The 115,343-nt window shown below is 63.5% G+C and carries 93 protein-coding genes, 2 tRNA genes and 7 pseudogenes (2 of these 102 cut by a window edge); 58 read left to right on the top strand and 44 right to left on the bottom strand.

What is annotated here, in order from left to right; all coding sequences use genetic code 11:
• From odhB to sucD, 4 genes are all read left to right on the top strand, one after another.
• Nucleotides 1–1,100 carry the 3' portion of a 2-oxoglutarate dehydrogenase complex dihydrolipoyllysine-residue succinyltransferase gene (odhB, locus tag ABKF58_RS00810; protein WP_008953135.1) on the top strand. It extends 154 nt beyond the left edge of the window, so the window shows 1,100 of its 1,254 coding nt (coding positions 155–1,254); its start codon lies off the left edge, out of view; its stop codon occupies nt 1,098–1,100.
• Nucleotides 1,101–1,230: 130 nt separating this feature from the next.
• Nucleotides 1,231–2,664, top strand: coding sequence for a dihydrolipoyl dehydrogenase (lpdA, locus tag ABKF58_RS00805; protein ID WP_482583053.1), 1,434 nt, complete (start codon nt 1,231–1,233; stop codon nt 2,662–2,664).
• A gap of 280 nt (nt 2,665–2,944) precedes the next feature.
• Nucleotides 2,945–4,114, top strand: a complete 1,170-nt coding sequence (sucC, locus tag ABKF58_RS00800; protein WP_482583052.1) for an ADP-forming succinate--CoA ligase subunit beta — start codon at nt 2,945–2,947, stop codon at nt 4,112–4,114.
• Nucleotides 4,115–4,141: 27 nt separating this feature from the next.
• The gene (gene sucD / locus ABKF58_RS00795) at nt 4,142–5,026 is read left to right on the top strand and encodes a succinate--CoA ligase subunit alpha (protein WP_008953132.1); all 885 of its coding nucleotides are present in this window, start codon (nt 4,142–4,144) and stop codon (nt 5,024–5,026) included.
• 212 nt (nt 5,027–5,238) lie between these two features.
• Here the strand turns inward: sucD and ABKF58_RS00790 are convergent, their stop codons facing one another.
• Nucleotides 5,239–6,000 carry a sulfite exporter TauE/SafE family protein gene (locus ABKF58_RS00790; RefSeq protein ID WP_482583051.1) on the bottom strand — a complete coding sequence of 254 codons (762 nt, stop codon included), beginning with the start codon at nt 5,998–6,000 and terminating at the stop codon, nt 5,239–5,241.
• A 145-nt stretch (nt 6,001–6,145) separates the two neighbouring features.
• Between ABKF58_RS00790 and ABKF58_RS00785 the strand changes: the two genes are divergently transcribed.
• Nucleotides 6,146–7,051: a LysR family transcriptional regulator gene (locus ABKF58_RS00785; RefSeq protein WP_482583050.1), complete on the top strand. Its 906-nt coding sequence runs from the start codon at nt 6,146–6,148 to the stop codon at nt 7,049–7,051.
• Between the two features lie 99 nt (nt 7,052–7,150).
• On the opposite strand, the gene ABKF58_RS00780 is transcribed toward ABKF58_RS00785, so the two are convergent.
• The 4 genes from ABKF58_RS00780 to ABKF58_RS00765 form a co-directional block, all read right to left on the bottom strand.
• A complete protein-coding gene (locus ABKF58_RS00780; protein WP_482583049.1) occupies nt 7,151–7,594 on the bottom strand; it encodes an LEA/WHy family protein in 444 nt (147 codons plus the stop codon).
• 13 nt (nt 7,595–7,607) lie between these two features.
• On the bottom strand, nt 7,608–8,498 hold the full coding sequence (locus ABKF58_RS00775; RefSeq protein WP_482583048.1) for a LysR substrate-binding domain-containing protein: 891 nt from the start codon (nt 8,496–8,498) through the stop codon (nt 7,608–7,610).
• 493 nt (nt 8,499–8,991) lie between these two features.
• Nucleotides 8,992–9,648, bottom strand: coding sequence for a YiaD family glycine zipper/OmpA-like lipoprotein (locus ABKF58_RS00770; RefSeq protein WP_482583047.1), 657 nt, complete (start codon nt 9,646–9,648; stop codon nt 8,992–8,994).
• A gap of 246 nt (nt 9,649–9,894) precedes the next feature.
• On the bottom strand, nt 9,895–11,679 hold the full coding sequence (locus ABKF58_RS00765) for an ABC transporter ATP-binding protein (protein ID WP_482583046.1): 1,785 nt from the start codon (nt 11,677–11,679) through the stop codon (nt 9,895–9,897).
• 78 nt (nt 11,680–11,757) lie between these two features.
• Between ABKF58_RS00765 and ABKF58_RS00760 the strand changes: the two genes are divergently transcribed.
• Both ABKF58_RS00760 and ABKF58_RS00755 read left to right on the top strand, forming a co-directional pair.
• Nucleotides 11,758–12,246, top strand: coding sequence for an acyl-CoA thioesterase (locus tag ABKF58_RS00760; protein ID WP_008953125.1), 489 nt, complete (start codon nt 11,758–11,760; stop codon nt 12,244–12,246).
• 65 nt (nt 12,247–12,311) lie between these two features.
• Nucleotides 12,312–13,001: a TIGR01621 family pseudouridine synthase gene (locus ABKF58_RS00755; RefSeq protein WP_482583045.1), complete on the top strand. Its 690-nt coding sequence runs from the start codon at nt 12,312–12,314 to the stop codon at nt 12,999–13,001.
• Here the strand turns inward: ABKF58_RS00755 and ABKF58_RS00750 are convergent.
• The 4 genes from ABKF58_RS00750 to ABKF58_RS00735 are packed head-to-tail and all read right to left on the bottom strand — an operon-like array spanning nt 12,985 to nt 16,688.
• Complete coding sequence (locus tag ABKF58_RS00750; protein ID WP_482583044.1) at nt 12,985–13,797, bottom strand: ChbG/HpnK family deacetylase; 813 nt, start codon at nt 13,795–13,797, stop codon at nt 12,985–12,987. The genes ABKF58_RS00755 and ABKF58_RS00750 overlap by 17 nt on opposite strands.
• Nucleotides 13,794–14,180, bottom strand: a complete 387-nt coding sequence (locus ABKF58_RS00745; RefSeq protein ID WP_008953122.1) for a GtrA family protein — start codon at nt 14,178–14,180, stop codon at nt 13,794–13,796. Before ABKF58_RS00745 ends, ABKF58_RS00750 begins: the two co-directional genes overlap by 4 nt.
• Nucleotides 14,170–15,186, bottom strand: a complete 1,017-nt coding sequence (locus ABKF58_RS00740; protein WP_008953121.1) for a glycosyltransferase family 2 protein — start codon at nt 15,184–15,186, stop codon at nt 14,170–14,172. The genes ABKF58_RS00745 and ABKF58_RS00740 overlap by 11 nt, the downstream gene beginning before the upstream one ends.
• Complete coding sequence (locus ABKF58_RS00735) at nt 15,183–16,688, bottom strand: ArnT family glycosyltransferase (protein ID WP_482583043.1); 1,506 nt, start codon at nt 16,686–16,688, stop codon at nt 15,183–15,185. The genes ABKF58_RS00740 and ABKF58_RS00735 overlap by 4 nt, the downstream gene beginning before the upstream one ends.
• A gap of 482 nt (nt 16,689–17,170) precedes the next feature.
• Here ABKF58_RS00735 and ABKF58_RS00730 point away from each other — a divergent pair, with 482 nt between their 5' ends.
• Nucleotides 17,171–18,559 (top strand): tryptophanase, encoded by a 1,389-nt coding sequence (locus ABKF58_RS00730; RefSeq protein WP_482583042.1) that lies wholly within the window; start codon nt 17,171–17,173, stop codon nt 18,557–18,559.
• A 55-nt stretch (nt 18,560–18,614) separates the two neighbouring features.
• Here the strand turns inward: ABKF58_RS00730 and ABKF58_RS00725 are convergent, their stop codons facing one another.
• From ABKF58_RS00725 to ccoN, 7 genes are all read right to left on the bottom strand, one after another.
• On the bottom strand, nt 18,615–19,016 hold the full coding sequence (locus tag ABKF58_RS00725; RefSeq protein ID WP_008953117.1) for a YbaY family lipoprotein: 402 nt from the start codon (nt 19,014–19,016) through the stop codon (nt 18,615–18,617).
• Nucleotide 19,017: 1 nt separating this feature from the next.
• Nucleotides 19,018–19,542, bottom strand: a complete 525-nt coding sequence (locus ABKF58_RS00720) for a FixH family protein (RefSeq protein ID WP_482583041.1) — start codon at nt 19,540–19,542, stop codon at nt 19,018–19,020.
• 3 nt (nt 19,543–19,545) lie between these two features.
• The gene (gene ccoG, locus ABKF58_RS00715; RefSeq protein ID WP_482583040.1) at nt 19,546–20,997 is read right to left on the bottom strand and encodes a cytochrome c oxidase accessory protein CcoG; all 1,452 of its coding nucleotides are present in this window, start codon (nt 20,995–20,997) and stop codon (nt 19,546–19,548) included.
• A 148-nt stretch (nt 20,998–21,145) separates the two neighbouring features.
• Nucleotides 21,146–22,060: a cytochrome-c oxidase, cbb3-type subunit III gene (gene ccoP, locus ABKF58_RS00710; protein WP_008953114.1), complete on the bottom strand. Its 915-nt coding sequence runs from the start codon at nt 22,058–22,060 to the stop codon at nt 21,146–21,148.
• Complete coding sequence (locus tag ABKF58_RS00705) at nt 22,057–22,251, bottom strand: cbb3-type cytochrome oxidase subunit 3 (protein WP_008953113.1); 195 nt, start codon at nt 22,249–22,251, stop codon at nt 22,057–22,059. The genes ccoP and ABKF58_RS00705 overlap by 4 nt, the downstream gene beginning before the upstream one ends.
• 3 nt (nt 22,252–22,254) lie before the next feature.
• Nucleotides 22,255–22,869, bottom strand: a complete 615-nt coding sequence (ccoO, locus tag ABKF58_RS00700) for a cytochrome-c oxidase, cbb3-type subunit II (RefSeq protein WP_008953112.1) — start codon at nt 22,867–22,869, stop codon at nt 22,255–22,257.
• Between the two features lie 21 nt (nt 22,870–22,890).
• The gene (gene ccoN, locus ABKF58_RS00695; RefSeq protein WP_014086303.1) at nt 22,891–24,318 is read right to left on the bottom strand and encodes a cytochrome-c oxidase, cbb3-type subunit I; all 1,428 of its coding nucleotides are present in this window, start codon (nt 24,316–24,318) and stop codon (nt 22,891–22,893) included.
• Nucleotides 24,319–24,450: 132 nt separating this feature from the next.
• On the opposite strand from ccoN, the gene ABKF58_RS00690 reads away from it, so the two are divergent.
• From ABKF58_RS00690 to ABKF58_RS00655, 8 genes and pseudogenes are all read left to right on the top strand, one after another.
• Nucleotides 24,451–24,768, top strand: coding sequence for a hypothetical protein (locus tag ABKF58_RS00690; RefSeq protein ID WP_148282942.1), 318 nt, complete (start codon nt 24,451–24,453; stop codon nt 24,766–24,768).
• A gap of 61 nt (nt 24,769–24,829) precedes the next feature.
• A pseudogene (locus ABKF58_RS00685) lies at nt 24,830–25,872 on the top strand (M61 family metallopeptidase); the annotation flags it as partial.
• Nucleotides 25,873–25,998: 126 nt separating this feature from the next.
• Complete coding sequence (locus tag ABKF58_RS00680; RefSeq protein WP_482584414.1) at nt 25,999–26,547, top strand: PDZ domain-containing protein; 549 nt, start codon at nt 25,999–26,001, stop codon at nt 26,545–26,547.
• 149 nt (nt 26,548–26,696) lie between these two features.
• Nucleotides 26,697–29,319, top strand: a pseudogene (pepN, locus tag ABKF58_RS00675) (aminopeptidase N).
• Nucleotides 29,320–29,496: 177 nt separating this feature from the next.
• Nucleotides 29,497–30,453 (top strand): 23S rRNA (adenine(1618)-N(6))-methyltransferase RlmF, encoded by a 957-nt coding sequence (rlmF, locus tag ABKF58_RS00670; RefSeq protein WP_482583039.1) that lies wholly within the window; start codon nt 29,497–29,499, stop codon nt 30,451–30,453.
• A gap of 248 nt (nt 30,454–30,701) precedes the next feature.
• Nucleotides 30,702–31,331: a 2OG-Fe(II) oxygenase gene (locus ABKF58_RS00665; RefSeq protein ID WP_482583038.1), complete on the top strand. Its 630-nt coding sequence runs from the start codon at nt 30,702–30,704 to the stop codon at nt 31,329–31,331.
• A 103-nt stretch (nt 31,332–31,434) separates the two neighbouring features.
• Nucleotides 31,435–32,535, top strand: coding sequence for a chorismate synthase (gene aroC / locus ABKF58_RS00660; protein WP_482583037.1), 1,101 nt, complete (start codon nt 31,435–31,437; stop codon nt 32,533–32,535).
• Between the two features lie 58 nt (nt 32,536–32,593).
• Nucleotides 32,594–34,009 (top strand): EAL and HDOD domain-containing protein, encoded by a 1,416-nt coding sequence (locus tag ABKF58_RS00655; RefSeq protein WP_482583036.1) that lies wholly within the window; start codon nt 32,594–32,596, stop codon nt 34,007–34,009.
• Nucleotides 34,010–34,085: 76 nt separating this feature from the next.
• Here ABKF58_RS00655 and galE read toward each other — a convergent pair whose 3' ends face one another.
• The 3 genes from galE to ABKF58_RS00640 all read right to left on the bottom strand — a co-directional run bounded on the left by galE (nt 34,086) and on the right by ABKF58_RS00640 (nt 36,854).
• Nucleotides 34,086–35,108 (bottom strand): UDP-glucose 4-epimerase GalE, encoded by a 1,023-nt coding sequence (galE, locus tag ABKF58_RS00650; RefSeq protein WP_482583035.1) that lies wholly within the window; start codon nt 35,106–35,108, stop codon nt 34,086–34,088.
• Nucleotides 35,109–35,515: 407 nt separating this feature from the next.
• Nucleotides 35,516–36,430 (bottom strand): LysR family transcriptional regulator, encoded by a 915-nt coding sequence (locus ABKF58_RS00645; RefSeq protein WP_482583034.1) that lies wholly within the window; start codon nt 36,428–36,430, stop codon nt 35,516–35,518.
• Between the two features lie 334 nt (nt 36,431–36,764).
• Nucleotides 36,765–36,854, bottom strand: a tRNA-Ser gene (locus ABKF58_RS00640).
• Nucleotides 36,855–37,029: 175 nt separating this feature from the next.
• Here ABKF58_RS00640 and ABKF58_RS00635 point away from each other — a divergent pair.
• Nucleotides 37,030–38,181 carry a pyridoxal phosphate-dependent aminotransferase gene (locus ABKF58_RS00635; protein WP_482583033.1) on the top strand — a complete coding sequence of 384 codons (1,152 nt, stop codon included), beginning with the start codon at nt 37,030–37,032 and terminating at the stop codon, nt 38,179–38,181.
• Between the two features lie 270 nt (nt 38,182–38,451).
• Nucleotides 38,452–40,191 (top strand): cation:proton antiporter, encoded by a 1,740-nt coding sequence (locus ABKF58_RS00630; protein ID WP_482583032.1) that lies wholly within the window; start codon nt 38,452–38,454, stop codon nt 40,189–40,191.
• Nucleotides 40,192–40,285: 94 nt separating this feature from the next.
• On the opposite strand, the gene apbC is transcribed toward ABKF58_RS00630, so the two are convergent.
• Nucleotides 40,286–41,374: an iron-sulfur cluster carrier protein ApbC gene (apbC, locus tag ABKF58_RS00625; RefSeq protein ID WP_482584412.1), complete on the bottom strand. Its 1,089-nt coding sequence runs from the start codon at nt 41,372–41,374 to the stop codon at nt 40,286–40,288.
• Nucleotides 41,375–41,797: 423 nt separating this feature from the next.
• Here apbC and metG point away from each other — a divergent pair, with 423 nt between their 5' ends.
• From metG to ABKF58_RS00605, 4 genes are all read left to right on the top strand, one after another.
• Nucleotides 41,798–43,906, top strand: coding sequence for a methionine--tRNA ligase (metG, locus tag ABKF58_RS00620; RefSeq protein ID WP_482583031.1), 2,109 nt, complete (start codon nt 41,798–41,800; stop codon nt 43,904–43,906).
• 248 nt (nt 43,907–44,154) lie between these two features.
• On the top strand, nt 44,155–44,340 hold the full coding sequence (locus ABKF58_RS00615; protein ID WP_008953094.1) for a hypothetical protein: 186 nt from the start codon (nt 44,155–44,157) through the stop codon (nt 44,338–44,340).
• 148 nt (nt 44,341–44,488) lie between these two features.
• Nucleotides 44,489–44,773, top strand: a complete 285-nt coding sequence (locus ABKF58_RS00610; RefSeq protein ID WP_041702840.1) for an acylphosphatase — start codon at nt 44,489–44,491, stop codon at nt 44,771–44,773.
• 157 nt (nt 44,774–44,930) lie between these two features.
• Nucleotides 44,931–45,007: transfer RNA gene (locus ABKF58_RS00605), tRNA-Met, on the top strand.
• 247 nt (nt 45,008–45,254) lie between these two features.
• On the opposite strand, the gene ABKF58_RS00600 is transcribed toward ABKF58_RS00605, so the two are convergent.
• Together ABKF58_RS00600 and yaaA are read right to left on the bottom strand one after the other, a co-directional pair.
• Complete coding sequence (locus ABKF58_RS00600) at nt 45,255–46,829, bottom strand: methyl-accepting chemotaxis protein (RefSeq protein ID WP_482583030.1); 1,575 nt, start codon at nt 46,827–46,829, stop codon at nt 45,255–45,257.
• A gap of 222 nt (nt 46,830–47,051) precedes the next feature.
• Complete coding sequence (gene yaaA, locus ABKF58_RS00595; protein ID WP_482583029.1) at nt 47,052–47,831, bottom strand: peroxide stress protein YaaA; 780 nt, start codon at nt 47,829–47,831, stop codon at nt 47,052–47,054.
• A gap of 129 nt (nt 47,832–47,960) precedes the next feature.
• Between yaaA and dtd the strand changes: the two genes are divergently transcribed.
• A complete protein-coding gene (gene dtd, locus ABKF58_RS00590) occupies nt 47,961–48,413 on the top strand; it encodes a D-aminoacyl-tRNA deacylase (RefSeq protein WP_482583028.1) in 453 nt (150 codons plus the stop codon).
• Between the two features lie 178 nt (nt 48,414–48,591).
• Here the strand turns inward: dtd and ABKF58_RS00585 are convergent, their stop codons facing one another.
• The gene (locus tag ABKF58_RS00585) at nt 48,592–50,535 is read right to left on the bottom strand and encodes a lytic transglycosylase (protein WP_482583027.1); all 1,944 of its coding nucleotides are present in this window, start codon (nt 50,533–50,535) and stop codon (nt 48,592–48,594) included.
• A 194-nt stretch (nt 50,536–50,729) separates the two neighbouring features.
• Nucleotides 50,730–51,488 carry a hydroxyacylglutathione hydrolase gene (gene gloB, locus ABKF58_RS00580; RefSeq protein WP_014086341.1) on the bottom strand — a complete coding sequence of 253 codons (759 nt, stop codon included), beginning with the start codon at nt 51,486–51,488 and terminating at the stop codon, nt 50,730–50,732.
• A 19-nt stretch (nt 51,489–51,507) separates the two neighbouring features.
• On the opposite strand from gloB, the gene ABKF58_RS00575 reads away from it, so the two are divergent.
• The 12 genes and pseudogenes from ABKF58_RS00575 (at nt 51,508) to ABKF58_RS00520 (ending at nt 61,914) form a co-directional block, all read left to right on the top strand.
• Nucleotides 51,508–52,248 carry a class I SAM-dependent methyltransferase gene (locus ABKF58_RS00575; protein WP_482583026.1) on the top strand — a complete coding sequence of 247 codons (741 nt, stop codon included), beginning with the start codon at nt 51,508–51,510 and terminating at the stop codon, nt 52,246–52,248.
• A complete protein-coding gene (gene rnhA, locus ABKF58_RS00570; RefSeq protein WP_014086343.1) occupies nt 52,245–52,688 on the top strand; it encodes a ribonuclease HI in 444 nt (147 codons plus the stop codon). The genes ABKF58_RS00575 and rnhA overlap by 4 nt, the downstream gene beginning before the upstream one ends.
• Nucleotides 52,689–52,942: 254 nt before the next feature.
• The gene (gene dnaQ / locus ABKF58_RS00565; protein WP_294864170.1) at nt 52,943–53,671 is read left to right on the top strand and encodes a DNA polymerase III subunit epsilon; all 729 of its coding nucleotides are present in this window, start codon (nt 52,943–52,945) and stop codon (nt 53,669–53,671) included.
• Nucleotides 53,668–54,354 (top strand): 2-C-methyl-D-erythritol 4-phosphate cytidylyltransferase, encoded by a 687-nt coding sequence (gene ispD / locus ABKF58_RS00560; RefSeq protein WP_014086345.1) that lies wholly within the window; start codon nt 53,668–53,670, stop codon nt 54,352–54,354. Before dnaQ ends, ispD begins: the two co-directional genes overlap by 4 nt.
• 202 nt (nt 54,355–54,556) lie before the next feature.
• The gene (gene ispF / locus ABKF58_RS00555) at nt 54,557–55,033 is read left to right on the top strand and encodes a 2-C-methyl-D-erythritol 2,4-cyclodiphosphate synthase (RefSeq protein ID WP_008953083.1); all 477 of its coding nucleotides are present in this window, start codon (nt 54,557–54,559) and stop codon (nt 55,031–55,033) included.
• Between the two features lie 86 nt (nt 55,034–55,119).
• Entirely contained in the window at nt 55,120–55,779 is a 660-nt protein-coding gene (rpiA, locus tag ABKF58_RS00550; RefSeq protein ID WP_008953082.1) for a ribose-5-phosphate isomerase RpiA, read from the top strand.
• Nucleotides 55,780–55,844: 65 nt separating this feature from the next.
• Nucleotides 55,845–56,549: a phosphate signaling complex protein PhoU gene (phoU, locus tag ABKF58_RS00545; protein ID WP_008953081.1), complete on the top strand. Its 705-nt coding sequence runs from the start codon at nt 55,845–55,847 to the stop codon at nt 56,547–56,549.
• A gap of 111 nt (nt 56,550–56,660) precedes the next feature.
• Nucleotides 56,661–58,127, top strand: coding sequence for an exopolyphosphatase (ppx, locus tag ABKF58_RS00540; RefSeq protein WP_482583025.1), 1,467 nt, complete (start codon nt 56,661–56,663; stop codon nt 58,125–58,127).
• Nucleotides 58,124–59,197, top strand: a complete 1,074-nt coding sequence (gene corA, locus ABKF58_RS00535) for a magnesium/cobalt transporter CorA (RefSeq protein ID WP_482583024.1) — start codon at nt 58,124–58,126, stop codon at nt 59,195–59,197. Before ppx ends, corA begins: the two co-directional genes overlap by 4 nt.
• A gap of 118 nt (nt 59,198–59,315) precedes the next feature.
• Nucleotides 59,316–59,672: pseudogene (locus ABKF58_RS00530) on the top strand (copper ion binding protein); the annotation flags it as partial.
• Between the two features lie 166 nt (nt 59,673–59,838).
• The gene (locus ABKF58_RS00525; protein ID WP_482583023.1) at nt 59,839–61,683 is read left to right on the top strand and encodes a heavy metal translocating P-type ATPase; all 1,845 of its coding nucleotides are present in this window, start codon (nt 59,839–59,841) and stop codon (nt 61,681–61,683) included.
• 21 nt (nt 61,684–61,704) lie between these two features.
• On the top strand, nt 61,705–61,914 hold the full coding sequence (locus ABKF58_RS00520) for a heavy-metal-associated domain-containing protein (protein WP_014086352.1): 210 nt from the start codon (nt 61,705–61,707) through the stop codon (nt 61,912–61,914).
• Nucleotides 61,915–61,920: 6 nt separating this feature from the next.
• Here ABKF58_RS00520 and ABKF58_RS00515 read toward each other — a convergent pair whose 3' ends face one another.
• The 5 genes and pseudogenes from ABKF58_RS00515 to lgt all read right to left on the bottom strand — a co-directional run bounded on the left by ABKF58_RS00515 (nt 61,921) and on the right by lgt (nt 66,981).
• On the bottom strand, nt 61,921–62,688 hold the full coding sequence (locus tag ABKF58_RS00515) for a 3',5'-cyclic-nucleotide phosphodiesterase (protein ID WP_482583022.1): 768 nt from the start codon (nt 62,686–62,688) through the stop codon (nt 61,921–61,923).
• Between the two features lie 79 nt (nt 62,689–62,767).
• Nucleotides 62,768–64,357: a PhnE/PtxC family ABC transporter permease gene (locus tag ABKF58_RS00510; protein WP_482583021.1), complete on the bottom strand. Its 1,590-nt coding sequence runs from the start codon at nt 64,355–64,357 to the stop codon at nt 62,768–62,770.
• Nucleotides 64,351–65,154, bottom strand: a complete 804-nt coding sequence (locus ABKF58_RS00505) for a phosphonate ABC transporter ATP-binding protein (protein WP_482583020.1) — start codon at nt 65,152–65,154, stop codon at nt 64,351–64,353. Before ABKF58_RS00505 ends, ABKF58_RS00510 begins: the two co-directional genes overlap by 7 nt.
• Nucleotides 65,151–65,999, bottom strand: coding sequence for a putative selenate ABC transporter substrate-binding protein (locus tag ABKF58_RS00500; protein WP_482583019.1), 849 nt, complete (start codon nt 65,997–65,999; stop codon nt 65,151–65,153). The genes ABKF58_RS00505 and ABKF58_RS00500 overlap by 4 nt, the downstream gene beginning before the upstream one ends.
• Nucleotides 66,000–66,130: 131 nt before the next feature.
• Nucleotides 66,131–66,981: pseudogene (lgt, locus tag ABKF58_RS00495) on the bottom strand (prolipoprotein diacylglyceryl transferase).
• Between the two features lie 202 nt (nt 66,982–67,183).
• On the opposite strand from lgt, the gene ilvD reads away from it, so the two are divergent.
• From ilvD to ABKF58_RS00450, 9 genes are all read left to right on the top strand, one after another.
• On the top strand, nt 67,184–69,040 hold the full coding sequence (gene ilvD / locus ABKF58_RS00490) for a dihydroxy-acid dehydratase (RefSeq protein WP_008953071.1): 1,857 nt from the start codon (nt 67,184–67,186) through the stop codon (nt 69,038–69,040).
• Nucleotides 69,041–69,419: 379 nt separating this feature from the next.
• The gene (locus ABKF58_RS00485) at nt 69,420–69,680 is read left to right on the top strand and encodes a DUF3175 domain-containing protein (protein WP_482583018.1); all 261 of its coding nucleotides are present in this window, start codon (nt 69,420–69,422) and stop codon (nt 69,678–69,680) included.
• A gap of 1,012 nt (nt 69,681–70,692) precedes the next feature.
• The gene (locus ABKF58_RS00480) at nt 70,693–71,799 is read left to right on the top strand and encodes a hypothetical protein (RefSeq protein WP_482583017.1); all 1,107 of its coding nucleotides are present in this window, start codon (nt 70,693–70,695) and stop codon (nt 71,797–71,799) included.
• A gap of 119 nt (nt 71,800–71,918) precedes the next feature.
• The gene (glyA, locus tag ABKF58_RS00475) at nt 71,919–73,169 is read left to right on the top strand and encodes a serine hydroxymethyltransferase (protein WP_014086361.1); all 1,251 of its coding nucleotides are present in this window, start codon (nt 71,919–71,921) and stop codon (nt 73,167–73,169) included.
• A gap of 257 nt (nt 73,170–73,426) precedes the next feature.
• Nucleotides 73,427–73,882: a transcriptional regulator NrdR gene (gene nrdR, locus ABKF58_RS00470; RefSeq protein WP_008953066.1), complete on the top strand. Its 456-nt coding sequence runs from the start codon at nt 73,427–73,429 to the stop codon at nt 73,880–73,882.
• 8 nt (nt 73,883–73,890) lie between these two features.
• A complete protein-coding gene (gene ribD / locus ABKF58_RS00465) occupies nt 73,891–74,985 on the top strand; it encodes a bifunctional diaminohydroxyphosphoribosylaminopyrimidine deaminase/5-amino-6-(5-phosphoribosylamino)uracil reductase RibD (RefSeq protein ID WP_482583016.1) in 1,095 nt (364 codons plus the stop codon).
• Between the two features lie 72 nt (nt 74,986–75,057).
• Nucleotides 75,058–76,134, top strand: a complete 1,077-nt coding sequence (locus tag ABKF58_RS00460; RefSeq protein WP_014086363.1) for a malate/lactate/ureidoglycolate dehydrogenase — start codon at nt 75,058–75,060, stop codon at nt 76,132–76,134.
• Nucleotides 76,131–76,784, top strand: a complete 654-nt coding sequence (locus ABKF58_RS00455; protein WP_482583015.1) for a hypothetical protein — start codon at nt 76,131–76,133, stop codon at nt 76,782–76,784. The genes ABKF58_RS00460 and ABKF58_RS00455 overlap by 4 nt, the downstream gene beginning before the upstream one ends.
• A gap of 163 nt (nt 76,785–76,947) precedes the next feature.
• Nucleotides 76,948–78,438: a carboxypeptidase M32 gene (locus ABKF58_RS00450; protein WP_482583014.1), complete on the top strand. Its 1,491-nt coding sequence runs from the start codon at nt 76,948–76,950 to the stop codon at nt 78,436–78,438.
• Nucleotides 78,439–78,712: 274 nt separating this feature from the next.
• Here ABKF58_RS00450 and ABKF58_RS00445 read toward each other — a convergent pair whose 3' ends face one another.
• The 4 genes from ABKF58_RS00445 to ABKF58_RS00430 form a co-directional block, all read right to left on the bottom strand.
• Nucleotides 78,713–79,189, bottom strand: a complete 477-nt coding sequence (locus ABKF58_RS00445; RefSeq protein ID WP_482583013.1) for a YbaK/EbsC family protein — start codon at nt 79,187–79,189, stop codon at nt 78,713–78,715.
• 106 nt (nt 79,190–79,295) lie between these two features.
• A complete protein-coding gene (locus ABKF58_RS00440; RefSeq protein WP_482583012.1) occupies nt 79,296–81,182 on the bottom strand; it encodes an alanine racemase in 1,887 nt (628 codons plus the stop codon).
• Nucleotides 81,183–81,235: 53 nt separating this feature from the next.
• Nucleotides 81,236–82,003 (bottom strand): ABC transporter substrate-binding protein, encoded by a 768-nt coding sequence (locus ABKF58_RS00435; protein WP_482583011.1) that lies wholly within the window; start codon nt 82,001–82,003, stop codon nt 81,236–81,238.
• 522 nt (nt 82,004–82,525) lie between these two features.
• On the bottom strand, nt 82,526–83,407 hold the full coding sequence (locus ABKF58_RS00430; protein ID WP_482583010.1) for a hypothetical protein: 882 nt from the start codon (nt 83,405–83,407) through the stop codon (nt 82,526–82,528).
• Between the two features lie 88 nt (nt 83,408–83,495).
• On the opposite strand from ABKF58_RS00430, the gene ABKF58_RS00425 reads away from it, so the two are divergent.
• Nucleotides 83,496–84,536 (top strand): IS110 family RNA-guided transposase, encoded by a 1,041-nt coding sequence (locus tag ABKF58_RS00425; protein ID WP_482581311.1) that lies wholly within the window; start codon nt 83,496–83,498, stop codon nt 84,534–84,536.
• A gap of 620 nt (nt 84,537–85,156) precedes the next feature.
• On the opposite strand, the gene ABKF58_RS00420 is transcribed toward ABKF58_RS00425, so the two are convergent.
• The 11 genes and pseudogenes from ABKF58_RS00420 to ABKF58_RS00370 all read right to left on the bottom strand — a co-directional run bounded on the left by ABKF58_RS00420 (nt 85,157) and on the right by ABKF58_RS00370 (nt 99,739).
• Nucleotides 85,157–85,858: a hypothetical protein gene (locus tag ABKF58_RS00420; protein WP_482583009.1), complete on the bottom strand. Its 702-nt coding sequence runs from the start codon at nt 85,856–85,858 to the stop codon at nt 85,157–85,159.
• Between the two features lie 241 nt (nt 85,859–86,099).
• The gene (locus ABKF58_RS00415; protein WP_482583008.1) at nt 86,100–87,602 is read right to left on the bottom strand and encodes a hypothetical protein; all 1,503 of its coding nucleotides are present in this window, start codon (nt 87,600–87,602) and stop codon (nt 86,100–86,102) included.
• Nucleotides 87,602–90,565, bottom strand: a complete 2,964-nt coding sequence (locus tag ABKF58_RS00410) for a type VI secretion system Vgr family protein (protein ID WP_482583007.1) — start codon at nt 90,563–90,565, stop codon at nt 87,602–87,604. Before ABKF58_RS00410 ends, ABKF58_RS00415 begins: the two co-directional genes overlap by 1 nt.
• A gap of 6 nt (nt 90,566–90,571) precedes the next feature.
• Nucleotides 90,572–91,060, bottom strand: coding sequence for an OmpA family protein (locus ABKF58_RS00405; protein ID WP_008955331.1), 489 nt, complete (start codon nt 91,058–91,060; stop codon nt 90,572–90,574).
• Nucleotides 91,061–91,127: 67 nt separating this feature from the next.
• Nucleotides 91,128–91,625: an Hcp family type VI secretion system effector gene (locus ABKF58_RS00400; protein ID WP_008955330.1), complete on the bottom strand. Its 498-nt coding sequence runs from the start codon at nt 91,623–91,625 to the stop codon at nt 91,128–91,130.
• A gap of 103 nt (nt 91,626–91,728) precedes the next feature.
• Nucleotides 91,729–93,213 (bottom strand): type VI secretion system contractile sheath large subunit, encoded by a 1,485-nt coding sequence (gene tssC, locus ABKF58_RS00395; protein WP_482583006.1) that lies wholly within the window; start codon nt 93,211–93,213, stop codon nt 91,729–91,731.
• Nucleotides 93,214–93,216: 3 nt separating this feature from the next.
• Complete coding sequence (locus ABKF58_RS00390) at nt 93,217–93,441, bottom strand: type VI secretion system contractile sheath small subunit (protein ID WP_482583005.1); 225 nt, start codon at nt 93,439–93,441, stop codon at nt 93,217–93,219.
• A gap of 100 nt (nt 93,442–93,541) precedes the next feature.
• A pseudogene (locus ABKF58_RS00385) lies at nt 93,542–93,730 on the bottom strand (type VI secretion system contractile sheath small subunit); the annotation flags it as partial.
• Nucleotides 93,731–93,771: 41 nt separating this feature from the next.
• Nucleotides 93,772–94,791 carry a type VI secretion system-associated protein TagF gene (gene tagF, locus ABKF58_RS00380; protein WP_482583004.1) on the bottom strand — a complete coding sequence of 340 codons (1,020 nt, stop codon included), beginning with the start codon at nt 94,789–94,791 and terminating at the stop codon, nt 93,772–93,774.
• 14 nt (nt 94,792–94,805) lie between these two features.
• On the bottom strand, nt 94,806–98,765 hold the full coding sequence (gene tssM, locus ABKF58_RS00375) for a type VI secretion system membrane subunit TssM (RefSeq protein WP_482583003.1): 3,960 nt from the start codon (nt 98,763–98,765) through the stop codon (nt 94,806–94,808).
• A gap of 20 nt (nt 98,766–98,785) precedes the next feature.
• The gene (locus tag ABKF58_RS00370; protein ID WP_482583002.1) at nt 98,786–99,739 is read right to left on the bottom strand and encodes a M15 family metallopeptidase; all 954 of its coding nucleotides are present in this window, start codon (nt 99,737–99,739) and stop codon (nt 98,786–98,788) included.
• A 175-nt stretch (nt 99,740–99,914) separates the two neighbouring features.
• Here ABKF58_RS00370 and tssJ point away from each other — a divergent pair, with 175 nt between their 5' ends.
• The 13 genes and pseudogenes from tssJ to tssH form a co-directional block, all read left to right on the top strand.
• Entirely contained in the window at nt 99,915–100,343 is a 429-nt protein-coding gene (gene tssJ, locus ABKF58_RS00365) for a type VI secretion system lipoprotein TssJ (RefSeq protein WP_232503531.1), read from the top strand.
• A gap of 77 nt (nt 100,344–100,420) precedes the next feature.
• Nucleotides 100,421–101,767 (top strand): type VI secretion system baseplate subunit TssK, encoded by a 1,347-nt coding sequence (gene tssK, locus ABKF58_RS00360; protein ID WP_482583001.1) that lies wholly within the window; start codon nt 100,421–100,423, stop codon nt 101,765–101,767.
• Nucleotides 101,768–101,774: 7 nt separating this feature from the next.
• Complete coding sequence (icmH, locus tag ABKF58_RS00355; protein WP_014086380.1) at nt 101,775–102,479, top strand: type IVB secretion system protein IcmH/DotU; 705 nt, start codon at nt 101,775–101,777, stop codon at nt 102,477–102,479.
• Nucleotides 102,480–102,482: 3 nt separating this feature from the next.
• Nucleotides 102,483–102,968, top strand: a complete 486-nt coding sequence (gene tssE / locus ABKF58_RS00350) for a type VI secretion system baseplate subunit TssE (RefSeq protein WP_482583000.1) — start codon at nt 102,483–102,485, stop codon at nt 102,966–102,968.
• 17 nt (nt 102,969–102,985) lie between these two features.
• Complete coding sequence (locus tag ABKF58_RS00345) at nt 102,986–106,036, top strand: type VI secretion system Vgr family protein (RefSeq protein ID WP_482582999.1); 3,051 nt, start codon at nt 102,986–102,988, stop codon at nt 106,034–106,036.
• 2 nt (nt 106,037–106,038) lie between these two features.
• The gene (locus tag ABKF58_RS00340; RefSeq protein ID WP_482582998.1) at nt 106,039–106,452 is read left to right on the top strand and encodes a phospholipase D-like domain-containing protein; all 414 of its coding nucleotides are present in this window, start codon (nt 106,039–106,041) and stop codon (nt 106,450–106,452) included.
• Between the two features lie 152 nt (nt 106,453–106,604).
• The gene (locus ABKF58_RS00335; protein WP_482582997.1) at nt 106,605–108,167 is read left to right on the top strand and encodes a phospholipase D-like domain-containing protein; all 1,563 of its coding nucleotides are present in this window, start codon (nt 106,605–106,607) and stop codon (nt 108,165–108,167) included.
• Nucleotides 108,168–108,242: 75 nt separating this feature from the next.
• Complete coding sequence (locus tag ABKF58_RS00330; RefSeq protein ID WP_482582996.1) at nt 108,243–109,232, top strand: SEL1-like repeat protein; 990 nt, start codon at nt 108,243–108,245, stop codon at nt 109,230–109,232.
• 13 nt (nt 109,233–109,245) lie between these two features.
• On the top strand, nt 109,246–109,509 hold the full coding sequence (locus ABKF58_RS00325) for a type VI secretion system baseplate subunit TssF (protein WP_482582995.1): 264 nt from the start codon (nt 109,246–109,248) through the stop codon (nt 109,507–109,509).
• Nucleotides 109,510–109,531: 22 nt separating this feature from the next.
• Nucleotides 109,532–110,872 carry a hypothetical protein gene (locus tag ABKF58_RS00320; RefSeq protein ID WP_482582994.1) on the top strand — a complete coding sequence of 447 codons (1,341 nt, stop codon included), beginning with the start codon at nt 109,532–109,534 and terminating at the stop codon, nt 110,870–110,872.
• 95 nt (nt 110,873–110,967) lie between these two features.
• On the top strand, nt 110,968–112,824 hold the full coding sequence (gene tssF / locus ABKF58_RS00315; protein ID WP_482582993.1) for a type VI secretion system baseplate subunit TssF: 1,857 nt from the start codon (nt 110,968–110,970) through the stop codon (nt 112,822–112,824).
• Nucleotides 112,788–113,803, top strand: a pseudogene (gene tssG / locus ABKF58_RS00310) (type VI secretion system baseplate subunit TssG). The gene tssF and the pseudogene tssG overlap by 37 nt, the downstream one beginning before the upstream one ends.
• Nucleotides 113,804–113,865: 62 nt before the next feature.
• Nucleotides 113,866–115,343: pseudogene (tssH, locus tag ABKF58_RS00305) on the top strand (type VI secretion system ATPase TssH); its annotated part runs 783 nt beyond the window's last position; the annotation flags it as partial.

Genomic DNA, 115,343 nt, shown 5'->3' with positions numbered 1-115,343 from the left:
AAGCCGGCGTCATCGTGAAACTGATCGAGCAAGACGGCGCCACGGTGACCTCGGGCCAACTGATTGCCCAGATCGACACCGAAGCCAAGGCGGGTGAGGCTGCTCCGGCTGCCGCTGCTGCGGCCCCTGCGGCTGCAGCTCCGACCGCTGCTGCCGCGGCACCGGGTGGCGCGGCCATGCCGTCCGCCGCCAAGCTGGCCGCCGAAGCCGGCGTGAACCTGGCCGACGTGAGCGGCTCCGGCCGTGACGGCCGTATCCTGAAGGAAGATGTGGCTGCCGCTGCTGCCAAGCCGGCTGCCGCTCCGGCCCAGTCCGGCCCGGTAGTGGCTCCGACCGCTCCGGCTGCCGGTGTCGCTCTGGCCTCCACCCCGGCCGTGAACGTGGCCAGCCTGACCTCCGGTCGTCCGGAACAGCGCGTGCCGATGTCGCGTCTGCGCCAGCGTGTGGCTGAGCGCCTGGTGCTCTCCCAGCAGACCAACGCCATCCTGACCACGTTCAACGAAGTGAACATGAAGCCGGTGATGGACTTGCGCAACAAGTACAAGGACCGCTTCGAGAAGGAACACGGCATCAAACTGGGCTTCATGGGCTTCTTCGTGAAGGCTGCCGTGGCCGCGTTGAAGAAATACCCGATCGTGAATGCCTCGGTCGACGGCAACGACATCATCTATCACGGTTACTTCGACATCGGCGTGGCCGTGGGCAGCCCGCGCGGCTTGGTGGTGCCGGTGATCCGTAACGCTGACCAACTCTCCCTGGCCGAGATCGAGAAGCAGATCGCCGACTTCGGCAAGCGTGCCCAGGAAGGCAAGCTGACCGTGGAAGAGCTGACCGGCGGTACCTTCACCATCTCCAACGGCGGTACCTTCGGTTCGATGATGTCGACCCCGATCATCAACCCGCCGCAGTCCGCGATCCTCGGCATGCACGCTACCAAGGAGCGTGCTGTGGTCGAGAACGGCCAGGTGGTGGTGCGCCCGATGATGTACCTGGCGCAGTCCTACGACCACCGCATCATCGACGGCCGCGAAGCCGTGCTGAGCCTGGTGGCGATCAAGGACGCGATCGAAGATCCGGCCCGCCTGATCCTCGACCTGTAAGGTCTTGCCTGCCCGGGATCGAGCGTTCCCGGGCATTACGAATGTGCGTCGCCGTTTCTTGCAGAGACGGCGACACGGAGCCGGCCCTGGCAGTCTGTTTGGACCGGCCTCCGCGAAACAGGGGAATTCAATGAGTCAGCAGTTTGACGTCGTCGTCATCGGCGGCGGCCCCGGCGGCTACGTGGCCGCCATTCGCGCAGCGCAGTTGGGCTTCAACACCGCTTGCGTCGACGCCTACAAGAATCCGGAAGGCAAGCCTTCCCTCGGTGGTACCTGCCTGAACGTAGGCTGCATCCCGTCCAAGGCCCTGCTGCAGTCGTCGGAAAACTTCCACGCCGTGCAGCACGACTTTGCCAAGCACGGCATCACGGTGGACGGCGCCAAGATGGACGTCGCCGAGATGCTCAAGCGCAAGGACGGCATCATCACCAAGAACGCCGGCGGTATCGCTTTCCTGTTCAAGAAGAACAAGGTTGCGAACATCCACGGCCTGGCCAGCCTGAAAGGCCGCCAGGGCGAGCGCTGGGTGATCGAGGTCAGCGACAGCGGTGCCGTGGTGGATACCCTGGAAGCCACCCACGTCATCATCGCCACCGGTTCCAACCCGCGTCAGCTGCCGGGCCTGCCGGTCGACAACCAGCTGGTGCTGGACAACGCCGGTGCCCTGGCGCTGAGCGCCACGCCGAAGCGCCTGGGTGTGATCGGCGCCGGCGTGATCGGCCTGGAAATGGGCTCGGTATGGAAGCGTCTGGGCGCCGAGGTGACCATCCTCGAAGCGATGCCGACCTTCCTCGCCGCCGCCGACCAGCAGATCGCCAAGGAAGCCTTCAAGACGCTGACCAAGGACACCGGTCTCGACATCAAGCTGGGCGTGAAGATCGGCGAGATCAAGACCGCGGCCGACAGCGTCACCGTCAACTACGAGCTGAACGGTGAAGCCTTCAGCGCCGAATTCGACAAGCTGATCGTGTCGATCGGCCGCGTGCCGAACACCGCCGGTCTGGGCGGCGAGAGCGTCGGTCTGCAGATGGACGAGCGTGGCTTCGTGGTGGTGGATGACCACTGCCATACCAACCTGCCGAACATCTGGGCCATCGGCGACGTGGTGCGCGGCCCGATGCTGGCGCACAAGGCGTCGGAAGAGGGTGTGGCCGTGGCCGAGCGCATCGCCGGCCAGAAGCCGCACGTCGACTTCGGCGTGATTCCGTGGGTGATCTACACCTCGCCGGAAATCGCCTGGGTCGGCAAGACCGAAGAGCAGCTCAAGGCCGAAGGCATCGAGTACAAGAAAGGCACGTCCGGCTTCGCGGCCAACGGCCGCGCGCTCGGCCTCGGCCAGGCGCAAGGTACCGTCAAGATCCTGGCTTGCGCCAAGACCGACCGCATCCTCGGCCTGCACATGATCGGCCCGATGGTGTCCGAGCTGGTCACCGAAGGCGTGGTGTCGATGGAGTTCAAGGCGGCCAGCGAAGACCTGGCACGCATCGTCCACGCCCATCCGTCGCTGTCCGAAGTGGTACATGAGGCGGCGCTGGCGGCAGACAAGCGCGCGCTGCACGGCTAAAACGGCTTTCAGCCGGCGACGGTGTCAAGACGCTGTTGCGCGCACGGCGGGCGGATTTTATATTCGCTCAGCGCTTCGGAACCCTTATGTACTTGATGTACATTCCGGTTGCTGCGCTCCGAGCGCCTCGTCTTGTCTCTGCTCGCCGAGTCTGAACTCTCGTCTTGCGCTGGATTGATTGACCCATCCGCCCGTGATGCGGGCGGTAAATTTGCAGAATCCCAGGCATAGCAAGGTTGGCCGAAAGGCCTGCCGACTATCCACCGAAAGGAAACCATAGATGAACCTGCACGAATACCAAGCGAAAGAGCTGCTGGCCAAGTACGGCCTGCCGGTGCAACAAGGCATTCTGGCTCACACGCCGGAAGAAGCCGCCGCTGCTTACGACAAGCTGGGTGGCAAGTTTGCCGTTGTGAAGGCCCAGGTCCACGCCGGTGGCCGTGGCAAGGCCGGTGGCGTGAAAGTGGTGAAGAGCCGCGAAGAAGCCGCCGAAGTCGCCAAAACCCTGATCGGCACCAATCTGGTGACCTATCAGACCGACGCGGCCGGTCAGCCGGTCAACAGCGTGCTGGTGTGCGAAGACATGTACCCGGTACAGCGCGAACTGTACCTGGGCGCCGTGGTTGACCGCGGTTCCCAGCGCGTGGTGTTCATGGTTTCCACCGAAGGCGGCGTGGAAATCGAGAAGGTCGCCGAAGAAACCCCGGAAAAGATCATCAAGGTCGAAGTGAACCCGCTGGTCGGCATGCAGCCGTTCCAGGCGCGCGATTGCGCGTTTGCCCTGGGCCTCTCCGGCAAGCAGGTTGGCGAATTCACCAAGCTGATGCTGGGCGCCTACGAAGCCTTCGTGGCCAACGATTTCGCGCTGTTCGAAGTGAACCCGCTGGCGCTGCGTGAAAACGGCGAACTGGCTTGCGTCGACGGCAAGATCAACCTCGACTCCAACGCCCTGTACCGTCACCCGGAACTGCTGGCCCAGCGCGACAAGTCGCAGGAAAACGAACGCGAAGTGAAGGCTTCCGAGTTCGACCTGAACTACGTAGCCCTGGAAGGCAACATCGGCTGCATGGTGAACGGTGCAGGTCTGGCGATGGCCACCATGGACATCATCAAGCTGAAGGGCGGCCAGCCGGCCAACTTCCTGGACGTGGGCGGTGGCGCCACCAAGGAGCGCGTGATCGAGGCGTTCAAGCTGATCCTGGCCGATACCTCGGTGAAGGGCGTGCTGATCAACATCTTCGGCGGTATCGTGCGTTGCGACATGATTGCCGAGGCGATCATTGCTGCCGTGAAGGAAGTGAATGTGACAGTGCCGGTTGTTGTGCGCCTGGAAGGCAACAACGCCGAGCTGGGCGCCAAGATCCTGGACGAATCCGGTCTGAAGCTGACCTCCGCCCAGGGCCTGAACGACGCAGCCGAGAAGATCGTTGCTGCCGTCGCTGCCCTCTAATCACCTGCACCGCATAAGGATTTCAAAATGAGCGTATTGGTCAACAAAGATACGAAAGTGCTGGTGCAAGGTTTCACCGGCAAGAACGGGACTTTCCACGCAGAACAAGCGCTGAAGGTCGGCACCAAGGTCGTTGGTGGCGTGACCCCGGGTAAGGGCGGTTCCGAGCACCTGGGCCTGCCGGTGTTCAACACCATGAAGGATGCCGTACGCCAGACCCAGGCTGACGCCTCGGTGATCTACGTACCGGCAGCATTTGCCAAGGACTCCATCCTGGAAGCCGTGGACGCCGGCGTGAAGCTGATCGTCTGCATCACCGAAGGCGTGCCGACCCTCGACATGCTGTACGTGAAGAAAGCCGTCGACGAAGCCGGCATCCGCCTGATCGGCCCGAACTGCCCCGGCATCATCACCCCGGGCGAGTGCAAGATCGGCATCATGCCGTGGCACATCCACAACCCGGGCCGTATCGGCATCGTGTCTCGCTCCGGCACCCTGACCTACGAAGCCGTGGCGCAGACCACCGCCCTGGGCCTGGGTCAGTCCACGTGTATCGGTATCGGCGGCGACCCGATCCCGGGCACCAGCCACATCGACGCGCTGAAGCTGTTCCAGGACGATCCGGACACCGACGCCATCGTGATGATCGGTGAAATCGGCGGTTCCGCCGAAGAGGAAGCGGCCGAGTTCGCCAAGGCCTACGTGACCAAGCCGGTTGTGGGTTACATCGCCGGCGTTACCGCGCCGAAGGGCAAGCGCATGGGCCATGCCGGTGCCATCATCTCCGGCGGCAAGGGTACCGCCGAAGAGAAGTTCAAGGCTTTTGAGCAAGCTGGCATCGCCTACACCCGCAGCCCGGCCGAAATCGGCAAGACCATGTTCGAACTGCTGAAAAGCAAGGGCATGATCTAAGTCGTCACGACTGCCAGATCCAAGCAAAACGCCACCGGAGACGGTGGCGTTTTTTTATGGAAAAACGAAACCGGCGGGCTGGCCGCCGGCTCTTCTTTTCTAGATGGATTTTCCGGCCCTGCCGTGTCTGCCGCCGCAGGATGTCTATCCGCTTGCCAGGGGCTGCGTGGCCGGGAGCCGGCGAGGTCATGGCAAGGGCCGGAAGACGGGGGTCAAGTCTTGATCATGTCGTAGCCGAGCTTGACGATCAGGATGGCTAGCAGGCACAGGAACAGCGTGCGGATGAACGCGGTGCCGCGTTTCATGGCGATGCGGGTTCCGACCCAAGCCCCCACCATGTTGCTCAGTGCCATCGGAGCGGCGACGCCATACAGCACCTTGCCGGTGGGGACAAAAAAACACAGTGCGGCAATGTTGGTGGCCAGGTTCACCAGTTTGGCGGAGGCGGAAGCCTGCAGGAAGTCGAAGGCAAAGCAGCGGATGAACAGAAAGATCAGGAAGCTGCCGGTGCCAGGGCCGAATAGTCCGTCATAAAAGCCGATCGCCCCGCCGACCAGCAGCGACAGCAGACGCTCGCGCCAGCCTACCGAGAGCGGGCGCCGCACCGCGCCGAAGTCCTTCTTGAAAAAGGTATAGAGCGCCATGGCGACGATGAGCACCAGTACCAGCGGGCGCAGCACCGCCGTCGGTACCGCCGATACGGCGGCGGCGCCCAGGAACGCCATGGCAAAGGCGCTGAAGGCGGCTGGCAGCACCAGGCTCCAGGGAATCGCTACTCTGCCGATGAAGGAGCGGGCCGCGAGCGAGGTGCCGCAGGCCGACGCCAGCTTGTTGGTACCGAGCAGTGTGGCGGACGGCACGGCAGGCAGGATGTTGAACAACGCCGGAATCTGGATCAGGCCGCCACCACCGACGGCGGCATCGATCAGTCCGGCACAGAAGGCAAAACCGCATAGCAAGGTCAAGGTCAGCATGGTATCGCTCTGAACGAGGTGATGGCATGGCCCTGGCGGCAAGATGCCAGCAACCGATTGGCGGCGAGTATAGAAGAGCAGCCCGGATTATGTTGCAATATCGTGTTGCGTTAATTGCAATGAGAGAGGGCCGATGCAGCTACCCTTGCTGTGGGAAATCAGTGTGTTCTGTACCGTGGCTGAAAAGCGCAGCTTTGTCGCCGCCGCCCGGCTGCTGGGGCGCTCTCCCAGCGCCGTGACGCGGGCGATTCAGGCCTTGGAATACGAGGTCGGCAGTACTCTGCTGCAGCGCTCGCAGAAATTGGTAAGCCTGACCGCGGCGGGGGAGAGTTATTACACCTACGCCAGGCAGATGCTGGATTTGCAGGTGGAAGCTCAGGAGGAACTGGCCGGCCTCGGCGCGGCGGCGCAGGGCTGGATACGGTGTGCCGCACCGGAAAACCTCGCCATCGGCGTGTTGCCGGGGGTGATCGCCGAGTTCGCCACCCAGCACCCCGATGTGCGCATCGATGTGCGTTTCAGTGACGAACTGCTGGACCCGATCCGGGAAAAGCTGGATTTTGCGATACGCGGGGCATTTCCCCAAGACAGCGAACTGATCGGTTTCCCCTTGTGGGATTACCGCCGTCATCTGTTCGCCAGCCCGGACTACATTCGCCGGCGTGGGCTACCGGTATTGCCCGACGAACTGGTGGAGCATGAGCTTATCGTGCACACGGCGCCTCGCATCCTCAAGGACTGGTATTTCGTCTCGGAGGGGAGGCAGTTCCGCAGCAAGGTAGAGCCCCGCTACCGTTTCAATTCGGGCGTCGCGGTGCATCAGGCGGCGCGGCATGGCGTGGGGATTGCCCGATTGGCCAGCTGGCTGGCGGCGCCGGCGGTCAAGGAGGGGACTCTCGTCAAAGTCTGCCCGGATTATCGGGTGACCTCTTCCCGTGGCCAGGATCCGCAAATGCATGCTGTCTATGCGACCAGCGGGCAGCCCAGGCGGGTTCGGCTGTTTCTGGAGTCGCTGCGCGCCTGGGCGAGCAAGGCGGACTCTCTCTTGTAAAGCCTGGCTCGCCCGTCTTTCACGGGAAGGCGCCGCGCTGGAGGGCGGGAGCGCTGCTGCCAGGAGGGGCAAGCCCCGGTCTCCTGGCGCCAGCCTTGTTCAATGCGGGCGGCTCCATTCGCCCTTGCTGCTGAACGGCAGCGTGCCCAGGCCGTTTATATCTTGCAGCTGGCCGTTGATTTCATAGTCGAGCGTGCTGTCCGGGTGTTCAAGCAGGCGACCGACCTGTTTCAGCCAGTGGCGGGTGCTGGTGTGCAACTCGACCTTGACCAGGCTTTCGCTCAGCGCCGCGACCTGGATCGCCTGGGGGCTGACCCCGCGTGCCAGTTTCTCGCCGCCGACGGCGACGTCGAATACCAGCCCTTTCGCCGAGAGGGCGTAGTTGTTCGGGTTCTGCAGCCGCAGGGTAAGGGTGAAGGTCTGCTCGAACAGCGTGCTCTTGCCGGGCTCGATGTCGGCGATCGACACCTGCGGCTTTTGCCAGGAGAGAGTCGAACAGGCAGCCAGCAGCAGGCTGAGCAGCAGCAGTTTCAGGGTTTTCATCGTGCTTCCTCGTCTATTCCAGGCTACCCAGCATGTCGCGCGACATCTGGATCCAGGCACGCGCGGCGTGTGAGAGATAGACATCCTTTTGCCAGATCAGTGCCAGGTGCCAGATGATCTCCTTCTCGTCGAGCGGGATGACGTCGAAGGGACGCCCGTACAACCGGGCCGCCACGCTTTCCGGCAGCAGCGCGATGCCGAGGCGGGCTTCCACCATGGCGGCGATGAAGTCCCAGTGGGCACTGCGTCCGGCGATATGGATGGTTTTGCCCAGGCGACGAAAGCCTTGGCTGACCAGGGTGGAGAGCGAGAAGTCTTCGGGGTAGAACACGATCGGCTCGTCGGCGATGTCGGCGAGCTTGATGTTGCGTTGGCTGTGCCAGCGCGACTGGTCCGGGGCCACCAGGCACAGGCGGTCACGCACGAAGCTGAAGGTATTGAACACCTGGCGATCGACCGGCAGCACCGCTACGCCGATTTCCAGCTGGCCGGAACGGATGTTGCTCTCGATCGAGCGCGCACCGTATTCGACCATCTTCAGTTCGACGTTGGGGTAGTGAGCGCGGAACGAGCTGACCACCGGCGCGAAGAAGGCGCCGCCGACCATCGGTGGCAGGCCGACGATGAGCTCGCCGCGGGTCAGCGCCGAGAGGTCCGACAGCTCGGTTTTCAGGCGGCTCATGGCGGCCAGCACATCTTGTCCGCGCTCGTAGGCGACCTTGCCGGCGTCGCTCAGCTGGAAGCTGCGTCCCTCGCGGATGATCAGCGGCACGCCGAGTTCTTCTTCCAGGTGCTTGACCATCTTGCTGATGGTCGGCTGGGTCACGAACAGGGCATCGGCGGCGCGGGTAAAACTTTGACGGCGCACTACTTCAATGAAATAACGCAGCGCTTTGATGTCCATGTTGGTGCATTCCGTTAGTGAATGGTAACGATAATTTTAATTCATTTCTAGAATGGATTACGGCTCACTATACTACGAGCTCTCCCTGTGTGTTGTGTGTGTTGTGCAGCAGGAGGGTGTGTGGGGTCGGCGCGGAAGACTGTCGCTGATCTTCCTCCTTGCTGTGAGTCGATACCTGCCAGCGCTGTTGCCCTTCTGGGGCATGCTTCAGCCGGGCACAGCCTGGCAAGGTTAGACTTGAACGAATATTGTTCTGGCCCCATGTTTGGGGACAGGACGGGTGGCATAGCCACCCTGGATCTGTGCATTGCCGCCTTGCGGTAGTGTGGTCAGGTTCCGCAGGGCGCTGCTTTGCGGGCGTTTTATTGTAGTTCCTCCATTACTGAGCGTTTTTAAGGCCGACTATTCGTCGGCCTTTTTTTTGCCCGCCGCTGGCGAAAACAAAAAACCGGAGGACACGCCTCCGGTTGGATTGTCATGCCGGGTGCGGCGATCAGCTGGCTTTTGGGTTGATCAGGATTTCCACACGGCGGTTCTTGGCGCGGCCTTCGGCCGTGGCGTTGCTGGCGATCGGCTGGTTCTGGCCGTAGCCGACAGGGTTGATACGGCTGCCGGCGACGCCACGCGATTGCAGGAAGCCCGCGACGGACTGGGCACGGCGCTGCGACAGCGTCTGGTTGTAGGCCGCGTTGCCGGTGTTGTCGGTGTGCCCGGCGACGGTGATGGTGGTATCCGGGTACTGGGTCAGCACGTTGGAGACATCGGTCAGCGCCGTGCGTACGGAAGGCTGCAGCTCGGCGCTGTTGACGGCAAAGGTGATGTTGTCCGGCATGGTCAGCTTGATCTGGTCGCCGACGCGGTCGACGCCGACCTGGGTGTTGGCCAGCTTGTCGCGCAGCTGTTTTTCCTGGTAGTCCATGTAGGCGCCCACGCCGGCGCCGACGATGCCGCAGCCCAGCGCCGCGTTGCGTGCGCCCTTGCTGCCGTGGGTGGCGGCACCGGCAATGCCACAGGCGGCGGCGGCGCCGAGGCCGTACATGGCGGTCTTGCTCATCTGGCTTTGGCCGGTCTGCGGGTTGGTGGTGCAGGCGGCGAGGCCGACGCTCAGGGCGACGGCGGCGGTGAGCAGGGTTTTCGAGTGTTTGAACATGAGTGCCTCCACGGAGTAACAGTCGGGAATCGGGACAGGCGTGCGCGTGGCGTGACCTGGGGGTGATGGCAGGGTGGGTGCAGCCGCTAGCACGGGACGACCGGCTTGCCGCGGCGCTGCCTGGGGCCAACTTGGGCGGGATTATAGACGCAGGGTTGCCGTGAATCCCGGCGTCTTAACAATTGTTAAACAATCACTTGATTAGCGTAACCCGGGCGCGAGCCGCGCCTGGGCCCTGGCCCGGACTCAGACCAGGCTCGGCGGACTGTCGAGAACGGAGCGCTCGCCGGTCTGCAGCCGCCACAGCGCAGCGTAGCTGCCGTTTTGCGCCAGCAGACTGTCGTGGGTGCCGGACTCGACGATGGTGCCGTGCTCCATGACGTGGATGCAGTGGGCGTGGCGTACGGTGGACAGGCGGTGGGCGATCACCAGGGTGGTGCGGGTACGCGAGATGACGTCGAGTGAGCGCTGGATGGCGGCCTCGGTTTCGTTGTCCACCGCGCTGGTGGCCTCGTCCAGCACCAGTACTGGCGGATTCTTCAGGATGGCGCGCGCCAAGGCCAGGCGCTGGCGCTGGCCGCCCGACAGTTTCTGGCCGCGCTCGCCGATCTGGGTGTCGTAGCCCTGCGGCAGGCGTTCGATGTAATCGTGTGCTTCCGCCGCCTTGGCGGCGGCCACGATCGCCTCGCGGCTGACCTGGCCCAGGCCGTAGCCGATGTTGTCGGCCACGCTGCCGTCGGTCAGGAACACGTCCTGGCTGACGTAGCCGATGGCGCGGCGCAGGTCGGTCAGGTCGAGCTGCTGGATGTCGTGACCGTCGAGGCGGATCTGTCCGGCCTGGGGCTGGTAGAAGCGCAGCAGCAGTTTCACCAGCGTGCTCTTACCGGAGCCAGTGGCGCCGACGAAGGCGACGGTCTGGCCGGGCTCGATGGTGAGCGTGACGTCCTGCAGCGTGGGGGCGTCGGCGTAGGCGAAGGATAGTGCGTCGAATTCCAGCCGTCCGGCGACGTGTTCCGCTGCGAGATGACGGCCCTCGTAGGGGATGGTCTGGGGCGTGGCCAGCACCCCCAGCACGCGCTCGATCGAGGCCATCGAGCGCTGGTATAGGTCGGCGATGTCGGCAAGCCCGGTAAGCGGCCACAGCAGGCGCTGGGTCAGGTAGACCAGCACCGAGTAGCTGCCGACACCGATTTCGCCGTGGGTCGCCATCCAGCCGCCGTAGACCAGGGTGGCGACGAAGCCCGCCAGGATGGCCATGCGGATCACCGGGGTGATGGCGGCCGAGAGCTGGATGGCGCGCGCGTTGGTGCGGCGGTAATGCTCGCTGGCGTCGTGAATGTGGGCGGCTTCGAACTCTTCGGCGGTGAAGGCCTTGATGGTGGCGATGCCGAGCAGGTTGTTGTTGAGGCGGCCGTTGATGACGCCGGCGGCCTCGCGCACCTCGGCGTAGCGCGGCGCGAGGCGGCGCTGGAACCAGAAGGTGCCGTACAGGATCAGCGGCACCGGCAGGAGCGAGATCAGCGCCAGTTTGGGTGCCAGCAGGAAGAATACCGCGCCGACCATCAGCGAGGAGCAGAACACCTGGATGATGCTGTTGGCGCCGCCGTTGAGAAAGCGCTCCATCTGGTTGATGTCGTCGTTGAGGATGGCCATCAGCTTGCCGGTGCTCTTGTTCTCGAAGTAGGCGAGTGGCAGCTTCTGTACATGGCGGTAGGCCTCCAGCCGTAGTGCGTGCTGCAGGCTTTGTGCCAGGTTGCGCCACTTGACCTCGTACAGGAACTGGAACAACGATTCGCCGCCCCAGATCAGCACCGTCAGCAAGCCCAGCAGCAGCAACTGCTGCATGGTGTCGGTGATGCCGAAGCGTGCCAGGAACGAAGCTTGCTTGTTGACCACCACGTCGACGGCGACGCCGATCAGCACCTCGGGCAGGATGTCGAAGAACTTGTTGAGCACCGAGTACAGTGCGGCGAGGCGGGCATCCCGCCGGTACTGGCGCGCGTAGTCGAACAGTCGCGAAAGGGCGTTCATGGTATCGTCCGGGGAGCGGTAGACAGCGATTCTACTGCAGTACATAACAGATAGATAATGACCCAGGGAACACAGAAAATGACTGAAACGAGCAATCATCCGACGCAGCGCGAGCTGGTGATGTCGGTACTGATGATGCCCGATATGGCGAACTTCTCCGGCAATGTGCACGGCGGCGTGCTGCTGAAGCTGCTGGACCAGGTGGCCTACGCCTGTGCCAGCCGCTACGCCGGCTGCTACGTGGTGACGCTGTCGGTGGACCAGGTATTGTTCAAGCAGCCGATCCACGTCGGCGAGCTGGTGACGTTCTACGCCAGCGTCAACCACGTCGGCCGTACCTCGATGGAAGTCGGCATCAAGGTGGTGGCCGAAGACATCCAGCAGCGTACGGTGCGTCACACCAACAGTTGTTACTTCACCATGGTGGCGATGGAGCAGGGCAAGCCGGCGGCGGTGCCGGCGCTGTCGCTCGATACCGAGACCCATCGCAAGCGCTTCCGCGACGCGGAGATCCGCAAGCGCATGCGCATGGAGGCCGAGGCGCGCATGAACGAAGCGTTGTCCTGAGCAAGACTGAAAACCAGAGGCCGCTTCGCTGTTAGAATCGGCCTCTTTTTCATGGTGAGTGCGCCGTGTTCGACCTGATTGCCACCGATCCCCGTTTCTACGTCATCGCCAAGCATCCCGGCGTGAGTTTTCATCGTCAGGGCGACGAGGCCGGGCTGATGGAGGCACTGCGCGCGCAATTGGCCGATGACGCCTTGTGGCCGGTGCATCGTCTTGACCGGCTCACCTCGGGGCTGTTGCTGGTGGCGCGCTCGGCCGAGGTGGCGTCAAGGTTGGCCGAAGCCTTCGCCGCACGCGAGATCGAGAAATATTACCTGGCGCTGTCGGACCGCAAGCCGCAGAAGAAGCAGGGACTGGTGCGGGGGGACATGGTCAAGGGGCGCGGCGGTGCCTGGCGTCTGCTGCCGTCTTCGGCCAACCCCGCCATCACCCAGTTCTTCAGCTTTTCGCTGGCGCCGGGGCTGCGGCTGTTCATCCTGCGTCCGCACAGCGGCAAGACGCACCAGCTGCGCGTGGCGCTGAAAAGTCTGTCAGCTTCGATCCTGGGGGACGAACTGTACGGCGGCACGCCGTCCGACCGGGGCTATCTGCACGCCTACTCGCTGGCGTTCCACCTGGATGGCGCACGCTTCCACTTCGTCTGTCCGCCCCGGCACGGTGCGCAGTTCCTCTCCGAGGCGTTGCAGGCCGCTCTGCAAAAACCGGAGTGGCAATCCGAGGCGCTGCCCTGGCCGGTTCTCAACTCCCCAGCCTGAGCGGTTGGGCGAAGCGTTCCAGAACGATGTCGTTGCGTTGGCAGTCTTCCTCGAAGGCCGCGCTGGCCAGATAGCGGTATTCCTGCTGTCGTGCCGCACCGATCGGGTCGCTGCAGTCCTCGGCCGGCAGCCCCGGGTGGCACATGATCAGGCCGCCGTCTTGGCAGCGCTGCAGCCAGCGCCGCATCAGACCGGGAAAATCCGCCTCCGCCGTCAAGGAGTACAGCCCGCCGAACCAGCCTGGCGTGCTCAGGCCGCGATGCCGGGCCATGCCGGTGAAGCCGACGCACAGCGCCTTGAGCACCATCCCCTTGCCCGGGCTGTCGCCGCTGTCACCGAGCCGGTCCGGTGCCCGCAGATAGGGTCGAGCCCGGCCGTTCCAGCGCAGCGCCACGGCCTCGAGCAGCGCGTCGCGTACCACCGGCAGGGCATGAACGTGCTGGTGGCCGTCGAGGTAGTCCGGGAGCCGGCCAAAATGCTCGGCGAAGGCGTCGATCTGGCGCAGCAGTGTAGCGCGCAAGGCCGGGCGCGACAGCAGACGGAGCTGGCTGTAGAGCAGCCAGTGGCCGAGCGGCCGCGCGCTGTCGTCGAACGGGTGGGTCAGGTTGCAGTGCAGGCCGATGTCGGCATCGGGGGCTCGTTGCGCCAGCTCACCGGCCAGCGCCGGCCACAGCGGCGACAGGCTGAACACGCTGGTGGCGCTCAGGCGGCGGCGTTCCAGGAGCTCGAGAATCCCTGCGCTGATGGCGGGCGACTGCGCGAAATCGTCGGCGCACAGGGTCAGGCGGCGGCTCATGCCGGATGCTTCCCGGCAAAGGCCCACAGCTTGCTCAGCGCGAAGGTGAACACGGCCACCAGCACCAGCACCAGCAGCAGGGCGCTGCGGTAATCCAGCGCGGTGAAGCGCAACAGCACGAAGTACAGGGCCTCATTCAATCCGAAACTCAGGCTGGCCACGCCGAAAAAACGCGGCAGCGACTGGCGGTGTGGGACATGGTGGGCCTGGAAAGTCAGCCGGCGGTGTCCCCAGTAGCTGATCTGGAATGCCAGCAGAAAGGCGGCGACATTGGCCGCCAGCGGCGGCAGGCCCAGCGGCACCAGCCACAGGCTGACGATGACGAAGTGCGCCAGCATGGCGCTGACGCCGACGCAGCCGAATACCAGCAGTTCACGTTTCATGGTGCGGGGCGTGTTCCTTGTCGGCCGGGGAGACGATACGGCTGATCAGGTAATTCGGACGCTGCTTCACTTCGTCGAAAATCCGTCCGACGTATTCGCCGAGGATGCCTATCGAGAGCAACTGGATGCCGCCGAGGAAGGTCACCGCGACCGCCAGCGTCGGCCAGCCGTGCAGCGGGTTGCCGTAGACCAGGGTGCGGAACACCTCGTAGAAGGCGTAGCCGATCGCCACCAGCGAAATGGCGCTGCCGACCAGGGTCCAGATGCGCAGCGGCATGGTGGAGAACGAGGTCAGTCCGGTCAGCCCGAGATCGAGCAGGCGCTTGAAGTTGAAACTGCTCTGGCCTGAACGGCGGGCGTTGGTATGGGTCTCCAGCCCGAGCCGGGTGAAGCCGACCCAGTTGTACAGCCCTTTCATGAAGCGGTCGCGCTCCGGCATGGCGCGCAGGGCGTCGAGGATGTTGCGGTCGAGCACGCGGAAGTCCTGCGTGTTTTCCGGAATCTTCAGCCGAGCCCCGGTATTCAGCAGGGTGTAGAACACGCGGGTGAAGCAGCGCTTCGCCAGGCTCTCGCCTTCGCGGCTGGAGCGTACGCTGTACACCATGTCGTAGCCGCGGCGCCAGTGCGCCAGGAATTCCGGCACCAACTCGGGCGGATGCTGGAAGTCGCCGTCGATCAGCACCGCCACATCCCCCCCGGCCTGGTTGACCCCGGCGGTCAGCGCGATCTCCTTGCCGAAGTTGCGCGACAGCTGTACCAGGGTCACCGGCAGAGGGGCCGTTTCGCTCAGTACTTTTTCCACCGTGGCATCGCGGCTGCCGTCGTCGACCACGATCAGCTCATGGCGATAGCCATGCTCCTTTAGCAGTCCGTGCAGCGTCTGCAACAGCGGCACGATGTTCTCGGCCTCGTTGTAGGCCGGGATGATGCAGCTTACCAATGGATCAGCGGGGCGCTCGGCCGCGTGCAGGCCAAGCAGGTAGGGAGGAACGATCTCTTCCTTCATGTCGGGCTCCGGAGAGGCTCAGTGGCTGGCGCAGCGAGGCGTGGCGGCTGGTGTTCGCGCAGCAGCAGGATAACGTCTTTCAGGTTGCGGAAGCGGCCGATTTCTTCGAAGCCGGCCCGTACTGCCGGCGGCAGCTCCGCGACTTCCTTGGCGTCGACGGCGATGTAGTCGCGCGTCGTATTGTGCAGCAGCGCCTCGAAACGTGCCGAATCGGTACTGCTGCGGGCGCGGCCGGCGGAATAAAACTCCGCCGAAAACTCGCGTCGGCGGTCCCAGTACAGCAACTGGCTGTCCGGGCTCGGCTGTTCGTGCTGCCAGGCTTCGATCAACCGTTTCTGGCTGCGTCCGACCGCCTCGGGCCGCAGTACGAAGGCGGCGGTGGCTGCCAGCGCGATCACGGCGCTGACCAGACCCAGAGCCGGTAGCCAGCGGCCGCGCTGTGGCAGGTCCGCACGTTGCCACAACTCGGCAAACAGCAAGGCAAAGCCCGGCAGCATCGGCATCGAATAGGGCCAGATGATGTTGCCGGAGAGGCTGAAGAACAGCAGCGTCATCACGGTCCACAGGGCGGTGTACAGCAGCCAGCCGTCCTGGTCGCGACACAGGGCCGGCAGGCGGCGGCGCTGGCGTGCCAGCCAGGGCAGCATCGCCAGCGACCACGGCAGCAGGGCAGCCACGGTATAGGGCCAGATCATGCCGTGCGGGGTGGCGTGGGCGAAGCCGTAGCGGTCGCCTTTCCAGCCCGGATCGAGGAAGCGGGAGACGTGCTCGCCCATGATGAAGTAATTGAGGAAGCCCGGGGTGCGGTGTTCCGCCAGCAGGTACCAAGGGGCGGCGATCAGCAGCGTGAGCACGAGACCGCCGAACCAGGGCAGATGCTGCCACAAGGGTTTCCATTGCTTGCGGACGATCACCCACAGCCCGATCGGCATCGCCGCCAGTACGATGGCGACCGGCCCCTTGGCCAAGAGTCCGACCCCCATGCCGACGAAGAACAGATAGCCCCAGCGCCGGCTATGCTGGGCCAGCGCATGCCAGAAGGCGGTCTGGATCAGGGTGACGGAGAACATCAGCGCCGGGTCGGTCATCACCGTGCCGGCCGCGAGGAAGAACAGCAGGCCGCTGGCGAGTACCAGCACGCAGGCCAGAGCGGCATCGCGACCGCTGCGTGCGGCGGCCAGCGAGGCGGTCAGCGCCACGGTCCCGATGGAGAGCAGCAGGGCGGGCAGGCGTGCCGCCAGCTCGTTCACCCCGAACACTCCCATGAACGCGGCAGACAACCAGGTGGAGAGCGGCGGCTTGGCCCAGAACGGGATTTGGTAATCGTGCCACAGCGTCACCCAGTTGCCTGTTTCCAGCATCTTGCGGGCAATCTCGGCGTAACGGGCTTCGGTGGTGTCATTGAGCGGAATCAGGGCCATGGCCGACAGGCGCACCACGATCAGCGCCAGCAGCACATAGAAGGCTTGGCGCTGCCAGCCGGGTCGAGAAGTGGGTTTCATCCTGTATTTCTGGTGTCGTCCGGGTACTGCCTGGGCAGGTCGGCCCGGCAGGATTTGTGTGTTTTGAGAAAGCGCAATTCTACCCGATGTTGGCGTCATTCCCTTAAGGAATCCTGACGATGATACAACGGCCCTGGGGGCCGATAGCGATCTGCGCGGCCGTTTTCCTGCAGCGCTTGCCGGAGCAGATGGAGTGGAGTAGTCTCGCCTGGCCATCCGGCAATGCTTTTCAAGGTGCTACTTCCATGAACACGTTGGCTTGCTTGACCCGGGCAGGGGCCAACCGCAATAGCCTGCCCATGAACTGGTACACCCTCGACGTCGTCCTCGCCGACGACTTCCCCCGCGCCTGAGTTTCTCCGCCGCCGCTCGGTGGCATCCGTCTTTTCCCCGTATACCGTTTAAACTGAAGACAGAGGCTGTCGCTCTCGTCGCGCCTGGCGTTGTTGCGCCCGCGGCCGGCCGACAGCCGGGAGACTCTCATGGCACGTCGCATTCCCGAACCGTTCCGCATCAAGATGGTGGAACCGATCAAACAAACCACCCCCGAACAACGCCATCAAGCACTCGTGCAGGCCGGCTGGAATCCCTTCTTGCTGCGCGCCGAAGACGTCTATATTGACCTCCTGACCGACAGCGGCACCGGTGCGATGAGCGACCGGCAATGGGCCGGGCTGATGATGGGCGACGAAGCCTATGCCGGCAGCCGCAATTTTTACCACTTGGCCGATACGGTCAGGGAGGTGTTCGGCTACGCGCATACCATTCCGACGCACCAGGGGCGAGGGGCCGAGCAGATTTTGTTCCCGGAACTGGTCAAGCGCGTCAAGGGTACGGCGCCGGTGTTCCTGTCCAACTACCACTTCGACACCACCAAGGCGCACGTCGAGATCGCCGGTGCCCGCGCCATCAATGTGCTGACGCCGCAGGCCTTCGATACCGAGACCGCTTACAACTGGAAGGGCGATTTTGACCTGCCAAGGTTGGCCGAAACGATCGCCGAGGTCGGTGCCGACAACGTGGCCGGACTGATCGTCACCATCACCTGCAACAGCGCCGGCGGCCAGCCGATGTCGATGCACAGCATCCGCGAAGCCAGCAAACTGGCGCGTGCCCACGGCATCCCGGTTATCATCGACGCGGCGCGCTTCGCCGAGAACGCCTGGTTCATCCAGCAGCGCGACCCGGATTACGCCGGGCATGCCATCGCCGACATCGTGCGTGAGATGTTCAGCCATGGCGACATGTTCACCATGTCGTCGAAGAAGGACGCACTGGTCAATATCGGCGGCCTGTGCTGCTTCAAGGACGATATCGAGCTGTTCCACGCGGTGCAGGTGCGCTGTGTGCCCATGGAAGGTTTCGTCACCTACGGTGGCCTGGCCGGTCGTGACATGGAGGCCATGGCGCTGGGGCTGAAGGAGGGCATGGACCAGGACTACCTGAGCTACCGGATCGGCCAGGTGGCCTACCTGGGTGAGCGGCTACGCGCGGGCGGCGTGCCGATCCAGACCCCGACCGGCGGACACGCGGTGTTTGTCGACGCGAAAAAGCTGTTGCCGCATATCCCGGCCGAGCAGTTCCCCGCCCACGCGCTGGCGTGCGAGCTGTATCTGGAGGGCGGCATCCGCGGTGTCGAGATCGGCTCGCTGCTGCTCGGGCGCAATCCCCAGACCGGCGCCCAGGAGCCGTCGCCATTCGAGCTGCTGCGTCTGACCATTCCGCGCCGGGTGTATACCAATGACCACATGGACTACATCGCCGACTGCCTGATCGACGTCAAGCGGCGTGCCGCCTCGATCCGCGGCTTGCGCTTCGATTACGAGCCGCCGATTCTGCGCCACTTCACTGCACGGCTGCGGCCGGTTTGAGGCTGGAATGAAAACGGGGAGCCTGGCTCCCCGTTTTTTTGATCCGGCACAGCGCTCAGCGTGCCACCGGCTCGGCGCTGATTTCCACCGTGGCACTGGAGCCGTCCAATACCCGGCGTGGCTCGCGGCTGGCCAGGCGCAGCTCGCCATCGACGAAGACCCGTGCCTCCACGACGTAGCGCCCATCGGCCTGGATGGCGTGGCGGTCATAGCACAGCGAGAACCCGGCGGGGAAGGCGGGGGGCTGTTCCAGGTATTGTTCCGCCAGAACGCGCGGCGGAGCATCGCTGTGGCTGACATCGAGCAGGGTCACACGCACCATGCTGCCAGCGCGCTCGAGCGGGCCGCCCGCCAGCGACACGGTGCCGTTGAGGTAGGCGGGCGTATAGCCGCCCTGCGTGGCGCAGCCGCTCAACACCAGTGCGGCCAGTCCCAGCAGGGCGTGTCGGCGCTTCATCTCAGTTCTCCACCGGGGTCAGGGCAGGGGTGCCGAGCAGAACCTGGTTGCCTTCGGCCGAGCGCCAATCGCCCTGCACCCGCCACTGCTTGCTCTTGTCTTCCAGGTGCAGATACCAGTGGTTGGCCGGCGCGGGCTTCACTGTGCCCTGGTAGACGTTGTCGCTGACGCGGTGCAGTGTGATGTGCTGGTCGAAGTCGTCCTGGGCGGGGTGCAGGAGCTGCAACTCCAGCTCGGCCGGCAGCGGCTGCTTGCTGCTGGTGATGACGCGCACCTGGCGCATGTCGTCACTGAACAGAACCTGGGCCGACAGCCCCATGGCCTTGGCCACCTCATCGCGATGCAACTGCTTGTTGATCTCCTTGCCTTGCTGGTAGTAGTCGTCCACCACCATGCCGTCGTCGCTCTTGATCGCGATGCCGAAGGTGACGAAGGCCGCGATCACGACGATAGCTGGGCCCGCCATCAGCAGCCATGGCCAGCGCTCCCGATACCAGGGACGCGAAACATTGAGGGCCTTCTGCATCTCTTATTCTCCGATGAAACTTGATTTTTCTTCCACGCGCAGCGCCTGATCGTCGGCGGACTGGATCACGAAGTGGATTTCGTGGCTGCCCTTGGTGGCGTATTGCGGGTCGGCCTCGACACGTACCGGCACGGTTTCGGTTTCGGTACCCTTGACCGTGATGATCGGCTTGTCGGTTTCCAGCTTGATTCCCGGCAGGCCCTCGACTGTGAGCTGGAAGCGCTGGGTTCGTTCCGAGACGTTGATGATTTTTACGCTATAGCTGTTCTCCAGCCAGCCTTCGTCGGTTTCCCTGACCAGCGAGGCGCGGTCACGGATAATGTCCACCTTGAACGGCTTGCGTTGCGAGAACGAGACGACGGCAGCGATCAGAATGGTGAGCAGAAGCAGCGAGTACAGCACCACGCGCGGCCGTTTCAGGCGCGAGACGATCTCCTTCTCGCTGTATTTGCCTTCCAGGGCATTTTCCGTGGTGTAGCGGATCAGGCCACGCGGGTAGCCCATCTTGTCCATGACCTCGTCGCAGCCGTCGATACAGGCGGCACAGCCGATGCATTCGTATTGCAAACCGTTGCGGATGTCGATGCCGACCGGGCAGACCTGCACGCAGATGCTGCAGTTGATGCAGTCGCCCAGCCCTTCGCTGCGCGGGTCGAGGCCTTTTTTGCGCGCGCCACGCGGTTCGCCGCGCTTCTCGTCGTAGGAAATGATCAGCGTATCGGCGTCGAACATGACGGCCTGGAAGCGGGCGTACGGGCACATGTACTTGCACACCTGCTCGCGCATCATGCCGGCGAACAAATAGGTGAAGCCGCCGTAGAAGAACATCCAGAACGTTTCCCACGGACCGTAATTGAAGCCCGGCGCGGCGGCGACCAAATCCCGGATCGGCGTGAAGTAGCCAACCAGGGTGAAACCGGTGACCAAGGAGAACAGCACCATCAGCGTATGCTTGGTGAACTTGATGCGGAACTTGGTGAGGTTCATCGGCTGCTTGTCGAGCTTCATGCGCTTGTTGCGGTCGCCTTCAACCCATTGCTCGATCCACAGCATGATCTCGGTGTACACCGTCTGCGGACAGGAATAACCGCACCACAGCCGACCCGCGATGGTGGTCCAGGCAAACAGACCGAAGGCGCTGCATATCAGGAGGGCGGCGAGATAGACGAAGTCCTGCGGCCAGATGGTCAGCCCGAACAGGTGGAACTGGCGGTTGACCAGGTCGAAATGCACGGCCTGGCGACCGTTCCACATCAGCCAGGGAATGCCGAAGAAGACGAGCTGAGTGCCCAGCACGAACACGATGCGCCAGTTGTTGAACAGGCCTTTGACGCTGCGCGGATAGATTTTCTGACGCTCTTCGTACAACGACACTTCCGTGGTGTCCTGTGCCGCATTCTTCTGCGTGGCACGTTGCTCCACCTTGATGGGGATATCTTTCAGTGATTCGGGCATCGTGATTTCCTGCGAAAAGATTTTGGGAAAGCGGTGTATACCGATTTGCCGAAAGCTTCTATTAAAAATTTTATATTATGTTTGCATACTAAGCATTGGTGCCAAGCAATACTGCCCGCGACGAGCGGGCAGTATTGCGAATCAAGACTTACTGAGCCTTGGTGTTGTTGGACAGCCCCCAGACGTAGGACGCCAGCAGGTGTACCTTGCCTTCGCCGAGGAAGTCCTTCCAGGCCGGCATCTGGTTGTTGCGACCGTTGGTGATGGTCTCGATGATGGTCTTTTCGGTACCACCGTACAGCCAGATGTTGTCGGTCAGGTTTGGAGCCCCCATGGCCTGGTTGCCTTTGCCGTCCGGGCCATGGCAGGCCGCGCACACGGCGGAGAAGGTCTCCTTGCCGCGAGCCGCGCGGTCGGCGTCATGTTTCTTGCCGGACAGCGACATCACGTAGTTGGCCACGTCCTTGACCTTTTCCTCGCCGAATGCCGCACCCCAGGCCGGCATCTGACCGTGACGGCCGATGGTGATGGTCTCCTCGATCTTCTGCGGCGTGCCGCCATGCAGCCAGTCGTTGTCGGTCAGGTTCGGGAACCCCTTGGCGCCGCGGGCGTCAGAACCATGGCACTGCACGCAGTAGGTCTGGAACAGGCGCTTGCCCATGGCCTGGGCTTCCGGATTGGCCGCCACGGTCTGGATGTCCTGCTTCAGGAACTTGTCGTACAGCGGCTGGTACTTGGCTTCGGCCTGGCTGCGCTCCTCGTTGTACTGGCCGACCGACGTCCAGCCGCGGATACCCTTGAAGGTTCCAAGGCCGGGGTAGAGCACCAGGTACACCGCGCCGAACACCAGGGTGATGTAGAACAGCATCATCCACCAGCGCGGCAGTGGGTTGTTGTACTCCTCCAGGTCGTCGTCCCAGACATGGCCGACGGTCTCGACCTTCTCGCCCTTCTTCAGGTTGGTCTTGGACTGGCTGAAGAGCAGGTAGGCGAGGCCTACGATGCCGACGATTACCACGACGGCGATGTATACGCCCCAGAAATCACTTACGAAATCACTCATTGTTTTGCTCCGTTGGAGGCCGGCGAGTCCTTGCCGGCCTCCTGCACCTTGTCGTCATCGAGGAACAGCTGGTTGGCTGCCTCCTCGTACCGTTTCTTGGATTTCTTGCTGTAGGCCCCCAGCAGGATCACGATGAACACGACGAAGCAGAACACCGTGAACAGGCTGCGCCCCAGATTGGTCCAATCCATGGCTTAACGTACGTTCTTGAGTGCAAGACCGAGACCTTGCAGGTAGGCGATGACAGCGTCCAGTTCCGACTTGCCTTGCGCCTGGGCGGTTGCCTCGGCGATGTCCTTGTCGGTGTACGGCACGCCTACCTTGCGCAGTGCGGCCATCTTCTTCGGCAGCACTTCGGCGTCGACCAGGTTCTTGGCCAGCCACGGGAAGGCCGGCATGTTGGATTCCGGTACCACGTCGCGCGGGTTGGTCAGGTGCACGCGGTGCCATTCGTCGGAATAGCGGCCGCCGACACGGGCCAAGTCCGGGCCGGTACGCTTGGAACCCCACAGGAACGGGTGGTCGTAAACCGACTCGCCGGCCACGGAGTAGTGACCGTAACGCTCGGTTTCGGCACGGAACGGGCGGATCATCTGCGAGTGGCAGACGTGGCAGCCTTCGCGGATGTAGATGTCACGCCCCGCCAGTTGCAGCGCGTTGTACGGCTTGACGCCGGCGACCGGCTCGGTGGTGGATTTCTGGAACATCAGCGGTACGATTTCCACCAGGCCGGCCACGCTGATCACCAGGACGGTCAATACGATCAGGTAGCCGACGTGCTCTTCAACCAGTTTCTGAATCTTTTCCATGTTCTTCTTAACCCTTTCCGCTTAAGCGTGTGCCGAGGCGGTGACGGACGGGATCTTGGCGTCAACGGCGCGACCGGCAGTGACGGTACGGAAGGTGTTGTAAGCCATGACCAGCATACCGGTCAGGTACAGGGCACCACCCAAGAGGCGGACAAAGTGGTACGGGTAGGTGGCCTTGACGACTTCGGCGAAGGCGTAGGTCAGGGTGCCGTCCGGGTTCAGTGCGCGCCACATCAGGCCCTGCATCACGCCGGAAATCCACAGTGCGGCGATGTACAGCACCACGCCGACGGTAGCGAGCCAGAAGTGAGCTTCGATCAGCTTGACGCTGTGCATTTCTTCACGGCCGAACAGGCGCGGCAGCAGGTAGTACATCGAGCCGATGGTGATGAAGCCGACCCAGCCCAGAGCGCCGGAGTGCACGTGGCCAATGGTCCAGTCGGTGTAGTGCGACAGGGCGTTCACGGTCTTGATGGCCATCATCGGGCCTTCGAAGGTGGACATGCCGTAGAACGACAGCGAGACCACCAGGAACTTCAGGATCGGGTCGGTGCGCAGTTTGTGCCAGGCGCCGGACAGGGTCATGATGCCGTTGATCATGCCACCCCAGGACGGTGCGAACAGAATCAGCGAGAACACCATGCCGACGGACTGGGTCCAGTCAGGCAGGGCGGTGTAGTGCAGATGGTGCGGGCCGGCCCACATGTAGGTGAAGATCAGCGCCCAGAAGTGCACGACGGACAGGCGGTAGGAGTACACCGGGCGACCAGCCTGCTTCGGTACGAAGTAGTACATCATGCCGAGGAAGGCGGCGGTCAGGAAGAAGCCCACGGCGTTGTGGCCGTACCACCATTGCACCATGGCGTCGACGGCACCGCTGTACACCGAGTAGGACTTCCACATCGTCACCGGGATTTCCAGGTTGTTGACGATGTGCAGCAGCGCCACGGCCAGGATGAAGCCACCGTAGAACCAGTTGGCTACATAGATATGCTTGACCTTGCGGATGGCGATGGTGCCGAAGAACACGATGGCGTAGGCGACCCAGACGATGGTGATCAGGATATCGATCGGCCATTCGAGCTCGGCGTATTCCTTGCTGGACGTGAGTCCCAGCGGCAGGGTGATGGCCGCGGCCAGGATCACCAGTTGCCAGCCCCAGAAGGTGAAGGCAGCCAGTTTGTCCGAGATCAGCCGGACGTTACAGGTGCGTTGCACCACGTAGTACGAGGTGGCGAACAGGCCGCAGCCGCCGAAGGCGAAGATGACGGCGTTGGTGTGCAGCGGGCGCAGGCGGCCGAAGTGGAAGTAGGGCCCAAAATTGAGCTCCGGCCACACCAGCTGGGCGGCGATGACGACGCCCACCAGCATGCCAACAATGCCCCATACGACGGTCATGATGGCAAACTGGCGCACCACCTTATAGTTATAAGTGGATTGCGATTCCATTTACGATTCTCTCCAAGGTTGCTAACTCAGAACTTTTTTACAATCCGTGGCGACTTGAAGCCCGGTTTTCCGTCCCCATGTGGAAAGGGACTTCAACTCGCTGAAATTCCGAACTTGAGATAAATCAAGGGCATGATCGTTGCCCGGGGCGCGCCACTGCTCGCTCATGGCGGCAACAGACGCAGTTTCCCCCTTTATTTATCTGATCATTCTAAAACAATTGCATTGGCCGGACCAGCCGTGGCTTGTGCTTTTGGCGCCTATCGTCCGGCATTTCGGTCCGCGGAATTTCCCTCCCGGGTGCTCTCACCCGATGCTGCGACTGTTCCGGATTATATTGTCATCAGGCAAGGGACCTTTGATTTGGATCAACTCGGCTTGCCGGGCAGCATTCCGCGCAGTGCGATGCTAGAATCGGCGCTTTTCGCCATGACAGGTAATTCGCCATGACCGTGCCCGTCCGCTACCAGATATCCCCCTCTCGCCCGAAGCCCATCTGTTCGAGGTCGTCATGACGGTGGCGCGCCCGGCCCGCGAGGGGCAGATCGTGCGTTTGCCGGCCTGGATTCCGGGCAGCTACCTGATCCGCGAATTCGCCCGCCAGATCGTGACGCTGCAGGCCGAGTCCGCCGGACAGGCGGTGGCGTTGACCCAGCTCGACAAGCACAGCTGGCAGGCGGCGCCGGTGGCGGGGACCTTGACCCTGCGCTATCAGGTCTACTGTTTCGACCTGTCGGTGCGGGGCGCGTACCTCGATGGCGAGCGCGGCTTTTTTAACGGTAGCAGCGTGTTCCTGATGGCGGAAGGCTACCAAAGTAGCCCCTGCGAGGTGGCGATCCTGCCGCCCGCGGGCAAGGCATTCGCCGACTGGCAGCTGGCCACTAGCCTGCCGGCGCACGAGGTCAAGAAAAAATCCGGGTTCGGTGTCTACCGCGCAGCCGATTACGACGAGCTGATCGATCACCCGGTGGAGATGGGGGCGTTCGAACGGGTCAGCTTCAAGGCCTGCAGCGTGCCGCACGAGTTTGTCGTCGCCGGCCGTTTCCGTGCCGACCTCAAGCGCCTGGCTCGCGACGTGAAGAAGATCTGCGAATGGCAGATCAATCTGTTCGGCCAACCTGCGCCGTTCGAGCGCTACGTGTTTCTGCTCTACGTCGGCAAGGACGTCTACGGCGGGCTGGAGCATCGCGCCTCGACCGCGCTGTTGGCCAATCGCGACGACCTGCCGCAGGCGGGCGACAAGACCATCGGCGACGGCTATCTGCGCCTCTTGGGGCTGATCAGCCACGAATACTTCCACAGCTGGAACGTCAAGCGCCTGAAGCCGGCGGCATTCTCCCCTACGACCTGAGCCGGGAAAACCATACCCGCCTGCTGTGGGCGTTCGAGGGGGTGACTTCGTACTACGACGAGCTGACCCTGGTGCGCTGCGGGCTGATCGACGAGAAACGTTACCTTGGCCTGCTCGCGGAGACCATCAGCGGCGTCGAGCGGGGTGCCGGGCGGCGCAAGCAGACCCTGGAAGAATCCAGCTTCAACGCCTGGACCAAGTACTATCGTCAGGATGAGAACAGCCCCAACAGTCTGGTCAGCTACTACACCAAGGGTGCCTTGGCGGCCTTGGCATTGGACTTACTGATCCGGCGCGAGAGCGGCGACGCCAAGTCGCTCGACGACGTGATGCGCGCCCTGTGGCAGAAGTGGCTGGCCGACGGCCAGGGTCTGGCCGAGGACGAGTGGGAGCGCCTCGCGGCAGAGGCCACCGGACTCGATCTGCGCGCCTTCTTCGATCGTGTGCTGCGCTCCACCGTCGACCTGCCGCTGCCGGAGTTGCTGGCAAGCCAGGGGGTGGAGATGGCGCTGGCGCCGGCCGAGGGGGCGAACGACCGCGGTGGTGTGGTCGACGCGCTGGCAGGCAAGCCGGCGCGGGCGGTCCTGGGCGTGCGCAGCGCCAGCGACCCGCTCGGGGTGAAGCTGACCCACGTGCTGGATGGCGGCGCTGCGCAGCAGGCCGGCCTCTCCGGCGGCGACGTGGTGGTGGCGCTCGACCGCCTGAAGGTGGGCGATCTGGACAAGGCGCTGGCGCGCTTCCAGCCGGGCGAGACGGTGAAGCTGCACGCCTTCCGGCGCGACCAATTGATGACGTTCAACGTGCTGCTGCAGGCGGCCCCGGCCGATACCTGCCGGCTGTTGCTGAAACCTGCCGGCGCGCGCTGGCTCAAACACTGAAACACGGATTCCGCCAGGCCCGCCATCGCCGGGCCGAATTGTCGCTGCGGCGCTATCCCGCCGCAGTGGTGTCTGCGCGGCTGGCCGACCACGCCAGCGAGCAGCAGCAGGGCGGAATCACCTGAAACGGCCCTTGATTAGGTGAAGACATGGCCCAGCAACCCGAAGTGAAATACCTGAAACATTACCAGGCTCCCGCGTTCAACCTGGACCGCGTGGACCTGAAGTTCGACATCTTCGACGAGGTGACGCGCGTCTATTCGCGCCTGCTCGTGCGGCGCCATAGCGGTCATGACGATACCGAGCTGCGGCTCGACGGCTGCGCCAAGCTGGTGGCGGTGACGCTCGACGGCGAAAGGTTGGCCGAAGGGCGCTACCGCCTGGGCGACGAGACGCTGGTGATCGCCGACGTGCCGGACAGTTTCATCCTGGAGATCGAGACCGAGCTCGATCCGGCCGCCAATACCAGCCTGATGGGGCTCTACGCCTCCAACGGCAACCTGTTCACCCAATGCGAGCCGGAGGGCTTTCGCAAGATCACCTATTACCTCGACCGTCCGGACGTGATGTCGAAGTTCACCACCACCATCGTCGCCGACAAGCAGAAGTACCCGGTGCTGTTGTCCAACGGCAACAAGGTGGGCGAGGGCATGGTCGACAAGAAGCGCCACTGGGTACGCTGGGTCGACCCCTACCGCAAGCCGGCTTATCTGTTCGCGCTGGTGGCGGGGCGGCTGGCGGTGCGGCGCGACAGCCACACCACCCCGGGCGGGCGCCAGGTGACGCTGGAGGTGTGGACCGAGGCGGCCGACCAGGACAAGGTGACGCACGCCATGGAGTCGCTGAAACGGGCGATGAAGTGGGACGAGGAGCGCTTCGGCCTCGAGTACGACCTCGACATCTACATGATCGTGGCGGTCGGCGACTTCAACATGGGGGCGATGGAGAACAAAGGCCTCAACATCTTCAACACCAAGTACGTGCTGGCGCGCCAGGAAAACGCCACCGACGACGACTTCCACAACGTGGAGGGCGTGATCGGCCATGAGTACTTCCACAACTGGACCGGCAACCGCGTCACCTGCCGCGACTGGTTCCAGCTGTCGCTGAAGGAAGGGCTGACGGTGTTCCGCGACCAGGAGTTCTCGGCCGACATGTCGAGCCGCGCGGTGTGCCGCATCAGCGACGTCAAGCAGCTGCGCGCCTTGCAGTTTCCGGAAGACGCCGGCCCGACCGCGCACCCGATCCGTCCCGAGTCGTACATCGAGATGAACAACTTCTACACCATGACGGTGTACGAGAAGGGCGCCGAGGTGGTGCGCATGTACCAGACCCTGCTGGGCCGCGACGGCTTCCGCAAGGGCATGGACCTGTACTTCAAGCGCCACGACGGCCAGGCCGTCACCTGCGACGACTTCCGCGCCGCCATGGCCGACGCCAACGGCGTGGACCTCGGCGCAGTTCGCGCTGTGGTACAGCCAGGCCGGCACCCCGCTGTTGAGCGTGAGCGGCCAGTACAGTCCGGCCGAGCAGAGCTACACGCTGACGGTGAAGCAAAGCTGCCCGGCCACGCCGGGGCAGCCCGACAAGCAGCCGTTCCACATCCCGCTGGCGCTGGGCCTGTTGGGCGAGGACGGCGCCGACCTGCCGTTGCGGCTGGAGGGCGAGAGCGACGCGGCGGGCACCTCGCGCGTGCTCGACGTGACGTTGGCCGAACAACGCTTCGTGTTCGTCGACGTGCCGGCCGAGCCGGTGCCGTCGCTGCTGCGTGGCTTCTCGGCGCCGGTGCGGCTCGACTTCGCCTGGCGCGACGACGAACTGGCATTCCTGATGGCACACGACAGCGATCCGTTCTGCCGCTGGGAGGCGGGCCAGACCCTGGGGCAGCGCCTGTTGCGCCAGCAGATCGCCGAGCGTCAGGCCGGGCGCCAGGGCTCGTCGTCCGAAACGCTGGTGGCGGCGTTCCGCGCCGTGTTGAAGGACCATGCCGCCGATCCGGCGTTCAAGGCGCTGATGCTGACGCTGCCTGCCGAGGCCGAGCTGCTGGAACTGGTCGACGATGCCGATCCGGTGCTGATCCACGAGGGGCGCGAGGCGATGCTCGACGGTCTGGCGCAGGCGCTGCGCGGCGAGTGGCACGAGGCCTACGATCTCTACCAGACCCGCAGCTACCGGCCGCAGGACGCCGGCAAGCGCGCTCTGAAGAACCTCGCGCTCGCCATGCTGTGCCGTCTCGACGACGTCTGGCCGGCCGAAGCGGCGGAAACGCAGTGCCTGCAGGCCGACAACATGACCGACCAGATGGGGGCGCTGTCGGCGCTGCGCGACCGCGCCGGCGCGGAGCGCGATCACTGCTTCGGCGAATTCGCCCGGCGCTGGCAGGACGACGCGCTGGTGATGGACAAGTACTTCATGCTGGTGGCGAGCTGCCAGCTGCCGGACACGCTGCCGCGCGTGCGCGAGGCGCTGGAACACCCGGCCTTCTCGCTGAAGAACCCCAACAAGGCGCGTGCGCTGCTGGGCAGCTTCGGCCGCAACCAGCTGCACTTCCACGCCGCCGACGGCTCGGGCTATCGTTTCCTGGCCGAGCAGGTCGCCGCCATCGACGGCTTCAACCCGCAGGTGGCGAGCCGGCTGGTGCAACTGTTCAACCGCTGGAAGAAACTCGAGCCGGTGCGCCGCGGCCTGATGAAGGCCGAGCTGGAGCGTCTGCTGGCGTTGCCGCTGTCGCGCGACGTGTACGAGATCGTGTCGAAGAACCTGGACGCCTGAGTCCCGCAAGCCCCGGTTCTCGCGGACGGCACCAAACCGTACGGCCCATGGCCGTGCGGTTTTTTTGTGCCCGGCGTGGATGGGCTCAGGCCGCGTTCTGGCTCGGAGGCGACGGGGCAGTGTTGAGGCGGGAGCAAACCCCGTACAATCCTCCGCATCCTGTTTGTGGCCGATTTCATGACCCACCCCAAAACCACGCCACCCAAACCCGGGCTGCATCCGCGCAACGCGCATCGTCAGCGCTACGATTTCGCGGCGCTGATCGCCGCCTGTCCGGATCTGGCACGCTTCGTCGCCCGTAATGCCTACGGCGACGACAGCGTGGATTTCGCCGACCCGGCGGCGGTGAAGATGCTCAACCGGGCATTGCTGGCGCACCATTACGGCATCGCGCACTGGGATATTCCACCCGGCTACCTGTGTCCGCCCATCCCCGGCCGCGCCGACTATATCCATCACCTGGCCGACCTGCTGGCCGCCAGCAACGGCGGGGCGTTGCCGGCGCGCGTCAACGCGCTCGACGTCGGTGTCGGCGCCAACTGCGTCTATCCGATCATTGGCCGCGCGGTGTACGGCTGGCGCTTCGTCGGCTCGGACATCGACCCGCTGGCGCTGCGCTCGGCGCAGGCCATCGTCGACGCCAACCCGGTGCTGGCCGGGGCGGTCAGGCTGCGCCGCCAGGCGTCTTCGGCCAACGTGTTCCGGGGCGTGATCAAGCGCGACGACCGTTTCGACCTCACGCTGTGCAACCCGCCGTTCCACGCCTCGGCGCAGGAGGCGGAGGCGGGCACGCGCCGCAAGCTCACCAACCTGAGCGGCAAGCGGCCGGCCAAGACCGTGCTCAACTTCGGCGGCCAGCATGCGGAATTGTGGTGCGACGGCGGCGAAGCGGGTTTCCTGCGCACCATGGTCAGCGAGAGCGCCGGCTTCGCCCGGCAGTGCTGCTGGTTCTCGTCGCTGGTGTCGAAGGAGGCCAACTTGCCGGGCCTGTACCGCGCGCTCAAGCAGGCCGGTGCCCGCCGCGTCGAAACCATCGCCATGGCGCAGGGACAGAAGACGAGCCGGCTGGTGGCGTGGAGCTATCTGGACGAGGCGGGGCTGGCGGAATGGCGCGCCGCCCGCTGGGCGCGCTGAGAGCCTGTTTACGATCTGCTGCGCGTCGGCGATACGGCGTTAAAAACGTCTTCGGAATGCTCATTTATTGCTTGTAAACTCCGCTTCCTCAGCCGTTTTTGCCTTGCCTCGCTCTAGCTCGCGAGATCGTAAACAGGCGCTGAGGGCTCATCCGTCCCGCTCGTCCGCCGCGCCTTGATCTGGCGCATTGGCCAGGGGCTGGCGCCTATGATAGAAACCGCAGCATACCGATTTTGCTGAAAGACCCTATGAGCGCGCTCAACTTCGATCTGGACACCGCCATCGACGCCCTCGCCGAGCACGGCTGGATCGTCATCCCCCACGCCCTGCCGGCGGAGCTGACCGCGGCGCTGCGTGAATCCTGCCTGGCCGTGTGGGAGGAGGGACTGTTCCACGAGGCCGCCACCGGCCGCGCCGACGGCCGAGCGCGGCGTGCCGAAATCCGTTCCGACTCGGTGCTGTGGCTCGACCAGGTGGCCGCACAACCGGCGGTGGCGGCGTACAACGCGGCGATGGACGAGGTGATGTGGGGGGTCAACCGCGGCCTCTACCTGGGCTTGGCCGAGCTGGAGTCGCACTTCGCGGTCTATCCGGCAGGCGCGTTCTACAAGAAACACCTCGACCGCTTCCGCGACGACGACGCGCGTACCCTGACCACGGTGTTCTACCTCAACGAAGGTTGGCCGAAGGACGCGGGCGGGCAGATCCGGCTCTATCTGGACGACGAATGCCAGGAGTTCGTCGACATCGAGCCGGAAGCCGGCACGCTGGTGCTGTTCCTGTCCGACTGTTTCTGGCACGAAGTGCTGCCCGCCCGCCAGCAGCGCCTGTCGGTCACCGGCTGGTATCGCCGTCGCAGCGGCAGCGTCCCCTGGTAGCGGGTTGGTCGCCTGCCGCGCCGGCCGAACGTGCCGCAGAAGCAAAGCCGCTCCCGTGCTAAAATCGATCGCGATCACCGAAAAATAAGCAAGGGATGAAGCGATGTCTGGCAATAGCATGGGCCTGCTGTTTACCGTTACCTCTTTTGGCGAAAGCCACGGACCGGCCATCGGCTGCGTCGTCGACGGCTGCCCGCCCGGCATGGAATTGTCCGAGACGGACATCCAGCAGGAGCTCGACCGCCGCAAGCCCGGCACCAGCCGCCACGTCACGCAGCGCCGCGAACCGGACACGGTGGAAATCCTCTCCGGCGTGTACCAGGGCAAGACCACCGGCACCCCGATCGCGCTGCTGATCCGCAATACCGACCAGCGCTCCAAGGACTACGGCAACATCGCCGAGACCTTCCGGCCCGGCCACGCCGACTACACCTACTGGCACAAGTACGGCATCCGCGACCCGCGCGGCGGCGGCCGCTCCTCGGCGCGCGAGACCGCGGTGCGCGTCGCCGCCGGCGCCATCGCCAAGAAATGGCTGAAAGAGCAGCACGGCATCGTGATCCGCGGCCACATGAGCCAGGTCGGCGAGAAGCTCATCCCGTTCACCAGCTGGGAGCATGTTTCGGCCAACCCCTTCTTCGCCCCGGATGAAGCCATCGTGCCGGAGCTCGAAGCCTACATGGATGCGGTGCGCAAGAGCCTCGACTCGGTCGGCGGCAAGGTGCGCGTGGTGGCCGAGAACGTGCCGGTGGGCTGGGGCGAACCGGTGTACGACCGCCTCGACGCCGACATCGCCTACGCCATGATGAACATCAACGCCGTCAAGGGCGTGGAGATCGGCGCCGGCTTCGCCTCGGTGGCGCAGCGTGGCAGCGAGCACGGCGACGAGCTGACGCCCGAGGGTTTCGCCTCCAACCACGCCGGCGGCATCCTGGGCGGGATTTCCACCGGCCAGGACATCGAGGTCAACATCGCCATCAAGCCGACCTCCAGCATCGCCACGCCGCGCCGCTCCATCGACAAACAGGGCAACCCGATCATGGTCGAGACGCACGGCCGCCACGACCCGTGCGTGGCCATCCGCGCCACGCCGATCGCCGAGGCCATGCTGGCGCTGGTGCTGATCGACCACGCCCTGCGCCATCGCGCGCAATGTGGCGACGTGCACGTCGATACCCCGCGCATTCCGGGCCGGATCGGCTAGAGTGGTATGAGGCTCGATGCCTCATGCATAGCGTGCGGTTTTCAAGGATGTTCTGATCATGCTGAAAAATCTGCTGGGTAGCCTGACGGGAGGCTCCTCCAAGGAGGTGGAGGCCGCTCCCGCCGAGGCGGTCTCCGCTCCCGACACCGAGATGACCCTGGCGGCGCGCGGGCAGCCGGTCACCCTGCCGCCGACGCTGGGCTTCGTGTCCCATCAGCCGATCATGGACCGGCTGCAGCACGTGGTGGCGTACGAGTTCGCCGTACGCAAGGCCCAGCAGGCGGCGATGACCGGCAAGAAGCAGTGCGAATTCGATCGCCTGATGCTCTCCACGCTGCAGAACATGGACGTGTTCCGCCTGCTGGCGTACCGCCGCGCCTTCGTCAACATCTCCATTGCCTCGCTCGACGAGCCCCTGCTCGACGAACTGCCGGCCAAGAGCGTGATTCTGGTGCTCGACCCGATCAGCGACGAGCCGCTGACCGAGGCGCTGCTGCCGCGACTGGATGCCCTCAAGCAGAAGGGTCTGCGCTTTGCCGTCGAGCCGGCGCGCTACGACAGCCAGGCGCTGGCCGAGCGCTTGCAGCCGGAACTGTTCAGCCGCATGGACTTCATGGTGCTGGATTTCGCCGCGCCGTCCACGCGCGTGCTGGCGCCCATCCTCGACCAGCTTCCCAAGCGCTACCCGCAGGCGCGCTGGCTGGCGCGCAACGTCGGCACCGCCGAAGAGCTGGACGTTTGCCTGCACGCGCCGGGCAGCCATCGTTTCGCGCTGTTCCACGGCTCCTTCGTCACGCTGGTTCGCGGCATGGAAACCGGCAAGAGCGATGCCAGCCAGGTCCGGGTGCTCGAACTGATGCGACTGTTGCGCGCCAACGCCGATACCCGCGAGATCGAGGCGCAGTTCAAGCTTGATTCGGTGCTGTTGTTCAAGCTGCTGCGCTTCATCAACTCGCCGGTCAACGGCCTGAGCCGGAAGGTGCAGAGCATCGAGGAAACGCTGATGCTGCTGGGGCGCGACACGCTGTTCAAGTGGCTGTCGATGCTGCTGTTCACCGCGCGCAAGGACGACGGCCGTTCGGTGGCGCTGCTCGAGAAGTCGCTGATCCGCGCCCGCTTCATGGAAAAGCTCGGCGCCTACCGGGGCAACAAGCTGGAAGCCGAGCACCTGTTCCTGACCGGCATGTTCTCCTTGCTGGATGCCCTGCTGAATATCCCGTTTCCCGACACGCTGAACGCGATCGAACTGCCGGCGCCGGTGCGCGAGGCCATCGTCAACCACAAGGGGCTGTTCGCGCCGCAGCTGCTGTTGGCCATGGCATGCGAGCAGGGGGACACGGCGCGAGTGCATACCATCGCCAAGATGCTGGAGTTCGACGACGAGCTGATCAACCGCTACCACACCGACGCCGTCCTGTGGACTCAGGAGGTGCTGCACCAGAGCGAGGTGCACAGCAACGTCGAGGCGGTATGAGCGACAGTGGTGTCGCCATCCGCGCCAAGCAAGAGGCCCGGCAGATTGCCGGGCCTCTTGTCATTTGTCGGAGGGGTTATCGCGTGGCGTCGTCGGGGTAGCCGGCCGGATTCTGCTGCTGCCAGCGCCAGCTGTCGCGGCACATGGCTGCCAGGTCGCGGCTAGCGCGCCAGCCCAGCCTCGCCTCCGCCTGTGCCGGGTCGGCGTAGCAGCAGGCGATGTCGCCGGCGCGGCGTGGCGCGACGCGGTAGGGGATGTCGCGTCCGCTGGCGTGGCTGAAGGCGGCCACCAGCTCCAGCACCGAGTAGCCGCGTCCGGTTCCCAGGTTCAGTGTCAGCACCCCGTCGTGGGCGCTCTCCACCGCGCGTGAATGGGCGACGGCGAGGTCCACCACGTGGATGTAGTCGCGCACCCCGGTGCCGTCGGGGGTCGGGTAATCGTTGCCGAAGACGTTCAGCGCTTCGAGCTTGCCCACGGCGACCTGGCTGATATAGGGCATCAGGTTATTGGGGATACCGTTGGGGTCTTCCCCGATCAGCCCGCTCTCGTGCGCCCCCACCGGGTTGAAGTAGCGCAGCAGGGTGATCTGCCAGCCGGGCTCGGACGCCGCCACGTCACGCAGCACCTGTTCCATCATCAGCTTGCTATGGCCGTAGGGGTTGCTCGGGCCGAGCGGAAAGTCCTCGCGGATCGGCACAGTGTGCGGATCGCCGTAAACGGTGGCGGAAGAACTGAACACCAGGCGGCGGACACCGGCCTCGCGCATGCACTCGAGCAGGCACAGCGTGCCAGCGACGTTGTTGTGGTAATAGGTCAGCGGCTGGGCGACCGATTCACCCACCGCCTTGAGCGCGGCAAAGTGGATGACCGCGTCGATGTCGTACTCGCGGAACACGCGGGCAAGTGCCGCGCGATCACGGATATCCGCCTGGTAGAAGCGTGGCGCCTTGCCGCTGATGCGCGTCACCCGCTTGAGCGCTTCGCGCTTGCTGTTGCACAGGTTGTCGATGGCGACGATATCGTGCCCGGCGGCGAGGAGTTCGACGCAGGTGTGCGACCCGATGTAGCCGGCGGCGCCGGTAACCAGAATGGTGGCCATGCTTGGCTTTATTTCCTGCTTGTCTGTTCAGAGGGGTATTTTATGCGGAAACGCCACCGTGGAGGGGGTTGTGTGGCGTAAAACGAAAAATCCTTTTATTATCAAATATTTGATTTTTTTGTCTGACGGGGGGCTGCCGTTTTGGCGCCTATCCATGTCCATCCGTATCCCCATGCGACTGCCCCGGCTCCAGTAGGCAATCCTGCCCTATGATTGGACTGCCCCGGCTGAACTGGGCTGGGGATGGAATCGGATTATCGAGGTGGCCGACAACCGGGTGGGCGATGCACCGATGTGGTCGGAGGGGAAATAGCAGCACATCCTGCTTCAGGGTTTGGCCGCAACGCCAATTTTAACCGACAGCTGGCAGACCTCGATTTGTGCTGCCATGTTAATGGCCACCTAAATTAATTATTTATTGATAATTGCTCTAAAAAGCGCTCCAACACCAGATTAGGCCGCCTGCCTTTGCGTGTAACCACACTAAGTGGTACGTCATAGTGAAGACGATGAGGGTGGAGCGTTCTCATTATTTCCTGCGTCACCCACGTATTGGCATAGTGGTCTGGAAGAAAGCCGATAAAACTGCCTGTGAGAATCAGAAAGGCGATGCCCTCCCGATCAGATGCAGTCGCTGTGCAGTTCAATGTCTGATGAGTGTCTATGGCATCCGCTGGCAGTCGGTAGCTAGGGGCCACAGCATCGGCATTGCGTAGTTCCTCGTCCGTTATCTCCGCATCAGGACGCCCAAAAAATGAATGCTCCCGGCTGCAATAGAGGAAGGAGCGTTCTTCGTAGAGTGGCATGTATTCCAGTCCCGCCAAGGGGCTGATCAATGGGACCACACCCACATTGAGGTGCCCATCAAGAACCCCAAGCTCAATATCGCTAGGTGTCATCATCCCGATATTGATATGCACGCTAGGACCTTGTGCTCGCAGCGCCTTCAAGGCTTGGGTGATGCGCATGTGCGGCTGGGTCACCATGTTGTTGATGATGCCGATGTTGAGCTCGCCGCGCAGCTGGCGGTGCAGCTGGTTGACCTCGCTGCGGAAACCCTCGATGGCGGCGAGCAGGGTCTGGCTCGCACGCAACACCTCGCGTCCCTCGTCGGTGAGGGCAAAGCCGGCCCGGCCGCGTTGGCACAGGCGCATTCCCAGCCGCTTCTCCAAGTCTCCCATGTGCAGGCTGATGGCCGATCGGCTGATGCCCAGCACCCCTTCGGCGGCTGTGAAGCTGCCACATTCCACCACGGTCTTGAATAGACGGAGCAAACGGATTTCGAAATCGCTTACTTGGCTAAGTGTCTTCTTTGCGGTCATTTGGTGAGAAAAACCTAATCTAAACGTAAATACGATGCTATTTAACTCACCATACAACCTGATGCAACCTATTGATGTCAACACATCAACCACTGGGAGCCATGTATGAACTCTCCGATTGTGAACTCGGCCGTTGCCGCAAGTGCCCTTGAGCTATCTCTGGCTAGAAGTAAGGAAAAAATCCATGTAAATCAGTAGCTTGAAGATGTTATGGCGAAGTGTTTTTTAGATCAAAAAACTAACTTTAGAACAAAGTCAGGGACGGAAACCGGCGTTTCCAGGGAAGGAAAAAACAAAAAAGCACTTGATTCCTCAAGGGCTTAGTTGTGTTGACTGGCGGAGAGGGAGGGATTCGAACCCTCGGTACGGGAACCCGTACGCCTGATTTCGAGTCAGGTACATTCGACCACTCTGCCACCTCTCCGCGGTCAATGAGAGGCGAATTATATGGATGAGATTCGGCTCTGTCAACAGTCTGGTATCGTTCTGCCTTTCCCCGTTGTGCTTGGTACACTGCTCGCATGAAACCCGGCCGATGCCGTCGGCCCCCTACCTTTATATCCCGACTGACCACAGTCGCTTCAGCAGCAGAGGACAGTGTGAAACTAGCGTCCCGTCTCGACAGTATTTCCCCGTTCCAGGTCATGGCCATCCTGGAGAAGGCCCGTGCCTTGCAGGCGCAGGGGCACGATGTGATCCATCTCGAAGTGGGTGAACCGGACTTCGCCACGCCGCCCGCCATCGTCGAAGCAGGACGACAGGCCCTGGCCCAGGGAGATACCTTCTATACGGCAGCACAGGGGCTGCCCGAACTGCGCCAGGCGATTGCCGGCTTCTACGCCAGCCGTCATGGCGTGGAGCTCGATCCGGCGCGCATCATCGTCACGCCGGGAGCCTCCGGCGCCTTGCAGATCGCGCTGGCCTTGCTGGTGGAAGAGGGTAGCGAGGTGGTGATGGCCGATCCGACCTACCCCTGCAATCGCCACTTCGTCAGCCTGCTGGGCGGGGTGCCGCGCGCGGTGGAGGTGGGGCCCGAGAGCCGCTACCAGCTCACGGCGGCACAGTTGGATGTCGCCTGGAACGAGCGCACGGCGGCGGCCATGGTGGCGAGCCCGGCCAATCCCACCGGTACATTGCTGGGCGCAAGCGAGCTGGCCGAGCTGGCCGAGGTATGCCGCCGCCGGGGTGGCGCTCTGATCGTCGACGAGATCTATCACGGCCTGACCTACGGCGTGGACGCGCCGAGCGTGCTGCAGGTGGCGGACGAAGCCTTAGTGATCAACAGCTTCTCCAAGTACTTCCAGATGACCGGTTGGCGCCTGGGCTGGCTGGTGGTGCCGCCGCAACTGGTGGAGCCGGCGATCCGGCTGGCGCAGAACCTGTTCCTGTGCCCGCCGGCGCCGGCGCAGCGTGCGGCGCTGGCGGCGTTTCAGCCCGAGACGCTGGCCTTGTTGGAGGAGCGGCGCGCCGAGTTCGGCCGGCGCCGCGACTTCCTGCTCGAAGCACTGCCCAGCCTGGGCTGGCGCATCCCGGTACAGCCGGAAGGGGCGTTCTACGTCTACGCCGACGTCAGTGCGGTGACCGATGATAGCTTTGGCTATTGCCAGCGTCTGTTGGACGAGGTGCTCGTGGCGATCACGCCGGGAGCGGATTTCGGCGCCTACCACGCCGAGGGGCACGTGCGGGTGGCCTACACGACGGGCATCGACCGCCTGGCCGAAGCGGTACGGAGGATGGCGCGCGCAGGCTGAGTAGCAGGGGGGCGGAGGCAATCCTCCTGCCCTCTGACGGCAAGCCGATGAAGTTCAAGTGCTATTTCACACTATTTTTGTTTTTTCTGGATTTTGTTATTTATTTTGCTAGATCAACAAAAAAATGCTTTTAATGGCGCTTGGGCGGGAACTCTGACGTTCTGAAAGGTTCTCTCTCTTGACGGGTGGGCGTGGCTGTCGGCCGTGCCCGCATCGATGACCCCGCCGTTGCCCTACGTTAACGGCCTCGACCACCCAGGGAGGAAGCCCATGCACGCCACGTCCTTCATCCACGACCTTGCCGTGATCATGCTGATAGCCGGCCTGGTCACGGTGTTGTTTCACCGCCTGCGTCAGCCGGTGGTACTGGGCTATATCGTGGCCGGGGTGATCATCGGCCCATACACGCCGCCGTTCGCTCTCATCCAGGACGAAGCCACGGTCAAGATTTTGGCCGAACTTGGCGTGGTGTTCCTGATGTTCTCGCTCGGGCTCGAGTTCAGCCTGAAGAAACTGGCCAGCGTCGGCGTCACCGCGCTGTTGGCGGCGCTGACCGAAATCGTGGCGATGGTGGCCATCGGCTTTCAGATCGGCAAGTACTTCGGCTGGGCCACGATGGATTCGGTGTTTCTCGGTGCCATGCTGGCGATCTCGTCGACCACCATCATTGTCAAGGCGCTGGACGAGCTGGGGCTCAAAAACGAGCGCTTCGCGCAAATGATTTTCGGCATCCTCATTGTCGAGGATATTCTTGCTATCGGCATGATCGCCTTGCTGTCCGGCATCGCCATCAGCGGACGGGTCGAGGCGGGAGCGGTGCTGAGCACGCTGGGCCAGCTGTCGCTGTTCATGGTGGTGGCGCTGGTGTTGGGCATCCTGATCGTGCCGCGCCTGTTGGCCTACGTGGCGCGCTTCGAGAGCCGCGAGATGTTGCTGGTGACGGTGCTCGGGCTGTGCTTCGGTTTCTGCCTGCTGGTGTTGCAGCTGGAGTACAGCATCGCGCTGGGGGCGTTCCTGATCGGGGCGATCATGGCGGAGTCGCGCGAGCTGAAGCAGATCGAGCACCTGGTCGAGCCGATCCGCGACATGTTCAGCGCCATCTTCTTCGTCGCCATCGGTCTGTTGCTCGACCCGGCGGTGCTGCTGAGGTACGCCTGGCCGATCGCGTTGATCACCGGGGCGGTGGTGGTCGGCAAGGTGGTTACCTGCAGCCTCGGCACCTTCGTCGCCGGCAACGACGGTCGCACCGCGATGCGGGTGGGCATGGGGCTGGCGCAGATCGGCGAGTTCTCCTTCATCATCGCCGCGCTCGGTCTCTCCCTGAAGGTAACCAGCGATTTCCTCTACCCGGTGGCGGTGGCCGTCTCGGCGTTGACGACCCTGTTCACCCCCTATTTGATCCGCGCCGCCGAACCGTTTGCCGGGCTGGTGAACCGGCTCTCGCCCGAACCGGTTAAGCGCGGGCTGGGGTATTACACCGCGTGGTTGCAGAGCATTCAGCCGCAAGAGGAGCGCGCCGAACTGCTGGCCATCGTCCGCCGCATCGTGCTGCACGTGCTGGTCAACCTGTGCCTGGTGACCGCAATCTTCCTGGCTGCCGCCTACTTCGGACCGGAGTGGCTGGCTGGTCGCGGCGACACACGCCTGGTCAACGCGCTGCTGTGGAGTGCGGCGCTGCTGTTGTCGGTGCCGTTTCTGGTGGCGATCTACCGCAAGCTCAAGGCGCTGGCGATGCTGCTGGCGGAGCTCTCGGTACGGCCGGAGATGGCCGGCCAGCTCACCACGGCCTCGCGGCGCGTGATCGCCGAACTGATCCCGGTGGGGGCGCTGATCGGCATCCTGCTGTTCCTGTCAGCGCTGAGCGTGAGCATCCTGCCGCCGAGCGAGGTGCTGCTGGTGATCGTGCTGGCGGTGGGGGCGGTAGCGGTGCTGTTCTGGAAGCGCCTGATCCAGCTGCACTCGCGGCTGCAGATCGCCTTGTACGAGACGATGCACCCGCCGGCCCCGTGATGGCGGGAAATAAAAAACACGGCAGCCGGTGAACTGCCGTGTTTTTTCGCAGGCTAAGGTTGGCCGAAGGCTTCGGCCAACCTTGTCGACACGATCAGTTGTTCTGGATCACGATCTTGGGGAACTTGCTGGAGAAGTCCTGCGCCTTCTCGCCGACCTTGACCGCCACGCGGCGCGCGATGGCCTGGTAGGCGGCGGCGATCGGGCCGTTCGGGTCCGCCACCACGCTCGGCTTGCCTTCGTCCACCGCCTGGCGGATGGCGAGGTCGAGCGGCAGCGAGCCCAACAGCTCGACACCATACTCCTCGGTCATCTTGGCGGCGCCGCCGCTGCCGAAGATATGCTCGGCGTGGCCGCAGTTGGAGCAGATGTGGATCGCCATGTTTTCCACCAGGCCCAGGATCGGCACGCTCACCTTCTCGAACATCTTCAGCCCTTTGCGCGCGTCGAGCAGGGCGATGTCCTGTGGCGTGGTGACGATCACCGCGCCGGTCACCGGCACCTTCTGCGCCAGCGTCAGCTGGATGTCGCCGGTGCCCGGCGGCATGTCGATCACCAGGTAGTCCAGATCGTCCCAGCGTGTGTCGTTGAGCAGCTGCTGCAGCGCCTGGCTCACCATCGGGCCGCGCCAGACCATGGCCTGGTCGGTGTCGACCAGGTAGCCGATCGACATGGTCTGCACGCCATAATTCACCACCGGCTGCAGCGATTTGCCGTCGGTTTCCGGTTTCCGCCCCTGCAGGCCCATCATCAGCGGTTGCGACGGGCCGTAGATGTCGGCGTCCAAGAGGCCGACGCGCGCCCCTTCGGCCGCCAGCGCCAACGCCAGGTTGACGGCGGTGGTGGATTTGCCGACGCCGCCCTTGCCGGACGCCACGGCGATGATGTTCTTCACGCCCGGCAGCAACGGCACGCCGCGCTGGGCGGCATGGCTGACGATCTGGCTGCTGACGCCGACCTTGATGCTACGGCCTTCGGCCAACGGCGCCAGCGCGTTCTCGAAAGCGCCGCGCACGGCGTCGAACTGGCTCTTGGCCGGGTAGCCCAGCACCACGTCGAGCGCGATCTCGCTGTCGCTGACGCGCAGGTTCTTGACCGCCTTGGCAGCGGTGTACGGTTTGCCGGTGTTGTCGTCGATCAGGCCGGAGAGGGCCTGGAGTACCTGGGTATCTGTCAGTGCCATGGTGTCGGAAGAGTCGGAAGTGGCGGCGTCGCGGCCGAAGAGTCGGGTCAGTTTCTGGAACATGGCCGGGGACCGGGTTGAAAATACCCGACCAGTTTACTCGAATTCTGCCTTGCGCGCAGGGCATGGGCGGGCGTTTGACGCCGGTGCGCTAAGGTGCCGCCGCCCGCTGCGAGCCGTCGGCATTTCGGCGCAGTCGGAGCTAGCCGTGCGCTGCGCGATGCATTAAAATGCCCCTCACACGTCGTACCCGCCACGGACTACCGCCGTGGCGCCCCCTGAAGAGGCCGGCCCGTTCCACAAGAACGAGCCGGCCTCTTCCGTTGTGCCTCCATGGAAACGCGGCAAGGCCTTGGCCCGCTCCAAGGCGGCCGGTCCTGCTGTTATAATCGATCGCTTGAGATTCGAACCAGGGACCCCCGAATGACCTCCCCACGCAAGATTCTGGTGACCAGCGCCCTGCCGTACGCCAACGGCGCGATTCACCTCGGCCACATGGTCGAACACATCCAGACCGACGTCTGGGTGCGCTTCCAGAAAATGCGCGGCCACGCCTGCCATTACGTCTGTGCCGACGACACCCACGGCACGCCGATCATGCTCGCCGCCGAGAAGCAGGGCATCACGCCCGAGCAGCTGATCGAGCGCGTCAAGGCCGAGCACCTGGCCGATTTCACCGGCTTCCACATCGGCTACGACAACTACTACAGCACCAACAGCCCGGAAAACAAGCACTTCGCCGAGCACATCTACCGCACGCTGCGCGCCAACGGCAAGATCGTGTCGCGCACCATCGAGCAGCTGTTCGATCCGGAAAAGCAGATGTTCCTGCCGGACCGCTTCGTCAAGGGCGAGTGCCCCAAGTGCGGCGCCAAGGACCAGTACGGCGACAACTGCGAGAGCTGCGGCGCCACCTACAGCCCGACCGACCTGAAGAATCCGTACTCGGCGGTGTCCGGCGCCACGCCGGTGCTGAAATCGTCCGAGCACTACTTCTTCCGCCTGGGCGATTGCGCCGATTTCCTCAAGGCCTGGACCGCCGGTTCCAGCGTGCGCGCCGATGGCGAAACCCAGCCGCACCTACAGCATGAATCCCTCAACAAGATGAACGAGTGGATCGAGGGCGGCCTGCACGACTGGGACATCAGCCGCGACGCCCCGTACTTCGGCTTCGAGATTCCCGACGCACCGGGCAAGTACTTCTACGTCTGGCTCGACGCCCCGATCGGCTACATGGCGAGCTTCAAGAACCTGTGCGAGAAGAGCGGCCTCGATTTCGACGACTACTTCCGCCCGGATTCCGACGCCGAGCTGTACCACTTCATCGGCAAGGACATCCTGTACTTCCACGCCCTGTTCTGGCCGGCGATGCTGAAGTACTCCGGCTACCGCGCCCCGACCGGTGTGTTCGCCCACGGCTTCCTCACCGTGGACGGGCAGAAGATGTCCAAGTCGCGCGGCACCTTCATCACCGCCAAGAGCTACCTCGATTGCGGCCTGAACCCGGAATGGATGCGCTACTACGTCGCCGCCAAGCTGAACGCCCGCATCGAGGACATCGACCTGTCGCTCGACGATTTCGTGGCGCGCGTCAACTCCGATCTGATCGGCAAGTTCGTCAACATCGCCAGCCGCGCCGCCGGCTTCATCACCAAGCGTTTTGGCGGCCGTCTGGCGGAGAGCGTATCCAGCTCCGTGCTGGCGAGCCCGGTGTGCCATGCCGCACAGTGCGAACACCCGCTGCTGCAGCAGTTGGCCGAAAGCAGCGCGACGCTGGCCGCCGCCTACGAGGCGCGTGAATACGCCCGCGCGCTGCGCGACGTGATGGCGCTGGCCGACGAGGTCAATGCCTACGTCGACGCCAACAAGCCGTGGGAACTCGCCAAACAGGAAGGGATGGAGGCGCGCCTGCACGAAGTCTGTACCGTGCTGGTCAACGCCTTCCGCCTGTTGGCCATCTACCTCAAGCCGGTGCTGCCAAAGCTGGCGGCCGACGTCGAGGCCTTCCTCAACATCGCCCCGCTCACGTGGGACGACGCCGACACCCTGCTGCTCGGCCACACCATCAAACCGTACCAGCATCTGATGCAGCGCGTCGAGGCGGCTCAGATCGACAAACTGATCGAAGCGAACAAGCAAAGCATGGACCAACAAGCTGCTCCGGCCGAGGCTTCGGCCAACTATGAGCCGCTCGCCGACACCATCACCATCGACGATTTCGCCAAGCTCGACCTGCGCGTCGGCAAGGTGCTGGCCTGCCAGTTCGTCGATGGTTCGGACAAGCTGCTGCAATTCACCGTCGACCTCGGTTTCGAGACGCGCAACATCTTCTCCGGCATCCGCCAGGCCTACCAGGAGCCCGACAAGCTGGTCGGCCGCAACGTCATCGTGGTGGCCAACCTGGCGCCGCGCAAGATGCGCTTCGGGGTGTCGGCCGGCATGATCGTCTGCGCCTCCGGCAACGACGACACGAGCGGGTTGTTCCTGCTCGATACCGACGATGGCGCCCAGCCGGGGATGCGCATCGGCTAAATAGTTGTTGTGTAAAAGAAAAATTAGGGTATACTGACCCATTGACGCCTTGCCAGCCTCTTTGAAGCTGACAAGGCGTTTTCCATTCTAGAAGTCATCAAGCTGTCATCTCACGCTGCTACAGTGTGTCCATTCAACTGGGAACGTCGTGTTCCTGCCGTTGTCTATTGATTTATGTTGAGATTTCGTGAAAAGTTAAGTGTTGGCATGACAATGTTGTTGTTATTGAAAACAACAAGGAGAAAGTAATGCGTGTAAGTCAATTGCAGCCAGGCTGCAAAATTGTCGAGCGAAAAGACGACGGCCATGAGATCCGTTACGAAGTGATCAGTATCCGCCAGATCGGCAAGCAGTTCGAAGTGACCTTCCGGTCGGTGCTGGGTATGGCCAGCGCCCTCTATTCGGCCAACGCCTTCATCCCGACCGCGGCCTGATCGCCGCCGCTGACGGCCCCTTGGGGCCGCCTCTCGGGATCGCCCCCAAACCCCGTTCGCGCTTGGCGCCAACGGGGTTTGGCGTTTCAAGGGCATTGCCATCGCTCGTGGCGACTGCTATCAACAGGACAGGGGGAAGGAGACGGACATGAGACAAATGACACGGCTGCTGCGCATTCATGGCAGGGTTCAGGGCGTGTGTTACCGCGACGGCGCCGTCGCGGAGGCGTCCCGTCTTGGGGTCAGCGGCTGGGTCCGCAACCGCCGCGATGGCACGGTCGAGGCATTGATCAGCGGCGAGCCGGAGAACTTGCTGGAATTTGTTACCTGGGCGCGTAACGGCCCGCCAGCGGCCGAGGTCAGTATGGTCGAGGTACAGGAGTGCGTGGTGGACGCTTCGCTGGAGGGTTTCAGCTGCTGGCCGACTCTCTGAGGTGGAGGCTGGGGAGGGCGTGTTTCGGCCTTGAAGCATGAGGTTGACGATTTTTTTTCGAAAAACGCTTGACCGATCTGTAACCGAAGTTTATAGTTCGTCTCCTCGCTGCACGAGACGCTTCGCAAAGAAGTGCTTCGCAGCAACAGGTTTCTGACGCGGGGTGGAGCAGTCTGGTAGCTCGTCGGGCTCATAACCCGAAGGTCGTAGGTTCAAATCCTGCCCCCGCAACCAACATAAAGCCGTGAATTCTGCCAAGAATTCACGGCTTTTTGCTTGGGCGTCTGTTTTCGTTTGCTCCGCCCGCTGCCGCTACTCACTTCCTTCCCCTGACAGATTGCCTCCCCGCGTCGCGGCCAGCGAGTCCGGCAGCCGTGCTGCTGCTCGCCGCGTGGCGCGGGGCCGACGCCTCGATCTGCCGCTGGAGCACTGTGGGCCGGGTGTCGTAATGCTTCGTCTCCCCGGCCTCCTTCCGCCACCGTCAATGAATCTCGAATTGCCCCGCCAGTCTGGCCAGCTGGCGCGACTGGCTGGCCAAGAGGGTGATGACCTGGCCGGCTTCCTCGACATGCTGGTGTGATTCGGCGATCTGGGTGGCGACGTCGCCCATGCGCGCCGACAATTGCGCGGCGGAGGCCGATTGCTGGCTGTTGGTCATGGCCACGTCCTTCATCATGTCGTTGACCTGCAGCGTGGTGTCGCGCACGGCGGCCAGTTGCTGGGCGGTGCTCTGCTGCGTGGCGACGCCGGCGCGGGTCGCCTCGGTGACGGTCTTCATGGTGGCGATGGTACCTTCTGCCGCCTGGTGCACATTGTCGACCAGGGCGTTGATCTGCTCGGTACTGGCGCTGGTGCGTTCGGCCAGCTTGCGTACTTCATCCGCCACCACGGCGAAGCCCCGGCCGCTTTCGCCGGCGCGCGCCGCCTCGATGGCGGCGTTGAGTGCCAGCAGGTTGGTCTGTTCGGCGATGTCGTGGATGGTCTGGGTGACCTGGCCGATGGCGTTGATGGCGTCGGACAGGGAGCGGATGGTGTCCTGCGCCGTTTCCACCGCCTGGGCGGCGTCTAGACTGCAGGAGCGTGAGCGCGCCATTTCCTGCTCGCCCGACTGGATCGCGTCGCGCGAGCGGGCCGACAGCTGTGAGGTATCGCTGGCATGTTGCGCGACTTGCTCGATCGACGAGGACAGCTGCTCGATGGCGCTGCTCATTTGCGTCACGCTGTGATTGCCGGCCTCCATGCGCTGCCGGATGTCGTTCAGGCTGTCGTTCATGTCGCCGGTGCCGGCGGCGAGGGAGCGGGCATTCATCTGCAACTCGTCGATCATCACCTTGAGATGCACCTGCATGTAGGCGAGGGTCTCTTCCAGATCTCCGCATTCACCCAGGCGATGGATGGCCAGCTCGTTGTTCAAGCGGCCTTCGGCGATGTCGTGGCACACCGCGCGCAGGCGGGCAAAGCGCCCGGCCCGCTGCCGCTCGAAGGCTACCCAGCCCGCCAGGGCCAACAAACCGCCGCTGGCCAGGGCATAGTCGACGGGCGAACTGCCGCGCCAGGCGAAATAGCCCAGTATGAGGCTCGTCAGTGCGCCGAAAGCCATGCGTACGCGCGTTTCCCGTATGCCGCCTGGACGGGGCTTGACCAGTTTCTGGCCGGCCGCCAGTTCGGCGTACCACTGCTCGGCGTGACGAATGGCCTCGCGTGAGGCCGGGCGGCGCACCGACATGTAGCCGACGGTGCTGCCTTCCTGGCGTACCGGGATGACGAGGGCGTCAACCCAATAATGGTCGCCGTTCTTGCAGCGGTTCTTGACGTAGCCGCGCCAGGGTTGGTCGGCTTTGATCGTGCGCCACAGGTCCTCGAACAGCACCGCCGGCATCTCCGGATGGCGCACGATGTGGTGATGGCTGCCGAGTAGCTCCTCACGGCTGAAACCGGATACCTGCACGAACAGGTCGTTGGCGTGGGTGATGACCCCCTGAGGGTCGGTACGCGTGACGATGATGCCTTCGGTAAAGGGCTTCTCGACGCTGCTGATGGGTAGATTCACTTTCATTCCCGCCACCTTGTTTGATTCATTGTTCTGGCTGTTCCATTTTGGTTGGCCGAACGATAGGGGCGGTGACATCGTCATGGTATGACCTAGATCAACTCAGACGCGCTTTCGCTTTTCATGTAATTACATGTTGCCAATGGGGTTTTTATTGTTAACAACAAGCGTGATTTAGGGGAGGCGACGAGGGGGGCGAGAGAAAAACCGGGCAGGAGGCCCGGTTGTTCAGCACCGCGCCGGGTCGCGGCGGAATACCCAGTGCCGCGCATCGGAGGCCTGGTCATCGAAGGCGTAGCCCTCGTAATCGAATGCTTTCAGCCGCTCCGGATCGGTGACGCGATGTTTGGCGGCCCAGCGCGCCATCAGTCCGCGCGCGCGCTTGGCGTAGAAGCTGATGATCTTGTATTGGCCATTCTTCCAATCCTGGAACACCGGAGTGATCACGGTGGCCTCGAGTTTCTTCGGCTTGACCGCCTTGAAGTATTCTTCGGAAGCCAGGTTGACCAAGACCGGAGCAGGGGCTTGGGCCAGACGGTGGCGCAGGGCGTCGGTCACGATGTCGCCCCAGAATTCGTACAGGTTCTTGCCGCGCGGGTTGGCGAGACGGGTGCCCATTTCCAGGCGGTAAGGCTGCATCAGGTCGAGCGGCTTGAGCACGCCGTAGAGCCCGGACAGCACGCGCAGATGCTGCTGCAGGTAGTCCAGTTCGTCCTCGTCCAGCTCGTTGGCATTGAGCCCTTCGTAGACGTCGCCCATGAAGGCGAGTACGGCCTGCTTGGCCTGGCCGGGCGTGAAAGGGCGCGCCCACTCGGCGTAGCGGCCGGCGTTGAGCACGGCCAGCGGGTCGCTGATGCCCATCAGCTGGCCGATTTCGGCCGGGCTGTGCTCACGCAGCACCTCGATCAGTTCGGCACTGTGGTCGAGAAAGTCCGGTTGGGTATAGCGCTCGGTGCGGGGCGGGGTGGCGTAGTCCAGCGTCTTGGCCGGGGAGATCACCATCAGCATGGGTGGGAGTCCTCGTGGTTCCGATGAGGCGATTGTACCGGATGTGCGTCGCCCGTACGGCGCGACAGCCGTGATCCGGCGCCGGAGAGACGCTAGAATGCCGGCAGTCGAGAAACAGGAGATCGGGCAATGCGGGTGCTGGTGCAGCGGGTGAGCGAAGCGGAGGTCAGGGTGGATGGCGCGGTGAGCGGGGCGATCGGGCCAGGTTTGCTGCTGCTGGTCGGCGTGGAGGAGGTGGACGAGCAGAGCGACATCGATTGGCTGGTGCGTAAGATCGCCCAGTTGCGTATTTTCAACGACGAGGCCGGAGTGATGAACCGCTCCGTGCTCGACGTGCGGGGCGAGGTGCTGGCCGTGAGCCAGTTCACGTTGTTCGCCAGCACCAGGAAAGGCAACCGCCCTTCCTACAGCCGTGCCGCGCGGGGCGACATCTCGGCGCCGATGTTCGAGCGCTTCGTGGCGACGTTGGCCGAAGCCTTGGGCAAGCCGGTGGCGACCGGGGTGTTCGGCGCCGACATGAAAGTGGGGTTGGTGAACGACGGTCCGGTGACTATCTGGCTGGACAGCCGGCAACAGGAGTGAGTCCGTACCGGCCTTCTTGCCCCACGAAAACAGCCCCGCTTTGCGGGGCTGTTTTCGTGGGGCATTGATTCCTGAACGCGCGCGGAAATTTCGGCAGCCGTCCAGTGTGGCGGTGGGGGCCGCGGCAAGGAATCGTCCGCACTGCCGACCCGGAGCCAGCAGCGCAGACGTCTGGGCGTTACAGACCCTGCAGGCGGACGCGCTGGCCCGGTTGCAGCGAGACCACTTCGTCCGAGCCATTCCAGCGTTGCAGGTCGCTGTGACGCACGCCGAACTTGCGGGCGATGCTGAACATGGTATCGCCGCGCTGCACCACGTATTCGGCGGGCACCGCGCCGGTTGCTGCCGTGGCGGTGGACGCGACCCGCATCAGGCTGTCGCGCGAAGCGGCGGCCAGGTAGCCCGTGCCGGCCGGGGCTTTGAGCTGCAAGGTCTGCCCCAGGCGGATGTCGTTGTCGGCCAGGCCGTTGAAGGCTTTCAGATCGCTGACCGTCAGATTGTAGCGACGCGCAATATTGTAGAGCGTGTCACCCGAGGCCACGATGTAGGTGGTGGCAACGGCCGGGGTTGCGCTGCTCGCGACTGCCGGGCCGGTTTCATTAGCCTTGCTGTTGGCGACACTCGCCTCGCTGGCCTTGACCACCGGGGTATTGCTCGGAGCGGCGGTGTTGCCGGCGACGCTGACTTCGCTGGCTTTGACCTGCGGTGTGCTGCCCGGTGTCGCGGCGTTGGCGGCGACGCTGGCCTCGCTCGGCTTGCTCTCCGGGAGGCTGCTCGGGACGGCGGTGGAGGTATCGCGTACGGCGCCGGTATTTTCCGCGGCTGTCGCCGACGGAGCCACAGGGATGGCGGCGGTCGTGGCGCGCACGGTCAGTGCGACGGGCTGGACGCCGCCACTCGGGGGCGTGCCGACCCCGACTGCCGGGCTGGCGCTGGCGACCAGCGTTGCTGTCGAAAGCGTGCCGGCCACGGTAGTGTCGCCGCCGCTATCGGTATCGGTGGTGGTGCTGTTGAGGTCGGCATTACCTTTCAGCGCCACCAGCAACGGCTTGCCGGCGCTGATGGTGGAACCCTTGACGCGGTTCACGGCCTGCAGCTGGGCCGGGCTCATGCCGTAGCGGTCGGCCACGGCGGCCAGGTCTTCATCGGTGGCCGGGGTGTAAACCTGCCAGCTCAGCAGCGGCTTGTCCCACTTGTTGAGGTTGGCTTCGAATTTGTCGACGCGGTTGGCCGGGATCAGCATCTGGCGCCCGGCCTTGTGGGCGTAGACCGGCAGGTTGAAGGCCGGATTGAGTTCCTTGAACTCGCTCACCGACATGCCGGCCATTTTGGCGGCGACGTCCAGGTCCATGTGGCGACCGGTGGAAACCGCGACGAAATAGGGCTTGTTGGGGAATTTGTCGAGCTTCAGGCCGAATTTGTCAGGGCTGGCGAGCAGGTTGCGCACCGCCAGCAGCTTGGGTACGTAGTTGCGCGTCTCGTTCGGCAGCTTGAGGTTTTCGTAGGTGGGCTCGAGGCCGGCGGCCTGCGCACGGGTGATGGCGCGTGTCAGGTTGCCTTCTCCCCAGTTGTACGCGGCGAGTGCCAGGTTCCAGTCGCCGAACAGGCTGTGCAGGTAATCGAGGTAGTCCAGCGCGGCGGAGGTGGAGGCGGTGACATCGCGGCGGCCATCGTACCACCAGGTCTGTTCCAGGCCATAGTGGCGCCCGGTGGAGGGCATGAACTGCCACAAGCCGGAGGCGCCGACCGGCGACTGGGCGGTGGCGACGAAGGCGCTCTCGACCGCCGGCAGCAGGGCGATCTCGGTCGGCATGCCGCGCCGTTCCACTTCGTTCATGATGTGGAACAGGTATTTGTGACTACGTTCGAGAATGCGGCTGAAGTATTCGGGGCGGGCGGCCAGGCTGCGTTCGTGGCGGCGCACCAGTTCGGCGTTGACCTCGTCAAGCTGAAAGCCCTCGCGCACGCGCTGCCAGACGTTGTCGCCGTTACGCAGCAGGCTGGAGTTGAGCAGCATCATGTCGAGGCCGGTGGCCAGGCCTTCGTCCACCCCGATCGACTGGCGGAAGGCGCCCGAGTCTTCCGCGTGGACTACCGGGGCGGCGGAAAATACAAATGACAACGAAAGTGCCAATGGTGTGATTCTTTTCATTTGGCGGGCCTGAAATCAGAAATTCTGGCCGATGCTATCGGCCAGAAAACGGGGTGTCAACACGAAAAAGCAAATAATTTCATGAGCTTTCGTCATATTTGACCAAGCTCATGAAGCGTGCCATGACCGCATTTCCTATAGGGGGAATATAGCTTTTTTCTGTTTTAACGAAAGCTGTTTTTCCACTCACGCAGCACGGCGAAGACAGCCGCCGGCGTCGTCAGGGGAGCGCCGGCTTGCTGGGCTGCGCGGCGCGTCACGGCGTCGACCTCGGTGCGCAGAAAAGGATTGGTGGCGCGCTCCTTGTCCAGCGTCGACGGCAGCGTCGGCTCGCCTGCCGCAAGCGTGGCCTGGTCTTCGGCCAACCTTTGCCGGATGGCGTCATTATCGGGCTCCACCGCGGCGGCAAAGCGCAGGTTGGACAGGGTGTACTCGTGCGCCGGGTAGAGCCGGGTGCTGTCGGGCAGCGCCGCGATGCGGCCGAGCGAGGCGTGCATCTGCTCGGGCGAGCCCTCGAACAGCCGGCCGCAGCCGGCGCCGAACAGGGTATCGCCGCAGAACAGCCGGCCATCGGTCAGGTAGGCCAGGTGGTCGAGGGTGTGGCCGGGCACTTCCAGCACGTCAAACTGGGCGCCCAGCAGCTCGAACCGAGAGCCGTCCATCACGGCTTCGTTGACCTGGGCGATCGATGCCGGGCCGATGATGCGCAGGTGCGGGTAATGCCGCGTCAGTTCGGCCAGGCCGCCGACGTGATCGGCGTGGTGATGGGTCACCAGCACCGCCTCCAGCGCCAGGCCGTGCGCCGCGAGATGGGCCAGCACCGGCGCGGCGTCGCCCGGGTCGACCGCAACGGCACGGCCGGCTTGCTGCAAAAGCCAGATATAATTGTCGGAAAAGGCGGGCACGGGCGTGACGGTGAACATGAGTAGAGGTCGTCCTTCGATGATGGAATCATTTGGCCACTGGCTCACCTCTAGCGAGCTGGGACAGTATCTGCTCTCCAGGGAGCAGGCGTTCTACGACCGCACCGTGGCTGATGCCTTCGGTTTTCGCGCGGTGCAGGTGGGTCTGCCGCAGCTGGACTTCCTCGCCGCCAACCGTATTCCCTGGAAGGGCCGGGCCGGTCAGGAACCTGGCGCCGACGTGCGTTGTCTGCCCGAGCAGTTGCCGTTCGAGAGCCGCAGCCTGGATCTCGTGGTGTTGCCCCACATCCTGGATTTTAGCATCCATCCCCATCAGGTATTGCGCGAGGCCGAGCGCGTGCTGATGCCGGAGGGGCGGGTGGTGCTGACCGGCTTCAACCCGGTATCGCTGTGGGGCGTGCGCCGCTTGATAGAGGGGCGGCAGCAGGTGCCGTGGAACGCCCAGTTCCTGTCGCTGGTGCGGATCAAGGACTGGCTGACGCTGCTGGATCTGGAACCGGAAGGCGGCAGCTTCATGGGCTATTGTCCGCCGTTCGCGCGGGCCGACTGGCTCGAGCGCTTCCGCTTCATGGAGAAGGCCGGCGATCGCTGGTGGCCGCTGGCGGCCGGGGTGTACGGCATCCAGGCGATCAAGCGGCAGCGCGGCATGCGCCTGATCATGCCGCAATGGAAACCGGCCAAGGCCGCGAAAGGCCTGGCAGTGGCGGGGGGCAACGACCATCGCCACTCCGCCGGCCATCACACTAAAGAAAGCGTATGACCCAAGACATAGTCGAGATCTACCCCGATGGCGCCTGCAAGGGCAATCCCGGCCCCGGCGGCTGGGGGGTGCTGTTGCGCTTCAAGGGGCGCGAAAAGGAACTGTTCGGCGGCGAGCAGGGCACCACTAACAACCGCATGGAGCTGACCGCCGTGATCGAAGGCCTGGCGCAGCTCAAGCGTCCCTGCAAGGTGGCGGTGTACACCGACTCGCAGTACGTGCAGAAGGGCATTTCCGAGTGGATTCACGGCTGGAAGAAGCGCGGCTGGAAAACCGCGGCCAAGGAGCCGGTCAAAAACGCCGACCTGTGGCAGAAGCTTGACGCGCTGCAGACTGGACATCAGATCAGCTGGCACTGGGTCAAAGGGCACGCCGGTCACGAGTTCAACGAACGCGCCGACCAGCTCGCCAACCGCGGCGTCGAGACATTGAGCGCCTGAACCTAATCTTTTCGGCCAACCTTAAGAACCTGTTCCGGATAGATCGCGAGCGTCCCGCTACGGGGGCAGAGCAGTGCAGAAAGCGGAATGTGCATGCCGTACATGAGAACTTCTGCGCGCGGTGCGACTCTCTGCGTGCAAATCTTCCGATTTGCCCAGCGACAGATTCGCACGCATGGCACCTGAACCCCGCTCAGGGGACGCGCAGTAAGATCATGCACAGGTTCGTGGGGGCCTAGCAGCACAGAGCACTTATGAGACAGATTATCCTCGATACCGAAACCACCGGCCTCGAACCGTCGCAGGGCCACCGCATCATCGAATTCGCCGGGCTGGAGATGGTGAATCGCAAGCTGACCGGGCGCTCGCTGCACCTCTATATCCATCCCGAGCGCGATATCGACCCCGATGCCGAACGCGTGCACGGCATCTCGCTCGACTTCCTGGCCGACAAGCCGCGCTTTGCCGCGGTTGGCCCCGAGATCGCCGACTTTCTGCGCGACGCCGAGCTGATCATCCACAACGCGCCGTTCGACGTCGGCTTCCTCAACGCCGAGTTCGACCGCATCGGCATCGAGCGCGTTTCCACGCTGTGCGCCAGCGTCATCGATACCCTGGTGATGGCGCGCGACCAGTTTCCCGGCAAGCGCAACAGCCTCGATGCGCTGTGCGACCGCTTCGAGATCGACCGCTCCAACCGCACCCTGCACGGCGCCCTGATCGACTGCGAACTGCTGGGCGAAGTCTATCTGTGGATGACGCGCGGCCAGAACAGTCTGGTGATGGACATCGATCTCGATGTCGGCGGCGGCGCCGATCTGGGGGCGCTCGAGTTCGAGCGCAAGCCGATCACGATCCTCCGCCCCAACGCCGAGGAGCTGGCCGCACACGCGACCTATCTCGACGACCTCGACAAGGCGGTCAAGGGCACCTGCCTGTGGCGCAGCCTGGAATCGCCGCCCGCTGCGGAGCCGCAGGCATGAGCCGCTATCTCGCACTGGTGCCAGCCGCCGGCTCCGGCTCCCGCTTTGGCGCGCCAAGCCCCAAGCAATACCTGCAACTCGACGGCAAGCCGCTGATGTGGCACACCCTGGCGACGCTGGCCGCTGTGCCGGCCATCGAGCGCGTGGCGCTGGTGATCTCGCCCGGCGACGAGTGGTTCGACAGCTATCGCTGGGACGACATCGCCAAGCTCGAGGTGCATCGTGTCGGCGGCGCCAGCCGCGCCGAGAGCGTGCAGAACGGCCTCGCGGCGCTGGCTGCGGCGGACGACGACTGGGTGCTGGTGCACGATGCGGCGCGCTGCTGCCTCAGCGTGGCGGCGGTGGAGCGCCTGATCGCCACCCTGGCCGACGACGCCGTGGGCGGTCTGTTGGCGCTGCCGGTCGCCGATACCGTCAAGCGTGCCAACGCCGAGCAGCGCGTCAGCGCCACGGTGCCGCGCGAACGGCTGTGGCTGGCGCAGACGCCGCAGATGTTCCGCGCCGGCCGCTTGGCCGAAGCGCTGGCCAAGGGGCCGGTCGACATCATTACCGACGAAGCCTCGGCCATCGAGCAACTGGGCCTGCAGCCCCGGCTGGTGGAAGGCGAGGCGCAGAATTTCAAGGTCACCTGGCCGCGCGACCTGGCGTTGGCCAAGGCCTTGCTCGCCACCCGGCGCGGCTGAGCGCCGATCTCATCAAGCGGCGCTGCTTTCGCCGCGTGGGCGCTGGAGATGCCCGGCGCGGGCGCCTCTCGTGAAGAGATGCGTTCCGTCACGATCCTCATGGACACCGTGACCATTCCGGCGCCTGCGCTCCGGCGTCACTCAAGCTGCTTGAGCCCGCCTGCGGGAAATGGGCCCTACACGAAAAGGATAATGTACAGATATGTTTCGCATTGGACAGGGTTATGACGTTCACCAGTTGGTGGAAGGGCGCCCGCTGATTCTTGGCGGGGTCACCATTCCCCATGACAAGGGGCTGCTCGGCCATTCCGACGCTGACGCCCTGCTGCACGCCATCACCGACGCGATTCTGGGGGCGGCGGCGCTGGGCGACATCGGTCGCCATTTCCCTGATACCGATCTACGCTTCAAGGGAGCGGACAGCCGCGTGCTGTTGCGCGAGGCCATGGCGCGGGTACGCGCGGCGGGCTGGCAGGTGGTCAACGTCGACGCCACCCTGATCGCTCAGCGTCCCAAGCTCGCTCCGCACATCGATGCCATGTGCGCCGCCATCGCCAGCGATCTTGGCCTGGCCGTCACCGCCGTCAACGTCAAGGGCAAGACCAACGAAAAACTGGGCTATCTGGGGCGCGGTGAGGCCATCGAGGCGCAGGCCGTTTGCCTCTTGATGCCGGCGTGATGCCCGTTGGCAATTTGTCCGACAATTCCTGCCCCATATGGGATAATTAGGACAGGACCATTACATAGAAGACCGAGGAGGCCACGATGCTTACCCAGAACCAGCTCAAACTTGCCGTCGCCCAGAAGGCGCTGGAATTCGTCCCCGACAACTGCATCGTCGGTGTGGGCACCGGCAGCACCGTCAACCTGTTCATCGAGGAGCTGGCGACCATCAAGGGGCGCATCAAGGGAGCCGTCTCCAGTTCCGAGGCCTCCACCGAGCGGCTCAAGGCCCACCATATCCCGGTATACGACCTCAACACCGTTGACGAGGTACCGGTGTACATCGATGGCGCCGACGAAGTGAACCACTACCTACACATGATCAAGGGCGGCGGCGGCGCGCTGACGCGCGAGAAGATCGTCGGCGCGGTGGCCAACGAATTCATCTGCATCGCCGACGAAACCAAGTACGTCGACGTGCTGGGCGGCTTTCCGCTGCCGGTGGAAGTGGTGCCGATGGCGCGCAGCTACGTGGCGCGTGAACTGGTCAAGCTGGGCGGCCACCCGGAGCTGCGCGAGCATTTCGTCACCGACAACGGCAACATCATCCTCGACGTATACCGTCTGCACATCTCCAAGCCGGTGGAACTCGAGGAGACCATCAACCAGATCGCCGGCGTGGTCACTTGCGGCCTGTTTGCTCGCCGCCGTGCCGACGTGCTGATCCTCGGCCGCCAGAGCGGGATCGAGGTTCTGCGCTGATTGTCATCCCCGTGTCACACCACGCGCTTATCCTGTAGCGTTACCGCTATTCGTACGAGAGAGTCATGGCTGAACATACGTCCAAGCAGTTTGACCTGGAACTGGAAACCATCCGCACCCGCGTGCTGCAGATGGGGGGGCTGGTCGAACAACAAATCCAGTCCGCCGTCGATGCCTTGATGGCGGCCGACATCGAGCGGCTCGACAAGGTGGTGGCCGACGATGCGCTGGTGAACTCGCTCGAGGTCGCCATCGACGACGATTGCCAGCACATCATCGCGCGCCGCCAGCCGGCGGCCAGCGATTTGCGCATGGTGATCACCGTGATCAAGACCATCACCGACCTGGAGCGCATCGGCGACGAAGCGCAGAAGATCGCCCGCCAGGGCAAGATCATCCACCAGTCGGAGCGTTACCAGCTGCCGCGCTTCCGCGAGGTGCGCAAGATGGCCGACGTGGCACTGGCCATGCTGCGCCGCGCGCTTGACGCCTTCGCCCGCCTCGACGCCACCGCGGCGCTGGAACTGGCCCAGGAAGACCTGATCCTCGACGAGGAATTCTCGGCCGAACTGCGCCAGCTCATCACCTTCATGATGGAAGACCCGCGCACCATCAGCATGTCGATCGACACGCTGTTCATCGCCAAGGCGATCGAGCGCATCGGCGACCACGCCAAGAACATTTCCGAGTACGTGGTCTACCTGGTCAAGGGCAAGGATATCCGCCATACCTCTCTGGAAGAGATCAAGCGCGAGACGCAAGCGGGCTGACACGCCGTGACGTTGCAGCGACAATGGCGGTAACATTCGTGTTACCGCCATTTTCATATCCAACCCAAGAACAAAAGGGGTGATCTTGACCAGTCCAACGCCCCCCATGATGTGCTCGCCACGGTCGATCTGGGGTCCAACAGTTTCCGTCTGCAGGTCTCCCGCGTGGTGGAAGATCAGCTCTACACCCTCGATACCCTCAAGGATACGGTGCGCCTCGGCGCCGGCCTGAGCGACGACAAGACCCTCGACGAGGATACCCAGGAGCGTGCCCTGGCTTGCCTCGCTCGCTTTGGCGAGCGCCTGCGCGGGCTGGGGCCCAAGCAGGTGCGCGTGGTCGGCACCAATACCCTGCGCGTGGCCAAAAATGCTCCCGCTTTCATCGCGCGCGCCGAGACCTTGCTGGGCTTCCCGATCGAGATCATCGCCGGGCGTGAGGAAGCGCGCCTGATCTACCTCGGTGCCGCCCATTCGCTGCCCGCCACCAAGGAGCGCCGCCTTGTGGTCGACATCGGCGGCGGTTCCACCGAATTCATCATCGGCAGCCAGTTCCGCGCGCTGGTGACCGAAAGCCTGCCGCTGGGCTGTGTCAGCTACAGCCGGCGCTTCTTCGCCGACGGCAAGCTCAATCGCAGCAATTTCCAGGATGCCATCATGGCGGCGCGCGCCGAGGTGCAGCGCATCGTCCACGAGTACCGCCCGGAAGAGTGGCAGCTGGCGGTGGGGACCTCCGGCACCGCCCGCGCGCTGCGCGACGCACTGGAGATCAACGATTACTCCGCCGACGACATCACGCTGTCGGGGATGGAGCGGCTCAAGGCGGAACTGATCCGCTTCGGCAACCTCAAATACGTCAACCTGAACGGCCTCAAGGCCGACCGGGTGCCGGTGATCGCCGGCGGGCTGGCGATCATGATCGCCATCTTTGAAGAGCTGTTGATCGACAAGATGATCGTCGCCGAAGGCGCCTTGCGCGATGGCGTGCTCTACGACCTGCTGGGCCGTCATCGGGAGAAGGACATGCGCGACACCACGGTAGCCCAGTTCAAGCGCCGCTATCACGTCGATCTGGCGCAGTCGCAACGCGTGACGGCGTTGGCGGAACGGCTGTGCGGCATGCTGTGCGGCGTCGAATGCGATCCGGATACCCTCAAGCGCCTGCAATGGGCCGCACGCCTGCATGAAATCGGTCTCACCATCGCGCATACCGCCTACCATAAGCACTCCGCCTACATCCTGCAGAACGCCGACATGCCGGGCTTCTCCAAGCGCGAACAGGCGACGTTGGCCAGTATCGTGCTGGGGCAGCGTGGCGACATGGGCAAGATGATGTCGCTGTTGTCCGAGCCCGGCCACTGGCAGGCGATGGTGGCGCTGCGGCTGGCGGTGTTGTTCTACCGCAGTCGCAACGATGTCGTTTTGCCCGACGTGTTGGAGCTGCGCCAGACCTCGCGCGGCTTCGAACTGACCCTGGACAAGGCCTGGCTCGTCGCCAACCCGCTCACCGCCAGCGCCTTCAAGCAGGAGGTGAAGCAGTGGGACAACGTCGGATTCACCCTTGATATCGTGCGAGCATGAAGCGCTATGAACGGCTGAAGGGCAAGGTACCTACGCTGGGCGAGGCGCCGGGCACGCTGATGGCGGTGGGCGAGCCCGCGCTGGACCAGCCCCGCATCGCCCTGATGGAGTACGGTCCTTCGGCGTTGCGCGAGACCACCTTCGCCTCGCTGCAAGAAGGGCTCGCCTACCGGCCTGGCGAGCCGGTGCTGTGGCTCAATGTCTACGGTCTGCACGAGCCCAAAGTGATGCGCGCCATCGGCGAGCGCTTTGGGCTGCATCCGCTGGTGCTGGAAGACATCCTCAACGCCCGCCAGCGTCCCAAGGTCGAGGATTACGGCGATTACCTGTTCATCGCCAGCCGGGTGTACCAGTTTCCCGGTGAGGGCAATGGCCGGCTCAAGCACGACCAGATCTACCTGGTGGTCGGGCGCCACTTCGTGCTGAGCTTCCAGTCGCGTCCGCTCGGCGTGTTCGAGCCGGTGCGCGAGCGCCTCCGCACGGCGCGCGGCCTGATCCGTTCGCGCGGCGCCGACTACCTAGCCTATTCGCTGCTCGATGCGGTGGTGGACGACTATTTCGGTGTCCTCACCCAGTTCACCGAGTACGTCGAGCAGACCGACAGCCAGCTGCTGGTCGGCCGCGATGCCAGCATTCTGCGGCGTATCCAGCGCCTGAAGCACGATTGCCTCCGACTGCGTCGTTCCATCCTGCCGGTACGCGAGGTGCTCACCTCGCTGGCGCGCGGCGATTACGGGTTTTTCCAGCCGGAAACCCAGATCTACCTGCGCGATGCCTACGACCATACCGTGCACGTGATCGAATCGCTGGAGATGTCGCGCGAACTGGTGGGCGACATGCTCGATCTTTACCTCTCGACCCAGTCCAATCGCCTCAACCTGCAGATGCGGGTGTTGACCGCCTTGTCGATGATCTTCATGCCGCTGACGTTGATCGTCGGCATCTACGGCATGAATTTCGACTACATGCCCGAGTTGCACTGGCACTACGGCTATTTCCTGATCCTGGGGCTGATGCTGGTGCTGGGAGCGGGATTGTACTTCGTGTTCTGGCGCCGCAAGTGGTTGTGACGCGCGCCTGTCCCCGCCGCCAAGGCCCTGCCCGTGCAGGGCTTTTTTCATGTGGCGGCGGTAAATTCCGCTTGCCTTCATATACCCTATGGGGGTATATAATGGGTAAACCGCATTCATGGAGCGAGCGATGAGCCGGACCCAGCTGACCCTGCCGATCGAAGGCATGACCTGCGCTGCCTGCGCCAACCGTATCGAGAAGGTGTTGAATCGCCTCGATGGGGTCGACGCGCAGGTCAACTTCGCCAGTGAAACCGCCCGGGTCGAGTTCGACCCGCAGCAGCAGACGCCGCAACGGCTGATCGAGCGCATCCGCCAGAGCGGCTATACGGTTCCCGAGGAGCGGCTGGAGCTGGATATTGGCGGCATGACCTGCGCCGCCTGCGCCAGCCGCATCGAGAAAGTCCTGAACCGCCTGCCCGGCGTGCACGCCAGCGTCAATTTCGCCACTGAAACTGCCGTGGCGCACTTTCCCGCCGGGGCGGTGGGAGAGGACGCGATCATCGCCGCGGTGCGCAAGGCGGGCTACAGCGCGGCGCCGCGCGCCACGGCTGGCGACGTAACCTTGGCCGAAAAGCATCGCCAGTGCCTATCTCAAGGAGCGGCGCTGGTTCTGGCTGGCGGCGCTGCTGACCGCGCCCTTGTTGCTGGAGATGGTGACGATGCTGGGCGGCGCCGCGCACGGCATGCTGCCGCGAGGGGTGCAGCTGGTGCTGGCGACGCCGGTGCAGTTTCTCGCCGGCTGGCGCTTCTACAAGGGCAGCTGGCACGCCCTGCGTGGCGGCGGGGCCAATATGGACGTGCTGGTGGCGCTGGGCACCAGCATGGCCTACCTGCTGTCGGCGGTGGTGACGCTGGCCGGCTGGCACGACCAGCATGTGTATTTCGAGGCCGGCGCGGCGGTGATCACGCTGGTGTTGCTGGGCAAGCTGCTGGAAGCGCGCGCCAAGGGCAAGACCTCGGGCGCGATCGAGGAACTGATCCGTCTGGCGCCGAAAACGGCGCGCGTGGAGCGCGACGGCCAGCTCCAGGAGGTGGCGGTGACGCTGCTGCAGCCGGGCGACGTGCTGCTGGTGCGCCACGGCGAGCGTATCGCCGTGGACGGCGAGGTGATCGCCGGGCACGCCGCCGTCGACGAGAGCATGCTCACCGGCGAGAGCCTGCCGGTGACCAAGGGGGTCGGCGATGCCGTGTACGCCGGTACCCAGAACCAGGACGGCATGCTCACGGTGCGTGCCACCGGGGTCGGCAGCCAGACCCAGCTCGCCGACATCGTGCGCTTGGTGAGCGAGGCGCAAGGCTCGAAGGCGCCGATCCAGCGCCTCGCCGACGTTATCTCAGGCGTGTTCGTGCCGGCGGTGGTGGCCATCGCCGTGGTCACGCTGCTCGTCACCGGCTGGCTCACCGGCGACTGGGCGCGTGCGCTGATCCACGCCGTGGCCGTGCTGGTGATCGCCTGCCCGTGCGCGCTGGGGCTGGCCACGCCGACCGCGGTGATGGTGGGCATCGGCAACGGGGCGCGGCGCGGCATCCTGTTCCGCAACGCCACCGCGCTGGAGACGGCGGGGCGGCTGACGGCGCTGGTGGTGGACAAGACCGGCACCCTCACCGAGGGCCGCCCGGTGGTGACCGACGTGCTGCCCCTGACGGTGCCGCGCGACACCCTGTTGCAGCTGGCCGCGAGCATCGAGGCCGGCTCGGAACACCCGCTGGCGCGTGCCGTGCTGGACTTTGCCGAAGAGCAGGGGCTGACGCGCCTGCCGGTGCAGGATTTTTCGGCAGAGGTCGGCCGTGGGGTGGAGGCCGAGATCGAAGGTTACGGCCGTCTGCGGGTTGGCGTGCCGGACTGGCTGGTCGATAGCCTGCCGGAGGCGGCCAGCGCGTTCTACGCCGAGGGCAAGACGGTGATCGCGCTGGGACGCGAGGGCACCTTGATGGGACTCCTGGCGATCGCCGACAAACTGCGGCCCGGTTCCGCCGAGGCCGTCGAGCGCTTGCGTCGCCTGGGGGTGAAGGTGGTGATGCTGACCGGCGACAAGGCTGCCACCGCTGCGAGCATCGCCGCCGCCGCCGGCATCGCCGAGTTCCGTGCCGAGGTGAAGCCGCAGGACAAGGCCGCGGCGGTGGCCGAGTTGCAGCGCGCCGGGCACAAGGTCGGCATGGTTGGCGACGGTGTCAACGACGCCCCGGCACTGGCGGCGGCCGACGTCGGTTTCGCCATGGGGGCCGGCTCCGACGTGGCGATCGAAACCGCCGACGTGACGCTGCGCCAGGGCGACATGCGTCACGTCGCCGACGCCATCCGCCTGTCGCGCCGCACCCTGGTCAAGATTCGGCAGAATCTGTTTTTTGCTTTTGTTTATAATGTTTTAGGAGTGCCGCTGGCCGCGCTGGGCTGGCTGAATCCGGTGATCGCCGGGGCGGCAATGGCGGCCAGTTCGGTCTCGGTGGTCAGCAACTCGTTGCTGCTGAGACGGTGGAAATGATTGCCTCATCGGGAGGCGAGAATGGAAGAAGTCGTGGTGAAACTGGTGGGGCATGGCGGGCAGGGTGACGAGCGCCGGGTGGCGACCCTGTTGACCCGGGTGCCCGGCGTGGCTCAGGCCGAGGCGGGGCTGACGGGGGGACAGGTGCGGGTGTTGTTCAACCCGCACCTGCTGACGAGCGCCAGTCTGCTCGCGGTACTCAACAACGCCGGCTTCGACGCCGTACTGTGACGCGCCTTACAGTTCGATCGTCACGCCGGCCTTGAGCCGCTCCACGTGCAGGTGCGGCGGCAACACCGCCCGGATTTGCTGCATCATGCGCTCTTCCTCGCCGGGGTCGAGATGGCTGATCCACAACTGCACCGCCGGTGGCAAGGGGTCGACCAGCGATGCCAGTAGCGACGGCGCCATGTGGCCGTAGCGTCGTGCCTGCGGCAGGTGGTCGTCGTCGTAGGTGACCTCGCACAGCACGTCGGACAGCGACGGCACGTGGGCGATCCATTGCCAGAACGCCGGGCAGGGGCCGCTATCGCCGCTGAACGCCAGCGCACGCCAGTCGCCTTCCACCAGCCAACCCACCGCCGGAATGCTGTGCTCGGCCGGCAAGGCCGTGGCGATAGCGCCGGGCAGGGCGACCGGGTCGCCGACCTCGATGGCCTGCAACCGCACGTGAGGGTTTTCCGGACTGGGGGTGACGGTGTAGTCAGGCCAGATCACGCCGTTGAACAGGTGTTGCTTGACGGCGTCGAGCGTGGCCTGCTGGCTGTAGACGGTGATGCCGGGTCCGGCGTGGCCGGCGTGCACGTCGGCCAACAGCGGCAGGAAGCCGCAGTGATCAAGATGACTGTGCGACAGCAGTACGCGCGTGATGCGCAGCAGTTGCGCCACCTCCAGCGAGCCGACGCCGGTGCCGCAGTCGATCAGCGTGTGGTCGTCGAGAAGGAAGCTGGTGGTGTGGGCGGGGCGGCCGATGCCGCTGGAGGCGCCCAGGATGGAGACTCGCATCGCCGTGCTCCGACAGGGAAGTGAAGTCCCGATTGTAGCCGACATGCCGGGAGCGGACTAATTCGTCCGGCATGTCGGCTCAGGCCGCGTGTCCCGTCGCCGCTTCCAGTTGCTGCCGCAGCAACCGGCTCAACTGTTCCAGCAGCCACGACAGCAGCAGCATGGCCAGGATCAGGCTGGCGGCGGTCGGCAGTTGAAACAGCGACAGCGCCAGATAGAGCTGCTGTCCCACCCCCGCACCGACGATGCCGAGCACCGCCGCCGCGCGGATGTTGTTCTCGCCGCGGTACAGCGCGTAGGCCAGCCATTGCGCCCACACTTCCGGCAGCAGGCCGTAGCAGAACGCCGTCAGCCGCCCGGCGCCGAGCACGCGCAAGGCCTGCTCCGGTGCCGGAGGGGCGTTCTCCAGCGTTTCCGCGAACAGCCGTCCCAGCACGCCGCTGGTGTGCAAGGCCAGCGCCAGCACCCCGGCCGCCGGCCCCAGGCCGACCGCCAGCACCGCCAGCGAGGCCCACAGCAGATCGGGGATGCCGCGCAGCAGGTTGAGCAGCAGCCGCGCCAGCGCCTTGACAGGTTGGCCGAAGCGCCCGGACGCCGGCAGTGCCAGCAGGGCGGCGCCGGCAAACGCCAGCGCGGTGCCGAGGAAGGCCATCGCCAGCGTTTCCAGCGCGCCGCGCGCGATGTCGGCGAGGAGCGCCGGGCTGGCGTCGGGCGGCAGGAATTCGCTGGCGAAGCGCAGCAGGCTGGTGCCATCGAAACCGGCCTCGCGCCACGCCGGCAGCAGCCAGGCGACGCTGGCCAGCGCCGCCAGCACGGCGGTGCCGGCCAGCACGGCGCCACCCTGGCGGCTCTCCAGCAAGCGGCGCGACAGCCGGCTGACGCCCTCGGTCCCCACCACGATCAGCAAAAAGACCAGCAGCAAGGTGCTGACTTCGCCGCCGTTCATCATCTTGATCGAGGTGTCGAGCAACTGGCCGATGCCGCCAGCGCCGACGAAGCCCATCACCGCCGAGGCGCGGATGGCGCACTCCCAGCGGTACACGCTGTAGCTGACCAGCTCCGGCAAGGCCTGCGGCAGCAGCCCGTAGCCCAGCACCTGGGTGCGTCCGGCGCCGGCGGCACAGAGCGCCCGGGCCAGGGCGCGCGGCTGCGATTCGAGGATTTCGGCGTAGACCTTGCCCAGCATGCCGCCGTAGGCCAATCCCAGCGCCAGCACCGCCGGCAGTGAGCCGAGTCCGACGGCGCGCACGAACAGCAGCGCCCAGACGATTTCCGGCACCCCGCGCAGCAGCACCATCACGCCGCGCAGCAGCGACTTGCCGGCTTCGGCCAACCTTGACGGCGCGGCCGCGGTCAGCGCATGGCGGTCCAGCGCACGGGTGGTGGCGAAGGCCAGCGGCAGCCCGACCAGCATCGCCAACGCCAGCCCGGCGGTGGCCGCCGCCAGGGTGGTGACGCTGGCACGCATCACCTCGCCGAGAAAGACCGTGTCGCTGGCCGGCGGCAGGAAGCCGGCGACAAAGCCGGCCAGGGTTTTCAGCGTGGCAGCGTCGAACAGCTGCAGCGGGTTGAAGCCGGTCAGCGGCAGGGTCGGCACGAGCAAGGCCAGCAGCAGCGCGCCCCACAGCAGGCGCGGCAGCAGCGCCGGGTCGCGCGGGTGGCTCAGCATCGTACCCCCCGCGGGAAGCCGGGTTCGGCATCGGCCGGGAGGGTATCGTCTTCGGCCAACCTTTCGCCGGCGTACAAGGCCTGGATCAGCCCGCCATGCACCTCGGCGCGCGGCAGATCGAACAGGATGCGGCCGCCCTGCAGGCCGATGATGCGCGGGAAATGAGCCAGCGCCAGGTCGACCGAGTGCAGGCTCATCAGCAAGGTGGCGCCGCGGGCGCGGGCATCGTCGGCGAGGCGTTTCACCGTCTCCTCGGCCAGGCGCGGATCGAGCGCCGACACCGGCTCGTCGGCCAGCATCAGGCGTGGCGCCTGGTACAGCACGCGCGCGATGCCGACCCGCTGGCGCTGCCCTCCAGAGAGCTGGTCGCAGCGCGCCCACAGCTTGTCGGCCAGGTCCACGCGCTGCAGCACCTCTGCCACGCCGGCGGCGTCGTGCGGCCTGAGCAGCGCCAGCAGCGAGGCCAGCGCACCCTGGCGCCCCAGCCGTCCGGCGGCCACCGCGTTGACCACGCGCTGCCGCGCCGGCAGCGGCGGCGCCTGGTAAACCGTGCCGATGTCGGCTTGCAGGGACTGCAGCTGGCGCGGCGCGCAACGCCAGGGGTCCTGCCCCAGTACGCTGACCGTCCCTTGGCTTGGGCGATAGACGGTGTTGGCCAGCAGCAGCAACGACGACTTGCCTGCGCCGGACGGGCCGATCAGCGCCGCCTGCTCGCCGTCGCCCAGCGCCAGGCTGACGTCGTCGAGGATCGTCGACCCGCCTAGGCGCAGGCCGACACGTTCGAACGTCAGGCTCACTTCAGCAGGCCTGCTTCCTTGGCCGCGGACTCGATGCCCTTGTAGTTGGCCGCCTTGGTCGGGATGAACTTGCTGGCGCGTTGCAGCTCCAGGATGGCCTGCTGTTCCGGATTCTTCGGATCGAGCTTGAGGAAGGCCTTGGTGATCTTCTGCTGCAGCTTGGCGTCGAGGTTGCCGCGCACGGTCCAGTTGTAGTCGTAATAGGCCGGGGTGGTGCCGATCAGCTTGACCTTGGCCGGGTCGATCTTGCCGGCTTCCACCAGCTTGTCCCACACCGAGGCGTTGAGCACGCCGCCTTCCACCTTGCCGGAGGCCACCCAGGCCACGGTGGCGTCGTGCGCGCCGGAGTAGGCCACGTTCTTGAAGAAGGTTTCCGGCTTGATGCCCTGTTTCTGCAGGAAGTAACGCGGCATCAGGTGGCCCGAGGTGGACGACGCCGAACCGAAGGCGAAGCTCTTGCCCTTGAGGTCCTTCAGCGAGTTGATGCCGGCCTCGGCGTTGGCGATGTACTTCGAGGTGAACTTGCTGTCTTCCTCGCGCTGCACCAGCGGCACCACCTTGCCGCGCTGGCTCGCCTGCACGAAGGTGAAGCCGCCGAGCCAGGCCATGTCGATCTTGTCCGAGGTCAGCGCGGTCACCACCGCGGCGTAGTCGGTCACCGGCACGAACTGCACCTTCATGCCCAGTTCCTTCTCCAGGTAGGCGCCGAGCGGAGCGAACTTGCGTTGCAGTTCGGTCGGGGCCTCGTCCGGAATGGCCGACACCTTGAGCACGGCCTCTTCGGCGGAGGCCAGGACGGAAACGGCCAGCAGGGCGCCGGCCATAGCAAACTTGATGGCTTTCATCGGGGTAAATCTCTCGTGTCTTGCGGGCGATAAACCGCAGGCATCAAAAAGGCCAGTCTTGCCGACTGGCCGCGGGTGGCGGGCTAAAGGCCGCCGAGTGGCGAACCACTCCAACATCCAACAACGAAATTCTAACGCGACTGGCGCCGTCCGAACCAGACAAACAGCACCATGCCCAGCACGATCATCGGCAGGCTCAGCCACTGGCCCATGCTGATGGTGTAGGACTGGCCGAAGATGCCGGCGTCCGGCGAGCGGAAAAACTCCGCCACGAAGCGGAAAAAGCCGTAGCCGATCAGGAACAGCGCCGAGACCTGGCCGCGCGCGCGCGACTTGGCGCTGAACCACCACAGGATGATGAAGAGCGTGAGTCCCTCCAGCGCAAACTGATACAGCTGCGACGGGTGGCGCGGCAGGGCGCCGTACTGCATCAGCTGCGCCATCAGTTCCGGCGACTGTTGTGCCTGCGCCAGATCGTCGAGGCGGGCCTGCGGAAACAGCATCGCCCACGGCGCATCCGGGCGGGTGACCCGGCCCCACAGCTCGCCGTTGATGAAGTTGCCGATGCGGCCGGCCGCCAGACCCAGCGGCACCAGCGGCGCGATGAAGTCGGTCAGCTCCCAGAAGCTGCGGCCATGCTTGCGCGCAAACAGCAGCATGCCGACCAGCACCCCGAGGAAGCCGCCGTGGAACGACATCCCGCCCTTCCAGACCATCAGGATTTCCTGCGGATGGCTGAAGTAATACGCCGGCTGGTAGAACAGCACTTCACCCAGCCGCCCCCCAGCACCACCCCCAGCACCCCGTACATCAAGAGGTCGTCCAGCAGCTTGGGAGTAAGGAAGGCATGACCCTGCTTCAGGCGGAGGTTGCCCAGCCCGATGAACAGCAGAAAACCCAACAGGTACATCAGGCCATACCAATGAACGGCGAGCGGGCCAAGCTTGATCGCCACCGGGTCGAACTGGGGATGAATGAACATTTGTCAGCGATGTGCGTTTGCGGTAAAAGAGAGATGACGAAATTATACGGAAAGCGTTCCCCCGCGTCGCGCTGCAAGCAAGGCAGCCCACGCGGCCGTTCGGCATTCTGGCACCCGATGTCCGGACTGCGTCGCGGCTACCCGCCGCTGGCGTCCCTGGCGAGCCGGCTTTCCGCTACCGATTGAGACTGAAGGATTCGCAATGCCCCAATACCGTTCCCGTACCTCGACTTCCGGCCGCAACATGGCGGGTGCCCGCGCCCTCTGGCGTGCCACCGGCATGAAAGACGACGACTTCGGCAAGCCGATCATCGCCATCGCCAACTCCTTTACCCAGTTCGTACCGGGCCACGTTCACCTGCAGAACATGGGCCAGCTGGTGGCGCGGGAAATCGAAAAGGCCGGCGGCGTCGCCAAGGAATTCAACACCATCGCCGTCGACGACGGCATCGCCATGGGGCACGGCGGCATGCTGTACTCGCTGCCCTCGCGCGACCTGATCGCCGACAGCGTCGAATACATGGTCAACGCCCACTGCGCCGACGCGCTGGTGTGCATCTCCAACTGCGACAAGATCACCCCCGGCATGCTGATGGCCGCGATGCGCCTCAACATCCCGGTGGTGTTCGTCTCCGGCGGCCCGATGGAAGCCGGCAAGGTGCAGTGGGGCAACGACATCCGCAAGCTGGACCTGGTCGATGCCATGGTCGAAGCGGCCAACAGCGCGGTATCCGACGAGGACGTCGACCGCGTCGAACGCTCCGCCTGCCCGACCTGCGGTTCCTGTTCCGGCATGTTCACCGCCAACTCGATGAACTGCCTGACCGAGGCGCTGGGCCTCAGCCTGCCGGGCAACGGCAGCCTGCTCGCCACCCACGCCGACCGCAAGGAACTGTTCCTCAAGGCCGGCCGCACCATCGTCGAACTGGCCCGCCGCTACTATGAGCAGGACGACGAATCGGTGCTGCCGCGCGCCATCGGCTCCAAGCAGGCGTTCGAGAACGCCATGAGCCTGGACGTGGCCATGGGCGGTTCCACCAATACCGTGCTGCATCTTTTGGCCGCTGCCAACGAAGCCGGCGTCGACTTCAAGATGGCCGACATCGACCGCATCTCGCGCGCCGTGCCGTGCCTGTCCAAGGTGGCCCCGGCCACCCAGAAGTACCATATGGAAGACGTGCATCGCGCCGGCGGCGTGGTGGCCATCCTCTCGGAGCTCGACCGCGCCGGCCTGATCCACCGCGACGTGCCGACCGTGCACAGCAAGACCCTGGCCGAAGGGCTGGAAGCCTGGGACATCCGTCGCAACGCGCCGGACAGCGAAGCGCACCGCTTCTACCGCGCCGCGCCGGGCGGTGTCGCCACCACCATCGCCTTCAGCCAGAGCATGCGCTACCCGACGCTGGACGACGACCGCGCCGAAGGCTGCATCCGCGACAAGGAGCACGCCTACAGCCAGGACGGCGGCCTAGCCGTGCTGTACGGCAACATCGCCGAGCGCGGTTGCATCGTGAAGACCGCCGGCGTGGACGACTCCATCCTCAAGTTCACCGGCCGGGTGCGCATCTTCGAAAGCCAGGATGCCTCGGTAGAAGCGATCCTGGCCGACCAGATCGTCGCCGGCGACGTGGTGCTGATCCGTTACGAAGGCCCGAAGGGCGGCCCGGGCATGCAGGAAATGCTCTATCCGACCAGTTATCTCAAGTCGAAGGGGCTGGGCAAGGCGTGTGCACTGCTGACCGACGGCCGCTTCTCCGGCGGCACCTCCGGTCTGTCTATCGGCCACGTCTCGCCGGAAGCGGCCGAAGGCGGCGCGATCGGGCTGGCGGAAGAGGGCGATACGCTGGAAATCGACATCCCGAACCGCACCATCCGCCTCGCCGTCTCCGACGAGGAACTGGCGCATCGCCGTGCCAAGATGGAAGCGCGCGGCAAGGACGCCTGGAAACCGCTGGACCGTCAACGCACGGTAAGCGCCGCGCTGCGCGCCTACGCGGCGATGACCACATCGGCCGACACCGGCGCGGTGCGCGACGTGTCGCAGGTGGAGCACAAGTAAGTAGGGCGGATGTCCCGCAAGGCGGGGCGATCCGCCGCCAGCCTGGCAAACTTCGGCCCCTCGATTATCGAGGTGGTCAAATTGTTTGGCAGCAACAGAACGGCAGCTCGGATGAGCTGCCGTTTTTGTTTTTCGGCTCGTCCCAAAGGAACTGTCGCTTGTCCCCGTCTCTTCGGTTCCGTGCCTAGAATGGGGAGGAGGGAGTCTTGCCCCATGCCGGCTGGTGAAGGATATCGGTTCTTGCCTCTTGGATTAAAGAGATGATGAACCTCGCCGGTGGTCGCTTCGTGTGTGGAATGCACCACGCCGGAGGCAGGAACATGCATGAATCGGATTGGCGGGAACGATGGCTCAGGAACGACAGCGGTGGTCACGACAAGTGACGGAGAGCAGCAATGCGCTGGATCTGGAGACCGGTGTGTTCACGCTAGATAACCCGCGAGAGATCGCCCTGTCGCTGATGCGGTCGGCCGAGCGAAGCGACCGGCGAAAGGCAGACCCCTTCCGCTCGGCGATGTCGATGCTCTCTTTCTATATCAACCGCGCCGGGCGCCAGCTCTCCGCACCGCAGCGCCAGCTTCTGGAGCAGGCGAAGGACGAACTGCGCGCACTCTATGGGAAGCCGCGTCGGCAGTCGTGAAGCTGGCATCTCTTTCCCGACGGGCAGTGCCAATCTAAACCATTGCCTGTTGCCGGGGAGTCAGAAGAAGTATCAGGCCTTAGAGCTTGTTCATGATCTGTCGCAAGCCGCTCTCAGCGGGGTGAAGAGCAGTGCAGTAACCGGAATGTACGGGAGTAAATGAGGATTTCCGCTCGCGGAGCGAATCCCGTTGTGCCCATTTTCGAGGTATCCAGCGAAAGATTCGCACGCAATGCACATGAGCCCGGTCAGGAATGCGCAGCAAGATCGTGAACGGGTTCTGGGTCCCTCTGGGCATACGTCAGTATCTGTTGTCGCATGGAGTCACTTTCGTGGCGGAGTTGTTGCTTCATCAGATTTTTGCGCGGGGTATCGTTATGCCATGGAACTTTTTTGGACGCGGCCGCTCTGAACTCGACTGACACAATCGTGCTGTCTGCGAGGCGCAGAGATAACATGCAAACAATTCACAACCGAACATGGAAATGTTCGGTTTTGTTTTTGTTGAACAAGAAATGAAGAATAAATTGGTGCATTGCACAAATTTATTCGCCCCCGCTGTTGCACTGCAATGGTGCCGTTCCCGATGTGTCCGGGTAACGGTGCATGACGGGCCGGGTTCTTGCTGCGGCCGGCGAAACGCCAGATGGGGCAGGGTTTTCAGCTTACTTTAAACAAAGTGAGGCTGATTTGATGAAAATCAAGGGCTTTGTCGGGAGGAAAGGCGGGGAATAGGCAAAAAAAATGCGCGGACATTTGTCCGCGCCAAGTCTACAAAGGAGAAATAGAGGAGAAACTATCAAGAAGCAATTGCTGCGTCTCAACAAGGACAGATTATCCAGATTGGTGCGGGGGCTGTCAACAGCAAAGTGTTGCAATGCACGAAAAAGATGCTTCGATGTCGCACATTGGAACATCCAAGTGTTACTAATCGAAAATCGAGTGGCCCTCTCCCCGCTGGCCTGCCGCTGTGCGACAATCTTTCCTTTTATCCCTGACGCAGGATTTCCTCATGTCCATGCTGCATCCCGCTCTCCCCGATCCCCGCCTGTACCCTGATCCCATGCCCAGCAACATGCTGATTCATTACACCCTGTCGGTGTTGAATGCGGCGTCCGATAGCGACCGGGAAGCGTGCCGGGCCTCGCTCAAGCAGGCCGTGGCCGACATCCTGGAGCGCGGCGATGTGCTGACGCTGTCGGTGGCGCTGGCGATGGTGCCGTCGCAGGCCGCCTACCGTGTGCTGTGGGAAGCCCTGCGTGCCGCCGCCGAGCAGCCGGAAGGGCGCCATGCCGTGATCTTCGCCGTACCGCTGGTACTGGTGGCCGGGGCCAAGCCGGAGGCGACGTTGCCGGCGCGCATCGAGGATGTGGACGGACTGAACGCGCTACTCCGCGAGCATGGCGTGTTCGCGCCGGGGGCCGAGGTGTTCTTGTCGGGCAAGCTGCTGCACCCGGACACGGTGGCCGGCATCTCCTCGGCACAGCTCTACCGCTTCACCCGCTCGCTGGTCGATGCCGCGCGCGGCCTGCCGCTGGAGCTCGAACCGTCCGCCGTCACGGTCAGAAACGATGGCGTGTTCCTGCGTTACCTGATCGGCGTGGCGATCCAGGAGGAGGGCGAGCCGGCCCCGGTCAAGCTCGGTGGTGCGGTCGGGCCGTGGGGCATCCCACTGATGAAGTTCCTCGGCGAGCAGCTGAAAACCGACGGCGTGACGCTGTTCCCGATCGCACGTCCGCCGCAGGCGCTGCTGCAGGCCATAGTGGCGGGCGGCAGCGCGCGCCAGGAAGTGACGTTGCAGGCTTTTGCCAGCAGCATGATCCGCAAGCTGCGCGATATGGGGCAGGAGCCGGTGGCGGTGTTGTCCGCGCATGAGAATGGCGAGCTGCGTTGCACCATCTCCGCTCCGGGCGACGAAAAGAACTGGGAGGGCTTCGTCTGGCAGCTGTCGCCGCTGGATTCGGTGCCGCTGATCGCGTCGCAGTTCTGCGAACTGATGGCCGAGTGCCGGGTGAGCGACGTGCGCGTGGTGCCGCAGGTACAGCCGGATCAGCAGAACGGCATTCCGCTGTTCCTGACCGCCGACGATATCCCGGCGCCGGGTTCGACGCTGCAGTAATGATGTCTCGGGACATGAGCCGGATTCATGCTCATGTCCCGAATTGCTCATACCAATGGGCCGCGCATTTGAGGTAAAATCGCGCATCTCGATTAACCCTTTGATTGGAAGAGTCAAAGATGTTTGCAGCCGATCTGACGATCGCCAAGTACGATCCGGAACTGTCCGCGGCGATGGACGCCGAATACCGCCGTCAGGAAGACCATGTCGAACTGATCGCCTCCGAAAACTACGTCAGCCCTGCCGTGATGGAAGCCCAAGGCTCCGTCCTGACCAACAAGTACGCCGAAGGCTACCCGGGCAAGCGCTACTATGGCGGCTGTGAACACGTCGACGTGGTGGAGCAGCTGGCGATCGACCGCCTCAAGGCGCTGTTCGGCGCCGAGTACGCCAACGTGCAGCCGCACTCCGGCTCGCAGGCCAACCAGGCGGTGTACGTGTCGGTGCTGAAGCCGGGCGACACCATCCTCGGCATGAGCCTGGCGCACGGCGGTCACCTGACCCACGGCGCGTCGGTGAACATCTCCGGCAAGCTGTACAACGTGGTGCCGTACGGCCTGGACGAGAACGAAGTGCTGGACTACGACGCCGTCGAGCGTCTGGCGCGCGAACACAAGCCGAAGATGATCGTGGCCGGTGCTTCCGCCTACGCGCTGGAAATCGACTGGGCGCGTTTCCGCAAGATCGCCGACGAAGTGGGGGCCTACCTGTTCGTCGACATGGCTCACTACGCTGGCCTGGTGGCCGCCGGTGAGTACCCGAGCCCGGTGCCGTTCGCCGACTTCGTCACCACCACCACGCACAAGACCCTGCGCGGTCCGCGCGGCGGCGTGATCCTGGCCAAGGCGGAATACGAGAAGGCGCTGAATTCGGCGATCTTCCCGTGCCTGCAGGGCGGTCCGCTGATGCACGTCATCGCCGCCAAGGCCGTGGCCTTCAAGGAAGCCGCGTCGCCGGAGTTCAAGGCCTACGCCCAGCAGGTCAAGCAGAACGCCAAGGTGATGGCCGAGACCCTGATCGAGCGCGGTCTGCGCATCGTGTCGGGCAAGACCGAGTCGCACGTGTTCCTGGTGGATCTGCGTGCCAAGAGCATCACCGGCAAGGACGCCGAAGCCGCCCTGGGCCGCGCCCACATCACCGTCAACAAGAACGCCATCCCGAACGACCCGGAAAAGCCGTTCGTGACCTCCGGCGTCCGCATCGGCACCCCGGCCATGACCAGCCGCGGCTTCGGCGAGGCGGAAGCCAAGCTGCTGGCCAACCTGATCGCCGACGTGCTGGAAGCGCCGAACGACGAGGCCGTGACCGCGCGCGTGGCCGGTGAAGTCCAGGCGCTGTGCCAGCGCCTGCCGGTGTACGCGGCCAAGTAAGCCCATCGTCACGCCTGTGTGATACTGAAAGCGGCCTTCGGGCCGCTTTTGTTTTTTCGGGCAGGGGTTTAAGGCGGCCCGGTGGTGTCCGGTGCTCGTCCTGGTGGGCCGATTGGAGTAGGCCCGAACGAGGTGGAGCGGCACGGCGGCACCGCGCGGCGACGCGCTCTCTTGACGAGCGTCAGAAACGGTGGCGTTAACGCTCCCGACCTTTGCTGATACCATCGTAGGATTATTACTAGCCAGGTCGTCACATCATGAAATGTCCGTTTTGCGGCAACGCCGACACCCAGGTGATCGATTCACGCGTCAGCGAAGACGGCACCAGCATCCGCCGCCGCCGCCGCTGCCTGGCGTGTGAAAAGCGGTTTACCACCTTCGAAACCGCCGACGTGCGCATGCCGCAGGTGGTGAAGTCGGGTGGGCATCGTTCCGAGTTCGATGTCGAGCGGGTGCGCACCAGCTTCCTGCGTGCGCTGCACAAGCGCCCGGTGCCGACCGCGCTGGTCGACGACGCCATCGACCGTATCTGCCACCGCCTGCTGCAACTGGGCGAGCGCGAGGTCAGTTCGCGCCAGATCGGCGAGATGGTGATGAATGAGTTGGCGAAACTGGATAAAGTAGCCTATATCCGTTTTGCCTCGGTATATCGCAGTTTCCAGGACGTCTCGGAGTTTTCCGAGGCGATCAAGGAAATCCAGAAATCCTCGTGAGAGAGTCCATGACGTTTTCCGCGGTTGACCACGCCATGATGGCGCAGGCACTGAGGTTGGCCGAACAAGGCCTGTACACCACCACGCCGAACCCCCGGGTCGGCTGTGTCGTAGTGCGTGACGGCGAGGTCGTGGGCGAGGGCTGGCATATCGCGGCCGGCACCCCGCATGCCGAGGTGCACGCCCTGCGCATGGCGGGCGAGCTCGCGCGCGGCGCCACCGCCTACGTGACGCTGGAGCCGTGCAGCCACTATGGGCGCACCCCGCCGTGTGCCAAGGGCCTGATCGAGGCCGGTGTCGGCCGCGTGGTGGCGGCGATGCAGGATCCGTATCACGAAGTGGCCGGGCGTGGCCTGGACATGTTGCGCGCTGCCGGCATCGTGGTGGCGGTGGGCTTGCTGGAGGCCGAGGCGCGGCGCCTCAACAAGGGTTTCTTGTCGCGCGCCGAGCGCGGCCGGCCGTGGGTGACGCTGAAGGCGGCGGCCTCGCTGGACGGCAAGACCGCTTTGTTGAACGGCGCCAGCCAGTGGATTACCGGCCCCGATGCGCGGCGCGACGTGCATCGCCTGCGCGCCCGTTCCTGCGCCATCCTGACCGGCAGCGGGACGGTGCTGGCGGACGATCCGCAGCTGACGGTGCGCGAGGTGTTTACCCCACGCCAGCCGCGGCGGGTGGTGGTGGATAGCCGGTTGCAGACGTCGCCTGGGGCGCGCATCTACCGCGACGGCGAAACCATCCTTGCCACGGCGGTCGCCGACGCGGCGCGCCACCAGCCTTACCTGGAGCAGGGGGTGACGGTGTGGGCGCTGGGCGATACCGCCGGCCGGGTCGATCTGGCTGCCTTGCTGGTGCGCCTGGCGCAGGAAGGCGTGGGTGAGCTGATGGTCGAGGCGGGGGCCGGGCTCAACGGCGCCTTGCTGCAGGCCGGGCTGGTCGACGAGATCGTGCTGTACCTGGCGCCGACGCTGCTGGGCGACGCGGCGCAGGGTTTGTTTGGCTGGCCGGCGCTGGAGTCGCTGGCCGGGAAAAGGAATGTGGTGGTCCGTGATCTGCGCATGGTGGGTCAGGACGTGCGACTGGAGTTGGCAATACCGTCCTGCTGAGGGTGAGTGGCGGGTCGGGCAATGAGGGAAGTGGCAGCAGCACAAAAAATCAAAACATAAAGGAGGATGACGATGAAACTGGCAGCAAAGCAGCTGGAGCATGTGTCCCGACTGGTGTTGAAAGCCCTGGGTTGCAAGGAAAAAGAAGCCGGCATAGTCAGCCGGCACCTGGTCGAGGCCAATCTGCGTGGCCACCCCAGCCACGGCATCGGCATGCTGCCGTTTTACGTCTCCAGCGTCCGCAACAAGACGCTGCGTCCCAACCAGGCGGCCCGGCTGGTGCGTGACGCCGGGGCGATCCTGCAGTTTTCCGGCGAGCGCGGCTTCGGCCAGCGCGTCGCACGCGAGGCGGTGGATGCCGCCATCTGGCGCGTGCGAGAAACCGGGGTGGCCCTGCTCACGGTGCGCAACACCCATCACATGGGGCGCATCGGCTGCTACGGCGAGCAGTTGGCCAACGCCGGTCTGGTCGGACTGTTCTTCGTCAACGTCACCGACGTGCACACGCCGATGGTGTCGCCGTTTGGCGGGACCGCCGGGCGCTTCGGCGGCAATCCGATCTGCATCGCCTTTCCGGGCACCGACAAGCACCCGGCCTTCATCCTCGATTTTGCCACCAGCCGGGTGTCCTACGGCAAGACGCGGGTGGCCTATCTGGCCGGGCAGCGTTTCGAGGAGCCGGTGCTGCAGAACCATGCCGGCCATCCCTCCCATGACCCGCGCGTGATGTGGGAGGAGCCGCAGGGCACGCTGCGGCCGATGGCGCACCACAAGGGCGGCGGCTTGCTCGCCGCCACCGAGTTTCTCGCCGGGCTGCTCTCGGGCGGTGGCACCTCGCAGCCGGAGCGGCCGCGCCAGGGTGGCATCCTGAACCAGATGACGGCGTTCGTGGTCGACCCGGCGCAAACCGGCTCGCTGCCGTGGCTGCAGGCCGAGTACGATGCCATGACCGAGTACATCAAATCGTCGCCGGCGCAGGAAGGTGGCGACCCGGTGCAGATGGCGGGCGAGCCGGAAGCGCGCCGGCGTGCCGATCAGCTGGCGAATGGCATCGAGTTTTCCGACAATGAATGGAATGTCATCCGCACCGCCGCGCTCGAGGCCGGGGTGATGGCGCATCAGCTGGACGAAGCACAGGAGCTGGCATGAAGGACATCGAGGACGCCCTCGAGGCGTACCTGAACCTGATTCACCGCAAGGGGGCCACCGAGCAGGTGGTGTCGGAGCGCCGCCAGCTGTTGAAGAAGCTGACGGCGCTGCTCGACGGCCACCCCAAGGACATCGAGTTGTTCCGGCAGGCGGTGGACGTCTACCTCGAGCGCTGCCCGCACGAGGACCGGGTCACCGCGCTGACCTGCGCGCGCGAATACTATTACTTCTGGCTGGGCGACATAAAGAAGCTGGCCGAGCTGACCTCCCGTTCCGGCTTCACCATCCACAACCCGCGCATGGACATCGCGGCCTCGCTGGACGAGCTGCTGCAGCGCATGAAGCAAGCGAGTTTCGACCGCTTTCCGCCGTCGTTGGAAATCTACCTCGGCAAGCTGTTCGAGGGGGGCATGAAGGAGCGCCAGATCGCGCCGCGCGAGCAGATTCTCAAGGCCATGCTGTACCTGCTCGACGGCCAGCCCTACAAGCCGGAAAACTACCGCATCGTGGTCGACGCCATGCTGTTGCAGCTGAAGTTCGACGACAACGAGTCGCGCGTCGCCTTCCTGCAGCTGGCGCGCGAGTACTTCTACTACTGGCTGTCGTTCCCGCCCGCCGCCGAACGCAGCACCATGATGACCCCGTTCTGAGCGGGCGTTGCCTCCGTCCGCCGCTTCCTGTCGCTGTCCTTCCTCGCAGTGAGGGTGCGTAGCCCCGCTTGGGGCCTTTGCGTACGGAATGCGGCATTGCGCCGCGTTCTCGTTTCCCGTGCGGTTTGGAATTACACTGTCCGGCACGACACCGGGAGCCGCCATGACCACCCTTTCCGCCTATTCCGCGCTCGCGGAACGCTTTACCCGCCTCTACCGTTACCACCACCTCCACGCCATCGCCTCGTGGGACCAGGCCACGATGATGCCGGCCAAGGGCAACGAAGCCCGGGCCGCGGCGTTGGCCGAGCTGCAGGTGCTGATCCATCGCACCCTGACCGAGCCCGGCCTGGCGGGCCAGATCGCCGCCGCCGAGGACGAGCCGCTGGATGACATGGCGCGCGCCAACCTGCGCGAGATCCGCCGCAGCTGGGAGCAGGCCAACCTGCTGCCCGAGGCGCTGGTGGAGGCCAAGGCGCTGGCCGGCTCGCGCTGCGAACACGCCTGGCGTACGCAGCGCCCGTCCAACGACTGGTCGGGCTTTCTCGCCAATTTCCGCGAGGTGGTGCGGCTGTCGCGCGAGGAGGCGCAAAGGTTGGCCGAAGCCACCGGGGTGCGTCCCTATGACGCGCTGATGGACAAGTTCGAGCCCGGCATGAGCAGTGCGGAGATCGAGCGGGTGTTCGAGGAAGTGAAGGGCTGGCTGCCCGGACTGATCCGGCAGGTGCGGCAACGCCAGGAAGGGGAAACGGTGCTGGCCCCGACCGGGCCGTTTGCCGTCGAGCGGCAACGCGCGCTCGGGCTCGACGTGATGAAGCTGCTCGGTTTCGATTTCGACGGCGGCCGGCTCGACGTCAGCGTGCACCCGTTCTGCGGCGGCGTGGCCGAGGACGTGCGCATCACCACGCGCTACCGCGAGGACGACTTCGTGCAGAGCCTGATGGGCATCGTGCACGAGACCGGGCATGCCCGCTACGAGCAGGGACTGCCGCGCGACTGGCTCAGCCAGCCGGTGGGGCAGGCGCGTTCGATGGGCATCCACGAAAGCCAGAGCCTGTCGTTCGAGATGCAGCTCGGGCGCAGCCCGGCCTTCCTCGAACTGATCGCGCCGCTGGTGCGACGGCATCTGGGCGAACAGGAGGCGTTCTCTTCGGCCAACCTGGCGCGGCTCTACACCCGGGTGCAGCCCGGCTTCATCCGCGTCGACGCGGATGAGCTGACCTACCCGGCGCACATCATCCTGCGCTTCGAGATCGAGCGCGCGCTGATCGAGGGCGAGATCGAGGCCGAGGACATCCCGGCGTTGTGGGACGAGAAGATGCAGGCCTACCTCGGCGTCGACACGCGCGGCAACTTCCGCGACGGTTGCCTGCAGGACATCCACTGGACCGACGGCAGCTTCGGCTATTTCCCCAGCTACACGCTGGGGGCGATGTACGCCGCGCAGTATTTCGCCGCCCTGCGCCGGCAGCAGCCGGACTTGGACGCACAGATCGCCGTCGGCAATCTGGCCCCGGTATTCGATTGGCTGGACCGGCACATCTGGTCCCAGGGCAGCCGTTGGGAGACCGGCGAACTGGTGGAACGCGCCACCGGGGAGGCGCTCAATCCGGCCTATTTCCGCGCCCACCTGGAGCGGCGCTACCTCGGCTGAGCGGTGCTGGTCTGATGAATGAAAAACCCGACGCCACGGCGTCGGGTTTCAGGCTGCAGGCCACGTGTTTTGATGCGTTTTTACAGGACCCGGCAGAGCCGGGCCTCGCCACGTAAGTATTTAATTCCGGCCACTGCCCGTCGCTTCCCGATCCCTCGCTGAGCCAATCGAAGATTGGCACGCAGAGATTGGCTCAGCGCTAGATTGGCGCGCCGTCCGCCCTTGCCCTGCAAGGGCGCCTCGCTACGCTCGCGAGGATTGGCTGGCGGTTGCTTCAGGCGGGCTCTACCACCGGCTGGCACACCGCAACCCACTCGCCGCCGACCACTTCGGCCAACCTTTGCGGGCTGATGCGTACCGCGGTGTGCACGCCGCCGGCCGCCGGCATCACCTCGTCGAAGTCCCTGAGCGATTCGTCCAGATAGACCGGCAGCGGCGTGGCCAGGCCGAACGGGCAGACCCCGCCGACCGGATGCCCGGTCAGCCGTTCCACATCCTCGCCCGGCAGCATGCGGCCCTTGCCGAAGGTCTCCTTGAACTTGCGGTTGTCGATGCGGGCATCGCCGCGCGCCACCACCAGCACCACGCGCTCGTCGGCGAGGTGGAAAGCCAGCGTCTTGGCGATACGCCCCGGCTCGACGCCGTGCGCCTCGGCCGCCAGCGCCACGGTGGCGGTGCTGGTGTCGAGTTCGATGATGGGAATGTCGTGCCCGGCGCGGGCAAAGAAATCGCGGACGGATTGCAGGCTCATGGACGTCTCGGCTGGCAGGTAGGGAGCCGTCCATTATAAGGGCAAGGTGACCGAGTGCAGGAGGGGCGCGGCGGCAAAGGCCGCCCCCGTGGATGGCGAAGCGGTGTTACACGGTCGCCGTACCGATCTTCTTGACCACCTTGCGTCCCAAGAGCGAGGCCAGGAGGCCGTTGACGAAACGGGCCAGCCGTCCGCCGGCGTCGGCTTCGGCGGACAGGCCGCCGAGCGAGACGGTCTGCAACAGGCCGCTCTCGTGGATCAGCTCCATCGCGAAGTGCGCTTCGCGATAGGTCAGCCCGCCCAGGTGGGTCGGATCGTCGCGTCCCAGGTCGCGGCCGTCCATGACGTCGATATCGAAGTGCACGTGCAGCCCGACCACCCCCTGGCCGACCGCGGCGATGGTTTTCGGCATCAGGCTCGCCGTGCCGTGGCGGTCGATCTCGTCGATGGTGATCAGCCGCACGCCGTAGTCGTCGAGCAGCGCCTTGTCCTCCAGGCTGGTGTGGCGCACGCCGATCAGCACGGTGTTTTCCAGGCTCGGTCCGCGCTTCTGCTTCTTCAGTGTGAGCAGCCGGTCGATGTTGCCACGCGAGGTGAACACGATGGCGCCGGCGTCCTGGCCCGCGACGTGGCCGACCGGGATCGGCGTGTCGTGCCAGGTGCCGCCGCTCAGGATCAGCGGAATCTGCCGGAAGGAGCGGTAGAACAGGCCGTACAGGTCGTCGTTGTCGACCGGCGCCTTCCAGAAGAAGCTGTCGGCACTTTTCTTGCCGTGCTCGACGCATTCGTGCCCGATCGGCTCCAGTTCCTCGCACAGGCCGTTGAGCAGCAGGTGGCTCGCGAGCGGCTCGCAAGCATCGGTCAGCTTTTCCACCAGGTTGAACAGCTTGATCACGGTCGCCTTCGCCGCTTCGGCGCGGTGCAGGCGGTATTCTTTTGCCACGTAGGGCGAGGTCATCGCCATCAGGAGCGCGCCATAGTCCAGCGTGAAGGCGACGCTGTCGCCCAGTCGGTAGGTCGCCTCTGCCGCGCTGGCGTCGACGATCAGATGGTCGCTGCTGGCACCCAGTACCTGCAGACGCTCGTCCGTGGGACGCAGTCCTTCCGGTGCGATGTCCTCGCGTCCCATGGCCAGGATCAGCCGGCGCGCAGGGCGGTCTTCGCCGTCGAACACCGGGCGGCGGCCGAAGGCGTCCTCGCCGGACAGGCCGTAGGGGCGCGACGGCTTGGTCTTGGCTTCGATCACGTCCGCCGTCAGGGTGTAGGTGTCCTTGTGCAGCTTTTCATACAACCCCGGCGGCGTGGGCGACTCGGCCAACATGATGCTGGCCCCCAGGCGCAGGTGGTTGATGCCCGCCGGCAGCTGTCCCTGTTCCAAGAGCGGCAGCGAGAAGGTGTTGCCGCCGGAGACGATGGGTAGCTCGATGGCGTGGCGACGGCGGATTTCATCGGCGAGATAGGCCAGGTTGGAGAGGTTGTCGACAGTGGGCTGGATGCCCCCGACACAGGCCAGGTTGGCCCCGATACCGATCAAGCGCACGCCGGGCAGCGCCAGAATCTGCTCGACGTAGTCCATGGTCTCGTGGGGCAAAATACCCTCGCGCAGGTCGCCCAGGTCGATCATCAGCACCACGTCGTGCACCACGCCGAGTTGCACGGCCGCGCGCGACAACGCTTGCAGCGTCTGCAGTTCCGAGTTCAGGCTGATGTCGGCGTGGCGAACCACCTGTTCCACTTCGTCGATGGCCGGGGCGCGGATCAGCATCAGCGGTACGGCGATGCCGTCGCGCCGCAGCCGCACGATGTTGTCGAGACGCGAGTCGGCGATCTGCGCCACCCCGCCGCGCACCATGGCGTGCGCTACGCGGGGCGAGCCGCAGGCCGACTTGGTGACGCCGGCAACCTGGATGCCCTGCGTCCGGCAGGCCACGACCAGCACGCTTGTGTTTTCTTCGATGCGATCAAGATCGATGATGATGCGAGGACCTGCCATACCTGTGCTCCACTGCGTTGAACGTCGAATCGGTTACGGTGCGGTTGGCGTTATCAGCTACCGTAGATGTCGAAGTTGAAGTATTTCTTCTGCACCTTCTGGTACACGCCGTTGCCGCGGATGGTCTCGATCGCCTTGTTCAAGCGCTCGCGCAGCGCGTTGTTGCCCTTCTTCACGGCGATGCCGGCACCGTAGCCGAAATACTTGGTATCGGAAATCCCCGGTCCGGCGAAGGCGTAGGCCGGCGCACCGCCGCGCTTGAGGAACTCGGTGTCGGCCACAACCTGATCGACGAATACGCCATCTAGCCGCTCGGTCTTCAAGTCGAGAAAGGCCTCGGTGACCTTGCCGTAATTGACGATCTGCACTCCCTTCTTGCCCCAGTGGTCCTTGGCGTAGCGCTCCTCGGTCGAGGCGCGCAGCACGCCGATGCGCTTGCCGCTGAAGTCGTCCTTGGTGACCTTGACCACGCCGTTCTTGGTGACCATGCGGCTCGGCGTCTGGTAGTAGCGGTTGGTGAAATCGACCGCCTTCTTGCGCTCGTCGGTGATCTGCATCGAAGAGAGAATGGCGTCGAACTTGCCGGCATTGAGGGCCGGTATCAGACCGTCCCACTCCTGCGGCACGATCTCGCAGGTCGCTTTCATCGCCTCGCACAGCGACAGCGCGATATCCACGTCGAACCCTTCCAGATGACCGTCGGCCGCCTGCTTGGCGAAGGGTGGGTAGTTACCGTCAATGCCGAATCGGATCGTTTCCGCCTGGGCCATCAGCGGGACCATGGACACAGCCAGCAACAGCGATAGTGCAGTCTTTCTCATGTCATTCTCCTCCGGTTCTCTTTGGTCGCTCCCCCTTTTGGTGGAGGGTGGCGGGTTCAGAGTGTCACAAGGGGGAGGGGGGCTCAATAGCCCTTTTTCTGATCAATAAATGACTTTGGCATTGATGTTTTTTGCATTTGGCTGCAAGGCTTGCAGAATGGAGAACGGCCAAAAATTGTATTTTGTATACAAAAAAAGGGTGTCGTGTTTGTCTTGGGTGATGTCGCAAATCCGTAATGCAAAATGAAGGTAAATGGGGGGGAGGTCAGTTCGGCAGCAAGTGGTGTTTAGTAGGGAATATACCTGCAGACACAGGTGAACCATGTGGAGTCTCAATCGGTAACGGCAGAAGGTTGGTTAGCATGAGCATGCAGCGGGCAACGTTTAGGCTTATTCTGCTGCGCAATACCTGATGGTGGAACTGTCATGATGTCGCCCGCCGCAAACCTTTAGTCTGCGAGAAACATGCCTTACTGAAATTAAGCAGCCAGCTTCCACGACGTTATCCCGGTAGCCTTCGGCTTATTGTTGACGATTGTTCGCTAGCAAGATAAAGACCACAACAGCCAGCGTTGACCACCAATAGTTCTTGAATAAATAAAATAGTGCAGTACCAAATCCAATCAGTAATGCCAGGGTCCGTACAAAAGAAATTGTGCTGTGCAAGAAAATTTTTCTGGCCGGAGGCATAACTGTAGTGTCGAATGGCGTTTGAGATAGGGTGGTAACATTTTTCCACTCGGTGGTAGCGGGGGTATTAGAGGCATCGCTTTGATTAGCCAGTGCCAGTAAGCAACGATACTGCCAGTACTGAATTTTGTCATGCCATGCACCCAGTGCATTTTGTTCTTCTCTGCTGAACGTCCAGAATGGGCTATTATCATTCTTGCCATGGGTGAAGTTTTGATACCAACTATCCAGACGATTCAAGAGCTGTAGCAGCATATGGCCGTATATGGACGCTGGGTTATAGGGAGTCAGCGGCAATGCTTGCCATTCGATACTCACGGTATATGGCCCGATATATGGTTGGCAAGGCGCAGCCTGCCACGACCGCCAAATGCGGCGTACTTCTTCCAGTGGGCTATTCATTACCTGTTCCAGGCATTGGGCCTTCAGTTCGCTCCAGTCCGTGGTATTGATCTCCGTCCAAGGAGGCGATAATGGCTTTTGCCAGTAAGTATCGATTGGAGCCGCCCAGTGGGCACAATGCGGGTAATGGCTGCTAATGCTAGTAAAAAGCACAGGTTCTTTTTGCCTTATCCATAACTCCGTTTCTTCACCACCTAAACACAGTAGTGCACCCAGGGAAGGAGGTGACTCAATATGTGGAAAATATGCCAGTAAACGTTCGTCGTTTAGCAAAACAAGGCGCGAAATGCCTCGCTGGCGCATGAAAAGCAATGGGATGGACTCCTCCCTCCTGATACGGCATCAACGTGCCAGACTGGAGGCGTCAACAAACCAGTCAAAACGGAACGAGGAGTCCACCATGAAGATTATGCGCATCGGCATCGATTTGGCCAAAAACGTTTTCCAGATTCATGGGGTGGATGCTCATGAGCACCCTGTGTGTCGCCGGCAACTGCGTCGTCATCAACTCCTGGAGTTCTTCCAGAAACTCGAACCCTGCCTGATCGGCATGGAAGCCTGTGCCGGTGCGCATCATTGGGCACGTCAGCTCCAGGCAATGGGACACACGGTCAAGTTGATTGCCCCGCAATTTGTGAAGGCTTATCTGAAGGGCAACAAGAATGATGCCAACGATGCAGAAGCGATTTGCGAAGCGGTCAGCAGACCGGGAATGCGTTTTGTACCGATCAAAACGATTGAGCAGCAGGATCTGCAGGCATTGCACCGCATTCGGACCGAACTGATTCACCAGCGGACCGCCAAGGTCAATCAGATTCGCGGCTTGCTGACTGAGTATGGAATCGTGATCGCGGTGACCGTGAAGCAATTGCGTCAGGCGTTACCACTCATCCTGGAGGATGCAGAAAACGGCCTCTCGGCGTGCTTCCGTCATCTGCTGGATGGTCTGCGCGAAGATCTGGTGTATCTGGACGAACAAATTGCCATCGTAGATCAGGACATGGTACGCCAAGCCAATGAAAATGCGATGGCCAGAAAGCTGCAGCAACTACGCGGTATTGGCCCCATTACCGCCACTGCACTGGTGGCCGCCATTGGCAACGCCAAGGACTTCAAGCGGGGGCGGGATCTTGCTGCGTGGCTGGGACTGGTCCCTGCTCAGCACAGCAGTGGCGGCAAAGACCGGTTACTGGGGATCAGCAAGCGAGGTAATACCTATCTGCGCACTTTGGTCATTCACGGGGCGCGAGCGGTCGTTCGCGCCGCTGCGACACAAACAGATCGCCTCAGTTGCTGGATTCAAAGCCTGTGCGCCCGTCGCAACAATAATATTGCCGCGGTCGCCTTGGCCAACAAGACGGTACGCCTAGCCTGGGCGCTGATGACGCGGGAAGCGGATTACGACCCAGATTATGGGCAGGCAGGAGACACAGTGTCCTGAGCATTCGGGTTGGACAGGGCCTCGGCAACGAGATGATCAACGCTTAACCCATCTTCACGATTGCGCAGCATGAAGCAGTGATGGCGAACAGGTCGAACCGGCGTCGGAAGAACCCGAAAACTGGCCAAGTGCGAACAGCACGACAAAGCAATAGGGATCTGGCGCGCGGATAGCCCATTATGGCCCGGGCAATTAAGCCCAACTCAGAGGCCGGATATACGTAAGCAGTCGATCCGAACTCCAGAGCTGTGAAATGTGTGCAAACCGGGAGGAGTCCATATACAGCCATTGAATATAGTCCGCTGTCCACAGTGGCCCTTCTTGGTCACGAAACTGAATCGCCACGTCAGCAAATGCGGCATGCTGATGAAAATCTTCCAGTGTTAAACGATCAGCCAAAAAGGCATTTCCGTAAGCACAAAGGGCCACCGCGCGGCAATCGGCTTCACACAGACTCATACAAAGCCATTCCTGAGTTCAGTTCGCCGTACTTAATAGTGATTTTTGTCATGGCATCCGTTGCCGATGGCTGCTTTCTCATCGCTTATCGCTGTTAGCCTCGCCATGTCTAGGCATGCTGTCTTTATATGGGGCAAAGGTGGATATATGGTGGCCAACGTTTACTCGGCTTCGCGATACCAGATGGTGGCGCCGTAGCGGGAATCGGGGTAGTCCGGCATCACGTCGCCCGCTGCGAAGCGCTGCCGCGCATTCGGCTTGGCGGGAGTCCACCAGAGCCCTGCCTGCGGGCAGGGCTGGCCAGCTTCGACGCGACCACTGCTGGGTTTGTCCTTGGGATAGAAGCCTTCTGGCGGTACGGCGATGAAGCGGTTGGGTATGCGGCGGATCAGCGTCCAGGTGTCGGGCACGACGTCTTGCTCATCGATCCAGTCGCCATACTCGTCTTTCGTTAGCCCTTGCCTGACCTCGATTTCGGCTTCTCCAGGTAAAGTACCCCGCCCGACGTGCAGAAACTGGGCTGCCACATTGTCCACATTGGGCAAATAGATGCCACATTCGGGTACCTTGTCGCCGGGACGGATCACCACGGTGGGGTCCAGTTCATACAGCGGAATGTATTTGGGGAGGCAAATATCAGCCCCTCCCAGCACGCCCTCCAGAACTCCATTAAGCTTATTGAAGTCAAGGCTCCAGCTTAAATCACCAGCTTGCCATGAGCCACTGAGCGTTGCCCCAGTCGTGCTATCAAGCGGGATGGCCTTGTAAAGTGCATCCCAAAACGCCGTGCCCAGCTGTTTCGGCATCCAGCTGGCGTCGAACTCGCCAATGCCCTTGTTGATGTAGTCGCCCTGGAAGTCCAACCCCCCCGGAATGCCTGCGGGTCGTCGTGGCTGCGCAGGATGCAACCTTTGATTAGCCTGTCACGACTGTTGCGCAGATTGGGTAGCACCCGCCCGCCCCAGACGATGTCCGGTTGCAGGCTGGTATGACGGCGGCGCAGGTCGGCCGGTGCCTGTTGCATATAGTCGTCCAGGCATTGCTCTCCGAGTTTTACTGCTTCGATCATCGCGTCGCGAATATTGCAAAAGTGCTCCAGCGAGGTCAGGTATTCCAGCAGGTAGCATTCCTGCGGGTGAAGTTGGGCCATGGTATTGATGTCCTGTCTAGTTGCCGTACCAGTTGTGGGTCAGGCGAGGAATGCCGATAAAGGCATCGCTGTCGCTGGGAAACTCGCCGTCGGTGTAGCCCCAGCCGGTAGGCTGGCGCTTGCCGGTGTATTCCTTTTGAAGCTGCGTTGGGTCCACCACGATTTGTACGCTGCCGCCTTGAAGTTTGATCAACTCGTCTGCTTCGGATGCCTGTAGTCGCTGCGCGGCCTTCCCACACTTTGAGCGGGGCACCGGGTGGCACGGTGTAGGTGACGTATTCGCCGTTGTCGTTCCAGCCCTTCCATACCGCGAAGCGCCGTCGCCAGTCGGCCTTGCTCTTTAGCGCCTTGAATTCGGCCTCGCGCATCCAGCAGTAGCTGTTGTCGTTGGACTTGGGGTCTACCACCCGGTAGAGGGTTTCGCCGGGCATCACCTCGCTGGCTCGCATGCTGTTATCGAAGGTATTGAATTTGCGTTTTAGCGTGCCGTTGGGACTGTTTTTTTCGATATTGGGCCAGCCGGCGCGGATTTTGTCGTGAGCCGAAAGAGGTAGATTTCTAAGCGGTCGAAATGCAACTTTTTCTGTGATATCCGCCCACTCGGGTTTGTGCTGACGGATCAGCGCCGCCTCGGTGGCTTCATCGATGCGCCGGAAGGTGTGCGGGTTGGTTTTATCCACCACCGCGCGGTAGGCTTTGTCGCCCTCGATATCCAATCGACGCGCCAGCCGCCCCAGCGTTTCATTCAGCGGTCCGATGGCTTTCTTCAAGCCGTCATTAGCCTTGTTGCGCACGTCGGCAATCAACTGGATGGTGTTTTGTACCGGTTGCTTGATTGATGCCGGTCCCCAGTCCGCCGCCCGCTGCAGGATGGCTTTGGCAACCCCAGCCAGTTTGTCGTAGGCCGTCAGCAGCTGGTTCAGCTTGATCTTGGCCTGCAGCTTACGTACCTGCTCGGCAAGGTAACGGTAGGGGTTATAAATGCGCAGCACACTCAGCGTCTTGCGTACTGCTGGCTGGTCTAGCAGCTTGTTCAGGCCACCAATGGCTGATTCAAAGGCCTTCTTGTCGGCGATTTTCCCGGCCATGTTAAAACCGGCCTTGCGCAGGTACAGGAACATCACCTTGCACGCACCCTTGGCAAAGGAGCCCAGTACAGGGAACAGGCCGACCAAGGTCAGTGCCAACGCTACCCAGGCACCGGTGTTGTTGCTGTCTTTCGAGATGTTGCGGCAGTTCGCCACCAGGTCGCGCACATCGCAGATCTGGTCCACGAAGGGGATCATGGAGATCAATGTGCCGGTGACGACTTGGCCAGTGCTCTGATTGTCGTTGAAGTCTCCCTGGATCACCGCCCAAATCCATAGGCCAGTTGCCTGCAATTTGTCGCCGGCACTATCTAGCCAACTCTTGGGGGCGCTTTGAAACCAGGCCAGAGCCTGTTCCAGCTCATCCATTACGTATTCCCTCCATTACCGCCAGCGGGTAATTTTTGTTCAATCTGTTGCTGCAGCAGGGAGAGTGGATCTACTTCGGCTTCCGGTTTCGGTGGCGGCAATTCGTAAGACACTTGCGCAGGTTCCAGCGGGACAGCCTGGTGGCGTTGGCCAACCCCGGCCTGGTCCAAGGTGCCGGCCAGAGTCATACCGCCATCGAAGCGGATTTTGTATTTGGCATCAGCAATGGGCTTGCCTTCTGCATCCATCAGGCTGGCGGCAATCCAGTGCTTGCCGGGTTGGGGGAGTGGCGGAAAGCTGACGGGCAGAGTGGCCGGTCCAGTCAGCGCATGATCCGCCCCTTTGATGCTGACGGTATCCGGGCAGTGGATGTCGATATTGCCGCCCGAAAGCCGGATGTAACCGCCGCCGCTGGTGAGCAGGATTTCTTCTTTGGCGATCACCACTACCTTGCCCTTGCAGGAGGTGATGGTCACATCCCTGTCTGCAGTCAGCTCCATGGCGTCGCTCTGCGCCTGGACCTGCACCTTGCCCTTGGCCGCGATCAGCTTGAGCGCAATCCGGTCCTTCACCCCGGCGACGAACAGGCTGATGTGCTGCCCCACGTTGTGCAGCCAGCGCCGGCCCGAGGTCTGTTGGGTATCGCGCTGGGCGATTTGGTCGAGATTGGTGCCGGCGGCCAGGGTGAGGCTGTTGTCGGTCGTTGCGGCGAGGCCGGCCGGGGCGCTGAGGATCATCAGTGGCTGCTGGCCGGCTTGAGCCAATCCCTCACCTGTTGGAGCGATGTTGGATTCTTTATGACTGAGCGAGGTAGCGGAGCGTCGCGAAGGAATAGTGTTAGTTCCGGCTTCCCACGCCTTCAGCGCCGCGGCGTGGTGCTGCAGGTGGCCGTCGGCTTTCTTCGCTCCCTTGCCGTTGTCCGGCTGAATCGTCTCCGGCCCGATTTCAACGGTATCGGCCAGCTGCGCGGTAGCGGTCTCGCCCAGCGATTGGCTCAGGCTCAGCGCGGCGTCGAGCTGGTTCTGGGCGCCGTCGCGCGCCAGTTGTTTGCCACCAGCACCGTTCTGCGCTTCGGCGCTGAGTAGCAGGCCGTGGCCGGCGCGGATCGCGCCGTGGCGGTCGGTGCGCAGTTCGAAGCCGTCGCCACGCGGGGTGGCCTTGCCGTCGGTTCGGGGGTGGACTAGGTAGCCCTGGTTGAGCTGGGTGGCGCCGTGTTCGGACGACAGTTTGGCGCGCACTTCGCCGGGGGTGTCGTCGAACAAGAGTTCGTTGTACTGGCCGCCGTGGTGCTCTTTCGACTTGATGCCGGACAGGGTCTTGTTGGCCGGCAGGTTGCCGGCGCCGCTGAAGGCGGGCGGCGGGTGGCTGCCGTTGTACAGCACACCGGTGATGACCGGGCGGTCGATGTCGCCTTCGAGGAAGTCGACCAGCACTTCCTGGCCGATACGCGGGATGAACTGGTGGCCCCAGCCGGCGCCGGCCGCGGGCATGGCGACGCGCAGCCAGCAGCTGGAGGTGTCGTCGAGGTTGGCGCCGATCGTCGGGTGTTCGTCGGGACGCTGCCAGTGGAACTGCACCTTGATGCGGCCGTGGGCGTCGGTGTGGATCTCTTCCCCCGCAGGCCCGACCACGGTGGCGGTCTGGGCGCCGCGCGCAGTGGGCTTGGCCAACGCGGTGCCGGCGTAGGCCGGGGTGAGCGGCAGGCCGCGGCGCTGGGCGCTGAAGGTGGTGTGGTACGGAACGTCGCTTGCCGACGTGTCGGCCCCCGCGCCGGCGGTCGAGGTTGGCCGAAGGCTGGGCGGCAGCGCCCGTGCCAGGTCGGTCGGCAGGTTGTTGCGGGCGGTGAAGGTCTGGCGCGTGACGACGAATTCGCGCTGTTCGGGAGCGTCCCCCTCGTGCGCCGGGTGGTCGTCGAGGCGGAACCACTGCCCGGCGGCGAGCCCGCGCACCGAGCCGCCACCGTCGAAGCGCTTGGCCTGCGCGTCGTGCGCCTGCTGGCGCAGCCGGGCGTAGTGGGCGAGCTGGTCGGCATCGCCGGCGTAGTAGGGGCCGGGGACGTCGTAGTCCTGCAGGCTGCTTTGCAACCGCGTCCCATCGGAGCCCTGCTCGACGGCGCTGCTATCACCGCTGTGGACGGTGGCGACCGGCTGGTAGTCGAAGCTGGCCAGCGCCACGCCGCCACTGACGATCTGGCGCGTGCCGTCCCAGCGGGTGAGGCCATCCTCTTCTTCCGTCGCATCGCTGCGGTGGAAGCGCACCCGCTCCACCCCGGCGGCCGGCGGCGAATACGGGTCGTCGAAGGCGACGAGCTGGACCTGCGGGAGAGCCCCTCGCGACGCGGCGCGACCTTGCTCGCTCGCTCCCTCTCCATGCTCGAAGCGCCAGGCCAGCCCTTCCTCGTGCAGCAGGCGCACGAGGAAGTCGTAGTCGCTCTCGCGGTATTGCAGGCAGTAACTGCGGGAGGGCAGCTCGCCCACGAGCACGAAGTCGAGACGCTGCACCGCCGCGAACACCGGGTTGGCGGCGGCGTGTTCGGCGAACACCTGGCGCACGATATCGGGCACCGAGAGGTCTTGGAACACCCGGCTGGTGCGGCGCAGGCGCAGCAGCGCGAACGGCGGTTCGACGGTGAGGGCGTACTGGGCGAAGCCGCCGTCGGCCCCCAGGCTGTCGACAGCACTGACCACGCCGCCGCGCACCTGCTCGGTCCCGTCCGCCCCGGCGAGACCGAGCCGCACCGGGACGCCGAGCAGGCTCTTGAGTTCGAGCCCGGCGTCGGGCGACAGGCACTCGATGCGGTAGCGGTAGCGGTCGGAGACGGCCTCGTCGCCGTGCACGGCGAGCGGCAGCAGCGTCTCGCCCCAGCGCTGGCCGTCGCCCAGTTGCAGGGTGAGGAGGCGCTGCTCCTGGCTGAAGGCGGCGGCGAAGCTGGCAAGGAGTTCAAGGGCGCTCACGGCATCCATCGGGAGTCAACCGTTGAACGAGATACGAACTGCATGCAGTTTTTGCTTGGTGTCGGCACGGACGGTAATTCGTATGGACGAGATGCCGCTTTCGACCAGCAGGCTTTTCACGACCATCGCCCTGGCTCTGGCGGCAGAAGAGGCATTGCCAACCTCACGTCCATTACAAAAGCCGGTGACGACGATTTGTTTGGCGATGACCAGAGCCGGTGCCAGGGCGCGTACTTGCTGCTCGGTAACCGGGGTCAGCTTCGAGCTCATCTTCTCGAAGGGAATCAGAGTCGGGTCTTTGGCGATGGTTTTGTTGCCGGTTTCCTCAATGACTTTCGTGGTGGCCTGGTCCAGTTCCGCCGTGACCTTGGCCACAATAGTCTTTCCTTGCGGGTCTTGTGCCGCGGCCGCATTCATTGCCGCATTTTGAGCCGCCTGCTTGGTTCCGGCACAGCCCATGAGCAGGGAGGCACAAATAGCGAGAGAGGCAATTTTGTAAAACATGAATTTCCCTTTCAAAATCAAAGACCCGCATGATTACCAACGCGGGCCTTTATCTACATCAAATAAATTAAGCGATGACTTTATTGGCGGTCAGATCCCAGCCTGCGCTGACATTGCCGCCACCGGCGCCGTCGGCACGTTTCTGCTGGGTGTAGGTCCACTTGATCTTGCCGTAGCTGAAGCTGACCTTCTCGCTGGGGAAGCCGGCATCGTTGGCCGAGCCATTCGGCTCGACCTTGGAGACCAGCACCTGTTCCATCTTGATCTCCATGTACTTCACCTTGTCGCCGCCGGCGCGGCACAGCTCGATGGTGACGTCCTTGATGTGCTTGCCGGTGCAGCATGCTTCGTAGATCTTCGGGCTGGCCTTGTCCAGGAAGTGGGTGATTTCGTACACGCCGTGGTTGACGCGTTCGGCAGTGGCGCCACCGGCCGAGCTGGCCGTGGCCTGGGCCGGCTGCTCGATCAGGTGGGAGAAGGACTGGATTTCGATCCAGTCTTTGTGTTGATCGTCGGTGCTTTCGCCTGGAATTCCGTCGATTTTCAGGAAGGCGTCAAAAGCCATTGCATTCTCCTTGGATAAATAAAAATGGAAGAGCTACTTCCAAAGCAAATACCTCGCCCCCTGTCGGCACCGAATGCCGACAGGGTGGTGAGTCGTCGTGGCGTTAGCCTGCCGGCTGAGGCAGCTCGGCAACCAAACGCAGGGAAATGGTGAGTTCATCCAGCTGGAAATGCGGGCGCAGGAAGGCCGCGGCGCGATAGACGCCCGGCTTGCCAGGGACTTCCACCACGTCTACACGGGCCTCCCGTAGCGGGTATTTAGCCTTGGCTTCCTGGCTGGCGGAGTCGTCCAGCAACACGTACTGCGCCAACCAGGTGTTCAGGAAGTCCTGCACGTTTTGGCGTGAGGCAAAGCTGCCGATCTTGTCGCGCATGATGGATTTCATGTAATGCGCAATACGCGATACGGCGAAGATGTAGGGCAGCTGAGTGGAGAGGCGTGCGTTGGCGTTGGCCGCATCGGTGTTGTAGGTCTTGGCTTTCTGCACCGATTGGCCGCTGAAGAAGGCGGCGTAGTCGGTGTTTTTGCAGTGCACCAGCGAGATGAAGCCAAGGTCCGACAGCAGCTTTTCGGTGCGATCGGTGACGGCCACTTCGGTGGGGCACTTCAGCGCGACCTCGCCGTCATCGGTCTTGAAGGTGTGTGCGGGCAGTCCTTCAACCAGACCGCCGCCTTCCACACCACGGATCGCCGCCAGCCAGCCGTACTGGGCGAAGGCATCTGTCAGGCGTGCGGCGTAGGCATACGCAGCGTTGGTCCACAGGTATTTGCCGTGATGGCTGCCGTCGACGTTTTCTTCAAAGTCGAATGCTTCTACCGGCACGTTGTCGCGGCCATATGGCAGGCGGCCGAGCACATGCGGCAGTACCAGGCCGACGTAGCGTGAATCTTCGGACTCGCGGAAAGACTTCCACTTGGCGTATTCCACGGTGTCGAAGATCTTGGTCAGATCGCGTGGCTTGCCGATGTCGGTAAAGCTTTCCAAGCCGAACAGGCCGGGGGAGGCGGAGGAGATCAGTGGGGCATGCGCCGAGGCTGCAACATGGGACAGCTCATCCAGCAGGTAGAAGTCTTCCGGGTGGCGGGTGAATTCGTAGTCGCCCACCAGGGCGGCGTAGGGTGCGCCACCGAAGGTGCCGTACTCTTCCTCGTAGATCTTCTTGAACAAGGCGCTCTGATCGAACTCCGGCGAGGCCTTGAAGTCCTTCACCAGATCCTTCTTGGAGGCATTGAGCACCTTGATCTTCAGCATGGTGCTGGTTTCCGATTCCGCCACCAGATACTTGAGGCCGCGCCACGAGGCTTCCAGCTTCTGGAACTCGGGGTGGTGCATCACCTCGTTGAGCTGGGACGACAGCAGGGTGTCCAACTCGGCGATGCGGGCATCAATGCTGGCGGACAGATCGCGCGATACGGTCACGCAGCCTTCCAGCACCTGGGCCACCAGTTCGCCGATCAGGTCGCGGGTATGGTTTTTTTCGCTGTCGTTGGTGGCGATGCGGCTCTGCTTGATGATGCTGTCCAGCAGACTACCGGCATCGACGACATTCGGGCTCGCCGCCGTGTCCAGTTGTTGTACGCTGTTCATGGCTTACTCTCCGGTGTTGTCGCTTTGGGTGGCTTGGCTGATCTGGCGCAGTTTCTCGGTGTCACGCACCACCTCGTCCAACAGCTCTTCCAGCTTGTCGTTGCCGGCCAGCTTGTTGCGCAGGTCGGCCAGGCGGGTGCGGGCTTCCAGTAGCCGCTTGAGCGGTTCCACCTGAGCCACCACGCTCTGCGGCTCGAAATCGGCCAGCTCGTTGAAGTTCAGCTCCATCGCCAATTGGCTGTTGTCGTCTTCCAGCTTGTTGTCGACCTTGATAGCCAGTGCGCGGAGCCATGCCCTTGAGGACTTCGTCGAAGTTGTCGCGGTCGATCTGCACGAACTTGCGCTCCTTCATCTTGGGCAGCGGATTCTTGCTGTGACCGGAATAGTCGCCCAGCACGCCTAGCACGAAGGGCAGTTCCTTGGTCTCGATGGCGTCGCCAATTTCGACGTCGTAAGTGATCTGCACACGCGGGGGGCGGACCCGCGACAGTTTTTTCTGGGTGCTTTCTTTGCTCATGGTGTGCTCTCGAAAAGATGGTCTGTCAGGGTTGAACGGCGTCAGGCGATGCTGCGGGCAAGGCTGGTGACAAGGTCGCGCAATTGCGCGACGCTAAGACCCGGGTCGTTCAGGCGCCGTCCTAGGATGTAGGAGGCCTCGGCGTAGGATTGATGGCGGCGCCAGGGTGCCTGCTCATCGCTGATGTCCACGACAAAACGTTGGTCCAGCCGTTCGCCCCAGCATTGCGCCACGATGTGGGCATCCAGCGAGCGTGGCTGCAGGGCCAGGAAGCGTCCGTCTGGTCGGTTGATCAGCAGGCACTGGGTATCGTCGGCTCCATGAGCACTGGCAGCGGCCTGGTACAGCGATAGCCACGTGGCGGCGGCTAGCATGTCTTCGCCATCGGTAGCCGGCAGCGGTAGCAGATAGGTCTGTACGCACAGACTGTCACGGAAGCGGTGCTGTAGCTGGCTGTGGAACATGAAAGCTAGCAAGGTGGCTTCCAGCGTATGGCCGGGCTGGCGGGCGAGCAGCCCTTCCAGTTGGTGCGCCGGGGTGATGGTCAGATGGCGGGACAGCAACTGCTCGGCCAGGGCGACATCGTCGTTCGAGGCCACGCCGAACAGCGCCTGCGCTTCTAGAAACTGGCGGCAGGCGACCATTTCCACCGCGTTGTCGATGGCGCTGGCAAGTTGATCTTTCAGGCCGGAAAAGAACAGCTCGCAAGTGAGCAGCAGCACGGCCAACGGTGGCAGCGTCAGACTGGCGGGCAGCTGGGTGACGGCCACTAGCGGGTAGTTGCGTCCGCTTTCGTCGTGGCTGGGCTGGATCACACCGAGCGACAGCCAATCCTGATCCCGGCTGCGCAGCACGAAGCAGGAGGGGGGCATGGCACGGTAGCGGGCGACGGCCTCTGCGCCGGGGGAGAGCAGGCTGATGCTGTCCGCCAGCAGGTGGTCCAGCTGTGCCGCCGCCGGATGGGTGGCATTGATGCGGATGAAATCGGCACGGCGCGGCAGTTTGCCGAAGATGCAGTACGATGCCGCAGTTTCCTGGGTGCGTTTGAAAGTGAAGCTCAAGACAATGGCCTCGTTTACAACGTTACGCGCTCGGGCAACGTCAGCTTGTTAAGACGGGCCAACTGCAGCGGGTTGACGCCGCTGAGTACCCGGAAATTGACACGCACGCTCTGCGTATCCCCGTCGGCCTTGCGCAGCGTCCAGACTAGCTGGGTGCCATCCGAGCCATCCTGTACGACTTTGGCTCCGGCCAGCAGGCGCATCAGGCCCATGCCGCCCGGGTGGTTGGCCACCACGCTGCTGGCGCCGGTGTAGGACAGCACCTGGATGCGCGCGCCGGCCGTCTGGCTGTTGCCGCTCCAAGTGAAGGTCTGCCAGATTTGCGGGCCATTGCGATAACGCAGTTCCTGACCATCGATATCGAAGAAGATCTCTGAGAGCCCCGGCGTCGGTTGCGGTTGCAGCTCGAAACGGAGGCTGTCACCCTCCTGCAACGGGCCGTTGGCCAGTGCGGACAGGCTGCTTACACCGCTGAGGAAGGCCGGGTTGAACTTGATTCCGAGTTCGCCCCAGGCGCGTGGCACCAGCATGTCGCCTTTTTTCTGGACCAGGCCGGCCAGGTATTTGTTGATGAAGCGATCCAGCGTGCCGTCGTTGGCCTTCAGGAAACGGTTGATCTCGGCAATGGAGGCCGTGTTGCCGGCATCGCTGAACGGGTATTTGGCCGCCAGCTGGCGCCATTGCGGCAGGACCTCCGTGGCCCAGGCCTGATTGATGTCGGCACTGACAGGGCCGAGCAGGGCGCTGTAGGAGTGACTGAGCGGCCGCACCAGCATCGGACGCACCAGGCTGACGGTGTCGGGCGTGCTTTGCGCCAGCAAGGCGTTGTCGACATAGGCGATGCTGTCTGCCAGTTCCGAGCCGTTGTTATTGAAGGTGGCCTGCAGAGTGGCACGTGCCAGGGAGCCCGGGTCGTCGGTGCTGGCAATGGCACCCAGCTTGGCTTTCAGTTTGGCCAGTTGCTCCAGGTAGCCATTGATCGGGGCGTTGTCGCCTTTCACCAACTGGGCCACCCCGGCAAACTGCCGGCCCACTTCGCCGTAGAGCTTGTCCTTGGGCGTGTTCTCGCCGCTGCCGCCTTTCAGCAGCACAGCGGTTTTTTCCAGCACCGACTGCTTGGCATTCTCCAGCGAACGGTTGAGCTCGGACGGGTTGTCCCATGCCGTTTCCATCGCCGCTCGTACCAGGATCAGCTTGATGGGCGAGGTTTCCCGGTCAGACAGGCGAGTCATGGCCGAAGCGGACTGTGCCGGGCTGGTGAAATCGCGCACCGTGACACCCTGCAGGAAGCGTTTCCAGCTGTCGATATAGGCGGCGCGGTATTCTGCCTCCAGTGCGGTGCGGTTTTTCTCGTCGTCGCCATCCTTGCCCAGGTTGTCCTGGCTGGTGGCTGCCAGTACCCAGTCGTCGCTGCGGATTTCGCCCTTGCTCGCCTCCTCGATGGCGCCTTTCACGTACTGATCCCATGCCTCGCGAGTAAACGCGCCTTCCACCATCTGGCTGCCTGCCATGATGTCCAGGTCGCGGTTGTTGAGAATGCGGGCTACGGTCAGCGGTGCAAAGCGGGTGTTGGCTCGAGCGCGGATTTCATTGAATACCCGCTCTTCGGCCGACATGCGCTTGAAAGAGCCGCGCAGCACCTCGCGTGCCTGGTTGACCACGCGCAGGTTGGGCGAAATCGGTGGCAGGTCCGGTGCCTTTAGCTGGCTGATGTAGAACGCCAGCAGCTTTTCGGCGACCGTCATGATCTCTTCGGTGCTGTATTGCCCGCGCTGGGCTTCCAGATAGGGGCGCCAGTAGCGTGGCAGTTGGTCCGCCAGGTGTGCCGGCTCCATGCGCTGAGGCTGGTACAGCATCAGATAGGTTTTCAGCGCGTTGTAGCTGGCATCCAGCTGTGGCGATTTGGCCGGGGCCTGGGTCGGGCGCTCCGCGGATGCTTCCGTGGCGGCCGCGACGGCTTGCGTGGCCGCGGCCACTGGGGCTGCCGACGGCTGGACTGCCGCGACGCGAACCGGTGATGTCCAACTGGCTCGGCGCAGACCGAAGCCGGCTGTCTGCCAGTTTGTCGCCACAGGCTGCAGGGCATGGTGTGGCCAGAGGGTAGTCCGAACGTGGTAGTCGTCGCTCGATAGGGTCACTGGGCGTCCCCGGTATTCTTCGCGAATGACGCCTAATTGGATGTTCGGCAGCGGCTTGCCTTGCAGCCGAGGGCGGTATTGGGGCTTGGGTTTTGTCGGCGTGGTCACAGGGGAGGGCGTTGGCGCAACTGGCTTGGCTTCCTGTGCCGCGGGCGGAGGCACCGGCTGCCGCTGGTCGAGGGCGAGCAGGGAGGTTTCCAGGTTGCGCTGAACCGGCATCAGCATCAGGGTCTTGATGCCGGCAAAGTATTCACTGCGCAATGCGGCTTCCAGCGGCTTGCCCTGATAAAGACCCACGCCGATCTGCCAAGGGGCACCTTCGGTACGGTACGCCTGCAACTGCTCCAGGCGGGTTTGCAACTGCTGCAGTGCGCGCAGCTTGTCGTACAGTTGGCCGGAAGCCGCCAGCTTGCGGGCGGCTTCCCGTTCCTGGCTGATTTCCGCCAGCAGTTGCTGGTTGCCGATGTAGGACCAGCTCCACAGGCCTGCCAGTACGCTGAGTGTCAGCACGCCGGCCGCCATGGCTGCCATGCGCCAGCGGCTGCCGCTGTGCCGGGTCTGCCGGGAGATCAGGTGCTGGTCCGGAAACAGTACCTTGCGAAACAGGTCGCCCAGGAAAAAGCTATACGAGGCCGGGGCCTGACGTTTGTCGCCCTGTCTTGCAACCAGGTCGAACTGACCCTGAACCCGGTTGGCCGCCACGATACGCGGCGTGCCTTCCTGCAGCGCGCTGGTAAAGTAGAAGCCGCGTAGCAGGGGGCGGGCGTGATAGGGGTCGTCCTCGTACAGCAGAGTTACGAATTTCACGACGGCTTCTTTCAGGCCGTGAAACTCGATCGGGAAAGCGAAGTGTGCCGGACGAACCTGATCGCCGCGATATTGCAGCAACTTCTCCTCGCCGGCCTGCACCAGACCGCAGTGAAGCAACTCGAATTGCTGGGCGGCGACGGTGGAGGCATCGAAGCCGTTGCCCTGGTGGGCTGTCAGCGTGCAGCCCCACACCCCGGCGCGCTCTTCTTCCGGCATGTCCTGGAAGAACTCGGCGAATCCACCCAGCAGATCCAGTTTGGTAAACACCAAGTAGACGGGGACGTGCAGCTCGAACGTGCTGCAGACCTCGTGGATGCGTTCCCGTACCTGACGGACATACAGCGAAAAGCCTTCGCTGTGGTGCTGGGCCAGTTCGGGCAGGCTGATGGCGACCAGGATGCCGTTCACTGGCGCTTTGGTACGATGTTTTTTCAGCAGTTTCAGAAAAGCGAGCCACTCGCCTCGATCCTCGCTCTGGGTCGCGTAGCGGCCGGCGGTATCGAGCAGCACCCCTTCGGTGGAGAAGAACCAGTCGCAGTTGCGCGTGCCGCCGACCCCCTGGATGCCACTCTTGTCGCTGAAGGGGAAGGTGAGGCCGGACTGCAGGATGGCCGAGCTTTTGCCGGCGGCAGGGTGGCCGATGATCATGTACCAGGGCAGCTCATACAGTGCCGCATTGCCACTGCTGTTGCCGAGTTTCGACTTCTTCAGGGTGTCGATGGCGGCCAGTAGTCGCTGGCGCAGCAGGGTGACTTCGGCGCGCTTGTCGGAGCCGGCGTGGATCACGGCATCGTCAGCCTGCTGGCGCAGCATTTTCTCCAGCAGTCCGCCGGCGCGCCGGGCCAGAAGTTGCCCGATCAGCAGGCTGGTCACCCAGAGCAGCATGATCACGACGATGCAACTTAGCCGGGCCTCTAGGGTTTCCAGCCCCATCCATTCACCCAGGAACCAGATCAGGGCGATCAGGATCAGGAATCCGATCGCCGATGCCACCTTGGCATAGCGACGCCAACCTTTTTTCAACACCTCTTCACCTTCCTATTCGTTTATTGCTGCCGGGCCAACAGCTGCTTCAGCGAGCCGCTGCGTTCGATATGGCCGTAATCCTTGAAACTCCAGTTACCGCCCCAGGTCAGTCCCGCCGCCGTGGCTTCTTCCCCCAGGGCAAGGTAGGCCGACATGGCCCAGGGGGCGCGCTCCGAAACCACGACTTTCCCGTTTCTGACGGGCGCCAGATCGACGGCCAGGCCGTACTGGTGCTTGCTCTGTCCACCTTTGGCCTTGGTGACCAGCGTGCCTTGTCCCGCCAGGGCATCCTGACGCTCGGGGCTGCGGTAACCCTCCAGCAGGGTCATGGGAAAGCCACGTGCCTCCAGACGTGCCATGACGCGCAGCACCGTCTGAACGAACGCTGCATCGAGCTTGTTCCAGTCTCGGTCCGCCCGGTTCAGTCGTGGCTGTTCGCTGATGGCATCCCTGAAAGCCTCCGGGGGCAGAGGAGGGGGAGGCACCAACTGCTCCTCCTGCAAGGTCAGCTTGATGCGAGAGCTGTTCGTGTATTCATTAGGGATGAATTCCGACGAGCGGTGCATTTCTCTAAAAAATAAAGCCAGTACGACTGGCATGGTGGCCAAAGATAGCGAAACAAGGGGTAATTTGGCAATGACAAAGTACTTTTTTATATGTTCTTTTGCATTGTTTATGTGGTTCTTGGCTGCGCGTGGCGATGTCTTGTTGCATAAATTTTGAGCGCTGGTCGTAGTCGTCAGTGTTGTGGCTATGTGGCCTTTCTCTTTTGTATGTTGTTCATTTATTGGCGATTTTTTGCTGAAAAAGCGAATGCCAACCCATGCGACCAGGCATATCAGCAACATGGCTGTCGCTGGTGCGAGGTAGATCTGCACTGAATCTAGCCCGTTCATGTGCCTGCTATGTGTAATGCCCATGTTGTTAACTGTGTTTTTATAGGTAAAAATACTAATAAATTTAATTTTATTCATATTTTGTATAAAAAATGCTTTTCAATTATCATGTCTAATTGGCATGATTTCCAGAGGTAGCTGACAGATGCAGCATTGCAAGGCCGGGTTGTGGCGTCATGCCAGGGGGTTTCTGGGGGGGCTGGTGCCTGCCGTATTGCTCATGTCCGGGTGTGCTTCGAACAAGGAAGTACAAGTGTCCGGGGAAGCCGCTGCGCAGCTGAACCGCGACGGTCGCGGCAAGCCTCTGTCGGTCGTGGTGCGGGTCTATCAGCTGAAGTCGGATCAGGCGTTCAACCGCTTGAGCATGGAGGCGCTGGCGACTGCCAAGTCGGACAAGGAGTTGCTGGCATCCGAACTGCTCGACATGCGCGAGATGACGCTGCTGCCGGGTACGCGCGTTACGGTGTCCGGTTTCGTGGTGAACCCCGAGGCCTCGCACATTGGCCTGGTGGCCCTGTTCCGCCAGCCGGACCGGCATTTCTGGCGCTTGCTGTACGACGCCGATGTCGTGCGCAGCAAGGGGCTGCAGTTCGCGGCGGAAGACTGTTACCTGCGTGCCGTCAAGCCTCCGCCAAAGCTGTTGCCGGGGCAGCCCAAGTCGCTGCAGGTCGATTGCCGCTAGGCCAGACGTTTGCCTAGCGTGTTGGTTTTGGATGTGTTGGCCAGTGCAGAGTGCCTGGCTCACCGGATTGATTGAAGATGCAACAAGCTAAACGTGTGTTGTGGGGCGAAGGCATGTTTCTGCGCCCGCAGCATTTCCAGCAGCAAACGCTGTTTCTCGAGCAAGATGCCGTCAGCCGCCAGCAGTTGCTGTGCCGTCATACGTGGGGTGTACAGCAACTGCGGCTGGACGAACAGGCGCTGAAGGGGGGCATGGTGCGGGTGGATGCCCTGGGCATCCTGTTCCGCGATGGCCTGCTCTATCAGACCCCGCAGTCCTCGCCATTGCCTTTGTCCCGGGACCTCTCGACTCTACCGCAACTGGGCGTGGCCACGACGCTGTATGCCTGCCTGGCCGATCTGCAGGCCTATGGCGGCAATGCCCGCACTGGCGAGCAGGCCGGCAGGCCTAGCCGTTATCAGAATGGCGGCTTGGAGCTGGCCGATCTCTACACCCAGGCGCTCCCGGCCGAAGTGGCGACACTGGAGCCCGACGTGCGCCTGATGTTCGAAGAAGAGAACCGCGACGGCTACGATGCCATTCCACTGTGCCGTCTGCAGAAGGATGCCACCGGCCAGTGGGGCGTGGCGGGCGATTTCCTGCCGCCGCTGCTGACCATCGGTGCGGCGGGAGAACTGCCGCAGTTGGTGCGGCGCCTGCTGGATATCCTGCTGGTGAAAAGCCAGGCGTTGACGGGGGCACAGCGCGAGCGAGCCAAGAGCGTGATGGAATTCGGCTCCAGCGACATCAGCGCCTTCTGGTTGCTGCATGCCGTCAATCGCAACTTTGCTCGTTTGCGCCACCTGTCGCTGAGCAACCCGCTGCACCCGGAAGAGCTGTACATGGCGCTGGCAGAGTTTTGTGGCGAGCTGCAGACGTTTTCCACCCGCTATGCGCTGGTCGACATACCTGCCTACCGCCATGACGCTCTGCATGCGGTGTTTGCTGCTTTGGACCTGCAGATACGGGAGTTGCTGGAAACCGTCATCTCGGCACGCTATGTCGTCATCCCGCTGCATTCCCCGAAGCCGTCCTTCCATATTGGCCGGCTGGAGAGCGACCGCCTGCTGGACAACGTCGACTTTTACCTTTCGGTACAGAGCGAACAGCCGGCCAGCCAGGTCATCGACAACGTGCCGCTCAAGTTCAAGATCGGCGCACCGGACGATGTCGAGAAGATTCTTAACTCCGCGATGCGCGGGGTGGCGCTGAGTCACGCGGCGCAAACGCCTTCCGCCGTGCCGGTGCGAGTGGGAAATCATTACTTTTCGCTCCAGCCGCACGGTGACATTTTTGCCCGCATGTTGCAGTCGCGCAGCATCTGCATCTACGTTCCGCAAACCTTGTCCGGGCTGACCCTGGAACTGATCGCCGTTTTCCGTTGAGGCCAACATGAGTCAAGCCGTCGTAACCACAACAGCCAACGAGTCCACCATCAACGTGGCCAGTACCGGCCCCAGCCTGCGCGAGATGCTGGAAGACGGCGTGTACCTGCTGTTTCTGCTGAAAGACGGCAACGCGCCGGGCAGCAGCGTGGAGTTCAACCGCCGTATCGACCAGTTCCTGCTGCAGTACGAACGCAACGCCCGCAATTTCGGCAAGTCGGTGGAGGCTATCGGCCAAGCCAAATACGCGTTCTGTGCCTTGTTGGATGAGATCATTCTGTCGTCCGATTTTTCGCTGCGCGACGAGTGGGAGCGCATGCCGCTGCAACTGCGTCTGTTTGGCGAGCATCTGGCCGGGGAAGGTTTCTTCAACCGACTGGAGCAACTGCGGCTGGAGCCGGCACGACACATCGAGGAACTGGAGGTGTACTACACCTGCCTGCTGCTGGGCTTCCAGGGACGTTATCTGCTGGAGGGCGAAGAAAAACTCGGCTACCTCACCCACAAGCTGGGGCAGGAAATCCAGCAGGTACGGGGTGGCAAGGCCGAATTCGCACCCAATTGGCAGCTTCCGCAACGTTTCCAGGCCTATGTCCGCCATGAATTGCCGCTGTGGTTGTACTTCGCGCTGCTGGCCTTGGCTGGCGCCGCGATCTGGGGGACTTACCATTGGTTGCTTGGTCGTCAATTGAGCAAATTGTTCGGAATCTGAGCGATGAATGCCCCCTCACTGCGGCATACCCAGATACTGCCTTCGGTGTTGGATCGTCTGCTGGACGACCGGCCCGATCTCAGCCATGGGACCGAGCACCTGCTGTTCGAGCTGCCTCAGTTCCGCCGTGCGCTGGCGCGCGATCTCGAAGCGCTGCTCAATACCCGCGTCATGGCGCAGCCGGAACTGTTCGAGGCTCATGCCCTGGCGGGAGACAGCATGCTCCAGTTCGGCATTCCCGACCTGAGCGGTATCAGCCTGCTGAATCCCGACGACCGCGAACTGTTACGTGAGCAACTGCGCCGCGCCATTGAAATCCACGAGCCGCGTTTGTCTCGCGTCAGGGTGAATCTGGATGCGCCGAGGGAAAGGGAGCGGCACCTGCGTTTCCGTGTCGATGCGGTACTGAAAGTACACCCGCACCGTCCCCCCGTGAGCTTTGACGCTACGCTGCAACTGTCGTCCAACGTTTACAAGGTTCAGGGCTGAAAAGCCGCCGTCTTCCCATGGATCTTTCCTCCTTGCTTGCCAGCTTCGCCGCCGCCTTCAGCCAGGAGCAGCGCCTCCTCACCCTGCAACTGGGCGACGGCCAGCGCTGGGGCGAGACGCTGCTGCCGCTCGCCGTGCACGGCGACGAGGCCGTCTCCGACCGCTACCGCTACCGCATCGAGTGCCTGTCGCCCGACGCCGGGCTCGAACTCAAGAGCCTGCTCGGCGTCCCGGTGCGGCTCGGTCTCGCCGGGGCGGACGGGACCGAGCAGGTGCGCGGCGGCGTGGTCAGTGCTGTCGACAGCCTGGGGGCCGACGGCGGCTTCGCCCAGTACGCCCTCACCGTCGAACCGCCGTTCGCGCTGCTGCGCCTGCGCCGCACCAGCCGGGTGTTCCAAGACCTCTCGGTGCCCGATATCGTGCGCCAGGTGTTCGCCGAACACGCCGCCGCCAACCCGGTGTTCGCGGCGGTGCAGCGTCTCGACTTCGTGCTCGTGGGCGAGCTGCCCTCCCGCAGTTACTGCCTGCAATACCGCGAGAGCGACTACGACTTCCTCGTGCGCCTGCTGCACGAGGAAGGGCTGGCCTGGCGCTTCGAGCATGGAGAGGGAGCGAGCGAGCAAGGTCGCGCCGCGTCGCGAGGGGCTCTCCCGCAGGTCCAGCTCGTCGCCTTCGACGACCCGTATTCGCCGCCGGCCGCCGGGGTGGAGCGGGTGCGCTTCCACCGCAGCGATGCGACGGAAGAAGAGGATGGCCTCACCCGCTGGGACGGCACGCGCCAGATCGTCAGTGGCGGCGTGGCGCTGGCCAGCTTCGACTACCAGCCGGTCGCCACCGTCCACAGCGGTGATAGCAGCGCCGTCGAGCAGGGCTCCGATGGGACGCGGTTGCAAAGCAGCCTGCAGGACTACGACGTCCCCGGCCCCTACTACGCCGGCGATGCCGACCAGCTCGCCCACTACGCCCGGCTGCGCCAGCAGGCGCACGACGCGCAGGCCAAGCGCTTCGACGGTGGCGGCTCGGTGCGCGGGCTCGCCGCCGGGCAGTGGTTCCGCCTCGACGACCACCCGGCGCACGAGGGGGACGCTCCCGAACAGCGCGAATTCGTCGTCACGCGCCAGACCTTCACCGCCCGCAACAACCTGCCGACCGACCTGGCACGGGCGCTGCCGCCCAGCCTTCGGCCAACCTCGACCGCCGGCGCGGGGGCCGACACGTCGGCAAGCGACGTTCCGTACCACACCACCTTCAGCGCCCAGCGCCGCGGCCTGCCGCTCACCCCGGCCTACGCCGGCACCGCGTTGGCCAAGCCCACTGCGCGCGGCGCCCAGACCGCCACCGTGGTCGGGCCTGCGGGGGAAGAGATCCACACCGACGCCCACGGCCGCATCAAGGTGCAGTTCCACTGGCAGCGTCCCGACGAACACCCGACGATCGGCGCCAACCTCGACGACACCTCCAGCTGCTGGCTGCGCGTCGCCATGCCCGCGGCCGGCGCCGGCTGGGGCCACCAGTTCATCCCGCGTATCGGCCAGGAAGTGCTGGTCGACTTCCTCGAAGGCGACATCGACCGCCCGGTCATCACCGGTGTGCTGTACAACGGCAGCCACCCGCCGCCCGCCTTCAGCGGCGCCGGCAACCTGCCGGCCAACAAGACCCTGTCCGGCATCAAGTCGAAAGAGCACCACGGCGGCCAGTACAACGAACTCTTGTTCGACGACACCCCCGGCGAAGTGCGCGCCAAACTGTCGTCCGAACACGGCGCCACCCAGCTCAACCAGGGCTACCTAGTCCACCCCCGAACCGACGGCAAGGCCACCCCGCGTGGCGACGGCTTCGAACTGCGCACCGACCGCCACGGCGCGATCCGCGCCGGCCACGGCCTGCTACTCAGCGCCGAAGCGCAGAACGGTGCTGGTGGCAAACAACTGGCGCGCGACGGCGCCCAGAACCAGCTCGACGCCGCGCTGAGCCTGAGCCAATCGCTGGGCGAGACCGCTACCGCGCAGCTGGCCGATACCGTTGAAATCGGGCCGGAGACGATTCAGCCGGACAACGGCAAGGGAGCGAAGAAAGCCGACGGCCACCTGCAGCACCACGCCGCGGCGCTGAAGGCGTGGGAAGCCGGAACTAACACTATTCCTTCGCGACGCTCCGCTACCTCGCTCAGTCATAAAGAATCCAACATCGCTCCAACAGGTGAGGGATTGGCTCAAGCCGGCCAGCAGCCACTGATGATCCTCAGCGCCCCGGCCGGCCTCGCCGCAACGACCGACAACAGCCTCACCCTGGCCGCCGGCACCAATCTCGACCAAATCGCCCAGCGCGATACCCAACAGACCTCGGGCCGGCGCTGGCTGCACAACGTGGGGCAGCACATCAGCCTGTTCGTCGCCGGGGTGAAGGACCGGATTGCGCTCAAGCTGATCGCGGCCAAGGGCAAGGTGCAGGTCCAGGCGCAGAGCGATGCGATGGAGCTGACGGCGGATAAGGATGTGGCCATCAGCAGCCTGAGCGCCAGCCAGCTGTTCAACGCCAAGAAAGAAGTGCTGCTGACTTGCAGCGGTGCCTACATCCGCATCAAGGACGGCAAGATCGAACTGCATGCACCGGGCAAGGTGAGCTTCAAGGGCGGCAGCCACGACTGGAGCGGGCCGGCGAAGATGTCCCCGACACATCCATCCTTTCCACAGCATGCACCGGCATTCCCGCTCAGCATCAAGGTGGACCAGTCGCCGCTGGGGGTGAAAAGCAGCTGGAGCGGCATGCCCTACAAGCTGTATGCCGATGGCGCCTTGCAGGGCCAAGGCGTGATAGACGAACAAGGGCACATTCAGGTGCCGCACCGCGTACTGGTACAGAAATACAAGCTGGAACTGGCTAATGGCGTGGTGTACGACATTCCAGTTGCTGTGGATTACCACAACCCGGCGCAGGGTGAGGCGGCGAATGCCGGTTTTCACAAACACACTGCCGGAGCTGCACCAGACGGCGGCCGTAACAAGCTGCAGGCATCGGCACGTGAAGATTTTCTGGCGCTGTTCAAACCGGCCGGCAAGGGCGAATAAGCATGGGAAACAAAATTACGACGCCGGTTGCGGCCAACCAGGGCCTGCAATGCACCATCACTCCGCCGTGGTTCGTGCAGCAATCGGAATACTGCCCGCTGAACGGTACTTTCGACTTCCTGATCAATGGTGAGCGCGCGTTTGCCGAGGTGCACAGCGCCATCGCCCTGGCCAAAAAGTCGGTGTACATCATCTGCTGGGGCTTCCAGCCGTCGATGTATTTCGTACGCAAAGGGGCAGAAAACATCCGCTATGACGAGCTGCCGGAAGCAGTGCCGGCACAGATCGGAAAACTGCTGGAATACAAGGCCCGCAACAATGTGCAGGTCAAGGTGCTGTGCTACGCCTTCGAGGACATTCCCGCTCGGGCGGCCACCATGGCACGGGAAAGCGCCAAGGGTGCCAGGGGGGCGTAGGTGGTGCTGTTGTCGGTGCGGAAAAAGGCGCCGCCACGGATGACAAGACCTACGTCAACGTCACCGGGGTAAAGGCAGGTCTGGGAGAGTCCAACACCCCGGGACGGCACAATCTGCGCCTGTCGGATCAGCCCTCCACCAGCACCGATCAGATGCAGGAATACGATATTGCGTGGTACGAGCGCTACGACCACAAGCAGGAAAAAGCCGACATGGCGCGCAATGCCAAGCAGGCCAAGTCGGACGTCACCATGCAAAATCTGCAGTTCTACAGCCGGGACTTCACCGATCAGGATCGAGCGTTCCTGCTGGCGCATGACTATACCGACAAGCATGTCAGCCGCACGATGCGCTATGTGCTGGCGGGTACTCCCAGTCACCACCAGAAAACCGTGCTGGTCGACATCGAGAGCCCGGCTGATCACCTGGCCTTCGTGATGGGGCACAACATGCTGGATGCCTACTGGGATACCAGCGCGCATAGCATCCAGAAGCGCCAACCTCATGCCCCCTGGCTGGGGCCAAATGGCCTGCTGCCACGGCAGGACTTGTCCAGCCGTCTCAGTGGCCCAGCATGTGGCGATGTATATCGCAACTTCCGGCAAGCTTGGCAAAAGGCAGCCGGGCAGGCGCTGCCGGAGATCGATACCAGCCACTACCCGCTGCACGACAAGCGCGGTCAGACATTGCAATGCCAGATCGTGCGCACCCAGCAACAGGTGCGCAGCCAGGGCAAGGCGGTGGAAGACATCAAGCAGGCTTACCTGCAGGCGGTGAACAACGCCACCCAGAGCATTTACATCGAAAACCAGTACTTTCGCTGGCCACCGCTGGCCGATGCCATCTGCCAGGCGGCACAAGCTCAGACTGGCGGTGGGCGCGACCCGGGCAAGCACGGCTCGCTGCACCTGTTCGTGGTGACCAACAGCAGCAACGACGGCATGGGTTCCGGCACCCTGAAAAGCTACCAGATGCTGGACAAGCTGGGCCGTGCCGACACCATTCCCGGTGTGGCGCGCACCAAGCGCATCGAAAACCTGGATGCCGGCATCCGCCAGGCAGAAGGCCAGGCACGGCGCGCCGCCGCCGGCCTGCCCAACCCGGTGCTCTACCCCGGTGGCAAGTACCCGCCAGCCTGGCAAAAACAGGCCGAGCAATACCGCCAGGCGGAGCAAAAAGTGCAGGAGCTGAAGCGGCAGCGCGACGAGCTGGCCGACAAAAGCAAGAAAGACCACGAAGTCATCACCCCGCAGGAAGTACCCGGCCTCAAGGTGCATATCTGCACCCTGGTGCCGCCGGACACCCCGCCGTCGCCCGACAGCTACTACGTGCAAATGGTCTACCCGATGACCGCGCGTCGCGTCAAGCGCGAAGGCAAGCAATGGCAGGAGGTGTACATCCACAGCAAGCTGATGATCGTCAACGACACTTTCATGACCCTGGGCAGCAGCAATATCAACACCCGCAGCATGCAGGTGGACAGCGAACTCAACCTCGTCCACTGCAACCCGCAGGTGGCGCGGAAGGCGCGCCTGGACTTGTGGAATATCCACACCGCTGGCAAGGGCGCACAGGCGGATGTGGGGCAGGCGTTCAATTCGTGGAGGGATATCATCAAGGAAAACAAAGACCGCGAATCTGTTCGCAAACAGCTCCCTTACGCCTCGCTGCGCGGCTTCCTGCGTACCGACCCCACCATCTCGGACAAGGACTAGCCCATGCGCCACCTGCTACTCCTCTCCACCCTGCTGCTGGCCGCCTGTGGCGGCAGCACCATCAAGAGCCCGGACATGGACACCATCAATACCCTACCCACCCGGCTGGAAGAACAGCTGGCCTTTAGCTGCACCTACGAGCAGGCGCGCACGCCGAAACGCGACCCGGAAGCCGAGCAGCTGTTCCAGCATGCGCGCTGGCTGCAGAAGAAAAATCTGCTGAAGAACGATGCGGCGAAATACCCGGCCTTCGAGCGGCTGTACCGTATTGCCGCCGCCTGGGACCACGACAAGGCGGCACACAACCTGCTGCTGATGCTGATGCGTGGCCAGAGCGCCAGCGAACTGCCGGTCACCGAGAGCGTGGATCTGGTGCAGGGGCTGGTGGATCGCGGGCTGCCGCTGGGTTACTACGACATGGGCGTGTTGCTGTACCAGGGTCATGGCGTAAAGGGGAGCGAAGGACAGGCCTTGCAGTACATGCGGCATGCAGCCGATCTGGGGAGTCCGGATGCGCAGTATTACATCGGCGACAAGCTTTTCATGATGGGCTCTGGCTATCCGGAAGCCTTCAAGGCAGGACTCGATATGAAGCGCTGCGCGGCAGACCAAGGACACAGCGAAGCCGCTATCGAGTATGCGACCAACCAAAAAAATGACAAAAACTACCCCGTAGCTCTCAAGTATTACCAGTTGGCAGTAAAAGCCGGTGATGAAACAGCGGCCTTCAAGCTGGGGAAGGTATTTCTCGCCCCTCCGCCCAGCGACGAACTTGATTACTTGGCGCTGGCCAAGGACGAAGAGCGCTCCCGTCGCTACAACATCCTGTCCGACATCCTGGGCCGCTACTCCTACCTCCACCCTACGGTAGAAGACATCGACGATATTGTGCCCTTGCCACCGGCCAAGCTGCCGCCGTGGGATGGCAAGATCAAGTGGTTGACGGACTGGGAAAGCAATGTGCCGCCGCCGCTGCCTGGCGAAGCACGCATTGCCGAGATGGCCAAGGCCAAGGGCTTGAACCCGGCCACCGGCATACCTGTAACCACTACGGGGCAGCCATGAGTTTGCGTCGTCCATGCCACCGGCTCCTGCCGCTGCGGCCAACGTTGGCAGAGGCCCGTCAGCCGCAAGTCTCCAGCGCGCTGATGGCCATTGCCAACCATCTGGAACAGCAGCTTGCCTGTACCCGGAGGTGGCTGCCAGCTTTCTAGACGTGAAGTACCCGCACTACCTGCAGCCGATGCCGGCGGCCACCGTGGTGCAGTTTGAGTGCGATGCGCAGCGGCCGGAGATCGGTAAGCGCTACTGCAGCGGGCCTCATACGCAGATTAGCTTTTGAGATACTCGTGAAGGTAATAAAAATGAATAGATGGTTGGTTTGTTTATGTTGTGCCTTGAATATGCTCATTATAAAGCCAGCAATTGCAGGGGATGTGATGCTCAGTCAACTCGCGGGTAGGTATGTATTGTCTGACAGTAGCTGGGTGCCAAGTAGTTTGATTTTGTCACCGTCTGGTAATTTTGCGTGGTATATGCAGAGTTATGGTGAGCATTGGGTAAGTGGATCCTGGAGTGTGAAAGAAGGAAATATTATTTTGCGAGCGGATGAATATAAGGGGAAAGCTGTTTATAAAAAAACCGCCGCTGACAGTGCGCCGGCAACACCCAGAAAAGATAGCGGGCATACTCTTGCTGCGTATGTCGTAGGTGTTGGCCGTAGAGGAATGGAAAATAGCGAAGTTCTTTTTGAGAACGACAAGGGGCAGCGGCAGTCATCACAACAAACCAAGCTGCCAGGTTTTTTTGTGGCAGAGCTGCCTGAAAATTGGGGAGTGTGGCGTCGTATTGGATTACGCCAGGGAGGGTCTGAGCAGCCCTGGCAGTGGTTTTCGGCCAGTGACTCGGATCGGGCTATCAATATGATGAGTTTCAGGTTGGTAAATGCAAACTTGGTAGCCCCAGTTTTTCGTGAATCCAAGTTGACGCTAGCGGGGGGCGGCAATTTGGAGATGTCGCAGCCAGCGCTGGATTTGCCGATTTCTGAATATGAAACTCTGGAATATCGTAAAGAGAGTAAGCAACTGAATGAGCAGCAGCTTGTTGGGCGCTATAAGGCAGTGGATTTTTCCTATGAGCCAGAATTGGTATTGAAAGAGGATCATACAGCTACGTGGAAAACCATGAATCGGGATAAGTACATTCTAGAAGGGGTGTGGAGTGTTGATAATGGTTTCTTGAGAATGACGAATCACATGCCTAGTGAAGTTCCTGTTTATCATCTAATGGCTAAAGAAGAACTTAATGTTGTAAAGCAGGCGCTGCCTGACGAGTTGATAGCGATTGTCGGTATTCCCAGGGTTGGCGGGTCAGATGGTATAGAGACCAAATTTGAAGTAAATGGAAAGGTTGTAGGTAGTGCAGTAAGCGATAGAACCGGCGATGCCATCCTGAAATGGAAAGGCAATGCCGACAAGTGGTCACGGGTGGCGGTGCGGCGTGCAAAGAGTCGCGATCCTTGGGTTTGGTTGGAAATGCCCATTGAGCGGCGACAGGATCGTATTGTGGGTATTGCCATTAATGATAGAGGGTTGACTAAGCCGATGGTGCCGGAGCTGATTTTCGGGCAGGCGGAAGATGGCACATTAATAGCTCGCGAGCCACTAACAATGACAGTGGTGCAATATGAAAAAGTGGCGAATTGATATTGATAATGTGATTTGGTACTGAGCGCGAATAAGAATTTAGTGGCTAGTTGTTTGGTTGAGAATTGAAAAAATATTATTTGCTGGGCGATTAGATGCTCGAATCCCTCCTCCCCTATTACGAACGCGAGCTCGGCCATTTGCGCGAGCTGTCGGGCGAGTTTGCCCGCCGTTACCCCAAGATCGCCGGCCGGCTGCAACTGGAAGGCGACCAGTGCGAAGACCCGCATACCGAGCGGCTGATCGAGGCGTTCGCCTTTCTGGCGGCGCGCGTGCACAAGAAGCTGGACGATGACTACCCGGAGGTGGCTACCAGCTTTCTGGACGTGCTGTATCCGCATTATCTGCAGCCGATGCCGGCGGCCACCGTGGTGCAGTTTGAGTGCGATGCGCAGCGGGCGGAGATCGGCAAGCGCTACCGTGTCGAGCGTGGGCAGGCCGTGCAGGCGCCGTCGATCCAGGGCGTGAGCTGCAAGTTCCGCACGGTGTATCCGGTCGATCTCTATCCTTTGCAATTGCAGGAGGCGAAGCTGGAGCTGACCAGCGGCTCGCCCTATTTGCGCAGCCTGGCGCCGGATGCGGCGGCGGTGCTGACCCTGCGCTTGCAGACCCAGGGCGGGGTAGGGGTGGATGCCATCGATCTGCAGTCGCTGCGCTTTTTCCTGGATGGTGAGCCAGCGCTGATGCATCTGCTGTACGAGATGCTGCTATCCAACGTACTGAGGGTGCAGGCTGGCGACGGTAGCGAGAATCCGGCGCGCACGCGTGTCCTGAACGCGGATTGCCTGCAGCCGGTGGGCTTCGGTCGCGACGAGGGGATGCTGGAATACGACGAGCGCTCGTTCATGGGCTACCGGCTGCTCTCTGAGTATTTCTGCTATCCGGACAAGTTCCTGTTCGTCGATCTGTTGGGGCTGGCCCCGGTGGCGGCGCGGCTGAGCGGTGATACCGTGCTGCTGCGTCTGCATCTGCGCGATTACCCGGACAGCGAGCGCCATCACCGGCTGCAAAGCCAGTTGCAGCCTTCGCATCTGAAACTGGGCTGCACGCCGCTGATCAACCTGTTCGTGCAGCCGGGCGAGCCGATCCGTGTCACGCATCAGAAGGCCAGTTACCCGGTGCTAGCGGATGCGCGCAAGCAACAGGCCTACGAGGTGGTGCAAATCCGCCGCGTGGTGCGTGTGGAGAAATCCGGCGAGGGCGACAGCAGCGAGGAGGTGCCGCCGTTCTACGCCACGCGCCATGGCAGCGGGCCGGCGCCGCGTTTTTACTGGCATGCCAGCCGCGAGCCGTCGGTGCGGCAGGGTGACCGTGGCACCGACATGGCGCTGCACCTGGTGGATCTGCAGTTCGACGCGGTGCGCCCGGCCGGCGAGGTGCTGAGTCTGGACTTGCTGTGCAGCAACCGCGATCTGCCGGAGCAGATTCCTTTCGGCGGCAGCCAGGCTACCCAGCGCACGGATTTCCAATTGCCGGGGCATTCGGTGGTGAAGCGGGTGCGCTTGTTGCGCAAGCCCGGTGCCAGCCAGCGCAGTCCGTTGGGACGGGCGGTGCAGTGGCGCCTGATCTCGCACCTGTCGCTCAATTACATGTCCATCGTCGATTCCGGACGCGAGGCGCTGCAGGAAATGCTGACGCTGTACAACCTGGGCGATGCGGCGGCCAATGTGCGGCAGATTCAGGGCATTGTCGGCATCCGCAGCGAAGCGGTGGTGCAGCGTGTCAACGGCCGCCATTTCTCCGGTTTCGTGCGCGGCACCGAGATCACCCTGACGCTGGATGCCGATTACTACGTCGGCGGCAGCGTGTACCTGTTCGCCTCCCTGCTGGAGCGGTTCTTCGCGCTGTACTGCGCGCCCAACAGTTTTACCCGCCTGCGTGTCAGGACGGTGCAACGTGACGAGGAGGTGGCGGCATGGCCAGCCCGAGCCGGCGAAGCCCTCGTGATCTGAAGCTGGCGCTGGCCAGGGATGCCAGCCAGTTCGGCTTTTTCCAGGCGGTGCGTCTCCTGGGCTTGTGCGAAGGTTCACGCCGCCAGCGGCGCACGCTGCCGGCGCAGTTGCGCTTCCGCACCCTGGCGTCGCTGTCGTTTCCGGCCAGCGAGCTGGTGCAGTACCAGCCAGCGGCGGCGGAGGGCACGGCTCCCGCCGAGATGACGGTCAGCTTCATGGGGTTGACCGGGCCCAGCGGGGTGTTGCCGACGGCGTATACCGAGCTCTTGCTGGAGCGGCGGCAGCAGTACCGCGATACCACCCTGCATGCCTTCTTCGACCTGTTCAGCCACCGCGCCATCGCCTTGTTCTACGCGGCCTGGCGCAAGTACCGCTTCTGGCTGGCCGAGGAGGCCGGCGAGCAGGATGGCTTCAGCCACAACCTGCTGGATCTGGCCGGGGTCGGTTTGGGCCGGTTGCGTGGGCAGGCGGCGCAGGACGGCCTGCTGGATGAGCGGCTGTTCATTTATTACGCAGGCCTGTTGAGCCAGAAGCCGCTGTCGGCCCTGACGCTGCAGACTTTGGTGGAGGGGCTGTTCGGCACCCGTGCCCAGTTGCAGCAGTTCGCGGGGCTGTGGCTGGAGGTGCCGTTGGCCGAACAAAGCCAGCTGGGTGGCCAGTCCTGCGAACTGGGGGTGTCACTTTTCGCCGGCGAGCGGCAGTGGGATCGTCAGACCAAGCTGCAACTGCGCCTGGGGTGTTTGCGTCGTGCGCAATTCGAGGCCTTGCTGCCGGGGGAGATGGAGCTCGCGTCTTGCAAGCGCTGATGCAGTTTGCCGTGGGGCACCAACTGGCGGTGGATGTCTGCCTGGTGCTCGACAAGCGCGATGTGCCGTCGGCACGGCTGGATGCCGATGCCCCATTGCGGCTGGGGGCCAGCAGCTGGCTGGGGGCGCGGGCAGCCGACCCGGACGACATGCGCTATGCGCTGTTGCACTGAGCCTTGCCTGGCATGGCGCCTAGCCTGACCCGGCCTTATTCACTTTATCTGATGGAAACACTATGTCGGTATCCCTGAAATCCCTGATCGAGCGCCTGACGCCGCTGGCGCGGCAGAGTGTGGAGCAGGCCGCCAGTCGCGCCTTGTCCCGCACCCACTACGAGATCGAGATCGAGCACGTGCTGTTGATCCAGCTTGACCAGGACATGAATGCCGCGCGCGCCGCCTTGCAGGCGGCCGGCATCGATCTGGCCGATTTGCAACGGGGGCTGGAAGCCGCTCTGGATAGCTTCCGCACTGGTAATACCCGCAACCCGGTGCTGTCGGCCTGGTTGCCCAAGTGGCTGGAGAAAGCCTGGCTGCTGGCCAGCGCGGAGTTCGGGCAGGAGAGCGTGTCCACGCTGGATCTGCTGTTGGCGCTGTTGCGTGATGAATCGCTGCGTCCGGCGGTGCAAAGCGGCTGCCCTGCCTTGTTGCGTATCGAGGCGGGTCGTTTGCAATCGGCTTACGCCGCGCTGCGCCAGCATGGCGGGGAGGGCGGCGGGCCGGTGGCGGTCACCGAGCCCGATCAGCCGGCGGAGATGCCGGCCGGCAAGGTTCGCGGCAGCGCGGCACTCGATAAATACACCATCGACCTGACCGCCCAGGCGCGTGCCGGCAAGATCGATCCGGTGCTGGGGCGCGATGGCGAGATCCGCCAGATGATCGACATCCTGATGCGCCGCCGACAGAACAACCCCATCCTGACCGGCGAGCCCGGCGTGGGCAAGACCGCGGTGGTGGAAGGGCTGGCGCGCAAGATCGTGCACGGCGAGGTGCCGCCGGTCTTGGCCGGTGTCTGTCTGCGCACACTGGACCTGGGGCTGTTGCAGGCCGGTGCCAGTGTGAAGGGGGAGTTCGAAAACCGTCTGCGTCAGGTGATCGACGAGGTGAAGGCGAGCCCGGTGTCCATCATCCTGTTCATCGACGAGGCGCACACGCTGATCGGCGCCGGCGGCGCGGCCGGTCAGAACGACGCGGCCAACCTGCTCAAGCCGGCGCTGGCGCGTGGCGAGCTGCGCACCATCGCGGCGACCACCTGGGCCGAGTACAAGAAGTATTTCGAGAAGGACGCCGCCTTGGCGCGCCGCTTCCAGGTGGTGAAGGTGGAGGAGCCGGCGCCGGAGGTGGCGGTGCAGATGGTGCGCGGGCTGACGCACGCCATGGCCACCCATCATCAGGTGGAAATCCTCAACGAGGCGGTCGCCGCCGCCGTGCATCTGTCGAGTCGCTACATCACCGGCCGCCAGTTGCCGGACAAGGCCATCAGCGTGCTGGATACCGCCTGCGCCCGCGTGGCGCTGTCGCGCGCCGGCAAGCCGGGACCGATCGAGGACGTGGCGGTGCTGATCGCCAATGCCGAGCGCGAGATTGCCGCCTTGCAGCGCGAGGAGGGCCACGCCGAGCGTATCGCCGAGCTGGAGGCTCGGTGCGGCGAGTTGCAGGCCGACCTGGAGCGCCTGCACACGGTCTGGGAGGCGCAGCAGCAACTGGTGGCCGA

The sequence above is a fragment of the Pseudogulbenkiania sp. AW2-16 genome, assembly GCF_056824575.1.
This window is presented reverse-complemented; position numbering and strand designations above follow the sequence as displayed.

Bases quoted from the DNA above. Each gene is read 5' to 3' on its own strand.
- lpdA (WP_482583053.1), top strand. From the start codon at position 1,231: ATGAGTCAGCAGTTTGACGTCGTCGTCATCGGCGGCGGCCCCGGCGGC.
- sucC (WP_482583052.1), top strand. From the start codon at position 2,945: ATGAACCTGCACGAATACCAAGCGAAAGAGCTGCTGGCCAAGTACGGC.
- sucD (WP_008953132.1), top strand. From the start codon at position 4,142: ATGAGCGTATTGGTCAACAAAGATACGAAAGTGCTGGTGCAAGGTTTC.
- ABKF58_RS00790 (WP_482583051.1), bottom strand. From the start codon at position 6,000: ATGCTGACCTTGACCTTGCTATGCGGTTTTGCCTTCTGTGCCGGACTG.
- ABKF58_RS00780 (WP_482583049.1), bottom strand. From the start codon at position 7,594: ATGAAAACCCTGAAACTGCTGCTGCTCAGCCTGCTGCTGGCTGCCTGT.
- ABKF58_RS00775 (WP_482583048.1), bottom strand. From the start codon at position 8,498: ATGGACATCAAAGCGCTGCGTTATTTCATTGAAGTAGTGCGCCGTCAA.
- ABKF58_RS00770 (WP_482583047.1), bottom strand. From the start codon at position 9,648: ATGTTCAAACACTCGAAAACCCTGCTCACCGCCGCCGTCGCCCTGAGC.
- ABKF58_RS00765 (WP_482583046.1), bottom strand. From the start codon at position 11,679: ATGAACGCCCTTTCGCGACTGTTCGACTACGCGCGCCAGTACCGGCGG.
- ABKF58_RS00760 (WP_008953125.1), top strand. From the start codon at position 11,758: ATGACTGAAACGAGCAATCATCCGACGCAGCGCGAGCTGGTGATGTCG.
- ABKF58_RS00750 (WP_482583044.1), bottom strand. From the start codon at position 13,797: ATGAGCCGCCGCCTGACCCTGTGCGCCGACGATTTCGCGCAGTCGCCC.
- ABKF58_RS00745 (WP_008953122.1), bottom strand. From the start codon at position 14,180: ATGAAACGTGAACTGCTGGTATTCGGCTGCGTCGGCGTCAGCGCCATG.
- ABKF58_RS00740 (WP_008953121.1), bottom strand. From the start codon at position 15,186: ATGAAGGAAGAGATCGTTCCTCCCTACCTGCTTGGCCTGCACGCGGCC.
- ABKF58_RS00735 (WP_482583043.1), bottom strand. From the start codon at position 16,688: ATGAAACCCACTTCTCGACCCGGCTGGCAGCGCCAAGCCTTCTATGTG.
- ABKF58_RS00730 (WP_482583042.1), top strand. From the start codon at position 17,171: ATGGCACGTCGCATTCCCGAACCGTTCCGCATCAAGATGGTGGAACCG.
- ABKF58_RS00725 (WP_008953117.1), bottom strand. From the start codon at position 19,016: ATGAAGCGCCGACACGCCCTGCTGGGACTGGCCGCACTGGTGTTGAGC.
- ABKF58_RS00720 (WP_482583041.1), bottom strand. From the start codon at position 19,542: ATGCAGAAGGCCCTCAATGTTTCGCGTCCCTGGTATCGGGAGCGCTGG.
- ccoG (WP_482583040.1), bottom strand. From the start codon at position 20,997: ATGCCCGAATCACTGAAAGATATCCCCATCAAGGTGGAGCAACGTGCC.
- ccoP (WP_008953114.1), bottom strand. From the start codon at position 22,060: ATGAGTGATTTCGTAAGTGATTTCTGGGGCGTATACATCGCCGTCGTG.
- ABKF58_RS00705 (WP_008953113.1), bottom strand. From the start codon at position 22,251: ATGGATTGGACCAATCTGGGGCGCAGCCTGTTCACGGTGTTCTGCTTC.
- ccoO (WP_008953112.1), bottom strand. From the start codon at position 22,869: ATGGAAAAGATTCAGAAACTGGTTGAAGAGCACGTCGGCTACCTGATC.
- ccoN (WP_014086303.1), bottom strand. From the start codon at position 24,318: ATGGAATCGCAATCCACTTATAACTATAAGGTGGTGCGCCAGTTTGCC.
- ABKF58_RS00690 (WP_148282942.1), top strand. From the start codon at position 24,451: ATGATCGTTGCCCGGGGCGCGCCACTGCTCGCTCATGGCGGCAACAGA.
- ABKF58_RS00680 (WP_482584414.1), top strand. From the start codon at position 25,999: ATGCGCGCCCTGTGGCAGAAGTGGCTGGCCGACGGCCAGGGTCTGGCC.
- rlmF (WP_482583039.1), top strand. From the start codon at position 29,497: ATGACCCACCCCAAAACCACGCCACCCAAACCCGGGCTGCATCCGCGC.
- ABKF58_RS00665 (WP_482583038.1), top strand. From the start codon at position 30,702: ATGAGCGCGCTCAACTTCGATCTGGACACCGCCATCGACGCCCTCGCC.
- aroC (WP_482583037.1), top strand. From the start codon at position 31,435: ATGTCTGGCAATAGCATGGGCCTGCTGTTTACCGTTACCTCTTTTGGC.
- ABKF58_RS00655 (WP_482583036.1), top strand. From the start codon at position 32,594: ATGCTGAAAAATCTGCTGGGTAGCCTGACGGGAGGCTCCTCCAAGGAG.
- galE (WP_482583035.1), bottom strand. From the start codon at position 35,108: ATGGCCACCATTCTGGTTACCGGCGCCGCCGGCTACATCGGGTCGCAC.
- ABKF58_RS00645 (WP_482583034.1), bottom strand. From the start codon at position 36,430: ATGACCGCAAAGAAGACACTTAGCCAAGTAAGCGATTTCGAAATCCGT.
- ABKF58_RS00630 (WP_482583032.1), top strand. From the start codon at position 38,452: ATGCACGCCACGTCCTTCATCCACGACCTTGCCGTGATCATGCTGATA.
- apbC (WP_482584412.1), bottom strand. From the start codon at position 41,374: ATGGCACTGACAGATACCCAGGTACTCCAGGCCCTCTCCGGCCTGATC.
- metG (WP_482583031.1), top strand. From the start codon at position 41,798: ATGACCTCCCCACGCAAGATTCTGGTGACCAGCGCCCTGCCGTACGCC.
- ABKF58_RS00615 (WP_008953094.1), top strand. From the start codon at position 44,155: ATGCGTGTAAGTCAATTGCAGCCAGGCTGCAAAATTGTCGAGCGAAAA.
- ABKF58_RS00610 (WP_041702840.1), top strand. From the start codon at position 44,489: ATGAGACAAATGACACGGCTGCTGCGCATTCATGGCAGGGTTCAGGGC.
- ABKF58_RS00600 (WP_482583030.1), bottom strand. From the start codon at position 46,829: ATGAAAGTGAATCTACCCATCAGCAGCGTCGAGAAGCCCTTTACCGAA.
- yaaA (WP_482583029.1), bottom strand. From the start codon at position 47,831: ATGCTGATGGTGATCTCCCCGGCCAAGACGCTGGACTACGCCACCCCG.
- dtd (WP_482583028.1), top strand. From the start codon at position 47,961: ATGCGGGTGCTGGTGCAGCGGGTGAGCGAAGCGGAGGTCAGGGTGGAT.
- gloB (WP_014086341.1), bottom strand. From the start codon at position 51,488: ATGTTCACCGTCACGCCCGTGCCCGCCTTTTCCGACAATTATATCTGG.
- ABKF58_RS00575 (WP_482583026.1), top strand. From the start codon at position 51,508: ATGATGGAATCATTTGGCCACTGGCTCACCTCTAGCGAGCTGGGACAG.
- rnhA (WP_014086343.1), top strand. From the start codon at position 52,245: ATGACCCAAGACATAGTCGAGATCTACCCCGATGGCGCCTGCAAGGGC.
- dnaQ (WP_294864170.1), top strand. From the start codon at position 52,943: ATGAGACAGATTATCCTCGATACCGAAACCACCGGCCTCGAACCGTCG.
- ispD (WP_014086345.1), top strand. From the start codon at position 53,668: ATGAGCCGCTATCTCGCACTGGTGCCAGCCGCCGGCTCCGGCTCCCGC.
- ispF (WP_008953083.1), top strand. From the start codon at position 54,557: ATGTTTCGCATTGGACAGGGTTATGACGTTCACCAGTTGGTGGAAGGG.
- rpiA (WP_008953082.1), top strand. From the start codon at position 55,120: ATGCTTACCCAGAACCAGCTCAAACTTGCCGTCGCCCAGAAGGCGCTG.
- phoU (WP_008953081.1), top strand. From the start codon at position 55,845: ATGGCTGAACATACGTCCAAGCAGTTTGACCTGGAACTGGAAACCATC.
- corA (WP_482583024.1), top strand. From the start codon at position 58,124: ATGAAGCGCTATGAACGGCTGAAGGGCAAGGTACCTACGCTGGGCGAG.
- ABKF58_RS00520 (WP_014086352.1), top strand. From the start codon at position 61,705: ATGGAAGAAGTCGTGGTGAAACTGGTGGGGCATGGCGGGCAGGGTGAC.
- ABKF58_RS00515 (WP_482583022.1), bottom strand. From the start codon at position 62,688: ATGCGAGTCTCCATCCTGGGCGCCTCCAGCGGCATCGGCCGCCCCGCC.
- ABKF58_RS00510 (WP_482583021.1), bottom strand. From the start codon at position 64,357: ATGCTGAGCCACCCGCGCGACCCGGCGCTGCTGCCGCGCCTGCTGTGG.
- ABKF58_RS00500 (WP_482583019.1), bottom strand. From the start codon at position 65,999: ATGAAAGCCATCAAGTTTGCTATGGCCGGCGCCCTGCTGGCCGTTTCC.
- ilvD (WP_008953071.1), top strand. From the start codon at position 67,184: ATGCCCCAATACCGTTCCCGTACCTCGACTTCCGGCCGCAACATGGCG.
- ABKF58_RS00480 (WP_482583017.1), top strand. From the start codon at position 70,693: ATGTCCATGCTGCATCCCGCTCTCCCCGATCCCCGCCTGTACCCTGAT.
- glyA (WP_014086361.1), top strand. From the start codon at position 71,919: ATGTTTGCAGCCGATCTGACGATCGCCAAGTACGATCCGGAACTGTCC.
- nrdR (WP_008953066.1), top strand. From the start codon at position 73,427: ATGAAATGTCCGTTTTGCGGCAACGCCGACACCCAGGTGATCGATTCA.
- ribD (WP_482583016.1), top strand. From the start codon at position 73,891: ATGACGTTTTCCGCGGTTGACCACGCCATGATGGCGCAGGCACTGAGG.
- ABKF58_RS00460 (WP_014086363.1), top strand. From the start codon at position 75,058: ATGAAACTGGCAGCAAAGCAGCTGGAGCATGTGTCCCGACTGGTGTTG.
- ABKF58_RS00455 (WP_482583015.1), top strand. From the start codon at position 76,131: ATGAAGGACATCGAGGACGCCCTCGAGGCGTACCTGAACCTGATTCAC.
- ABKF58_RS00450 (WP_482583014.1), top strand. From the start codon at position 76,948: ATGACCACCCTTTCCGCCTATTCCGCGCTCGCGGAACGCTTTACCCGC.
- ABKF58_RS00445 (WP_482583013.1), bottom strand. From the start codon at position 79,189: ATGAGCCTGCAATCCGTCCGCGATTTCTTTGCCCGCGCCGGGCACGAC.
- ABKF58_RS00440 (WP_482583012.1), bottom strand. From the start codon at position 81,182: ATGGCAGGTCCTCGCATCATCATCGATCTTGATCGCATCGAAGAAAAC.
- ABKF58_RS00435 (WP_482583011.1), bottom strand. From the start codon at position 82,003: ATGAGAAAGACTGCACTATCGCTGTTGCTGGCTGTGTCCATGGTCCCG.
- ABKF58_RS00425 (WP_482581311.1), top strand. From the start codon at position 83,496: ATGAAGATTATGCGCATCGGCATCGATTTGGCCAAAAACGTTTTCCAG.
- ABKF58_RS00415 (WP_482583008.1), bottom strand. From the start codon at position 87,602: ATGGATGAGCTGGAACAGGCTCTGGCCTGGTTTCAAAGCGCCCCCAAG.
- ABKF58_RS00410 (WP_482583007.1), bottom strand. From the start codon at position 90,565: ATGGATGCCGTGAGCGCCCTTGAACTCCTTGCCAGCTTCGCCGCCGCC.
- ABKF58_RS00405 (WP_008955331.1), bottom strand. From the start codon at position 91,060: ATGTTTTACAAAATTGCCTCTCTCGCTATTTGTGCCTCCCTGCTCATG.
- ABKF58_RS00400 (WP_008955330.1), bottom strand. From the start codon at position 91,625: ATGGCTTTTGACGCCTTCCTGAAAATCGACGGAATTCCAGGCGAAAGC.
- tssC (WP_482583006.1), bottom strand. From the start codon at position 93,213: ATGAACAGCGTACAACAACTGGACACGGCGGCGAGCCCGAATGTCGTC.
- ABKF58_RS00390 (WP_482583005.1), bottom strand. From the start codon at position 93,441: ATGGAGCTGAACTTCAACGAGCTGGCCGATTTCGAGCCGCAGAGCGTG.
- ABKF58_RS00370 (WP_482583002.1), bottom strand. From the start codon at position 99,739: ATGAATAAAATTAAATTTATTAGTATTTTTACCTATAAAAACACAGTT.
- tssK (WP_482583001.1), top strand. From the start codon at position 100,421: ATGCAACAAGCTAAACGTGTGTTGTGGGGCGAAGGCATGTTTCTGCGC.
- icmH (WP_014086380.1), top strand. From the start codon at position 101,775: ATGAGTCAAGCCGTCGTAACCACAACAGCCAACGAGTCCACCATCAAC.
- tssE (WP_482583000.1), top strand. From the start codon at position 102,483: ATGAATGCCCCCTCACTGCGGCATACCCAGATACTGCCTTCGGTGTTG.
- ABKF58_RS00345 (WP_482582999.1), top strand. From the start codon at position 102,986: ATGGATCTTTCCTCCTTGCTTGCCAGCTTCGCCGCCGCCTTCAGCCAG.
- ABKF58_RS00340 (WP_482582998.1), top strand. From the start codon at position 106,039: ATGGGAAACAAAATTACGACGCCGGTTGCGGCCAACCAGGGCCTGCAA.
- ABKF58_RS00335 (WP_482582997.1), top strand. From the start codon at position 106,605: ATGCAGGAATACGATATTGCGTGGTACGAGCGCTACGACCACAAGCAG.
- ABKF58_RS00330 (WP_482582996.1), top strand. From the start codon at position 108,243: ATGGACACCATCAATACCCTACCCACCCGGCTGGAAGAACAGCTGGCC.
- ABKF58_RS00325 (WP_482582995.1), top strand. From the start codon at position 109,246: ATGCCACCGGCTCCTGCCGCTGCGGCCAACGTTGGCAGAGGCCCGTCA.
- ABKF58_RS00320 (WP_482582994.1), top strand. From the start codon at position 109,532: ATGAATAGATGGTTGGTTTGTTTATGTTGTGCCTTGAATATGCTCATT.
- tssF (WP_482582993.1), top strand. From the start codon at position 110,968: ATGCTCGAATCCCTCCTCCCCTATTACGAACGCGAGCTCGGCCATTTG.